Below are 102,783 nucleotides of genomic sequence, written 5' to 3'. Positions count from 1 at the left end.
TAATATGATTAATATGTTGAATATTTTCTTCATAATATATATTTTCTGTTAATAACCCGTGTTTTGGGTCCAATTTCCATTTGCGAACTGAATTTCCTCAATTGGAATAGGAAATAATTCATTTTTATTAGGAGTAAATCCAGGAATTGAAGTTCCGTTTCCAGTTCTTACTAAATCAAAGAATCTATGTCCTTCACCAACTAACTCTAACCTTCTTTCGTTATAAATGTCTTGAGTCAATGTTGCTCCTGTACTACTTATATCGTGATTTGTGTCTCCAAATGCTCTTCTTCTAACTCTATTGACATATTGTTGTGCTCTCCCATCACTAATTCCTCCTCTATTTAATGCTTCAGCAGCCATCAATAAAACATCTGCAAAACGAATAGAACGATAGTTATTAGGATTCGTAAGATTCGGATCACCCGTATTTAAATCACCCTTTCTAGCGATGTACTTTCTATTGTAAAAACCTGTGTGCTCAAACCCTTCTGTAAAAGTAGCTCCAGTAGAAATTGCCCAGGCATTAATATCTAGTATAGCAACATCTCTTCTTAAATCGTCGGCATCAAAAGCATCATATACCTCTTGAACTGGAACATTGAAACTAAATCCAGAATCGAAATCTGGTCCGTTGTAATTTCTAATTCCATTGAATCCGACTGCTACGTTTCCTTCGCTACATTGTAAACATCCGAAACCTGCACCTTCAACATCTGTATATTGAACTTCGAAAACCGATTCTATTCCATTTTCACCAGCATGCTCAAAAATTGTGTTATAATCTTGAACTAAGTCAAACGGACCATTATTAATTAAATCCTCTAAGACATTTGCAGCTTCTGGAAATTTGTTTTGATATAAATACGCTTTTCCTAATAAAGCTTGAGCCGAACCTTTATTTGCTCTACCCACTTGAGGAGAAGTGTAAGATAAGTTATTGACTGCATACTGCAAATCTGCTTCTATGGATGCATACACCTCCTCTACAGATGATCTTGGAATTGATTTTTCATCACCTAATTCAAATCGAGCATCACCTTTTAAAGGAATACCACCAAACCACTTTACTAGTTCAAAATGATAATATGCTCTTAAAAAACGAGCTTCAGCAATGATTATGTTCTTACCATCAAAATCAGTTTTATCCTTGAACTCAAGGATATAGTTAGCTCTATTTACACCAGCAAACATCCAGTTCCAGATGTCTCTAAGATTACTATTTACTGGCGTATGAATCATGTCATCAATTTGTTGAAAACCAATTACATCAGTCGCACTTTCACCTCCACATAACGTATTATCTGAAGCGATTTCTCCTAACATTACGTTTACATATGTAGCTTGTAACAAATCATATGCTCCAACCAAAGCTCTATAATAATCATCTTCTGAGTTGAAGTAGTTTTCTGAGTCAATAGTGTACTCTTTTGTTTTGTCTAGAAATTCATCCGAACAACTATTAAAGGAAAACGCCATTAATAGAATTACAATGAATGAACTTATTATGTTATTGTATTTTTTCATGTTTTAATTCTTTTAAAATGCTAAGTTTAATCCTAATAAATACTGACGAGACAATGGATAAAATCCATAATCAATTCCACCTCCAATAGCTTGACCTGTAGTTGCTGCTGGATCGAAACCTTTGTAATTAGTAAAGGTAAACGCATTATTTACAGTAGTGTATAAACGTATTTTTGAAAAACCTACACGCTCTAAAACACTATTAGGTAAACTATAACCAACCTGAATATTTTGTATTCTTAAGAAAGAAGCATCTTCTACATAAAAGCTAGAAAATAATTTATTATTGGTTGCTCCTGTAGTTGTTCTTGGAACTTCATTACTTGTTCCAGGACCTTTCCATCTATCCAGATAAAAAGCATGACGATTAACATTTGGCTGATCTCTTTCGTAGTTACGAACCATTTCTTTGTTCAACTCTGAATACATATAAGATGTGAAATCCCAATTTTTATAATTAAAGCTTAAGTTTAATCCCATAATATATTCAGCTTGAGGATTTCCAATAAAAGTTCTATCATCAAAATCAATAACACCATCACCATTAACATCTACATACTTTAAATCTCCAGGAGCAGCATCGATTCCTAATAAACCAGCCTGTGATGGTGAATTATTCACTTCATCAACCGTTTGGAAAATTCCGTCGGTTTGTAATCCGTAAAAATAACCGATTGGTTGTCCAACTTCCATTCTTGCAGGCGCTAATTGCCCTACACCGAAAGCTCCTCCTTCTATTATAACATCACCATTAATTTTTGTAACTTCTCCTTGAACTCTAGTTACATTATAATTTATGTTGTACGAAAAGTCGTCACCAATGTTATCTTTATACTTAACAGCAAATTCAAAACCTTTAACTCTAGATGTTCCTGCATTTACAGTTGGACTTCCAGAACCAGGAGCTGCCGTACCAATAATACCAGAAACAGGTATATTTGGAATTAATAAGTCATTTCTATCTTCTTGGAAGTAATCTCCAACAATTTCTAGCTTATTATTAAATAATGTAGCATCGAAACCAATATCTAACTTTTCTCCTCTTTCCCATCTTGCATCAGTATTTGGTAAAGTTCCAACAGCGATACCATTTACAATAGCATCATCTAAAACATAAGTTCCCTCACCATTTAATTGAGCTCTAAAAAGATTTCCACCTGCATTTGTTCCTAGAAAACCGTAACTAGCTCTTAATTTAAAGAAGTTTAAAAAATCAACACCTTTCATAAAATCTTCTTCAGTAACTTTCCATCCAGCTGTAACAGATGGGAAGTAATCAACTCTATTATCTGGAGTAAAATCTGAAGCGGCATCTCGACGAATCATTCCAGAAATTAAGTATTTTCCTTTATAATCATACTGTAAGCGACCGAAATACGATAATAATCGATTATCAAAGACGTATGAACCATTTGTTAATGCATTTACAACTCCGTTTGCTAAGCTGATATCAGCAAAATCCCATGAGTTATTTGGAACATCAAAACCTGTTGCAAAAAGTCCATTTCCCCAACTTTTCTGCATACTTGTTCCAAGTGTCGCTTCGAAATTGTGATCGTCGGCTACCGTTTTTTTATAGTTGATAAAAGTTTCCCAGTTGTAGTTGTTCGAAGTTGTTCTTGACTGATCAACTTGACTTCTATCGCGATTGAAAACTTTACCTGCACCGTAATTTACAATAGGTAAAAATGTTTTTCCTTGATCGCTGTAAGTTTTGTAACCAATTCTACTTGTAACTGTTAAATCTTGTATCGGTTTATATTCTATTTGAAAAGTTCCTTCTAAACTGCTTCCAAAATAATCATTGTAGGTATCTCTGATTTGAGATAAAGGATTAATAACTTCATTTCCTAAAAATCCAGAAGTATCTTCTTGATCTAATGAATAAGTTGGTGCATAATTTAAGGCATTAAACAAAACAGACCCTAAACCATTTTCTGCAATACTTCTTCTAAAATTAGTAAAATAGTTCGTAGTTGTAGAAATTTTGAACTTATCACTCAAATCAATACCTAAAGTTAATCTGATATTGTTTCTTATAAAATTTGACTTTTCAGGAGCAATGATACCATCTTGTTCAAGTCTTGAAGCTCCTAAATAATAATTAATCTTTTCAGAACCACCAGAAATACCAACATTATGATTTATCATAAAAGCATTGGTAAAAATTTGATCCTGCCAATCTGTATTATTTGAAATAGCGTTCACATCAGGAAATGGTAATGACTGACCTCCAGCTGCATAACTTTCATTTAATAGAAAAGCATACTCCGTAGCATTTAAATAATCTAACTTTTTAGTTGTTTCTTGAATACCAGTGTAAACATCATAGGTAATTTTCATTTTACCATTTTTCCTACCAGATTTCGTAGTAACTAAAATAACTCCATTGGCACCTTGTATTCCATAAATCGCTGCCTGTGCATCTTTTAAAACAGATACCGATTCAATATCATTAGGGTTTATTGTATTCAAATTAGCTCCAGCTAATCCGTCTACAACTACCAAAGGTCCGTTCGCTCTATTGGAACTGATACCTCTAATAAGGATATTAAATCCACTACCAGGGGAACCAGACGCAGTGTTGATAGAAACCCCCGATGTTGTTCCTTGTAGCGCCAAACTAGCATCTACAGGTTTTAAGTCTTCAATGGTTTGGGAATCTACTAAAGAAACCGCCCCCGTAACATCTTTTTTTGCTTTGCTACCATACCCGATGATAACAATCTCTTGTAATTGTTCAGAATCCTCATCTAAGGATACATTAATAACTGAACCATTTACTGCTATAGTTTTTGTAGCATAACCTATAGAGGAAAATACTAAAGATTTACCATTGGCAACTTTAATACTATAATTACCATCAAAATCGGTTTCAGTACCATTAACAGTGTTTTTGATCATAACATTAACACCAGGTAAAGCTTCTCCTGTTTTTGAATCCGTAACTTTTCCACTTACAGTTATCTCTTGTGCTTGTATTACAACTATAGATAGTGACAAAATAAATAGTGTAATTAGGTTTCTCATATAACGAGTTTTTGATTATATCATAAAATTACTCGTTGTTTTTTATATTATTAACAATAAACCCCAATACAAAAAACATACAACTCAAAAAAAGCCTGAAACCTTAAGAAAAGCTTAACATTGTATAAGAAACAAAACACTTGTTTGTGATAATGTTGTAGTGATGTATAGGTATTTTAGAGGTTTTGTTGTGTTTTTAAATCTCTAAAATATAACTTGTTAAGTTCACATCATGCGGTAAATCCATCTTTTTTCGCAAACGATATCGCTTTACCTCTACACTTCTTGGAGAAATGTTTAGTAGCGGTGCTATTTCTTTAGAAGATAAATTCAACCTTAAATATGCACATAATCTAAGGTCGTTTGGAGTAAGATTATTATGAATCTTTTTTATCTTATTGATAAAGTCTTTATCGGCATTATTAAAAGCTTCTTCAAACATTTGCCAATCATCTGTATTGTTTAAGTTTTTATCAATTATTTTAATAACCGCTTTTAGACTTTTCTCATCTCCTTTGAGAATTTCTTTCCTCAAAGAACTTAGCAATTCATTCTTTTTAATCATACTCATTGTAGAAACAGCTAATTCTCTATTCTTACTTTCTACATCTTGTTTAAGCTGACTATTTTTAATCTCCATTAATTCTTTTTCACTTTCTAGTGATTTCAACTGGAATTCTCTTTCTTGCTTTTTCAGCAATTGCTCTCTTTGATTTCTATAATAACTTTTATAAAGTCTATCCATAAATAAAGAAAACAAAAACACAAATAAAACATAACTCACTAAAGCTAAATTAGATATATACCAGGCTCTTTTAATAGTAAAAGAATATGTAGGAACATTACTCACCAACTCATCTCCTATTTTTGCTCTAACTTTAAAAGTATAATCTCCAAAAGATAGGTTTTCGAATAAAATTTTATTCTTATAAGTCCAATCACTCCAATCTTCTTTATAACCATCTAGTTGATACTGATATTTAACCGGAGCATCTGTAGACAAGTAAGGAACGCTATAAGCAATTTCTATACTATTATCTTTAGGAGCAAGTTCGACTGAATTCTTAGCTGTAGTTTCTAAATATTTTGGTTCTCCATTAAGGGAATGATTTTTTATACTGTTAATGGATAATTCGTAGGCTATTTTATCATCAACTTTTAAATCGGTAATTATGTAACCATTTAGAGTTCCTATTAAGTACTTATTATCACTAATTCTTTGGATGTTTTCATAACCTATTGCTCCTTTTCTTAAATTACTAGTGATTCCTTTTCTGGTTATAATTGAATTTGCACTGAATTTATCTGGTCTTAAATAACTTATATTTTCTTTAGAAAATGAAAAAAGCTTGTTGCTCGTCTTATCAAATATTAGTTTACCAGACAAGAAATTATGCTTTTCTATTAATTTGTCTAAAACAGTGTCTTTCGCAAATTTATCCGCTTTGTCGAAGTATCTGAAAACACCTCCTTTATAAGCATAAATAATGTTATTTTGATACTTTATGAGGCTAGAGTGAACCCCTTTTATTATAGAAGTATCTATTTTAACCTCAACTACGCTTTCAAATTGATTATCTAATTTTAATTTATAAACACCTTTGTATTCATGATTGATGAAAACAGTATTGTTATGATATAATTCAAAATACTTACATGAATTATTGAAACCTTTCACTTTGTGAGATAATGTCCATTTTCCTGAAAGATTCTCTAAAACATACAAACCATCGTAGTTTCCTTGAAGTAACTTATTACTACTAATTTCTTTCACTCCCCACGTACCCTGTACATTACTAATCAAATCAGCAGTTGTTCTATCCACAACAAAAGTACCCGTGTTATGTCCGCAAAAAAGTGTATTATTTATGATGTCAAGACTCCAAACCTGACCTTGAGTATTTGGTATAAATTCAAAATTACTAGAAGAAGGATATTCCTTACAGAACAAACCTTGATTTGTTCCTAGATATAAAAAACCATTGTGAAGAGCAGTTGCGTAAACTGTACCTAGTTTTCCATTTTGATCTTTAAAAATACGTATAGAAGATGTTACATCTATTTTGTTAATTCCATTATCTAAACCCAACCAGACATCTCCTCTATTATCTTCAAAAGTTGTTAATACAGTATTGTTTGATAAACCATTCTTTTGATTTAAAACGTACTGAATTTCTCCAGATGAATTCACATAAACTGCACCGTTAGATATAGTTCCAATTATAAAAGAGCCATCATTTAGCAGACTAGCATTATAAATGGACTTTCCCTCTAAAAAATCAGATAGTTTAATATTTAAAATATACTTTCCATTACTTGTTAAAAAACCTTTATTTTGGGTAAGAAAAACCAACTCTTGATCTTTCTTAAAGACAAGTACAATAGTATTTTCTTTTAATGTTTTATCATCAGAAAATAATTTAGCAATTCCCTTTTCAATCTTAAAAACTCCTTTACCGGTTTCTTGAAAATAAACAGAACCGTCTACTTTAAACATTTTTGTAATCGCTGTTTCTGAATTAACAACTTTTACCAATTTACTGTTCAAATTATAGATATAAATTCTTTGTAAGGATTGAAAAAGAATCCATCCATCTAGCTCAATAATATTCCAGAATTGCTCATCAGATAATAGATTTACCTTACTTTCATTTACAATTGAAGTGTAATTTAAAACACCGAATTCATCTCTTTCCCAAAAACCAAAATCCATATAAAACCCAGTAAATATTTTACTTTGGTGGGCCTTAACCGAACGCATTATAGTTTGGTTGGGTGTTGAATACAAGTTCCAATTTGCACCGTTGAACTCCAAAAGCCCTTTGTTATTCGCTACATAAATAAAACCATTATTAGCTTGACTTATAGACCAGTTTTGTGATTCTGCATTATAATCTTCTGGATAAAATTTATTGATTAATGGAAGTTCTTGAGCATTTAAGCTCAATGTAAAAATCAATAAAAAAAACGTATAAATACTTTGTTTATTCAACTAAGAAAAATAAATATAGATTAGTATTACAATAATACAAATAAATATTCCAACTGGTTTAGTATGTTTCCAAGGAGTGATATCGACCTGTTTCGACTCCTTTTGTTCATAAGCAACAGCTTTTGGTTTTAACTTACCAATAATCAACATGATTATGGTATTTAAAACAAATAAAATTGCCATTACATGTAAAAAATGCGGATAAGCATCGGCTTTTACTACACTAAGCGCATCTTTCCCAACTACTCCTGAGCTTTTAACCATTTCAACAGCCTTATTAACAAAACTCGGCCTTAAAACAAACTCACTAATTATATATAAAACAGAACCTGTCAGCAAACCTATTTTAGCAGCAATTGCTGGCACTTTTTTAGTGACAAAACCTACAAAAATTATGGTTAAAATTGGAATACTATACACTCCATTTACTTGCTGTAGATAAGAGAAAATACTTTCTAGACTTGAAAGAAAAGGAGCTATGAACATTGCGGCAATAGCTAATAAAATACCAAAAGCTTTTCCATATTTAACCACTGTCTTTTCTTCCGCTTCTGGATTCAAATGTTCTTTGTAGATATCTATACCAAAAAGTGTCACCGAACTATTCAAAACACTATTGAAAGAACTTAAAATAGCTCCAAATAAAACCGCAGCAAAGAAACCTATAAACTCTTTTGGCAGAATTTTCCTAACCAATTGCCCATATGCCTCGTCTGGTGCTCCCACTTCCATTGTACCTTGAACAGACATATAATATGCTATAACTCCGGGCAAAACAACAATAATTGGTCCTAATATTTTGATAAAAGCTCCCAGTAATAATCCTTTTTGTCCTTCCTCAAGGTTTTTAGCTCCTAAGGCTCTTTGAATAATTTGTTGATTTGTTCCCCAATAAAACAACTGAACCAACATCATACCAGTAAAAATAGTAGCGAACGGAACCGAAGCAGATGAGCTTCCTATAGAATTAAAATGATTAGGAATTTTTTCTTGTAAAATAGCAAAACCATCAAACAAACTTCCATCTCCAATAAAAATCAATCCAAAAATTGGAATTAAAATACCTCCTATTAATAAACCTATAGCGTTAATTGAGTCGGAAACAGCTACAGCTTTTAAACCTCCAAAAACTGCATAAATAGATCCAATAATACCGATAGACCAAACACATATCCATAAAGCTGCTACTTTTGAAACTCCTAACAACCCAGGAACATCAAACATTCCGCTAATTGCTAAAGAACCAGAATACAAGATGGTAGGTAACAATACTATTGCATAACCACTTAAAAACAATACAGAAGTTAGCGTTTTCGTAGATACATCAAATCGCTCTGCTAAAAACTGAGGAATAGTAATTAAACCACTTTTCAAATATCTTGGTAATAAAAAAACCGCAGTTACCACCATTGCAATAGCAGCCAATGTTTCCCATGCCATAACCAAAATACCTTCTGTAAACGCAGAACCATTTAATCCAACAATTTGTTCAGTGGATAAATTTGTTAATAATAACGAACCCGCTATTACACCAGCTGTTAAACTTCTTCCTCCAAGAAAATAACCGTCTGAAGTTTGTTCATTTGTCTTTCTTGTAGCACTCCAAGAAACTACTGCAACTATTACTGTAAATCCAATAAATGATAATATTCCTAACATAATATTTTGGTTGTTTGTGTTGACAATTTAAGATTATTTATGTTCATAAAGTCCAAAAACACTTGCTGTATGGTTTTTGTATAGGTTGTTTTTAAAGAATTTCTCGTGATTAATCCTGTATTAGAATACTTTACATATTCTTTACAAATTTCATTAAACACTGTTAATCTTATAATCATATTCCTAAAAAATATAGATTATTACAATAATATCTAGTACATTGAATCTTTAAATATGCTTTGATACATCCAAAAAAAGGAAATTACTTTTAAAACCCAATTTATTAAAATGAACACCACTAAAAACTTTGATATTATTATAATAGGTGCAGGAGTTTCCGGAATTGGAATGGCTTGCAGACTTGAGAAAGAAATTGAAAATCTTAATTATGCTATTTTAGAACGAAGAAGTGAAATTGGTGGAACTTGGGATTTATTTAATTATCCAGGAATAAGATCTGATTCAGATATGCTAACCTTTGGTTATGATTTTCGTCCGTGGAATGGAGATAAAACTTTAGCCGATGGTCCGTCGATAAAACAATACCTCATCGATACAGCCGAAGAATACAAAGTAAAGAATAAAATATTTTTCAATTCAAAAGTTACTTTCGCGAATTGGGATTCGGAAGAAGGGCGTTGGAATATTACAGTTCAAGATGAAGAAACACAAGAACAAGTTTTTTATACATGTAACTTTTTAATTGCGGCCTCTGGATACACAATCATGATGAGGGTTATTTACCAGAGTTCAAAGGGACAGAATTATTCAAAGGTCCAATAATACATCCACAACATTGGCCAAAAGATTTGAATTATGAGAATAAAAAGGTAGTCGTAATTGGTAGTGGCGCAACTGCCATTACAATTGTACCTTCTATGGCAGATAAAACATCACATATAACAATGTTACAACGTTCTCCGACATATATTTATAGTATACCTTCTGTTGATAAATTATCTAAGGTATTACGGAAAATATTATCGGAAAAAACGGTTTATAAAATTGCTCGTTTTAGGAATGTGTTCCTTCAACAAATAATTTTTAAGTTGAGTAAAAAGTATCCTAAACGCATTCAAAAATTTTTAATTTCAAAAATTCAGAAACAACTTGGTAAAGAATATGACATTAAACACTTTACTCCTAATTACGATCCATGGGATCAAAGATTAGCTGCTGTTCCTGACAACGACCTTTTTGAGGTTATAAAAAAAGGAAAAGCCTCAGTAGTTACAGATCATATAGATTCATTTACCGAAAATGGAATTCTATTAAAATCGGGCGAACATTTAGACGCTGATATTATTATTACTGCTACTGGTTTAAAACTTCAAGTTTTAGGCGGAATGGAACTTCATGTTGATAATGAAAAGCATTTTTTAAACGAAAAAATGACTTATAAAAGTGTATTAGTTCAAGACACACCAAATTTTGCCTATCTATTTGGTTACACCAATGCATCTTGGACTCTTAAAATAAACGTTGCCACAAATTATTTGATTAAATTATTGCAAGAGAAAAGAAATAGAAATGCTAAAGCTGTAATACCGAAAACAGCAGATTTGAGTAATTCAGAAGAGAGTGTATTAGACTCATTAAATTCTGGTTATGTTAAAAGAGGGGGACATTTATTACCTCGACAAGGAAAAAGTTATCCTTGGCGAGTATTACATAATTATAAAATGGATAAGAGAGTATTGAAAAAACCTATTGAGGACACTTCTCTTAATTGGGAGTATTAAAATAAAAAACACACTTTTAAAAAGTGTGTTTTTTGGTTTTAGAATAACATAATAAGGATGAGTTCCCTAATTTCTATTTCTTACTACTCTTGATCTTGAAGTTGTTTTTCATCGTGATCTTTTTGAGTTTGTATTTCTGCTCGCTCTTTTATTTGATCTCGACGAATTATCTCTACTTTTAAATCTATTGTTTTGAGTTCTTTTTGTTGAACTAGCTGAACGATTATTAGAATAACTTCTAGTTTTTTGAACTTGAGCAGTTCTGTTCGTTCTATTTTTATTAGCTCTGTTGTATGAAGATGTTCTATTGTTTGATCTATTTACAACAGTATTTCTATTTCTTTTTATTGTTTGAGTTCTATTTCGAGATACATTTCTTTCTGCTCCTCTATCTCTAGAAATTGTTCTATTATTTCTAGCTACAGTTCTTGATCTGTTTACACTTCGATTATTGTTCTTCGTAACTCTACTAGCTCTACCTCTATTTATCTTTCTGTAGTTACGATCGTTTCTTTGGTACATCGTTCTTCTACTATCTCTAGATCTGAAGTTTACATTTCTAGCATTAGCAACTCTTCGTCCTCTATTAAAATGTCCTATACGAGCTCCTGGTCTGTAAAAGTTTCTATTTCTGTATGACCTATTATAAAAACCATTATAGTAATTGTTTCTATAAACATTATAAGAAAATCTATATGGCGAATAAAATCTTCTATATGGACGATCCCAAACAATACATCTATCAACTACAGGTACAGCAAAGAATCTATGAAAAGGTCTGTATACATAACGTCTGTTAAAGCTGTTAATATATCCTGTGCAGTTTAAGAAGTTACCGTAACTATTGTAGTTTACGAATAAACCACCTACACGAGATACACGTCCCCAACGATTATATCTAATAAATACATCACCTGCTTGCACAATTCTACCAAAGTGATCATAAAAAATCGGAACATCTTCAATTTGTACTACCGCTCCATAATCATCATATTGCACAAATGGATCGTAATTAAAACCTGAATTAAAACTAATATTAACTCCTGGAGCGTTTAAATTAACACTAACTCCATTTCTTGGACCGTTTAAATAAAAATCAAATTGTCCATCTGGATATACAGCGAATTCAACTCCACATTCAGAAAAAATGAACGAATTACCATAATTGTAGTAACGTGCCATTGTATTTGTACTTGTTTCTGATGCGTTAACTGTAAATGTTATTAACAAAAGTCCTGTAAGTAGTAAAACAAATTTTTTCATAATATTTGATTTTAGATGCATATCATTTTTTTGATATACACTTTACTTTATACAAGTAGCGTGCCAAAAATTAGAATCACTAATTTTCAAGGCTATAATAGGATTTCAAATACGAAGTAATTAGTAAAAAATAGCTCAGAAGAAATTTCTTCTGAGCTATATATTTTTACCATTATGAAATATTTATTCAAATGCATTTCCATATTTTTTAGAATATCTACTCATAATTGAACTATAATAACTGTTATCATCTTAGGCACATGACAATTGACTATAAATAGTTCAAGTACTGTTTTTTTCTAAACCTTTAATGCGTTTTATTTCATTATTGCTTAAAATTTTCCTTTTATTATAATTTTACATATTTCACAAAACAGTCATTTACTAGTTTTTAAAAGTTTGTATTCTAATATAATTATAAAGTGGAAATGTTTGTTCGAGTCTATAATCAATAGGGTTTACACTTTTTCTCCTTGTAAATATTCTTCCGTCTTGTCCAGAATATTCCCGACTTTTTGGGTGGAACAGTCTAACATGTATGTTAGCTTGATCACCTTTATAAGTTGTACCTGAAGTTAGTTTTGAAAAATAGAATTGATTTTCTAGAAGAAAATCTCCAGAACCATCAAAAGTGGCTGGTCTACCTACATCAATATCCATATATAAAGAATGATTAACTCCTTCAATTTCAAAATTAACCCTACCGCTAAATGCCCCTGAATGATTAAAGTAATCTTTGACATTAATTGCAAAAGCTCCTCTGGATTTAGAATGATCAAAAGCATATACCAACTGATCCCATTCTTGTTGTTTAGTAGTATTTCCTCCTCTTTGTAGTTTTAATACTGAACTTCCAAACATATTAAAAACATCTTGACCTGAAACAGAAGTCTCTCCTGCAATTATATTATCGGTGCCTATTAACTCTTGAGCCTGCTTTAAGGTTACTCCATATTGATCAGCAAATGATTGAGCAGTATCACCAGATTCTGCTATATAAGACGTGGAACCATCATTATTTAGTTTTGGCTTCCATAAAAAAAGACCTCCATCAGAATCTACTCCATTTATTGGATTATTCCCCATTCCTAAGTATGGAGAGTTATACTGACCATAAGGATCTGTGGTTAACCAACGTCCAATTCTACTATCCCATAAACGTAGTTCAAAAGCTTCCATTCCTGTTTCGGTGTCTTTCTCTTGCCCTTGATATGCATAACGATAATCTCCTTTTAAGTCTCTATTAGGCATTGGCATACCAAAAGGGTAATAATCTGTTGCGGCAGTCAAAGCCATTGGTTGATCATTTGCTCCTCTACCTATTACAGCTCTGACATTTCCTAAGTGATCTGTTAACTGATATAAACTTGTTCCATCGGACTTATAAACTCCTAATCTACCACTACCGTAAATCGTATTTTCAACAAGTTGTCGGTTTCTATAAATAGCCATAGCAGTTCCTGCTGCGTCTCTTACATAATGTTCGGTATATCCTAAACTGCCACTTCTTGTATTATAACTTTCCTTTTTAACTCTATGATTTTTGTCATTATAATAAAACTTAACCAGTGGTAATCCGTTTTTGATAACTTCTGAAACCAAACCACTAGAATTATATACATACTTTAGGTTTTCAGACTTATTCTCAATTAACTGACCAATTTCATTATATATGTAATTTAAGTCATTCTGACTTCCAATATCATTTGCTCCATTTACATTACCTGCAAAGTCTTTTACTTGTACAAGTTGATTTGGTTTATCCTTCTTATAATAATATGATAACTTGTCCATTTCATTGCTACCACCATCTTTATTCTTATTTCTATGCAAGGACTGAATGTTTCCATTCTCATCATAAGTAATATTATAAACATTATAATCTCCTTTGCCATCAACTCCTCCTTCAATATTTTCTACAATTTTACCACTCAACTCAAGTGAGGCTGTTGCTTTTAACTCAAACCCAGGTTTAAAAAGTATTGTTTTTGTTGCCTTTACATCTTCACTTTCAGCAGTTAAATCATCTCTAATCTCCAAACTATTAAAGTTTACATCAGCTGTAATGGGTTGATTAAAACTTGCTCCTGTTAACCAATTATTTTTATTGTAGCTATAGTAATAACTATTTTTAACTGCTGAAAAATCAGGTCTTTTTGTATTCCAAGTTATCGCTTTAATATTTCCATTATATTGTTCTATACCTCCGGATATATCAGGAACTGGAGTAGGTGTATTCTTACGATGATAATCTCCATTATAATAATGCAAATTCATACCAAAAAGATCATTTCTATCATTTCCAGGGTCATTACTATCATTTAAATTTGGATGGTTAATACTTTTTAACGCTCCATTTAAATTGTATACATAATCAACTCCTTGCAATCCTCTAGCTAGATTAAGCCTTTTTAAAGCACCTGTTTCATAATAATTATAACTAGCATGCTCTTTGTAAATTCTTCCATCTGTTGAAGTTTCTACTTTAACCAAATTGTAATTACTCTCGTCATACGTATACCTATGTATAAACTGATCTGATTTCCCTTTTTGAAAAACAACTATATTTACTTGACTAGTTATAGGATCGTATTCATAATCGATTGTTTTTATACCTAATCCAGGAATATTCTGAACAATCCATTTTACTCTTCCATAGATATCATAACTATAATAAGTAGTTGTTTGATTATTCCATGTTTTACTTACATTTCCAGATAAAAACTGTGGTTTTTTATAACCATTTGGTAATATATTAACCTCTGTAGATTCTAAATAATCATAAGTTGTTTTATGAACCTCTGATGTTGAACCTGGAAAATTATATCCATCTGGATCAAGAGTATCGAAATTAATTGGTTTAAAACCAGTATATACTCCACTTTCTATTGGTCTTCCTAAATTGTCATAATTGGTATAGGACATTTGATTATTAGTTCTTTGTTTGCTGTTTTGTGAATAACGAATTTGTCCATCTTTTCTATATTTAAACCAAGCTTCACCTTCATCTGGACTTTTGCTATAAATCAATTGCCCAAGAGAATTATATTCAAACTCACTTTTTAATTTTTGTAATGGTTGGTAAGTAGCAATTACTCTTCCTGTTTCATCGTATTCATTTAGACTAAAATTATAATAATTTTCAGGATATTTCACGTGTATTGGAATCCAATTATCTCCTTTATAATCTATTCGGTAAACTCCAGGGCCTAAAGAACTAAAAGATGTTGTTACTTTTTTTTCCGTAATCAAATCATAAATATCAAAAGACTCACGGCTCATTATTTGATTTACATCATTTTTAACTTCAATACCTCTTGTACCTACTGGAATATGAATATCCACAAAATCTTGTTCATTAATTAAGACCGTCGAATATCGTATTTCTTGTTCCTCTTCTTCATTTCCACTTCGAGCAGAAGCTAAAGTATGACCATCAGTATCTGTAAAAACAACATTTTCTATTCCATGAGCATCACGTGAAATAGTTTTACTCACTTTAATATTAGAATACTCAGGATTGTTAAACGCAGTATTTTGAGACAATTCTTGACCTGCTGGCATAGAAAACACATAACCTTGTTTCCATTCTTCATCGATTTTATTTCCTCCAATAGCTCTTAAAATTCCTCCTGGAGTTAATTCGCTATAAATAGTTCTAGAATATGGACGATTAGTTACATCTTGGAATGGTTCACTTGTATTATTTTCACTGTAGTACCAACCTAATGTATTTGCCTGACTACCAACAACTGAGGGATTATTTATATCTGAATTTTCAAAATCTGCAATACCAAAGATCGAATTATTTGTTTTTTTAATAAAATCATTCTTATATGTAAAGTCAGTATTAAATGATATTGGAGCACTGAGCGTTTGTATAGCCGATCGTCCGTGCCTATCATACAAAATAACACTTGCCCAATTTTTACCTGTTTTCGTATCAAAACTTTGTGTTTGATTTAATCTTGCCATATTATCAAAAAACTGAACATTTGCAGCTATAACTTTACCTGTTATATCAAACGCATTCACCGAAACCCAGTTTTTGTCTGAATCTGTTACTTTCTTTTCTGTATTCTGTGTTAATGATATTTGAGTTTGCCCCAAAACAATTAACATTAAAATATATTTCTTAATTCTCATAAGTATTTGAATATTTTAATTCTCTATTTTTGATTTTCAATAGGGGAAGGACCATCCTCTGAAGAGCAATTTCCTCTTTGATGTGAACCTAATCTAGTTGCCGTTATACCTGTAACCTTATCTCTAACTATACAGCCATAATATCTCCTTCCTGTATCACCACAATAAGTACTGAAATTTCTTGTATTAGTATCTGTCCAATCTCCATAATTCAAAACAGGAGTATTAGTAGTACTTATAGCCCATCTATATTCATATTCTCCTGACCCACCACTTACATAAGCAGTTAAAACGTGATTTGTTTCATTGTGATTACTTACTCCAAGATTGATACTGAGTGGAGAATGTGGTTCATTAACATCTCGACTATGGTTATAACTTATTTCTTTATTTCTTTTAAAACCACCAATTATTGATGGAGTATCCATAACCTCAACAAAAGTTCTTCTCAGCCTACCTGCCTCATCATATTCATATTTAGTAGACAATCCATTAGGTCCAATGATGTCTGTAAGTTCGTCCCAATCATTATACACATAACAATTCATTGAAGATGAAACTGGAAAAACTCTAAAATCATCAAAGATTACTACTTTGTCTGAAGAAAGTAAATGTACTTTCTGATAATCTACCGCTTGATTTATATAAAAATTTATTTGCACCCAATTACCAGCAGAAATAACTTCTGAAGAATTCGGATATACTATATTTTTTCCCACAATTAGTCTTGCATTAATATAGTTGCTACCATTACCCTTATACATCCATACAGAAACTTTGTACTTTCCTTTCTTAGGATAAACTATGAATGCTTCTCCAAATGACGGTATTTGTACTCCATAATTTCCGGTATGAGCTATATTAGTTAATACCGCATTACTACCCTTAGCAACTTCACCTCCAAAATAATTAGTGCCTTGAATTAAATCTTCAGCTCCAGAGTAATACATTTCTTTATAACCTGCATCCGAAGTCACTATTACTTTTGACTCTCCATAACCTTTTTTTACGCTAATTTTATTTCCATTTATATCCTGAGTTTCTAAAGGTTCAGAAAAATGGTCATATAGATTTATTGTAGAAGTATTTAGCCATTTATTATTTGATTGACTATAAACATCGTTCCAACTAAAATTATCATCATCTCCCGTATATTCAATATACGATCCATCAGAGGCTACATCTCCCCTCCAAAGAAATGTCTTATGCTTTCTCCAAATTTTTTCATCTTCATTTTGATTATCAGTATTTGCTATATCTCCTTTATAATTTCTATACTGCCATTCATTATTCCATGTAGTAATATCTGCACTTAAAGTTTTCCAAACATCGCCTTCTTTGAACTGAGTTAAAACGACGGCATTCTGGTTTAACATATTTCTATTTGATGAATTATCTGCTTTTGCACTCATACTATATCCTCCCGTACTATTACTGTAGTCTGGAATATGATAAGCTGGTATGTGTTTGTTTCGAAATTCTTTAGCCTTACTAGACAACGTTCTTGTTTCTAGCACAGTCCCTGTTAAAAAGTCATATTTATCATTAAAGGTAGTAGTTGTCAATCCTCCCTTACTTACAGTTACACTATTTAAAACACTTGGCACCTTAATTCGGCTAGAGGAAACTAAAAAATATTCATCTTTTTGTCCTGATTTCCATACTCTTTTATAACTATTAAAAGTTTCTTGAACTAAACCTTGTTTTATAGTATTGAGTGGGGCATAAGAATTTACAGTCTTAGAAAGAATTTGCCTTTCTTTATTAAAACTTTCTTTTGATAATAATCTTCCAATATTGGCAGTTTGATCAATCAATGTTTTCTTTAAAAATTTCATAGAAACTGACTCTCCACTAACTGATACATCTGAATAATTAGCATTCTGATCGGTCTTAAGACGAACCATACCTCCTAATTGAAAATCAGTTGTCCCACCTTTTGTCATAGGTTTTAAAACATCAAAATGATAATGATCACTTGATTTAACAATACCTGTAGAGGATAAATTATCAACTTGAACATATTCATACATTACAAAAGGTGCTGGTAACTCAGAAATAAATTCAACTTCTTTAGCTTTTTTAGATGGTGCATATGACGTTATTCCTGAACTTGTTCCTGTGCCTGGAATATTATATTTATATCTTGTTATTATAGGCTGACTACCTTCTGCAGTAACTCGTAGCTCTTTTACTCTGTTTCCTCCTCCACTTTTATTAAAGAAAGATGTATTTGAGTTTATTCTAAACCTGAGCTTATGATTTCCATTTCCTGGCCCTGTACAACTTCCCTCTCTAGACTGTCCTGCAAAACCACTAGTATTTCCAACTACCTCGTTATACCATCGATAGAATGTCCAATACTCATTCTTGCATGTATTGTCTCTTCTAACATTTGTATTGGTTGACTTTACAGGTAATACAAAGGTTACCTCATTACTACTAACTGAACTTACTAAACAATTAGCAGCTACATCTGCAACTCTATGATCTCCGTTATGGCTAGGATTTAACCAATACAATACATCTACTTTGGCTGTTTTTCCCTCTTTAAAATAGTTTCTGAAATTGATATTTTCTGCACTTGTGTTATTTCTATGATTTCTAAACACTACAGTTTTGTAACCATTTTCTGTTCCTGTGAATTTTAATTCTAAGTTTGCATCAAAATAATGTCTTGTAAGTGCTGCTTCCTTCTCAAACACATCTCCTTCATAAGTTATATTTATATTAGTACCTGTAGGATTGGTAATTTTATTTAAACTCCATGTCATCGGGAATCCCTTATGATAACCCCAGTCATCTTTAACATCATTACTATAAGATTTGCTTTTATTGAAATAGTCAAAAGTGTAAGGCGGAATCAACTGTACCCCTCCTTTACCTTTGATATTCAACTTATTAAGTGTTAACTTTCCTTTATTACTAGCAATTGAATTTGGTGTTGAAGGGGCTAAAGAATTATCGTATTCAAATTCTATAATTTTTAATGCACTGCCTTCAACTTCAGGAAAATTCGTGCTTAAATCTTTCACGTCTAAAACCTTACTATATAGTTGAGTGTTCCAAGTTCTTGAGTGAACAATACCATTTTTTGTTCTTGCTGGATTTCCTCCATTAATGTGATACACTTTAAGGTCTTTTTTAAATTCAATCTTACCTCCTGATACTGGAGCACTCTGATTGGTATTACTTTTCGAAAAACTTTTATTACCATTTTTAACAATGATAATTTTATCAAGCTTTAAAGATTTTCTGTTTTTTGTATCAATATATTCATGATGAAAAGACTCTAAATAATGATACGCTTGTGGCCAAGGAGCTTCAATATCATCATAAATACCGTTAAAGTAAATTTTATCATCATCTCCTCTAACAAAACTTTTTATATGAATATCTCTGTAAATTTTGGGATCGTTTCCGTTTCGCTCAGAGATTATATGAGAATAATTATCTTTTCTATCACTCTTTACAAATAATGCAGAATGTGTTCTTGTAAAAATTCTATCTAAATAATATATATCCTTTACACCCCAAGAATAGGATTTTGCTTCATCATTTTCTTCATTTCCGCTAGCTGGAATTCTCCATGAAAATCCATCACTCCATTTTCCGTAATCAAAAGCAACCCAATATCCTTTATCCTCTTTATCTAATTTTCTATTTCCATTAGTATCTATAAAATCAGGTCCAGTGATACCTGTTAATAACCAATGTGTTGCATATGGGTCAAATTGTTGCTGCTCACTAAAATGAGTTTCGATATTTTTATCCTTGGGAGCTATTCTCGAAAATTGTTCTCTTTGATAAACAGGTATAGAGTAATGGTAGGTTTTACCATCAGGTGTAGTTATCTTATAAGCGCCAATTCCTTCAGATGGAAATAGATTTGAATATCTGTTAATTGAAGTTTCTGGATGAATGATTAAATTGGGATTATCTAAAATTTCTTTATTTGTATATGTCTCTATATAGTTTGATTTTCTCATTCTATTATTAGAAAAATTGTAACCACTTTTCCCTTCTAATAAATGATCAAAATTTTTGTCTTTAGTCCTGAAGTAAAAAATATCATTATATAGTGAACCACTAGTTGGTAAATGCCATCCATTTGAGTTTACTTCTAAATAAGAAGAAAATTCATTATCAAAATAAAAATGAATATCTCTATTTGAATCATCAATTTGTTTTTTAATATGTTGGGTATTAGTATTAAAATACCTAGCACCTGCTGATGGTTCTCCCCAACTACCAGATAATATCATTTGACTTTGACCAAACAATACACTTTCTTCTAATAAATATGGCTTCAAACTCCCAGAAATACCTTGACCGCTTACACTATACCCATCATATCCAAGATTCATAAAGTTTCCATTTCTCAACTGCTCATGACGATCAATTTTATAAAGAGACTCATAACTATCGAAGCCAACTTTATCATCAAAAATAGCATCCTCAAGCAATTCATCATTATATCCTCCATATAAAGACCCGTTGTAAGTTGTATAGTCATTTTCATACAACCAATAGCGACTTCGATTATATGAAAAATTAATATTAACAGCATAAACTGGAATTGTAATAGCAAAATTATCATTATTAAAATTTAACGAGGTGTTTAAGTTCCCTGCTCCTCCTAAAGAAACATCCGCAAAAGAAGATGACATTCTTAAACCTGATCTAGAACTAAAACTTATTCCAACTGAATTGTTTGAAACACTTCCAGTTTCTGAAAAACCTATTCTTGCATTATATGAAGCTCCATCACCTCTAAAACTTTGCTGAGCACCAATTGATAACCTAAAATTTTGAGCTCCTACACCTTTCTGATTTGTTCCAATACTTGCATTAACTCCAACTCCACTTAAACCTATATTACCTCCTACTCCAATTCCAACATCGCCTTTACCAAAAGTAACTCCGCCTTGAATTCCTAAATCAAAAGAATAACTATTCTCTCCTCCAAAAGCCTTTTGTTCTGTATAACTAGCATATAATCCAATTGAAGTATTTAAACCATCTCCTCCCCAACCTACTGATACACCTCCTGAATAAGATTTACTTACACCTCCTGGATCATTAATAAGAGAATATTTCCTTTTCGCTTTCCAATCATCTGGAATCCCAACAACATTTCTATTGATAGCTCCAGGGTTTATGCTCCAACCTAACCCAACCCATGATGCTTCTTGTTCAACTGCAATACCAGCATGATAAGAGAGAGATATTGGATAACCGCCTTCTGGACTTGGTACGTTTAACAATGGTAATACGTAGGTAAAATCTCCTGTAAGAAGATTTACCATGTCGGTTGCATCTACAGGTTCAAAAGCAGTAGCCTCAGGCGCTGTTGGTCCTTGGGCTGACAAACTCTTTATCGACAATATAAATACACTAAGTAAACATAAAATTAAATGCAGTTTAGTATGTTTATAACCCTTGTTCTTTTTATAATTTTCCATCATATTTATATTTTGATGTTTTATTATTTGAATTGATTAATATATTAATTGACTTAGAATACTTTTCACTTGAAAAAAACTCTTTAAAGTTTAGTTTTAATTCCTCTCGTATTATTTTGGTTGGAACCTTAAATCTCACCTCTCCTGTTTGGAAACCAAAGTCTTCTATAGTAATATTAACATATTCTTCATCAAGCACTTTTTTTTCCTTCGGATAAACAAACAACATTGTTGTTTCATCGCTCATTCCATATAATCTTGGATATATATAATCGGCTATTGCAATAGTATCTTTTTGAGGCGTAAATAGGTGTACTTTTTTATCCATACCAAAGGCAAATTGATTAACCAAAGCCCCAAATTTCTCCCTATTATTAATAGAACTCAGTAACTCCTTACCTCCTGATGATATCGATATATTGAAATAGATATATTTTTCATATTTCTTTCTTAGACTATCAATTATTGAGTTATTATAAATTTCATTAGATATATGTTGTTTTACTAGTAAATCTGTAGGTTTAAGCAATAAAGAAATATTAACATTATTTATTTCCTTTTTGAATAAATACCCATTTGTTGGTTGACTTAAAAACTCTAATAACTCTTTAGGAGAATCAAATTTCTTACTAGAGCATGAGATTAATAACAAAAAGATTATTGCGGTTTTTACAACTATTTTCATCTTTTCCCATCAAATTCTAAATTAAGAGCTTCTAATACTTCTTCCGTTAAATCAGATGATTCTTCAGCATACATAATGGTTCCACTACCATTTGCTCCAAAAATGACTTTATATCCTTTATCTTTTCCATATTCTTTAATAAAGTCATTAATATCATTTATAACAGTTTGGGTTACTTTACTATCTTCTTCTGCTAATTTTTTCTGAATGGCTTGCTGGTAATTATTTATTTGTTGCTGCTTATTAGCTAGCAATTCCTGCTTAAGTTTTAATTCCTTTTTTGTCATTCTACTGCGCTCTTTTTCGTAGTTTTTTAGCTCTGTTTGCCAATTAGTAATTAAACTATCAACATTTGCATTCATCGTTTTTGCTTTTTTCTCAAACTCTGCTTTAACAATCTTTGTTCTTTTATAACCATCTAATAGTTTATTAATATCGACATACACTAATTCTGAAGATGAATTAAAAAACAAGAATGAAAGTATTGTAATCGCTAACGCTATGACTGATATTGGTAAAGAAAATTTACTCATTGTTTTTAAATTTTAATTGTATTTTTTTAATTGCTTTTATTCTGTTGTAGTATTAATAAAGCTTCTAATTTTGCTAATCGAGACTCAAGATTCTTATTCTCTATCTCTAACTTTTGAAGTTGTTTTTTTGTAGATTTGATTTGTTGATTTTGGTCAATTGTATATAAAGTCAACTCTTCTATTTTTTCTAAAAGTTTCATGTTCATCAATCCTAATTCAACACCATTCTTTTCCATAACTTTTGCTGATGGTATATTCGGTAAATGACCTTTTTCTTTTATGTAAGTATCTACCTCTTCAATTGTTTTTAAATCGTAATTTTCCAAGAAAACGTAATCTGGCGCAGGAACTGAAAGATCTATTTTTATTTCTTCCGCATGAATTTTCCCTTTTACTGCTAGTTTGGCATCTGGATTAGTGGTTCCTATACCTACCAATCCTCCTGATTTAATTACCATCCAATCTTTTTTACTGTTATCTGTGGTAGTAAATCCTCTAAACACAAAACCTCCATCAGTGGTTCCTCCTGATGCATTAGTATCACGCATTTCAAAAACAACTCCATCTTTATATTCTCCAAAATAATTTACGTCTCCAAACAACCTAAACCCCTCACCTGCATTCATATAAAAATCTCCATTTACATGCAATTTTGATGAAGGATTATTTGTTCCTATTCCAACATTCCCATTAACATCGTTTATACGTAATCGTTCGGTTCCTTTTGTTTTTAAGATTAAATCGTTGTTGTAAGAAGAAAAACCATTACTAACAGTATATACATCTTTATTAAAAATAATTTTTGGTCGATCTGTATAAATATGTGCCCATGAGGTATTTTGAGCTCCTAAATCTAGATATCCATAAGCCGATTTTACGCGTAATGCTCCTCCTGTTGCATTTCCTCTTATACTCCCGTTTATGTGTAGCTTCTCTGCAGGAGCTGTTGTTCCAATTCCTACATTACCGTTCAAATGAATTCGCATTCGTTCATTTCTAGTATTTGCACCTGTGCTGAAACTAACTCCATCATATGCATTAATACTCAATCCATCCGGTGATACACCCCCATTTGAATGATCATAAGCTAAAATTGAAATATTATATGGGTAATTTGTAGTATGTCCTTCCCTAAAGAAAATCCCTTTTTCATTCCCTAAATTATATGAATCTAACAACAGATTTCCTTCTATATGTAACTTTTCAGAAGGATTACCATTTCCAATTCCAACATTACCACTTGTTCTAACTCTAAATCGATTACCAGATGGTCCTACTTCAAATGTTCCATCAGTCCTCATCGTTCCCGTATTATGATAGAAATTTTTATTTCCATAGGTACGAATCCAACTAGAATCAGTCATATAAAATCCTCCTCCGTAATCCTGAAAAAAAACTCCTCGTTGACCTTTAATTCGTAACCAACCATCCTCAACATAAGTATCTCCTTTTACATGAAGTCTCCCTAGCGGACTGGTTGTTCCCATTCCTATATAACCGTTTCTCATTACAGAAAAGACTCCAAATTGATTCTTTTTCGTAACACCGTCATGTATAAATAATTCCATTCTACCTCCATTATTAGGGTTATGAAATCCGTAGACATCTTTCTTATATGAATCTACAAATGCCATCCAATTTCCCCATGGTGTTTGAATATTTAAGGGAGAACCTCCTATTGTTTCCGTATCAGCCCCTCCAATAGAAAACTTACCTGAGGTTCTAAAACTTCTATTTTCATAAAATTTGCTTGAAGTAGTTTGCACATATTCTTGAGCGTTACTTTTTAAACATAATAACACTCCAACTAACACTAATGCAATTGTATTTTTTTTCATTTACTTACTTTTTTTACACAAATGTGTATTTATTTTACTTGGATTTATTATGATGTTCCCTTGAGACAAAAATTGTTACTATGGAAAATTATTTTTTACAAAAAAACCACTCAAGATGAGTGGTTTTTTGAAAACAAGTAAGTTTAAGTTTATAAAATTGTTTCTCCTTTTTTACAGTATCTGTCCCAAGTAGTATTAGGATCTCCATCTAAATCTCCCGTGCAAGGTTTTGGTAGTTCTGGAGTCCAAGTCTTTTGACCTCCTTTACCTTTAATGTTTTGTAACTCATTTTTACTTAGTAGTCTATACTCTTTTCTGTCTAACATATTCTTTGAATTAAAATTAGTATTCCTTATTTACTAATGAGTTCATCTTGATTCAAAAATGTTACTATTTTATAAAGAATATCAAATCTACTTTTTCTTATACCACATAAAAACGAGTAGTAATAAAAACACAAAAAATAAAAGAATCTTTAAGTAAAAAGTATATTCAATTTGTGGTTCCAGTGTAGAGTTATCACCAATAATTATTAAAGAAGCCCAGTAATATGGAGAAGCTTCAGCATCCTTATTATTCACTAAATATGAAAGTTTTGCCTTTCGCAATGCTTCCGATTTTGATGCTCCATTACTTAAACTCTCATAAAATTTTGAAGTTATACTTGTAGTTGATTTATCATTAACTTCCCATAAAGAAGGAATTACCGTTTTCGATCCGGAAGCAAAAAAACCTCTTGCCAAACTCATAACTCCCTCTCCTCTAACAATTTGACCCAAAGAAGTATTACAAGCACTTAACACTACTAAATCCGCTTTTGTCTTTAATGAATCAAACTGTGACAACTTAAATTTAGAATTTCGAAAAGCAATCCATGGATTTATGGTATCAGAAGCATTTGCATGTGTGGCCAAGTGTAAGATTTTATAATTACTAGCTATTTTCTTAAAATTACTCGCTGTAGCATCTTCACCTATTAGTAGTTTTCCAGAATAGTAACTTTCTCCAAGTTCTATCTCTTTTTCTGTATTTTTTAAACTGATTAATCTATCAGAAAAATCCACTGGAGCGATTCCCAAGTAGTTTTTCGAAGCATTGAATTTAGTTTTAGAGTTTTCTTCTCTAAATGTTAACGAATAGTCGTAGTTAATCTCATTCAATGAAACTAAATACTCGAACTTTTCAGCATTTGGAATTAAAGCTTCAAAAGGAACAAAACTTATAATATGATCTGCTAGAATGGTTATTTTTTTTCCTTGAATTTTACCTTGTATTCTTTCTGGAATTAGAAGGTTGTAGGTAGTATTTGCAACTTTTAAATACTCTGATTTATCCTTTTCTGTTTCAAATGGCTTATCTAACTTATTTCTAAGTTCCGTTATATTACTAATTAACTTATCTACTTTCTCTATTTTAAATAACTCCATATAATTATTCGAGAGATAAAGACCATAAGCATTAGGTATTTTTCCCACTAAACGCTCTGCCATTATATAATTAATCACAACCTGATCATTGCTTAGTTTAACCTCATCTGGTGTAATTATTTTGGAAAACTCTGGGTTTGAAAAATAAGTTTTTTTATCAATTAATGAATCTTTACTAGCGGCTTTCTCTTTTCGTATATCTCGAATTAACAATAAGGCTTTATTTTTTTCTATAAAATAGAATGCATCTTTTACCGCATTAATCCTGTAACAAGCTTCTAAAGCTAATATATAAACCTCTGAAGCTAAATCTCTAAGTAATAATTTAGAATTGGACGATAAATCATCTCTAAGCATTAAATTAATTAACTCATCACTTTGTTTTGCTTTTTTAATAATTTGATTAGATATAAAATCATCCGATTTTTTGAGCATCATTCTATCCCAATTTTCCATTTGAGTTCGAAACAACTCTAGCAAAAAACCTTTATCTTGAATTTGCGTTAGGCTTTCAGTGGAGATATGCTCAGGTTCTTTGGTAATAGATTCTCCTAAAACAAAAGAAAGAGACTTTAAAAAATAATTTTGAGCATTATCATAATCTCCATGAATAGAGGCGTTTTCACCTAATCCGAAAAATGTTTTTTTTCGAAATTCATCGTCTTCAACTTGGTACTCTAAGGATTTTTTATAATACTTCTTCGACTTTTCTTCATCGTACTTCTGATATGTATATCCTAAATTAAAGTAAAAACGCTTTAAATCATCAGTAGCAGCAACCTTATCAACTAATTCCAAAGCTTTATCATAATATTCAAAAGACTTTTCAATATCATCACCGTTTTGAAAATACTGTCCAGCTATCGTATAATATATCCCAAATTTATCTGCTTCTTTATAATTTGGTAAAAGTGAATACAGGGCTTCTGCTTTAAAAAAATATTCCAAAGCTTTTTTTCCCGATTTTTTACTTCGCAGAGACTTATAAGAAGTCCCTGCTTTTATATATAAATCGATTAATATGGTTGTTTGACTATTATCAACGAATTCTATAGCTTTCTCGTAATTAGAGACGGCATAGAAATAATCTTCATTATTAAAATAATCATTTGCAATAGCATTGTAACATACGGTTAAATACTTCCTTGATTTCCTATCAAAATCTTTGCAATCATTAAAGGTTAAAGCTTTTTTATATCCCTCAATAGCCTCCTTAAAGTTTTTCTTTCTCTTATTATAAAAGCCAACATTGTAAAAACTCGTTTTTAAAGAACATGTATCTAAAGGAATTACTTTTTCCTTAGCATTTATACCTACTTTATTGTAAAAAATAGCTTTATCAATGTCTTCCTTATAGATTTTTTTTGCTAGTTCGTGCGCATCGTCTCCCAGTTGTTTGTAATTCTTCTTTTCTTCCCACTTCTTTAATAATTGGGAGTACGCTTGTATCTTATCAACATTCTTTCCTGGTAATGCTAAAATAGAATCAAACTGCTTGGAAATTTCTTGTGCCTGAAAACTGTAGATATAAAAAAGCAAAAAGAGGAAAAGTAATTTTTCCCTCTTTTTAGATGTTTTATGTAGATAATTGATATTCAATTTTTTTGATTTAATTAGTTTGCTAATTTAAAAAACTTAATTAAAAAATTGAATTGTTTTAATTATCCCGTACTCGTCTAGTGCTTTAATAATTATTTACTGAATTGGAGTATTCACGGTATCACCACCTGATGGTCCAGAAAAAATTAAATTTCCTCCATCAAGAAATGGGTCAAAAACAACACCTTCATAAATTTCTGATAAAGGAACCTCGTCACATGACCTATATTGAGGGTATTCATTTCCTTCAGCTGCCCCAGGTTCGTCCTCTTCATCTAATCTGTCTAAATCAGTATCACTAGTACTTGCCGTAACTACAACATTTTTAGGTTTATTCGGCATTGGAGGATATATTCTCGTTACCTGTATCCACCAAGTATCAACAAAATCACAATCATCATTTACTACAAAAACTTCTCTGTGTTTTCTTACTGACTGTAAATAATTTAACCTATCTGACATTTTCCATTCCGGTGGATAAACAACAAAATACCTTTCAAAAACTAAAACAGTGTTTGTTGTTGGTTCAAATCTTAAACTTGCCTTATTCTCTTTTTTGGAAACAATTCCATTTTGAGCTAAGAATTCCTCTGCGCTAATAGCGTTTTCCGGAAGTTCGCTTTTACTTAAAACAACTTCGTCTATAATAATTTCTTCTTCTGTAACTTCTTCTTTTTCATTTGAACAACTAACATAAGTAACTATTGCTGTTGCTACTAAAAATAATTTCAAAAAACTTCTTTTCATAATTTCTATATAAATTCTTCGTCGTGTTTTCATTTACTCCTGCGGTAATGTAGGATCACTATTTGGTCCGCTTCCTAAATCTCCTCCTCCATTAGTATCATCCTTAATAATAATTTCATAGTACTCAGGTGGTAATGGAACATCTTCACAAAACGTATAGATATCTTCCCCTTCTTTGTCTTCTCCTCCAACTGCTCCTGGTCCATCGGTATCCTCAGTAGAGTTGGTATTTGTGGTATCAGCGTTTGTATTGGTAGCGACAATTACATTTTTAGACTTGTTTTGTGTTCCTGAAGGTGGATAACCTCTTGAAAATTCAATATACCAAGTATCAACGTACTCACAATTATCTGGGGCAGTATATACATCTTTACCTGTAGTTTCCATATAATTGTTTAAAAACGTATACCTATCAAAACTAGTCCAATTTATTGGGTAGATTACAAATACTCTTCTGTAATAAATTATTTGTTCTCCTTCAAATAATTCTTTTTGAGAATCGCTATTAAGTTCTATCTTTTTTTGTGCTAAAACTCCTTTGTTAGATAAGAGTTCTTTGGCATTTATAGCATTTTCTGGAAGCTCTATGACTATATTAGAAGCTGTTTCTGTAGTATTCTCTATAATAATGGTGTCTTTTTCTTTTGAGCATGAAAAACTCGTCAATAAAACCAATATCACAAAAAAATAATTTATTCTTTTTGTTTCCATTCTTTCTTATTTAAAAACGTTAAATATTACTCTTGAGGAGCATTTGGATCATTACTTGGCCCACCTCCAACTGGACCACCCGAACCTGGCCCATCTTGCAGAATTGGATCGTAATACTCATCAGGTAAAAGAATATCTGTACAATGATAGTAATACTCATCTATGTATATGCCACTGGTAGATTCCTGTGCACCAGGACCATCATCCTCAGAAGAAACTGTTGTTTCAATATCAGTATTTGTTGCAGAAGCCTCTATAACATTTTTAGATTTATTCTTCATTAAAATATCTGAACTTAATACTTCAACATACCATGTATCGATGTATTCACATATATTTAATTCTACATAAATATGTCTAATAGTATTTGAACTCACATTGTTCAAATAGTTCAATCTTTTCGCGTAATCCCAATCTACCGGATATACCACAAAAAACTTGATATAAGTTCCTGTTCCCTCGCCTAAAGATCCTCTGTTATTAGAAGATGTTTGGTTAGTAGTCTTTTCTTTCGAGCTTTTAACATCAATTCCTTTACTTTTTAAAAACTCTTCAGCACTCACAGCGTTTTGAGGTAACTCAGTAATAATTTTTGAAGGTGTTTCTGTCACTACTTCTTCGATAACCTCATCTTTTTCACTAGAACAGCTTATATTTGTAAATAACAAAGCTGCCATTGCAATTTGTACAATTATTTTTTTCATCTTAATTTGCTTTATATTTATTGAGTTCCCCAACCCTTTAAAATGTTAATGGCAAAAGTAGAAAAATTAAATATATTTTTTGATATTTAAGTATATGAGTGACATCACTATAGATAAATTAAAAGAACTTGCTACTGGAAATAGAGAGATTATAACTGAACTATACCAAAAGGTTTTTCCTAAGATAAAAAGCTATGTAATGAAGAATAATGGTTTCGGAGAAGATGCCGAAGACATTTTTCAAAAAGTATTAATTCAAGTTATTACCAGATATAACACAAACCCATTTGAAATTAGCAGTTCTTTAGACGGGTTTTTATATGTTGCTGCCAGTAATTTATGGAAAAGAGAATTAAATAAAAGAAAAAGGGTGGTAACAAATGAAAAAGTTATTGAACTAGTTAGTGAGGAGGATGATACGGTAATGGCATCTTTAGAACAAGAGAAATGGGAATTGTTTCAGGATAAACTAAATAGTATTTCTGAAAATTGTAAAGAACTTCTTAAGTTATTTTTTAAGAAAGTTCCTTATAAAGAAATTGTTATTCAACTTGGTTATAAAACAGATAATGTGGTTAGGCAGCGAATTTTTAATTGTAAATCGCAATTAACCAAAGCCATTCAAAATGATGTGAGATATAAAGAATTTATTTAGACCATGAATGAATATTTAGAAGATATAGACAGATATCTTAACGGAGACATGAATGATTCTGAGAAAAAGAATTTCGAAGAAAGAATTTCATCTAACTCTGAGATGGCTTCTGCGTTGAATTTTGAAAAAGAAATGCGAACGATTTATAGTGATGATGACTGGAGTAGCGTAAATCGAACTGCTTTAAATTCAGATAAAGCAAAAGCTATGAAATCGTACTTAAAAAGTGATGAATTAGCAACTGTAAAGGAAACCATTTCAGATGTAATAGCTGAAAACAGAGAAACCTATTCTCGTAAAAGTTTTATTCAAAAATTAGCGGTTGCGGCTTCTATTTTACTGATTTCAACAATTTCTTATTTCTCAATAAAAAGTAATGGGACTGATTTCGAAAGTATTATTAACGAAGAATATAAAAACTTACCATCTTTGGTTAATAGAAGTGAAAGCGCTGATTCCAAATTAGTAGAAGGACAACAGTACTTTGAAAACAAAGATTATAAAAACGCTATCATTTCTTTTAACGAATATCAAAAAATAAGTTCTGAAAGTACCGCAACGAATGCTTTAAGTTATGTTTATAATGGATTGTCGTATTTAGGAATAAACGATTATAAAAATGCTATTGAGCAATTTAATCTACTCGAAAATTCTGAATCATTGCAAGCAAAAAAGGCTAAATGGTACAAAGCATTAGTATATCTTAAGCAAAACAATAAAGAATTACTTCGAAAGGCTTTAGAGGGAATAACATCTAATTCTAGCAATTATAATTATTCGAAAGCAAAGGAGTTACTTAATAAAATTGAATAAGAATACAAAAAAATATTGACTGAACGATGTTATTAAATAGCATTTCGTAAACTCTCTAATTGGTTAAGTATACGCTGTGCTTCATTATACTTCAGATTACTCTGACTTTTATCTATTCGTAGTAATTGATCTCTTTCAATCATTAATCTATCATATTTAGAACGCAATTTATCTTCTATAGATGGCTTTTTGAAAAATGTAAACATAGTAGATTAATTAAGTAGTTAATGACTAGAAGAATTAAACAAATACAAAATGTTTAACACAAAGTAAATATACTTAAACAAAATTAATTTTACAACTGATTTACAAAAAGTTACAAAAAAAACCCTCAACAATGAATGTTGAGGATCTTTTCACATTAATTCAAATTAATTTACACTACTGATAAACTCTTACATAATCCACTTCCATTGTAGACTCAGTGAATCCTGCGTCTATGCTTCCTCCTAATGTTCCTCCCATTGCTATATTAAGTATCAAAAAGAAGTTATCATTAAAAGGCAATGAAGATGAATTTGTTAACTCGTAATATTTTACATCATCTAGATACACCGTAATACTCTGATCCGTCCATTCCATGGTATACACATGAAAATCAGATGCCGCATTGGTAATCGATGTGGTTTGACCAAAATCTGCCTTGATATTATTGCCAGTATCAAACCAGTGACATGTTGCTAATACTGTGTTCTTATCAGCTCCTGTCTGTTCCATAATATCAATCTCTCCACACTCTGGCCATCCAACTGTTGGGAAGTTAGAACCTAACATCCATATCGCTGGCCATGTTCCTGCGTCTCCAGGTAATTTTGCTCTTACCTCTACTCTACCATAAGTAAAGTTGTAAAGTCCTTGTGTTTTTAATCTTGCTGATGTATAACCACTTCCTGAAAAATCTTCTTTCTTGGCTGTGATGATTAAGTTTCCATTACTTACAACAGCATTGTCTGCTCTGTCTGTGTAATACTGAACCTCATTATTTCCCCAGCCATTTGTTCCTGTTCCTATATCGTACGTCCATTTTGTAGCATCTGGCGCTCCATCAGTATTAAAATCATCTTCCCAAACTAAATTGTTGTACACATAAGGTGCCGAAGGTGGTGCTGGATCTTCTGAAGTTATTACAAACCACCAATCAAACTCATTATTACCATCAGTAATACGTAATGACATTTCATTTGGATTGCTTCTACTGAAGATTTCATAACTATGGTTTCCTATGTAATAACCTATGAATCCTGTTCCTGTGATGGATAAGGTCTCAACACCTCCTGGGGCTGTTAATGTCCAATTCTCAGAATAATCGCCATAAGAATAATTCAGTACATCGGCTCCATCAACTGTTCCGCCTGAACCTCCTAATTGATCTATTAAATTTACACGACCAAAAACATCTCCATTGGTAACATGTTCAAACGTACCATCTGAATGGAAGGTAAAACGATCATCATACATTCCTACTCCTGCTTTCTCATTTGCGCCTGCTTGATACCATTCGCCAAAAACAGTTCCTCCAACTGGACCTAATCCAAAGTGACCGCCAACTTCTCCTTTTACTCGCCATGTCTTTGAACTTGCAGCCGTTGGGTTTGATGGATCATAGCCGTATAACAACGTCTTTAAATCATCTGGTGCTGAGTACAACGCCAATACATCTACCTGAATCGTTTTGCTCGATGAAACTCCTCCAGCTCCAACTGCAATTACGGTAACGGTATATGTATTTACTCCTAACTCGCTAAAGTTATACGTCATACGACCATTAGGCTTTACAGATTCCGAACCATTATACACAAACTTATAAGAAAGTGCATTACTTGCTGTAGCTTCAAAATGAACCGTCCCGCTTCCATCTCCATTTGGATTGGTAGCATCTTGACCAACTATGGTAGCTACAATATCGATATTTGAAGGAGTAATAATATCACCAAACTCATATTCCTTCTCTTCACAACTGTTGAAGAAAATACTCATGAAAGCAATACATACTACTCTTGATATATATTTTAATCTCATCTTTTACTTTTTTAATTCGTTAATGTGTACTGATCGAAATAATAAACACTATCATCTCCATTATTTCCAAAATCAAAGAAGATAACTACGCGAACATAATCCGCCGTTGGTGCTCCACTGAAGTCATATACCAACTCTTCCCATTGATTTGCAACAGTTGTATTTACATCTATCTCATGAGTAACACTGGCATCCTGATTCTCTAACTTAACCTTGACAACTGCTCCTTGTTTTGGTGACCATGTTTTAACACTGATTTTACTATAGGTATTAAAATCTAATGGTGAACCTGTTTCAAAGAAGGCACCTGCCCAAATCTCTGATCCGTTTGTTTTAGTTAACCTAGCTACATTTGCCGTAGTATTAGCGCCTGTTGCATCTGGATTTGCAATTACATCAATACCTGCTATGTTTCCAAATACTGTAAATGCTGGTGCTGTACCTTCAAAATCTTGGAATACTAAAGGTTGTGGACCGCCCGCATCGTTTACCAATTCTATTTCGTCATAGTAATATTGTGAATCATCTCCGTTATTACCAAAGTCAAAGAAGATGACAATTCGAACATAATCCGCTGTTGGTGCGCCACTAAAATCGTACACCAATTGTTCCCACTGATTGGCAACTGTTGTATTTAAATCAACCTCATGTGTAATACTTGCGTCTTGATTCTCTAATTTTAACTTTACAACAGCACCTTGTTTTGGTGACCATGTTTTAACACTAATCTTTGAATAGTTCGCTAAATCTAATGGAGAAGCAATCTCAAAGAAGCCTCCTGCCCAAATCTCTGAACCATTTCCTTTTGTTAATCTAGCTACATTAGCCGTAGTATTAGCTCCTGACATATCAGGGTTTGCAATTACTTCAACTCCTGCTCCACCGAAACTTGTAAAGGTTGGTGCAGCTCCTTCAAAATCTTGAACACCTAAAGTGCTAGTATTAGAAGGCGATTTCCAGAAGTAAATATTATCAATAAATACTGTACCAGCTGCCCATGGTGTACCCACAAACTTTAACTGTAAAATCTCTGTTACTGTTAATCCTTGATCTGTATAATCAGAAATCGGAATATCAATACTTGTCCACTGGTCACTGGTTAAACCATTGGTAACTGGTGCCTCTGTAGTAACTCCGCCTGAGATATTAATCAAAGAAGTTTCTAACTGATCAACATCGGTAGTCCAAACATCTAAGTGTAAGTATTCCATACCACTTACATCTTGTGAAGAACCAAACTGAATTCCTTGATAGCTTAAGTTGACATACTGTAACATCTTATCACCATTCAAATCAAACTCCGCCCAACTACTGCCTTGACCTCCTTGTCCCCAATCTGGGAAAGTATCGGTACCGGCAACATTTGTATAAGCAGCACTATAAATTGAAATTACATCGGTATCATTACGGGTTGGTGGAATTGGTGCTGAATCTACAGGTTGTAAAATCTCAGTAACCGTAAAAGTAGCCGTGTACTCTGTAGTAGCAATCGCCGCTCCTTTTGCAACAACTCGCATATCATAATCACCTGCCATTGCATATTGATAATTCAATGTCTCTCCAATATTGGCTGTCGCTACTGGTTGTGAAACTCCTGGCTCTCCTGAGTAAAACTCAAACATCGTAGCAAAATCTGCCGTAGCAGTTACATTTACTTGTCTTGAAACTGATTGGTCATTTTCTATAGTAACCAGTAAGTTCTCTGGAGCTTTAAACGAAACAACTAATTGCTGAGTCGTCTCCGTCATTTTACCATTTAAACTAAAAGCTTGAACCTTTAACTCATAAGTACCTTCTGCATATACATGTTCTACACTCTCGCCTGCCGCTAACTCCGCAGGTTCCGCTGTAGTATCTCCAAAAAATACTTTGAAATTACTTGCTCCATCCGCAGTAGGTGTAATTGTTACACTTCCTGTATTGTCCTGTGTAATATCATAAGTAGCTGCAACATTTGCCGGAGCAACTATCGAATCTACAAACGATAAATCGCGCTCATCTTCAGTACATGAACCGAAAATGATTAATATGATTAATATGTTGAATATTTTCTTCATAATATATATTTTCTGTTAATAACCCGTGTTTTGGGCCCATCTATTACCTGCTAACTCTATTTCGATTCTTGGTAATGGAAACAACTCGTTTTTATTAGGTGTGAAACCCGGGATAGTTGATGTTTCACCAGTACGAACCTGGTCAAAAAATCGATGCCCTTCTCCTGCTAACTCCAATCTTCTTTCTTGTAAAATATTACTTAATGTAGCAGGTATGCGATTGTTTGTATTTCCGAAAGCTCTATCACGAATCATATCTAGATAATTTTGAGCAATTCCAGTATTTCCATCTTGCACATGAGCCTCTGCTGCCATCAATAAAACATCTGCATAACGAATAGCTCTGTAATTATTACTATGAGTTAAACGTTGATCCAATGCATTTCCCTCAGCATAAGGAATATATTTAAAGTTAAAATATCCGTTATGATCATGTCCTTCGCTAAAAGTTACATCAGGTCGGGTTGCAACAAAATCATTAATATTAAAGTAGGTTGCATTTCTTCTTAAATCTCCTGTTTCAAAAGCGTTTACAATAGCTAATGATGGAATGTTAAAACTGAAACCATCTGCATACGGTGCGTAATTACCTGTTCTAAATCTTGGTCCCATAAAACCAACAGCGATATTTCCTTCTACACATTGAAAACAATCGAAACTCGCACCTTCTTGTCCGAAATACTGAACCTCAAAAACTGATTCTGAGTTATTCTCATTTTGATTTGAAAAAATACTTGCAAAATCCGAAACCAAGTTATACTGACCTGAATTAATCACTTGATCGAATGCTGCCGCGGCTTCCGCATATTTATTCTGATATAAATAAACCTTTCCTAGTAAAGCCAAAGCTGCTCCTTTGGTAACTCTACCAGACTGACTCTGTTGCCAAGGTAAAACGTCAGCAGCATCTTCTAAATCTTTCTCTAGCTGGGCATAAATTTCAGCCGTACTAGATTTATCAATACTTTGTGTTTCTTCTATTGTAATTCGTTTATCTAAATACATAGGCACACTTCCAAAGAACTTAACCAACTCGAAATAATAATACGATCTTAAAAATTTAGTTTCCGCCAATACCTGTGCTTTTCGAGCAAATGGTGTTTTATCCTTAAACTCCATTATATAATTGGCTCTGCTAATTCCCGCATACATCCATTGAAAAATATTTCGTAACGCTCCATTATCAGGATTGTGTGTCATATCATCAATCTGTTGCCAATCTAGCACATCAGTTGGGTTTTCACCTCCGCACAAACTATTATCTGAAGCAATTTCTCCCAAAATCTGATTTAAATATGTCGTCGATAATAAATCATAAACACCTACTAAGGCACTTTCATAATCTTCAGCTGAATTAAAATAATTCTCTGTGTTTTCCTGTCCGTTTGGTAAAACCTCTAAATAATCATCGCAGCTTACTGTTACTAAGATGATTAACATTGTTATTATTCTTATAGTTTTTTTCATCCTGCTTATGATTTAAAATGATACTTTAACTCCTGTAATAAACATCCTTGCTTGTGGATACTGACCTAAATCAACTCCAGCTCCAATTGCACTAGCATTTGAAATATCCGGATCGTAACCTCGATATTTTGTAAAAGTGTACAGATTATTTACTGAAAAGTACAAGCGAAGAAAATCAACTCCTTTAATGTCCTCAGTGTTTAAAGTATACCCTAACTGAACATTTTGAATTCTTAAAAATGATCCATCTTCTACATAAAAAGAAGAGAATAACTGATTATTTGCCGCATTTGTTGAGGCTCTAGGAATTTCATTTGAGGTTCCCGGTCCTTTCCACCTCCCGTTGTATAATGAAAGCTTGTTGCTGTAAGTTAAAAATCGTTCGTAGCTTCTTACAATTTCATTTCCGATGGAAGCATAAAACGACGCTCCAAAATCGAAATTATGTACTTTTAAGTTGAAATTTCCTCCCATTGTAAAATCAGGAATAGGGTCTCCTAAAACAGTTAGATCGTTTTCACTACCGAACTCTATGTATCCGTTACCATCAACATCAACATACTTTAAATCACCAGGGGCAGCGCCAGGTTGATACTCATCAAGAGTTCCGTTTCCATCTCTATCAACTGCCAAAGCATCAATTTCAGCCTGTGTTTGGAAAATTCCATCTGTTTGCAATCCATAGAAAACACCAATTGGCAATCCATTTTGCATTCTCGAAGGTTGTTGATTCAAACCAAATAATCCACCAGGTATAAAACCTGCGGCATTATTTACATCGATAACCTCGTTGTCAATAGTAGTAATATTATAGTTTAAGGAAAATGAAATATTATCAGTTAATTCTTGATTATAATTGATTCCAAATTCAATACCTCTATTTTCTATAATTCCGGCATTCACAAAGGGTGCTCCACTACCAGGTGCTCCAGCACCAAGCAAAGCAGAAATTTCAGGAACTACTAATAAGTCATCGGTTCGTTTTTTGTAATAATCAAAAGTAAAATTCAGGTTATTATCATAAAATCCTAAATCGAAACCAATATTTGTTTGCGTAGTTGTTTCCCATTGTAACTCAGGATTAGACAAAACCCCTACCGCGTTTCCGAAAGACAAAACATCACCGAATGGATAGGTTGCATCTCCGTTTATTCCTTGCAAGAAACCTAACCACCTGTAAGAACCAATTTTATCATTTCCTACCTGTCCCCAACTTCCTCTAATTTTAAAATTTGTAATTCCAGTGTTTCCTAAAAAATCTTCATTATGTAATACCCAACCTGCAGAAAAAGAAGGAAAATACCCTACTCGATTATTTGGTCCAAATCTTGTGGAAGCATCTCGTCGTAAAATAGCCGAGAATAAATACTTCTCATTATAATCGTATTGCAATCTTCCAAAAACGGAAGTATATCGCTCTTCAACAGAAAACGAATCTGAGTTTATGGTTTCTCTAATATCATTCGTTCCATTGTTATCATCATCAATTATAAAAGACTGTGTGTTAAATAAAAATGCATTGTTCCATGAATCATTTCCAGTTAAAAAACCTGCTCCAAAAACACCTTTACTTTGTTCTTTTGTTATAGAAAAACCTAATGTTGTTTGAAAGTTATGAGCCTCACCTAAGCTAAAGTTATAATTCAAAAAGTTTTCTGAGATAAACGTAAAGAAATTCTGTGTGTTTTCGTTGACTCTGCTGAATACATCACGATCTCCATCTGCATTTCTGTCTAAATTAAATTGATTTGTCAAAGGATCTAATCGAACCGTGTTTACAACTTTATTCTCTCCATAATATTGTAATGGAAAGTATGCACGAGAATAAACATCAGAGTAGTTAAAACTATTTCTAGATGTAAATTCGAAATTCTCTAAAAAATCGTAAATAAGTTCAATCTTTCCAGTAAATCTATTTACTCTTGACTCATTATGAGTATTATGAATTACAGCAAAGGGATTTACGATTTCATTCCCTTGTTCAATTCCTATGTAAGAAAAACCTCTAGAAGGACCTGTGCCGTTAGTTCCATCAAAAATTGGTGTTAAAGGTGAAGCATTATTAGCATAATACAAAATAGACCCTCGACTTCCTTCTGGAATAGTTCTTCGGACATTATTGGTATACAAAACAAGAGTATTTAATTTTAATTTGTCAGTAAGATCTAATCCAAGATTACTCCTTAGCGTTGCTCTAGCAAAGTTTGATTTACCAGGGGCTATAATTCCTTTTTGATCTAATAAACTTCCACTAATATTAAAATTATACTTCTCTCCTCCTCCAGACGCTCCAATATGATGTGTAATCATTGGAGTAGTTTCAAATAAAGCATCTTGCCAATCGGTATCTGTATTAATATTCGCCAATTGATACGGCGCCACACCTCCATCTGCAGTAACCGTTTCATTGACAAGAGCCGCATACTCTAATCCTCTCAATAAATTAAGTTTTTTTGTAGTTTCCTGAAGACTTACTGAAGAACTATATGTAAACTTTGTTTCCGTATTACTTTTCCCTGATTTTGTGGTAATTAAAATTACACCATTAGCTCCACGAACACCATAAATTGCAGTACTCGCATCTTTTATGACATCAATTTTTTCAATATCATTAGGATCAATAATACTTAAATCTGGACCAATTTGTACTCCATCAACTAAAACTAAAGGAGAATTATCACCGTTTGTGGTAATTCCTCTAACCCTAATATTATAGGCAGATCCAGGCGATCCTGAATTCGCACTAACTTGAACCCCAGCTGTTCTTCCTTGAAGAGCTTGTTCTATCCGTTGTGGATTGTTTCTTTCAATTTCTTCTGGTTTAACAGTACTGTACGACCCCGAAACTAATTCTTTTCGCTGCGCACCGTAACCAATAATAATAACTTCATTTAAAAAGCTTTCTTCGGTATCAATCTCTAATTCAACATCAATTAAAGCACTGGTTACAACAACTACTTTTTTCTTATAACCTGGATAACTATATTCTAAAATTTTCCCGATTTCAGCTTTGATAACATAACTTCCATCGAATTGTGTTTCTGCTATTACTGAAGATTCTTTTAATAATATAAATGCACCAGGTATTGGCTCTTTTGTCAATGCATCTAACACTTTACCCTTGACTTCTATTTCTTGAGCAAATGAGATAAATGAAAGACATATTAAACTAAATAATGTAAATATTCTTCTCATAAAAGATGGTTATAATTGATTTATAAGTTTTCTATTCGGTTTAGGGGTAAGTTTTCTAAATGGCACCTGACTTTCAGATACCATTTAGAGTAGTATTTATGTATTATTGTTAGTTTAAAGTGAAGTTGATAGGGAAAGAATAAGAAGTATTCACTGTCTTCCCTTCAATTTTACCAGCTTTAAGTTTGGGTAATTTTTCTATAAATCGAATTGCTGCAGTTTCTAAAATCTGCGCATTAGCAGGACCTTTTGCAGAAATATCTACAACATCTCCTTTTTTATTAATTATGAAATTAACCACAACCTCACCTTCAATATTCTTCAATTTTGCCTCCTCAGGATATGCAAAATAACTTTGGATATGTTCGATTAACTTCGTATTAAAACAGGTTAAAGAATCATCACTAGATTTTTTACATGATTCGAATTGAGGAATATCGTCTAAAGAAGAAAAACTATAAATAGTTTCCTTGATTTTAGAAGTATTTACCTTTCTAACATTGGTTGGTTTTTTTCCTGGAATTTTAAAAGTAATTGGCAATCCATATTTTACCTTTACGGTACTACCATTATGCTCACCTGGTTTAAACTTTGGAAGTTTATTAATGATTCTTTTAGCTTCTTTTCCTAATAAATCACCTTTGTAAGGCGAAACTATTTTTAAATCTTGAATACTTCCATCTTTTGCAATTGAAAAATGGGCATAAACTTTTCCTTGAATACCTCTGGTATAAGCACTTTGAGGGTACTTTAAATTTCTTCTAATATGATTGCGAAGATTTATTTTGAAACAACGATTCTGCTCAAATATTGAAACTGATTCGCAATTCTTAAAAAGTGGAATTTGGTCAACATAATCAAAAGGAAGTATATCTGGAACTTCTTCTTTTTTAACATCGACAATTGAATTCACCATATCAACCTTTTTCTTCATAGAAGCTATCTTGTGAGAATATGTATTAGAAGATAAGCCTGTTGCTTTATCTCTTTTTCTTACTATTCTTCTTCTAGAAGTTACTTGAACGGTGACTTTTTGTACTTTACTGTTCTCTGATTTTTTTTCAATAGAACATTTGGTAATACTGTTAAGATCTAGGACTGGGTCGTCTACAGAATTAGAACATGTATTAGATGACTGTGAATTTACATTTACTATATAACATAGCAATAGTAATGCTGAAAACCTTAGTTTTTTATTCATGATTCGGGGGGTTAAAATGTTTAAATGAAACTAATTTTTCTTGTGTATTTAACAATAAATATTAAGAACGTGGATTATTAATTAATTCATTTATTACAATCAATAATCTCTACCAAGATACTGATAAACAAAATAATATAAAAACAAAATCTGCAAAAATGTTAAAAAATATTTTCATTTTATTCTGTTTTACAAGCTTTCCAAAAAAGTAAAAACCGAGTGATATACCCAGTTTTTACAGCTATTATAACAAAAATAATAATGAAAAAAATTATACTAAAAATTCAAACAAATTTGGTTTATCATTTAAGTACTCCCCAAAAAAGTTTAATCTTTTCATTCGTTCAATAAGTGGTGCTAAATCTTCACTTTTAACTAATTCAATACCTACAACAGCAGGACCATTCTCGCGCGTAGTTTTCTTAGAATACTCGAAAAAAGTGATATCATCATGCTTTCCTAAAACATTCATAACGAATTCTTTTAGCGCTCCTGCTCTTTGAGGGAATCTGATTATAAAATAATGCTTTAAACCATTATAAAGTAATGCTCGTTCTTTTATTTCAGCAGTTCTTGTAATGTCGTTATTACTACCACTTACAACGCAAACAACATTTTTCCCTTCAATTTCATCTTTGTAAAAATCAAGTGCACTTACAGTTAAAGCTCCTGCAGGTTCAACAACAATAGCTTCTTTATTGTACATCTCAAGAATCGTTTGACAAACTTTCCCTTCTGGAACAGTAATCATTTTTTCTAGATTCTCTAAACAAATTTTATGCGTAAGTTCTCCCACCTTTTGAACAGCCGCACCGTCGACAAACTTATCAATAGAAGGTAATTTTACAGCTTCTGATTTTTCAATTGCTAATTGCATCGATGGAGCTCCAGATGGTTCAACTCCAATAATTTTGGTTTGAGGTGATATATATTTAAAAACGGAAGATAATCCGGAAGCCAAACCTCCTCCTCCTACGGGAACAAAAACATAATCAATAGTATTATCCGATTGTTCTAATATTTCCAAACCGACCGTAGCTTGACCTTCGATTACTTTTTCATCATCAAAAGGATGGACAAAAGTTTTATTTTCTAATTCAGCATTTTGTATTGCCTCATTATAGGAATCATCAAAAGTGTCTCCAACTAATTTGATGGTAACATAATCGGCACCAAACATTTTTACTTGTTCTACTTTCTGTTTTGGTGTTGGAGCTGGCATAAAAATAGTTCCGAAGATTTTCTTTTTATTACAAGCCAAAGCAACTCCTTGAGCATGATTACCAGCACTTGCACAAACAATTCCTTTTTCTAATTCTTGACTTGATAAGGAGCTAATTTTATTAAAAGCTCCTCTAATTTTGTAAGATCGTACTTGTTGCAAATCTTCTCTTTTTAAAAGAATATTTGCCTTGTATTTATTTGATAAATTAAAATTTTGTTGCAAAGGAGTTACTTCAGCAACATTTTTTAATGTAACGGCAGCTTCCTTTATTGCTTTTAATTCTGGAAAATATATTTTACTTACAACTGATTCCATTGATTATGACAAGACTAGTTCCTCTTCTACTTTCTCTTCTTTTATCGCTTTCATAGAAGTCATAGCTTCTCTTAATCGCTCACCTACCTTTTCTATCGGATGATTTCTAATAGCTTTATTTACTTTAATTAACTGTGCATTATCTACATGATTTGAACTTGAAAATTCTTTTCCGACTAAATCTGTAGTCACCGTTTTCATAAAATCAGTTAGTAATGGTTTCGCTGCATGATCGAATAAATAACATCCATATTCCGCAGTATCAGAAATGATTCTATTCATTTCATATAATTTCTTTCTTGCAACCGTATTCGCGATTAATGGCAGCTCATGTAAAGATTCGTAATACGCTGATTCTTCAATAATTCCTGAGGCAACCATAGTTTCAAAAGCCAACTCTACTCCTGATTTTACGAAAGCAACTAATAATGTTCCTTTATCGAAATATTCTTGTTCTGAAACTCCAACTTCAGTAGCTTCTGTTTTCTCAAAACCAGTTTCTGCAGTAGCTGCTCTCCACGACAATAAATCTTTATCATCATTCGCCCAATCCTCCATCATTGTAGATGAGAAATGACCAGACATAATATCTGACATGTGTTTATCAAATAATGGTTGAAGAATTTCTTTTAATTCTTCGGATAATTGATATGCCTTAAGTTTTGCTGGATTCGAAAGACGATCCATCATATTTGTAATTCCACCATGTTTTAAAGCTTCGGTTATCCTTTCCCAACCATATTGAACCAATTTACTTGCAAAATGAGGTTCTACACCTTCTTCTACCATTTTGTCAAAACATAAAATTGAAGCTGTTTGTAATACTCCACAAAGTATTGTTTGCTCACCCATTAAATCAGATTTTACCTCAGCCACAAAAGATGATTCTAAAACTCCAGCTCTATGTCCACCTGTTGCATAAGCATATGCTTTTGCTTGTGCTAAACCTTTTGCTTCAGGATCATTAGCCGGATGAACTGCAATTAATGTTGGTACTCCAAATCCTCTTTTATATTCTTCTCTAACTTCACTTCCAGGACATTTAGGTGCAACCATAATTACTGTTAAATCCTTACGAATTTGTGTTCCTTCTTCAACAATATTAAATCCATGAGAATATGACAATGTCGCTCCTTCTTTCATTAATGGCATCACAGCTTTTACAACATTACTGTGTTGCTTATCTGGAGTTAAATTACATACCAAATCAGCATTTGGAATTAACTCTTCGTAAGTTCCTACAACAAAATTATTTTCTGTTGCATTTTTATACGATTGACGTTGTTCGTTAATTGCAGATGGTCTTAAAGCATAAGATACATCTAAACCAGAATCTCTCATATTCAATCCTTGGTTCAAACCTTGTGCACCACAACCTACAATTACAACTTTCTTACCTTTTAATGCCTCAATTCCTTCGGAAAATTCTTCAGATTCCATGAATCTACATTTTCCTAATTGCTCTATTTTTTCTCTTAATGATAACTGGTTAAAATAATTTCCCATGATGTTATGTTTTTCTACTAGTGTTCGTTTATTTTTTGATTGATTCTAATAATTCCGATACTGGCATTTCTTCTTTAGTAATTGCGATACGACCAGATCGAACGAATTGCATTATTCCGTGTTTATCTAACAAATGATATAACTCTTCAACTTCCTCTTTTGTACCCGATTTTTCTAATACAAAAAAGTCTTTGTTAATATTTATTACTCTGGATTTACTTCCGTTAATTACCCATTGAATTTCATCGTTTTGAGTCAACAAATCCGTACTCAACTTAAACAAACAAGATTCTTGATAAATAGTATCTTCATCTGTATGATAATACGCTTTGATTACTTCAATCTGTTTTTCTAACTGACCCAATATTTTTTTAATCTGATCTTCAGTTACTCGAACTAAAAGAGTGATTCTTGAAACACTTTTTATTTCAGATTTAGAAACATTGACACTTTCTAGATTGATATGTCTTCTTTGAAATATTGCTGAAATTCTATTTAAAACTCCTATGTTATTTTCAGTATAAATTGATACTGTATACGTTTGTTTTTCGTCCATAACTTTTAACTTAATCTAACTTCTGAAACTGATGATCCTGTCGGAATCATTGGAAATACATTATCTTCTTTCTCTACACATACTTCTAAAAAGTATGCATCTTCAGACTGCATCATTTCTGAAACAGCACTTGCCAATTCCTCTCTTTTCGTAACTCGAGTTGCTGGAATATGATATCCTTTTGCTATAGCTACAAAATCAGGATTCGTCATTGTTGTAGATGCGTAACGTTTATCAAAAAATAACTGTTGCCATTGACGTACCATTCCTAAGAATTCATTGTTAAGAACTACGATTTTTACCGCAGCTTTTGTTTGTAAAATGGTTCCTAATTCCTGAATAGTCATTTGATAACCTCCGTCTCCAATAACTGCAACAACTTCTCTTTCTGGAGTTCCCATTTTTGCTCCGATGGCAGCTGGTAATGCAAATCCCATAGTTCCTAATCCACCAGAAGTTATATTACTTTTAGATTGATTAAAATCTGCATATCTACATGCAATCATTTGATGTTGCCCTACATCTGAAACTATAATTGCATTTCCTTTAGAAGCCGTATTGATTTCTCTCATTACTTCTCCCATAGTCAATCCTTCCTTGGTTGGGTATAAATCATTTTTAATGACTTTATCAAACTCAATTGCATCATGATTTCTAAACTCTTGAAGCCAGTCTTTATGATCTTTCTTAACTAACAAAGGAAGCACTGCTTGTAAACTTTCTTTAGCATCTCCAAGCACGGCGACATCTACCTTAACGTTTTTATCTATTTCAGCTGGATCAATTTCAAAATGAACAACCTTTGCCTGTTTTGCATAACGATTTAAATCTCCAGTTACACGATCGTCAAAGCGCATTCCTACTGCGATCAATACGTCACACTCATTTGTAAGTTTATTTGGACCATAATTTCCGTGCATTCCTACCATTCCTACATTCAATTCATGCGATGTAGGTAACGCTGAAGCTCCTAAAATTGTCCATGCAGAAGGTAATCCTGCTTTTTCTATAAATGCTTTAAACTCCTCTTCTGCTTTTCCTAGAATTACTCCTTGTCCCCAAACTACAAAAGGCTTTTTAGCATTATTGATAAGATCAGCAGCCTGCTTTACTGATTCTAATTCTAACTTAGGGATAGCTTTATAACTTCGAACTGAAGTACATTGTTCATAAGAGAATTCAAATTCTTCGAATTGAGCATTTTTTGTAATATCAATTAACACTGGTCCTGGTCTTCCAGAACGAGCGATATAAAATGCTTTTGCAAATACTTCAGGAATTTCTGAAGCTTTTGTAATTTGATAATTCCATTTTGTTACTGGTGTAGATATACCTACGATATCAGTTTCTTGAAACGCATCAGTTCCTAATAAATGTTCTGCAACTTGACCTGTAATACAAACCATCGGAGTAGAATCTATTTGCGCATCTGCAATACCTGTAATTAAATTGGTAGCTCCTGGACCAGAAGTTGCAATAGCAACTCCTACTTTTCCTGTTGCTCTGGCATAACCTTGAGCAGCATGAGTTGCTCCTTGTTCATGACGTGTTAACACATGATGTAATTCTTCTTGATACTTAAATAATTCATCATAAACAGGCATAATTGCACCTCCTGGGTAACCGTATAACAAATCGACTCCTTCTGCCAACAAACATTTAATGACCGCTTCAGCACCCGAAATAGTCACATTAGTTTTTACACCTTTAGCTGTACTTGTTTTTGCTTTCGTTTCCATGTTGTTGTGATTTAAAATTCATCGGTTACACATCCATTAGATGCCGATGCTACTGTTCTTGCATATTTATATAATACTCCTCTTTTTACTTTTAATGGAGGAGCTTTCCATTCTTTCTTTCTTTGAGCTAATTCTTCGTCTGAAACCTCAAGATTTATCGTATTGGTTTGCGCATTAATAGAAATAATATCTCCATCTTTAACTAATGCTAATACTCCACCTTCTTGAGCTTCAGGTGTAATATGACCAACTACAAAACCATGTGTTCCTCCAGAAAATCTACCATCTGTAATTAATGCTACTTCTTTTCCTAATCCAGCTCCCATTATTGCAGCTGTAGGTTTTAACATTTCTGGCATTCCTGGTCCTCCTTTTGGTCCTTCATAACGGATTACAACAACGTCACCTTTTTCTACTTCTCCATTTTGAATCCCATCATTAGCTGCATATTCACCTTCAAAAACTTTTGCTTTTCCTGAGAAATACAATCCTTCTTTACCTGTAATTTTTGCAACTGAACCTTCTTTTGCTAGATTTCCATAAAGCATTCTTAAATGTCCAGTCTCTTTAATAGGATTATGTACAGGTTTAATAACTTCTTGTCCATCTGTTAAACTCGGAACTTCCGCCAAATTCTCAGCTAATGTTTTTCCTGTAACCGTTAAACAATCTCCATGAACCAATCCTTTCTCTAAAAGATATTTTAAAACAGCTGGTGTTCCTCCAACCTTATGAACATCTTCCATTAAATATTTTCCACTAGGTTTTAAATCGGCTAAAAATGGAGTTTCATCTGAAATACGTTGAAAATCTTCAAGAGTAAATTGTACATCAGCAGCTTTTGCAATAGCTAAAAAATGTAATACCGCATTTGTAGAACCTCCCATTACAGTAACTAAACGAACTGCATTTTCTAGAGATTTCTTCGTAACAATATCAGATGGCTTAATGTCCTTTTCTAATAACACACGTAATGCTTCACCTGCTTTTACTGATTCATTTTCCTTATCATCACTAATCGCTGGATTCGAAGAATTATAAGGTAAACTCATTCCTAAAGCTTCAATAGCAGAAGCCATTGTATTCGCTGTATACATTCCTCCACAAGCTCCTGCCCCTGGGCAAGCTTTTTCAATAACACTTTGGTATTGTTGTTGTGTAATTGTACCCGCAACTTTACTTCCCCAAGCTTCAAAAGCAGAAACAACATCTAACTTTTGACCTTCATGACATCCAGAAGCAATTGTTCCTCCATACACAAGAACCGAAGGTCTATTTAGTCTTAGCATTGCCATTAAAGCACCTGGCATGTTTTTATCGCAACCCACTACAGTAACCAAACCGTCATAAGACATGGCTTGAACTACAGTTTCCATAGAATCTGCAATTACATCTCTAGATGGTAACGAATAGCGCATACCAGGTGTTCCCATCGAAATTCCATCTGAAACTCCAATGGTATTAAATATTAATCCAACTAAATTGACATTTTCGGTTCCCTTTTTCACCAATTTTGCCAAGTCGTTTAAATGCATATTACAAGGGTTTCCTTCGTATCCTGTACTTGCAATTCCAACAAATGGTTTTTGTAAATCTTCTTTTGATAATCCAATTGCATGCAACATTGCCTGTGCAGCAGGTTGTGTATCATCTTGTGTTACTCGTTTACTAAACTTATTCAGTTCCATTTTATAATGCGTTTTCTTTAACTCTTTGTCCCAAAACTTCTGATTTGTATAATTTCATCAATTCAAATCCATGAGTTTCTTCCCATTTCATTGGAAATTCATATTCGTCTAAAGACTGTAATCCAACCACTTCTGCTGCCGTACCCGTAAAGAAACAAGCATCGGCCGTTTTTAATTCTTCAAGAGTGAAAAACTTCTCCTCAACTGGAATTCCTTCTTCTTGACAGATTTCTATAATAGTTGCTCTTGTAATACCGGCCATAATATGACCTCTAGGTGGTGTATACAATTTCCCATCTTTTTGCATGAAAATATTAGCACCAGAACATTCGGCTACATTTCCATTCATATCTAATAACAATGCTTCATCGTAACCTTCACTTTTTGCTTCATTAGTAGACAAAATTGAGTTTACATAATGACCTGTTACTTTAGCTTCTACAAAACAAGATTTTGGATTTGGTCTTTGAAACTTTGAAGTTTTCACTTTCAATAATTTATCTCCCATGTACTTTCCCCATTCCCAACATTGAATGACCACATTTGTTTCATTAGAAGTAAGCAAACTCATATTTGCTCCTGTTGTAATTAATGGCCGGATATAAGCATCTTCCAAGTTATTTAACTCCAATAATTTATAAGTGATTTCTGTTAACTCTTCTTCAGAATACTCAAGATTTATATTCATTACCTCTGCTCCGAATTTTAATCGTTTATAGTGATCGTACGATTTAAAAATCCTAGCTCCATTGTCTGTTTTATAAGATCTAATTCCTTCAAACACACCATTACCATAATGTAAACTTTGACTGTATAAGTCTGAAGAAGCTTCCTTAGCCTTTACAAATTTCCCGTTATAAAAAACTACACTTTGATCGTTGAAATACATTGTTTATTAATTAGTTAATCGAATTTATTTTATCCTTTTTTTATACACTTTCTATATTTTATCAACCTATGATTCTTAATCGCTTTTAAAAACATTTAAATATTTGTTTTTCAATACTTTAATTATTTTAAACCATGGTGTTCACATCAATAAAAAAAGCCTGTATCTGAGTTAGATACAGGCTTTTTATAGAACAATAACTATCTGTATCAACTCGGTGGTGAGTTAATAATGACAATAATGATAATTACGATGTTCTGAATTAAGTTCATATGTTTAAACTAAAAAAGGCTTCCTAAAATTAGGAAGCCTTTTTGATTTTATGTTTTAAATTTACAAATACACTTCCTTTACCCTTGTGAAATAATAATCACAACGACAATAATAGAAATGATATTTAAAATTTGTTTTCTCATTTGTTGTCACAAAGATTGCTAATTATTTTTGACATATCCTAATCATTTTCAAAAAAATGTTACGCACTTAATAAATCATTCGCATCTTTTAGAGGTAAACTTGAACTTCCCATTAAATAAGCATCAACATGATGAGCGGCTTGTCTTCCTTCTGAAATTGCCCAAACAATTAACGATTGACCTCTTCTCATATCACCCGCTGTAAATATTCCCTGAACATTCGTTTGGTAATTATGAACACTAGCTTTAATGTTTGATCGATTATCTTGAACTAAACCTAGTTTTTGAGGTAATGTTTTCTCTGGACCCGTAAAACCTAATGCTAGGAAAACCAAATCACAAGGCCATGTTTTTTCAGTACCTTCTTTCTCTATTAATTGAGGACGTTCACCAGGAATTAACTTCCACTCTACTTCAACAGTTTTTAATGCTATAAGTTCACCTTTCTCATTTTTGATAAACTCCTTTGTGTTTATCAACCAATTACGATCACAACCTTCTTCATGAGAAGAACTTGTTTTTAGCTGAAGTGGCCAAAAAGGCCAAGGTGTTTTTTCACTTCTAGCTTCAGGTGGTTTTGGCATAATTTCAAAATTAGTCACCGATTTAGCACCATGACGATTTGATGTACCGATACAATCTGAACCTGTGTCTCCACCTCCAATAACGATTACATTTTTACCTTTAGCGCTAATGACTTCGCTTTCTAACTCAGAATTGAACAAAGCCTTTGTTTGACGTGTTAAGAAATCCATTGCTTGATGAACTCCTTTAGCATCTGAACCAGGAATGGGTAAATGTCTTGCCTGTGTTGCTCCACCACACAATACAGTAGCATCGAATTCTTTCAAATCTTCCACAGAAATATTTACGCCAATATTTGCATTTGTTTTGAAGTTAACTCCTTCCTCTTCTAATATTTTGATACGACGATCGATAACTTCTTTCTCCAGTTTAAAGTTTGGAATACCGTATCGTAGCAATCCTCCCAATTTATCTTCTCTTTCAAAAACAGTTACAATATGTCCAGCTCTATTCAATTGTTGAGCTGCGGCCAAACCAGCTGGCCCAGAACCTACTACAGCAACAGTTTTACCCGACCTATAACTCGGTCGTTTAGCTTTTATCCAACCTTTTTCAAAACCTTTTTCCACTATATATTTTTCAATATTTTCAATTGCTACGGGTTCATCGATAATTCCTAAAACACAAGCCTTTTCACAAGGAGCTGGACATAATCTACCTGTAAACTCAGGGAAATTATTTGTTGCATGCAAAATTTCTAATGCTTTTCTCCATTCACCTTTATGAACCATATCATTAAAATCTGGAATAAAATTTCCCAAAGGACAACCACTATGACAAAAAGGAATTCCACAATCCATGCAGCGAGAACCCTGTTTCTGCTGTTCCTCCTCAGATAATGGAGCTGTAAACTCTTTATAATTTTGAACTCTATCAGCTACAGCATTATTATGTTCTAGCTTTCTTCCGTACTTTTTAAATCCGCCTAATTCTCCCATAATATTATGCTGTAATTTTAGTTAATTCTTCTTTTGCTATTCTCTCTAAAGCCAATCTGTAATCTGTTGGATATACTTTAATAAAGTCCATTTTATTTACTTCCCAATCTGATAAAATTGTAGCTCCTAAATCGCTTTCTGTGTAATTCACATGTTTTGAAATAAACTCTTTTAAATCATGCTGATCTTCAGTTTCTAAATGCACTAACTCGACCATTTCTAGATTACATAACTCATTTCTAAATTGATGAGATGGATCATAAACATAAGCTATTCCTCCACTCATTCCTGCAGCAAAATTTCTTCCTGTTTTTCCAAGTACAACCACTTTACCTCCAGTCATATACTCACAACCATGATCTCCAATACCTTCTACAACAGCTGTAATTCCTGAATTACGAACACAAAAACGCTCACCTGCAATACCATTTACGTAGGCTTCACCATTTACTGCACCGTAAAAACAAACATTTCCTACGATGATATTATCTTTTGCAATAAAATCTGCTTCTTTTGGTTTTTTAACCACAATTTTGGCTCCCGATAATCCTTTTCCTAGATAATCATTGGTTTCACCATCAACAATCATTGTTAAACCTTTAGTAGCGAAAGCACCAAAACTTTGTCCAGCAGAACCTTTAAATCGTAATGTTAGCGTGTCTTCTGGCAACCCTTCATCACCATGAAGTTTCGAAATTTCATTACTCATTAAAGCCCCTACTGAACGGTTTGTGTTTTGAATTTCATAAGAAAACTCAGACTTAATTTTGTTTTTGATTGCTCCTTTAGCATCATCCACAATTTTAAAGTCTAACACTTTTTCTAAACTATGATCTTGTTTTTCCGTATTGAATAAAATTGGATCTGATTCAGTAATTGGTTTATGTAAAATCGCCGATAAATCAACGCCTTTTGCTTTGTAATGATTTATAGCTTTATTGACATTTAATTTCTCAACCTGACCTACCATTTCTTTGATCGATCTGAAACCAAGCGACGCCATGATTTGACGAACTTCTTCAGCAACGAAATACATAAAATTGATAACGTGTTCCGGCGTTCCTTTAAAGTTCTTTCTTAATTCAGGATCTTGAGTTGCAATACCTACAGGACAAGTATTTAAATGACATTGACGCATCATAATACATCCTGAGGCAACTAGTGGTGCAGTTGCAAAACCAAACTCCTCTGCACCTAACAAACAAGCAATGGCTACATCACGACCAGTTTTTAATTGTCCATCACACTCTAAAACAACTCTACCTCTTAAATTATTCATTACTAAAGTTTGTTGAGCTTCAGCAATACCTAATTCCCACGGTAAACCAGCATGTCTTAATGAAGTTAAAGGAGAAGCTCCTGTACCTCCATCGAAACCTGAAACTAAAATAACATCTGCCTTTGCTTTAGCAACACCTGCCGCAATTGTTCCTACTCCGACTTTAGAAACTAATTTCACATTGATTCTAGCTTCTCTATTCGCATTTTTTAAGTCATAAATTAACTGCGCTAAATCTTCAATAGAATAAATATCATGATGTGGTGGTGGTGAAATTAATCCAACATAAGGTGTCGAATTTCTAACTTCTGCGATCCATGGTAAAACTTTTTTACCTGGAAGTTGTCCACCTTCACCAGGCTTTGCTCCTTGAGCCATTTTTATTTGAATTTCCTTGGCATTTGTTAAATAGTTACTTGTAACTCCGAATCTTCCCGAAGCAACTTGTTTAATTGCACTATTTTTTGAATCACCATTCGAAAGTTTTTTGAATCTAGCTTTATTTTCACCGCCTTCACCAGAATTAGATTTTCCTCCAATTCTATTCATTGCGATGGCTAAGTTTTCATGAGCTTCTTGACTAATTGATCCATAAGACATTGCTCCCGTTTTGAAACGTTTTACAATTTCTGTCCAAGGTTCTACTTCCTCAATTGGAATTGGATCTAGATTAACAAAATCGAATAACCCTCTGATGGTCATTAATTCTTCAGATTGTTTATTAATTTTATCCGCGTAAACTTTGTAACTCTCTTTACTTTTAGAACGAACTGCTTGTTGTAATTTTGAAACTGTAGTTGGATTAAACATATGTCGTTCACCATTTCTTCTCCAACGATAATCTCCACCAACTTCTAAATTTAAAACAGAATCTATATCCTTATCTCTAAAGGATTCTGTGCAACGTTTATAAATATCTTTTTGAAGTACATACAATCCGATTCCACCGATACGTGAAGGAGTTTCTGGAAAGTATTTATCCGTAAATGTCTTTTTAAGACCAAGAATTTCAAAGATTTGAGATGCTCGGTAAGAATGTAATGTAGAAATTCCAATCTTATTCATAATTTTCAATAAGCCTTTTCCGATTGCCTTATTGAAGTTTTTTACTGCTTTTCCTACTTCGATATCCTTAATAACTCCACTATTGACTTGTTTTGCAATAATTTCGTTTACCATATATGGGTTTATCGCGCTTGCTCCATAACCAAATAAAGTTGCAAAATGATGTGGTTCTCTAGGTTCTGCACTTTCTATGATAATTCCAATCTTAGAGCGAGTTTTCTTCCTGTACATTGAATTATGTAAGTAAGAACAAGCTAATAAAGCTGGAATTGGTGCCCACTCTTTATTTACACCTCTATCTGATAAAATAATCACATTGACACCTTCATCTTCAACTGCAACTGTGGCTTTGTATAAAATTCCTTCCAACGCATTTTCAATACCATTTACACCTTTCTCTAAAGGAAATAACATTGGAATTGTTACTGCCTTGAAATCCTCATGCTCTAAGTTTTTAATTTTATCCAAATCTTCATTGGAAATAACAGGATTTTGGATTCTTAGTTTCTTTGCTTGTTCCGGAACTATATCAAAAATATTTCTGTCCGAACCAATTGCTAAACTAATGTCAGTAATAATCTCTTCTCGAATTCCATCTAAAGGAGGATTCGTTACTTGCGCAAATAATTGCTTGAAATAATTATATAAAAGTTGAGGTTTATCTGACAAAACAGCTAACGGAGTATCAGTTCCCATTGAACCAATTCCTTCCTTTCCATTCATTGCCATTGGGGCAATAATATGATCAATTTCCTCAGTTGTATAACCGAATAATCTTAAACGTGTATAATAATCCGTTTTTTCCTGAATAATCTCATTTTGAGTATATGGAATATCTGCTAATGGAAGTGTATGCTCTTTAACCCACTTCTTGTATGGATGTTTAGAAACAATTTCTCTTTTTATTTCTTCATCTTCAATAATCCTTCCTTCATTCATATCTACCAAAAACATTTTCCCTGGTTCTAAACGACCATGTTTCACAACATTTTCAGGTTTAATATTTAACACTCCTATTTCTGAAGACATAACTACATTACCTCTTTTAGTAACCGTGTATCTAGAAGGACGTAAACCGTTTCTATCTAGAACAGCACCAATAAAATTTCCATCTGTAAACGGTACTGAAGCAGGGCCATCCCAAGGTTCCATAATACAAGAGTTATACTCATAGAAAGCCTTTTTGTCCTCATCCATTGTTTCATCTTTCTCCCAAGCTTCTGGAACTAACATCATCATTACTTCAGGTAAAGACCTACCTGTCATTAACAACAATTCTACTGCCATATCCATAGAAGCTGAATCTGACTTTCCACTTGTAATAATTGGATATAACTTATCTATATCATCACCAAACAAATCAGACTCCATTAACTCCTCTCGAGCCATCATTCTCTTCACATTTCCTTTCAACGTATTAATTTCTCCATTATGGCACATGAATCTAAATGGTTGCGCCAAATCCCATGATGGAAAAGTATTTGTTGAAAAACGTTGATGAACTAATGCTAGTCGAGTTACTAAATCTGGTTGCTTTAAATCAGTATAGAATCTACCAATATCTTCAGGCATTAATAAACCTTTGTAGATTAATGTTGTTGTTGATAAGCTTGATAAATAGAAATAATTGCATTCTGATATTTTTGAATTAGCTATAGTATGTTCGCTAATTTTTCTTGCTGCGAAAAGTTTCGCATTGAATTGTAAATCGGTCAATTCTTTTTCTCCTTTAGCAACAAAAATTTGCTTGATTTTAGGTTGTGTTTTAGCTGCAATTGCTCCTAAATTTGACGTGTCTACAGGTACATCTCTCCAACCCAAAACTTGTAATCCTTGATTTTTTAATTCGGATTCTAAGACCTGTTCGCAATAGTTGCTTTGATTAAACTTTTTTGGCAAAAAAACTTGACCAACGGCGTATTCTTTAACTTCTGGTAATTTAAAGTTACAAACACGTTTAAAGAAATTATGAGGAATATCGATTAAAATACCAGCTCCATCTCCAGTTCTACCATCTGAGCTGACAGCACCACGATGTTCTAATTTGATTAAGATTTCAAGTGCATCATGAATAATTTGATTAGATTTCTCTCCTTTCAGGTTGCAAATAAATCCTGCACCGCAATTATCACGCTCAAATTCATTTAAATATAAACCTTGATCTTTCATTCTAAGTTGATTGTTTTTTAATGAGGTTATTTTAGAGTATGATGAGAAATGCGTTAAAAACACATTTCTCATCTAAGTAAGGTTGCTTTTTATTAAGTGTTAATTTCCTACATGTCGATATATCAAAATTTTAAGCAATCCTTACTACCTTGGTTACAAAGTTTCCTTATAAAAAGTTATACTCCACTACCAGCTAGTTCTAATTCTTTTTCTTCATAAGTTTCACTTATTTCTTGACTTCCTCTATTTCTTTTACCTGGATAAGCTAATGCTCCGTGTTCGGATAAATCTAATCCTTCAATTTCTTCTTTTTCTGTAACACGTAATCCAATCGTTTTCTTCAATGCGAATAAGAAAACAAATGAAGTTGCAAGTGCCCATACAGCATAAGCAATTGTTCCTGTAAGTTGAGTTAGAAACTGTGCAGCTCCTCCTCCATTTAACAAACCAATTGCCGTATCACCATTAATACCCCACAGTCCAATTACTAAAGTTCCCCAAGCACCAACGATACCATGCACAGAAACAGCTCCTACTGCATCATCAATTCTTAATTTTTGTTCGATGAATTCCATTGAGAAAACAACAATAATTCCCCCAACTAAACCTGCTAGAACAGCACCACCTTCAGTCATATTACCACAACCAGCAGTGATACTAACTAAACCTGCCAGCGCTCCGTTTAAAGTCATATCTAAATTTGGTTTCTTGTATTTAATCCATGAAATAATTAATGCTCCTAAAGTACCAGCAGCAGCAGCTAAATTTGTTAGTAATACTACTTTTGATGCTCCAACCGCGTCATCTCCTCCCCAAGCTAATTGAGAACCTCCATTAAATCCAAACCATCCAAACCATAAGATAAATACCCCTAATGTTGCTAAAAGTTTATTATGTCCTGGAATAGTAACTGCTTTACCATCCTCTGTATATTTTCCTAATCTAGGACCAACCAAGATAGCAGCTATTAATGCAGCCCAACCACCTACAGAATGTACAATTGAAGACCCTGCAAAATCGATAAATCCTTCCTTTGCTAACCAACCATCGCCATTCCATTGCCATCCTCCAGCAATAGGATAAATAAAGGCTGTCATCACAATAGAAAAAATAATGTATGTCGAATATTTTGTTCTACCAGCAATAGCCCCTGAAACAATAGTTGCAGCCGTTGCACAGAATACTGTTTGGAAAAATAAATCCGAAGGATCAAGTTTGTTATAAAAAGCAAAACCGCTCCAACCAATCCATCCATTGGTATCTCCATACATTAAAGAATATCCTACAAACCAAAACACTAATGATCCTACAGCAATATCCAATGCATTTTTCATAGCGATATTAACAACGTTTTTTGATCTTGTCATTCCCGATTCTACTAATGTGAATCCCGCTTGCATTAAAAACACTAAAATACCAGAAAGTAAAATCCATAACATTGTCATATCCGCTTTAATGGCTTCTACTTGTTTTGCTAAATCTTGAGCTAATTCTGGCTCCGTAATATTTAATAAAAAATTAGTTATCATATTCTTGTAAATTATTGTTGATTCTTATTTTGATTAAAAGCTGTAAATAGCTCCAATTGTAAATGCTGCTAAACTTTTTGTTGGTGTTCCATCATTATCTAAAAACACTTCTTCTGAATTACTATCCAATCTTAATTCAGGTTTAATAATGAAGTTTTCGACTTTGTAACTTCCTGTAAGAGTAACACCGAAAACACTATCGTCTTCTGTTCCTGCAAATAATCCATTATTCCCAAGTTCAGCGAAATACTCTCCTCTTAAACCTAAAGTAAAGTCATCCGAAATTCCTAATTGCGGATACAAAGCAGCTCCGTAAAACCCATTTCCTTCGTTATCAGCATAAGCAGCATTGATTCCTAAGTAAAACTTATCTGCTATATCAAAACCACCTGTATAGTCAATTTCAAATCCTAAACCAGCACCTCCGTCGTAATAAAAGTTTAAATATTGATCAGAATATCCTAATTGTGCTCCAACAGAATAAACCCCAGTTAAATTCGTATTTACATCTGTAACATTCATTACAGCAACCATTAAACTAAAATCATCCGAAAGAGAGAAATCAGCTTTTACACCTACATGAGAGAAAGGTCCGTTTGAAAATAAGTGAGAAGTACTGTAATTAAAATTACCTGTTGGAGAAATAACTTCATACCCCAGATATGTATTGAAACGTCCAAAAGTTAAGGTAGCCTTTTCTGAAACATTCCAGTAAACATACAATTGGTTAACAAAAAAGTTATTGTCTCCAATTGTACCATCTCCACCTACCGCACCAACACCTCTATCTCCAAAGGCTAAATCTGCAACAGCTCCCGTTTTTCCCATATTGTAACTAGCAATTACATTTGCCATACCCAATGCGAATCCAGAATTTTCTGCAAAAGATGACCCGAAAGACTGCCCCGATGTATCTGAAGTAGTTAGATACGTTTGGTAGTAAGCGTCTACACTACCTGTAAATGAGATTTTACTCTTCTTTTCCTCTTCTTGAGCAAAAGCCATGATTTGCAATAAACATGTTAAAATCGTTAGTCTAAGTTTTCTTGAGTTTGACATAAATTATAATGATTTAAATTAGTTAACTGCTTCCCAAAACTATAGGGTTGAAACGAAAAAACAAAACCTAACCCCTTGTAAAACAAGCGAAAACGATGTAAATTAAAAATGAGTTGTCAAAAAAAAGGAGTAAAAAATTATAATATGTTAATTTGCCATAAAAAAAAGAAGAGGTATTTATGAAATGTATAAATATCAAACCTCAAATTACGAAATAGATAAAAATGCATTTTTTTGAAAAAAAAATGATAATTAGCGGTTTTATATGAAAATAACATAACTAAAACTAAGTTTTTATTAAGTATAATTCAATTAAAAAGGTTTTTTATTGAATTATCATCAAACAAAAAAAGCACTCAAAAAAGAGTGCTTCTACTTCAAATACAAAATCAACTAAATTATTGTACTTTGTCCCATATGGACGTTCTTAAAATTAATATTACTATCCTCTTGATTATGGATATAATCCACAATGAAATCACCAACCTTTGAAGTACTAAAACTATTCTCTTGGTTGATATCTTGAGTAGTAATACCTAATTCTAAAGATTTTTGAACCGCATTCTCTATAGCTAACGATTCTTTGTGCAAACCTAAATGTTTTAAAAGCATAGAAACTGATAAAATAGACGCTAAGGGATTCGCTATATCCTTACCTTTTGCTTGAGGATATGAGCCATGTATGGGCTCAAATAGTGCGTTTGTATCTCCAATAGATGCTGAAGCCAATAAACCAATGGAACCACCAATTACACTTGCTTCATCTGATAAAATATCTCCGAATAAGTTTTCAGTAAGAATTACATCGAACTGTTTAGGATTTAAAATTAATTGCATTGCGGCATTATCAACAAACATATTATCCACCTCAACATCTTTATATTGTTCAGCAAGTTTGGTAATTGTTTTTCTCCAAAGTCTAGAAGTTTCTAAAACATTCGCTTTATCAACCAAAGTTAGTTTCTTTCTTCTACTTTGAGCTGCTTTAAAGGCTAAATGTCCCATCCTTTCAATTTCTTCAACAGAATAAGAACAACCATCAAACGCGATTTGTCCATCATCACTTATTTCTTTAATACCGAAATAAATTCCACCTGTTAACTCTCGATAAATTGTAATGTCAGTATTCTTAATAATCTCTTCTTTTAATGGTGAATTTTTCAATAAGGAATCATAAGCCGTGACTGGACGAACATTACAATAAAGTCCTAATTCCTTACGCAGCTTTAATAGACCTTGTTCAGGACGAACTTTGGCGGTTGGATCGTTATCATACTTTGGATCTCCGATAGCTCCAAACAAAATTGCATCACTCCTTTTACAAGAAGCTAATGTTTCATTTGGTAAAGGATTTCCTGTTTCGTCAATAGCACAGGCTCCCATTAAAACCTTCTCATATTTAAATTTATGATCGTATACTTCGGAAATTGCTTCTAATACTTTTATCGATTGTTCCGTAACTTCAGGACCAATTCCATCTCCAGGGATTACAGTTATATTAAATTTCATAATTAATTTTATAAAGAGGCTTCGTACTTTTTAATTTTTTCTTTTTTGCTTAATAGAAAGTCGATATCATCATAACCATTCAGTAAGCATAATTTTTTATATGGATCAATGTCAAACTTTTCTGAACAATGACTTCCTTGAACTCTAATTTCTTGATTTTCTAGACAAATTTCAATTGCAGTATGAGGATTTCCCTCAACTTCTTTTAATAAAAAGTTTAAATATTTCTCTGAAACTTGAACTGGTAACAAACCGTTATTTAAAGCATTCCCTTTAAAAATATCAGCAAAAAAACTACTGATTACAACTTTAAAGCCATAACCGACTAACGCCCAAGCAGCGTGTTCTCTACTAGAACCACAACCAAAGTTATCTCCTGCAATAAGAATTGTTCCTTTGTATTCTGGGTGATTTAAAACAAACTTATGATTTACTGAGCCATCTTTTTTAAATCTCCAATCTCTAAATAAATTATCTCCAAAACCTTTTTTATCAGTTGCTTTTAAAAATCGAGCTGGTATAATTTGATCGGTATCAACATTTGAAATAGATAACGGAATTGCCGTATCAATTAATCTTACAAACTTTTCCATTAGCTTAAGTGTTTTGTTACATCTATAATTTGACCTTCTATTGCAGTTGCGGCAGCTACAAGCGGACTTGCCAAAATGGTTCTAGCACCTTGTCCTTGTCTTCCTTCAAAATTTCTGTTTGAAGTAGAAACACAATATTCACCTTCTGGAATCTTATCATCATTCATCGCCAAACAAGCAGAACAGCCAGGTTGTCTTAGTTCGAAACCAGCATTTTCAAAAATTTCTTGTAAACCTGCTTCTTTTATTTGTTTTGCTACTTGCTGTGATCCAGGAACTAACCAAGCATTTACATTAGCAGCTTTCTGCTTACCTTTTACATAATCAGCAGCTACTTGAAAATCTTCTATTCGAGAATTTGTACAACTTCCTATAAAAACATAATTGATTGGTTTACCTATTAAACTTTCTCCTTTAGAAAAATTCATATAAGCTAATGATTTCTCAAAAGACTTATCGTTACTCTCTGGAATTTTACCTGAAATCTTAATTCCCATTCCTGGATTTGTTCCATAAGTTACCATTGGCTCAATATCTTCAGCATCAAAAGAATATTCTTGATCAAAAACAGCATCCTCATCCGTTTTAAGCGATTTCCAGTATGCAATTTTATCTTGTAACTTTTCTCCTGTAGGCGCAAACTTTCTTCCTTTCACATAATCGAATGTAGTTTGATCTGGTGCAATCATTCCTCCTCTCGCTCCCATTTCTATACTCATATTACAAACTGTCATTCTTCCTTCCATAGACATTTCTTCAAAAACATTTCCTGCATATTCACAGAAATATCCAGTTCCTGAATTTGTACCCAACTTTGAAATGATATATAAAATCACATCTTTAGGAAGTACACCTTTTTTCAGCTTTCCATTTACATTTACGCGCAAACTTTTAGGTTTTTGCATTAATAAACACTGACTAGCAAATACTTGGGCAACTTGACTTGTTCCTATTCCGAAAGCAATTGCACCAAATGCTCCATGAGTTGATGTATGACTATCACCACAAACCATGGTCATTCCCGGTTGTGTTATTCCCAATTCTGGCGCTATTACATGGACAATTCCGTTGTATTTGTGACCTAAACCATATAACGTAATATCATTTTCTTTACAGTTCTTCTCCAACTGTTGAAGCTGATTTCTAGATAATTCATCTTTAACTGGTAAATGCTGATTTACTGTTGGCGTGTTATGATCAGCTGTTGCAACAATTTTATCTGGACGAGCAATAGGAATTCCTCTTTCTTTCAATTCATTAAAAGCCTGAGGACTTGTAACTTCGTGTATTAAGTGTTTATCTATATATAAAATTTGTGGTCCATTATCAATTGAATCGACCACATGAGCATCCCATACTTTATCAAATAATGTTTTTCCCATTATGCTATGGCTATTTTTGATATTTTATTGATTTGTTTCATAATCGCATGAATGTCTTCATCGATTACTTCTTTTTGTCTATCTGCAAACTGTAAAAAAGTTTGATATGCTTTATCTAACTGAACCTTCGTTAATTCGTAACCAATTTTCTTCGCTCGATAAGCCAAAGCAGCTCTACCACTTCTTGCTGTTAATACGATTGCACTTTCTGTTACACCAACCTCTTCTGGATTGATAATTTCATATGTGCTTCTATTTTTAATTACTCCATCTTGATGAATACCTGAACTATGAGCAAAAGCGTTTGCCCCAACTATTGCTTTATTAGGCTGAACCGGCATTCCCATTTTTTCACGAACCATTAAACTTGTGTCGTATAAAAGTTGTGTGTTTATATCTGTATGTAAATCTAAATATGGATGTTGTCTTAAAATCATGACGACTTCTTCTAAAGCGGTATTTCCTGCTCGCTCTCCAATTCCGTTGATGGTACATTCAATTTGTCTGGCTCCATTTACAACTCCAGCGATAGAATTCGCAGTTGCTAAACCTAAATCGTTATGACAATGACAAGAAAGAATTACATTTTCAATTCCCTTTACATTATCCTTTAAATACTTGATTTTTTCTCCATATTCACTTGGTAAGCAATACCCTGTTGTATCAGGAATATTTAAAACTGTTGCTCCTGATTTAATTACTTCTTCACAAACTTTGGCTAAGAATGCATTATCAGTTCTACCAGCATCTTCCGCATAAAATTCAACATCATCTACAAAGTTTTTAGCATAAGAAACTGCTTTTTTGGCACGCTCGATAACCTCCGACTGTGTACTCTTAAACTTATGTTTTATATGAGAATCACTAGTTCCAATTCCTGTATGAATTCTTGGCTTAATGGCATGTTTTAATGCTTCCGCAGCAACTTCAATATCTTTCTGAACCGCTCTAGTTAAACCACAAACAGTTGCGTTTTTGACCAACTTAGCAATTTCCGTTACCGAATTAAAATCTCCAGGACTAGAAACCGGAAAACCAGCTTCAATAATATCGACACCCAAAGTATCCAGTCGAGCAGCAATTTCTAGCTTTTGTTGAGTATCTAATTTACAACCTGGAACCTGTTCTCCGTCTCTTAATGTTGTATCAAAAATTTGGACTTTATTGTCTTTCATTTTTTAAATAGTTGTTGTTATCTATATCAAATTTATATATTGGGGCTAGAGAAATCTTAAATCTCAAAGATGTATTTACGACATCAAAACCAACTAAAAACATTTACAACTAACTGTTTTACAATTATTTAAAATGAATAATTTTACAAGAGCTAATCAATATTCAGATACTTTATTCGCACTAATTCAGTCGTTAACCAAATCGGAAAAAAGACAGTTTAACTTATATGTTGGTAGATTGGTTGGAAATAATGAAGCTAAATTTTACGCTCTTTTCAAATTCCTTGAAAAACAAAAAAAGTATGACGAGAAAGCTATTATCGAAAGTGGAATTGTAAGTAAACAACAGCTTTCAAACTTAAAAGCACATTTATATAAGCAGATTCTTACAAGTTTGAGAATGAATCCTGCTCATAAAAATATAAGAGTACAAATTCGAGAACAATTAGACTTTGCAACAGTTTTATATCAAAAAGGACTATATAAACAAAGTTTAAAATTGTTAGAAAAAGCCAAAACCATGGCTATTGATAATGAAGAAAAAAACATTGCCTATGAAATTGTTGAACTAGAAAAAATCATTGAAAGTCAATATATTACAAGAAGCATTGATACCCGAGCTGATGAACTTACCATTGAAGCGAGAGATTTAAGTCAACAAAATGTTATTACAAGTAAATTATCGAATCTATCGTTACAATTATATGGTATTTTATTAAAAACTGGTTACGCAAGAAATGATGATGAACTTAATAAAATTAACGATTATTTCAACGCTAGACTTCCTGAATTTGACTATCACAAACTAGGGTTTAGAGAAAAACTTTGGTTGTACAAAGCTCATCTTTGGCGTTGTTTTTTAACCCAAGATTTTTTAAATGGATACAAATATGCGAGCAAATGGAATACTTTATTTGATGCGTATCCTAAAATGAAACTTATCAACCCTGTTTTCTACTTAAAAGGGAAAAATTATCTGTTAGAATCTTTGTTTTTTACGAGACAAAAAGATGAACTAATTAAAGAGTTAGCTTCTTTTGAGGAAGAAATTGACAATGAAAAAATAACGTTGAATAGTAATACAGAAATTTTAATGTTTCAGTATTTATATGCCAATAAACTTCATAAACATTTTATTGAAGGTACTTTTAAAGAAGGTGAGTATTTAATCGAAGAAATCAACGAAAGAATTGAATGTTACAGTAATCGATTGGATAAACATCATATAGTACAGTTTTACTACAAGATTGCTTGTTTGTATTTCGGAATGGGAAATAACAAAAAGTGTATTGAATATTTATCGAAAATTATTGATGCTAAAAAACTCTATGTAGGTGAAGATTTACAATGCTTCGCAAGAGTTTTAAACCTTATTGCTCATTATGAATGTGGATTAGATTATCATTTAGAACGACAATTTAAAGAGACTTATAAGTTTTTATTGAAAATGGAAAATCTTCAAGAAGTTCAAAAAATATTTATTGAATCTATTCGATCATTAGGAGATTTATATCCTCATCAATTTAAAAGGGAATTTCAAAACATTCACAAAAAATTAAAAGCTTTTGAACATCATCCTTATGAAAAAAGAGCTTTCCTTTATTTGGATATACTTTCGTGGTTAGAGAGTAAAATCTATAATAAATCTGTAGCTCAAATTATCCAGGAAAAATCATAAGTTAATTGGACTTTACATTGTTTAATTTTTTAACGTAGTGTTTCGTAATTTCTCTAACAGATATAAGATTAATTGGGAATTCTAAAAACACATGCATAAAGCTTAAAAATAAGAGTAAAATAAGCCCTAATTTAAAACTATACGCATACAATACTAAAGATGCAATCCAAATTGTTAAAAGCGTAAATAATTTTGATTTATCAATGTTCTTATGCCAACCAATAACAGTTGTTTTCGAAAACCAATTGAGGTAGTGATATGTGTAAGCAAATGAAATAAAAAGCTGAATTTTATTCGTTACTACATCTGAAAAGTTGAAAGTACTTCCGTCCGAAACTCCTATTGTTTTTGAAACATAGACATTTAAAAGATAAAATTTACTTTCAACATAAGCATTCTTTACATAGTCTGAAATAACTTTCCAACTTTCATAAGAAGGAAGCAGATAAATTATAATTGGAATTAGAGCTAAAAGAAAAACATTAAAACTTCCGGTATTAGAACTTTGTTTTAAAGTTCCGTACCACATAAATAAAAGTGTAAAAAGGTATACGTGAATTAAGGTTGGCAATAAAATCCCTATAACTAAATTAAAAGTAGATTGAAAAACGAGAAAGTAACTTATACCTACCATGGTCAAAAAAAGAATTACCTTCAAATAATTATTTCGTACAAATAAGATTGAAAACGCCGCTACTAAACATAAAAAGATAGCCATGTTTGTGTAGGGTCTAATGGAATTGATACTACTGATTATTTCTTCAGAAAAATTGGCTTTAATAAAATCTAGATCAATGAGCGCGGGAAATGCAACAATAAAAGCTAAAATTAAGCATAATTTAAGCCAGTATCTATTATTTACAAAGTAAGACTTGTCTTTAATCCAATTAATCTCTGTAACGTAATGTAATGGCCCAAGTATGGCATATGAAATCAGAAATAACTCAAATGGCAGCAAATAGGCCACTATCAAAGAAACAATAATTAAAATTGTATTTAGAGAATCTACATTCAGTTTCATAATAATCTAAAAATAAAAAAGCTTCATTAATTGAAATCAATGAAGCTTAGTATTTTATTTATAATTAAAATTATTCAATTACCATTTTCTTAGTATCTACTTTATGCCCTCTAATGTATAAAGTATAATAGTAAACACCTACTGGTAAAGAAGAGCTATTAAAGTAAATTTCTTGCTCACCTAATTTAGTTAAATTAACAGTATCAATTACTTGTCCTGATGTGTTACTAAATACAATAGCAGCTTTATCCATAGTTTCAGGAACGTAGTATTTAATAGATGTCGTTCCGTTAAATGGGTTAGGTATATTCTGATATAAAATAGGTTGGTTTCTACCAGCAGTTAAACCTCCCCCAGAACTTAATGTACCTCCACAAGCACAAGCTTCAATACTTTCAACTCTAGTAATTAAATCATTAATTTGAGCTTGTTGAGCTGTTAAAAGCGGAGATAAATCAACATTTACAGAAGCTCCATTTTCAATAGCTACTGTTAAGGTAGTTCCTGATAAAGTAGCCGAAGTTAAATTTTGACTATCTGTATTTGTATATGCTGATAAATCAACTGTATTACCATTTGCAATAGTTAAGTTATCACCAGATAAACTTAATGTTTGAGCATCCGTGTTATCTAAATATCCTGATAAATCAACAGAAGTAGCATCGTTTGTTAAGCTTAATGTATTTCCTGATAACGTTAAATCTTGGTTATCAGTGTTTGTTCCTCCGATTCCAGATAAATCAACTGTATTACCGTTAGCAATTGTTAGGTTGTTTCCTGATAAACTTAATGTTTGCGAATCCGTGTTATCTAAATATCCAGATAAGTCAACAGAAGTAGCATCATTTGTTAAACTTAATGTATTTCCTGATAAATCTAAATCTTGATTGTCAGTATTAGTTCCTCCCACTCCTGATAAATCAACTGAATTACCATTTGCAATTGTTAAGCTAGATCCAGATAAACTTAATGTTTGGGCATCTGTATTGTCTAAATATCCAGATAAATCAACCGTAGCAGCATTCCCTGAAATACTTAATGTGTTGCTTGATAATGAAAGCGCTTGTGCATCTGTGTTATCTAAATAACCTGATAAATCAACAGAAGTTGCATCGTTAGTTAAGCTTAATGTATTTCCTGATAAATCTAAATCTTGATTATCTGTTCCTGTACCGTCTTGTAAACTTGATAAATCAACTGAGTTACCGTTTGCAATTGTTAAGTTAGCTCCAGATAAACTTAATGTTTGAGCATCCGTATTATCTAAATATCCAGATAAATCAACTGTAGATGCATTTCCTGAAATACTTAATGTGTTGCTTGATAACGAAATTGCTTGTGCATCTGTGTTATCTAAAAAGCTAGATAAGTCAACAGAAGTTGCATCATTAGTTAAACTTAAAGTACTTCCAGATAATGATAAATCTTGGCTATCTGTATTATCCAAATATCCTGATAAGTCAACAGAAGTTGCATCATTAGTTAAGCTTAATGTATTTCCTGATAAATCTAAATCCTGATTGTCTGTTCCTGTACCGTCTTGTAAACTTGATAAATCAACTGAGTTACCGTTTGCAATTGTTAAGCTGGTACCAGCGAAAGATAAAGTTTGCGCATCAGTATTATCTAAATAGCTCGATAAATCTACAGTAGAAGCATTTCCTGAAATACTTAATGTATTACTTGATAATGAAATTGCTTGCGCATCAGTATTGTCTAGATATCCTGATAAATCTATTGAAGTAGCGTCGTTTGTTAAACTTAATGTGTTTCCTGATAATGATAAATCTTGACTATCCGTGTTATCCAAATATCCTGATAAATCAACTGTAGATGCATTTCCTGAAATGCTTAAAGTATTCGTTGCCAATGAGATTGATTGTGCATCTGTGTTATCTAAGAAGCTTGATAAATCAACAGATGTAGCATCGTTTGTTAAGCTTAATGTACTTCCAGATAACGTTAAATCTTGACTATCTGTGTTATCCAAGTATCCAGATAAATCAACAGTAGAAGCATTTCCTGAAATACTTAATGTATTTGTTGCTAATGAGATTGATTGCGCATCAGTGTTATCTAAATATCCTGATAAATCAACAGTTTTTGCTGCTTCTGCATCTCCTTCTAATGATAAACTTAAGGTATTACTTGATAAGGTAAACTCATCAACCTTTTGATCATCCGTGTTATCTAAATATCCAGATAAATCTACAGAAGTAGCATCGTTTGTTAAGCTTAATGTGTTTCCTGATAAATCTAAATCTTGTGCATCCGTGTTATCTAAATACCCCGATAAATCAACAGTTTTTGCCGCTTCTGCATCTCCTTCTAATGATAAACTTAAGGTATTACTTGATAAGGTAAACTCATCAACCTTTTGATCATCTGTATTTGTATTTTGCTGTGAATTATCAATCCAAGCACTTCCCGACCAAACATATAATTTATCATCTTCATTATCATACACCATTACTCCTTCTTCACTTGGAGTTAAAGCAGCTTCTAATGCAGTACGTTGCGCGTTCGTTAAGCTATTTATTTTAAAACCTTTATCTGTATCAGCTAATTCTAATGAAGCTTTTTTATTAGGTGTATTCGTACCGATACCTACACTTAATGGATGTACTGTACCACCTAATACCATTGTACTGTCTACAGCTGCGGTGGCTTGGTATCCAATTGCAACAGAATATGTACCATCTACTGCAGTTTGATATCCAATACCCATACCATGCTCACTATTAACAGTCGCTTCTTGTCCAATTGCTAAAGCATGATCTTCATTTACATCAGCTTGATATCCTAAGGCTATTGCATATTGTGCCAATGAAGGAATTGCAAAATCATAACCAATAGCAACTGTACCTAATGCACGTGTATCACTATTTTCACCAATAGTTACAGAATACTGACCATCTGCAAAAATATTGTATCCCATAATAATTTGGTCATTATTAGACGGGGTAATATTGGCTCCAATAAACGTGGTTCTACTTCTTGTTGTATTATCAAAATCAGAAAAGGCTCCCATACCTACATTATCTTCACCTTCCCTGTTTGTAAATCCTGCTTGGAAACCAACATACGTATTTCTATTTGCATTTGTTGTGCTGTTGGTACGGTTGTTATCCCAACCCGACATTCCTCCTACGAACGTGTTATAATCAGCATGCTCCGTAGCCACACCAGATGCAGCACCTACCATAACGTTCCAAATACCTGCGTTTACATCAATACCTGCAGAGTCTCCTAATGCAGTGTTATGGTGTCCGGTAGTAACATCACTTAATGCTTCATCTCCAATACCTGTATTTCTATATCCTGTTCCTGCAGAAATACCAGCTTCATTTCCGACAAACGTATTTCTAAAACCAGTTGTATTCGAAAACCCAGCATCTTCTCCAATAAAGGTGTTCTCATAACCTGTAGTGTTATTTGCTCCAGACTCTTCTCCAACAAATGTGTTGTCATAACCAGTTGTGTTATTTTCACCTGACTCAGCTCCAAAAAATGTATTATCACCTCCTGTAGTTGTCAATCTACCAGCTTCATAACCAACAAAAGTATTATCAAAACCTGTTGTATTTGAGTATCCTGCTAAGTACCCTATAAACACTCCTTCCGATGTTGTATTAGATCGTCCAGCTAAGTAACCAATAAAAACATTCCTACTTCCTGATGTTACAGTTGCACCTGCACTATCACCATAAATAGTGTTAAAATCTCCAGAAGAAATATTAGAACCTGCTGCAGTACCTTGAGTTTCATTAAACGTTTGGGAATACGAAAATGTAGTACATAGCATAGCTAAGACCACAAATAATTGTAGAGTTATTCTCATCTTCATTAGTTTAGTTGGTGCAATGTACAAATTTTCTTTAAACAGTTTAACAATTTTTTAAGTTTTTAATTAACACATAACATATTATTATTAAACATTTTACCTAATTTAAAAACACAAAAATACTATGCATACATAATATCTAAAATTACCGGGGCTTTTATTCTAATAATTTACCATCTTTTTCTGTTTCTAAGATTTCAATTGTAGATTTATTATATATTTGACCCCAGTGAGAAAAACTAACAACATAATTTCTTGGGCTCTATTTATAGGTACTTTTTTAGTATATATTCTTTGTCTGCCTAATGGTATAACTTTTTGGGATAGTCCCGAGTTTATAGCTTCTAATACTAAATTACAAGTTTCACATCCGGCAGGAGCACCATTTTACACACTGCTTTCAAACATGTTAGTTGGTGTATTTTTCTTTTTGAAACCAGCCTTGGTTTCAAATTTAATTTCTGCTCTTTTTGGAGCCTTAACCATTCCATTAGTATATAATATAACTTTTTTGTTTGGTACTAAATTGGTAAAGGATGAACACTTAAAAGTGGTTGTTACAGCTGGAATAATTGGAGCGTTATCTTTTGCTTTTTGTAACAGCTTTTGGACCGCATCAACAGAAACAGAAGTATACACTTTTTCTTTTTTTCTATTAACACTTATTGTTTTAATTGGTTTAAAGTGGGAATCAACATCAAACAGAGCAACGGAAATAAAGTACTTGCTGTTAATATTTCTGTTATTAGGAATTTCAGTTGGTGTACACCTTATTAATATTGCTGTAATTATTCCTTTAGCATTAATTTTCTCTTACAAAAAATACGGATTTAAATTAAAACATATTGCTACAGCTTTATTTTCAGGTTTAGTCTTGTTTTTTGTCTTACTTAATTTTGTGTTTCAAGGAATTATTAAACTTTGTGCATCTTTAGACTTTTGGGCTGTAAACAGCCTTGGTTTTAAAGTGAATAATGGAGCATTATTAAGCTTAGTACTAATTATTTGTAGTATCCTATTAATGCTATTTATAACTTATAAAACTAAAAAAAGAGTAGCTCATTATATTATCTTAAACTTATTCATGTTTATTGTGGGATGTAGTAGTTTTTTAATGCCTGTTATTAGATCTCAAGCAAACACTCCTATATCCAATAACACTAAGACGACTTCTGAGTTGTTATCTTACATTCAAGCAAAGCAATTTGGTGTCGATAAAATACCTCTGCTTAAAGGTACTACGTTTAACGCTCCTTTAGATGCTCGAGAACCTTATATAGATGGTAAAACTCAATATAAGTATAGTGAGTCTGAAAAAAAATATGTCGCTATTAACGACCCAAGATATGAGGTTCCTAATTACGATAATCGTTTTAGTATATTTTTTCCAAGAATTTTTCATAAGAATCTTATAAATCAGGAGGCATATAAAACATGGACAACAATTAAAGGAAGAGCAATAAAAACATCGATTAAAAATAAAGAGGTTACTATAAACAAACCTACATTTTTAGAAAATGTTTCCTTCTTTTACAACTACCAAGTAAACTGGTTATATTTAAGATACCTCTACCACAATTTCATAGGAAAACAAAATGATTTAAAAGGAACTGGAGCGATTAAAAAAGGGAATTGGATCTCAGGATTTAACTTCTTTGATAAATCTTATGTTGGAGATATAAAATACATGCCGGATTTTTACAAAAACAAAAGCAGTAAAAATGCTTTTTACTTCTTACCTTTTTTAATGGGGTTATGGGGACTATTTCTTCTTAGAAAAAACAAGTTGTTCTTTTATGTATCAATATTACTTTTCTTGACATTTGGAATTGGAATTACGCTATACGTAAATCCTGTACCTCAAAGTTTAATGATTCGTGAACGTGATTATATTTTTGCGGCTTCTTTTATCTTTTTCTCAATTTGGATTGGTTTATCGGTTATTGGACTTTTTAAAACTTTAGCTTTTATAAAAAAAGATTCGAATCGATTTATTGCAACAGTAATTATTACTGCTTTGGCTTCGCCGATTCAATTATTCGCTAAAGGTCTGGATAATCAAAACAGAACGAACGAAAACTTTCCGTACCAACTTGCAAAAACTTATTTAGATTCTTGTCCCGAACAAGCTATACTTATTACCAATGGAGATAATTTAACTTTTCCGTTATGGTATTTACAAGAAGTTGAAAATTACAGAACTGATATTCGCGTAATTAATTACGATCAATTATTACTTGATTGGTACGTTTCAAAATTAAAACTAAAAATGAATAGTTCTGAACCAGTGAAGATTTCGCTTTCAGAAAAATTCATTAACCAACCCTTAACCACGGATATAACTCATAATAAAATTACCAATCAGTTTTTCAACATAAAAAACATTGCTTTATTCCTTGAAAACCCGAAAAATAGAATTAAATATCTTGATAAGGATTTATCGTTCTTTCCTACCGAAAAAATTATTTTACCTTTAAATAATTCAAGGGAAGTTGTAAATGAAAAAACCAACATTAAAAGGACATTGATTCTAAAAGATACGCTTCGATGGGAGTACAAAAAAGCTATTTACAGAAAGAATGATGTTGTACTTTTAGATATTATTGCTGGTAATATAGAATCCAGACCTATTTGTTTTACTGAAATGGGTAGAAATGTTCATACCGCCGGTCTTGAACGATTTTTAGTACAAAAAGGAATCATCAATCAATTATTACCATTTGAGACTCTAAAAGAAGAAAACCCTAAAATTGTTAATACTTCTTATTCATACAAACAACTCATAGAAAATAGTCATTTTTTAAAACTGGATGATATTGAAACCAAAGTTACAGATGAAGTTATTGGACTTTCAAAAATAGTTTTAAGAAGACAGTATTATTTTTTAGCTCAGGCATTATTGGAAGAAGGAAATAGTGAAAAAGCCCTAAAAGTTTTAAACTTTCTTGAAACTAAAATTCCAAATAAAACGATTCCTTATGGAGAATATGCATTTGCAATAGGTAAACTTTACTACAGACTCCAAAAACCTGAGAATGGAGCTGCTATTTGCAAAACTACAATTGATAATATTGAACAAGAAATTAAATGGATGACCTCGTTTAATCCTCCAAATGGAATTATTAATGTGAGACACGCCAATTACCTTCTTAAAATATACGCTCAAATGATTAATCAAATAAAGCCATTTGATAATACTTATTTTGAAGAAAAATCGAAAGATTTAGGGGCTATTCAAAACCATCTAAATCAATGGAAAAAGAAAAATTGGCCTTACTAATTATTCATTATGTTCTTTTACTCTACTGAAGTTACGTCTTCTCAGATTTCATCCGACAGCCCATTGTTTCAAAGAACAAAAAAGGCTTATGAATTAATCAAAGATAAAGTTTATGGAAATTTACTAGAAATTGGACCTGGCGAAGGTTATGGTTTGGATATTTTATCTCAAGCTCAAAAAGACCTAAAAATATCTGCAGTTGACAAATCTAAATATGCTATCCAAAGACTAAAAAACAAATTTCCGGAAGCGAACATAATTCAACAAAGAGTGCCACCTTTATCGAGAATACAATCTAACAGTCAAGATTTTGTAATTGCGTTTCAAGTTATTGAGCACATCAAAAACGATACGCATTTCCTAAAAGAAATACATAGAGTTTTAAAACCTTCGGGTACGTTATTCCTAACCACTCCAAATGCAAATCGTTCAGTAAGTAGAAACCCTTGGCATTACAGAGAATACACATTTGAGGAATTACAAAAACTAAGTCAAAGTATTTTTAAAGAATCTAAAGTTAAAGGGATAACAGGTTCTGAAGTTGCCATGGAATATTATGAAGAAAACAAAAAATCAGTAGCTCAAATTTTAAAGTGGGATATTTTTAAACTAGAAAAACATGCTCCTAGATTTATTTTAAAGTTGCCTTATGAGCTATTAAATCGATTTAATAGAACTTCATTATTAAAAAAACACACAGGTATTATATCCAATATTAATGCTGATAGTTATTTCCTCACTGAAAACTGTGATGAAAATACGTTAGATTTTTTCTGTGAATTAAAGAAATAAAAAAGCACTCTAATTAGAGTGCTTTTTACTTATATCTTTAAACTATTTTCTACTGTAAGTTCGCTAAACTTGCTTTTAAAGTTTCAATCTTAGCAACAGCATCTGCCTCTTTTTTACGTTCATTAGCAACTACCTGATCAGGTGCGTTATTAACAAAACGCTCATTAGCTAATTTCTTTTGAACTGATTTTAAGAATCCTTCCGTATAGTTTAATTCTTCAGTAATCTTCTTAATTTCCTCCTCCACATCAATACTATCAACTGAAATAGGAATAAAGTATTCATTCGATTTTACTCTAAATGAAGCTCCGTCAATTTTCTCCTCTACATAATTAATGTCAGAAGCGTTTACTAATTTTTTTATTACTGAATCTAAAGAGTTTGAGTTTTTCTCATTATTAATAACTGAAATCTCAACCGCATCTTTATTTGCTATATTTTTCTCTTTACGAACAGTACGAACACCAGAAATCACTTCAGAAGCAAAATCCATATTTGAAATTAAACTTTCATCAAATGAAGTCTGCTCAGGATATTTAGCTACGATTAACGCTTCTTCAACTGTTCTTTCTGAAATCGATTGCCAAATTTCCTCAGTAATAAATGGCATGAATGGATGCAATATTCTTAAGTTATCTTCGAAAATTGCTATAACCTCATCATATGTTTTCTTATCAATTGGTTGTTGGTAAGCTGGTTTTACAACTTCTAGGAAGAATCCACAAAAATCATCATAAACTAACTTATACATTGCCATTAAAGCATCACTTAACCTGTATTTGCTGTAGTGATCTTCAACCTCAACTAATGTTTGTTGAAACTTTGATTTATACCAATCAATCGCAAGTTTACTGTGCTCAGGTTGCTCGATGTTTTCTGAAACCTCCCAAAGCGTAGTTAAATAAAATGCGCTCCATATTTTTTTACTGAAACCTTTTCCTTGTTGACAAAGCGCTTCATCAAATAGTAAATCGTTTCCTGCAGCTGAACTTAACAATAATCCAACACGAACTCCATCGGCACCAAACTCTTCAATTAATTTTAGCGCGTCAGGAGAATTCCCTAACTGCTTACTCATCTTACGACGTTGCTTATCACGAACTAATCCTGTTAGATAAACATTCTCAAACGGACGAGCATCTTTGTATTCATATCCAGCAATAATCATACGTGCAACCCAGAAAAATAAAATATCTGGACCAGTTACTAAATCATTTGTTGGATAATAATATTTAATTTCTTCGTTTTCAGGATTTCTAATTCCATCAAAAACAGACATTGGCCATAACCAAGAAGAAAACCAAGTATCTAAAACATCAGGATCTTGTCTTAAATCTTCAGCCGTAATTTCATAATCGTTCGTTTTTTTCCACGCTAATTTTACTGCCTCTTCTTTCGTTTCTGCTACCACAAAATCCTCTTTACCATCTCCATAGTAAAACGCAGGAATTTGTTGTCCCCACCATAACTGACGAGAAATATTCCAATCACGAATATTTTCCATCCAATGACGATAGGTATTTTCGAACTTACGAGGATATAATTTAACATCTCTACCTTCTCCAAGAACAGATTCTAAAGCAGGTTTTGCTAAATCCTCCATTTTTAAGAACCATTGGTCTGATAATCTTGGTTCGATAACAGCTTTTGTTCTTTCAGAAGTTCCAACTTTGTTCGTATGTTGCTCAGTTTTCACTAAGTACCCTTTTTCCTCTAACTCTTTAGAAATTTCTTTACGAACAACAAAACGATCTTTTCCTTGATAATGTAAACCGAATGAATTTAAAGAAGCATCTTCATTAAAAATATCAATAACTTCTAATCCGTGTTTATCTCCTAAAACTTTATCATTCTCATCATGAGCTGGAGTAACTTTTAAACATCCTGTACCAAACTCCAAATCCACATACTCATCCTCGATGATAGGAATTTCACGATTACATAATGGAACAATCGCTTTTTTTCCTTTTAAATGACTATATCTCTCATCTTCTGGATTAATACAAATTGCTGTATCTCCTAAAATTGTTTCAGGACGTGTGGTTGCAATAGTTACTTTTTCATCAGAATCAAGAATATCATATTGTAAGTAATATAAATTACCTTGGCGTTCTTCATAAATTACCTCTTCATCAGAAAGGGTAGTTTTAGCTTCAGGATCCCAGTTTACCATTCTATACCCACGATAGATTAAACCTTTGTTGTATAAATCAACAAAAACTTTAATCACCGCTTCACTCATGTCATCATCCATGGTAAACTTTGTACGCTCCCAATCACAAGAAGCACCTAATTTCTTAAGTTGCTCTAAAATGATTCCTCCGTACTTATCTTTCCATTCGAAGGCATGTTTTAAGAATTCTTCTCTCGTTAAATCATTCTTATCAATCCCTTCTTCCTTTAATTTTGCAACAACTTTTGCTTCAGTAGCAATAGAAGCATGATCAGTACCAGGTACCCAACAAGCATTCTTACCAAGCAAACGAGCTCTACGAATTAAGACATCTTGAATGGTATTATTCAACATATGCCCCATGTGTAATACACCTGTGACGTTCGGTGGAGGTATTACAATTGTGTATGGTTCTCTTTCATCAACTTCTGAATGAAAATAGTTATGCTTCATCCAGTAATCGTACCATTTACCTTCTACTTCGCTTGCATTGTATTTAGATGGAATACCCATTTGATGTACTTAATGTTTTAATTGTTATTAGTTTACTTAAATTCCGTAAAAATATTTTTTGGCATCATTTTTGGAATATAGTTGACAAAAATACAACTATCTATGACGTTATAAAATTAGTAGTTGATTTTTTATAACTAAAAATTTATATTAGATTTGTAACATAGTAGGAAATCCCTAAAACAATTATCAGAATTATGAAAACAATTTTATCATTCATCGCAGTTTGCTTTTTAACTTTAGCAGTTAATGCACAGGAATTCAAGTTTAAAAGTGAATTAATCAATTACGGAAAAATTACTCAAGGGTCTGAAGGAAAGAGAGTATTTGAGTTTACTAACGTAGGAGACGCTCCTTTAATTATAAAAGAGATTAAATCAACTTGTGGTTGTACTGTTCCTAGTAAACCTGAGAAACCAATTATGCCAGGTGAAAATGGACAAATTGAAGTTTCTTATGACACAAAAAGATTAGGAGGATTCTCAAAAGCAATCACAATTTACTCTAATGCTAAGCAAGAGAGAAAAATGTTAAAGATTAAAGGTTTCATTACAAAAGGAGCTACAGTATCTGAAGACAAAAAGAAATCATAGGTTTCTAGTAATTTATAAAAATAAAAAAGAGCTTTAAAAGCTCTTTTTTTTATGCGTTAAATTCTCTTTTTTAATCGGAACCTAAATTTATACTTCTGCCCTGCTCTTTCGATTTCGAGACTAATTCGTTTGTCTGGTTTTTCTTGAAACAAAGCATTTATTTGAGTTAAAGTATATGTATAAGCAGGATTACCATTAATACGCTTAATAACATCGTCTTTTTCTAATCCCACTAAATCAGCTGGAGATCCCTTTAAAACATTATCGATTTTGTAAGCAGGTTTAAAGCGATAAAAATAACTAGTTACAAATGAAATTGTTTTACTATCTGAGACCTTATTCCCTGAATTAAACTCATCTGCAATTAAATTATCTTGTCTTTCCCTCACTAACTCCTGGCCGTCATAAACAACAGAAAGACCACTCATATTGTAATAAAATCCTTTTTTTAAAGAGCCACTCTTTTTAAAAATCACTCTTCTTCTACCATAATCCAGCCACACTTTAAATCGTTTTAAAATATTTCCTCCAATACTACCATTACGCAACCTAAACTGTCTCGCGTTTGCAGTTGAAGTTGTATCTAAAAATGATACAGTTGGATTTTCAATTTCGAATCTTCCCAACTCAAAACCTGGAATTTTACTTCGATTACCATAAATGGTCCCACTTAATCCCTCCCCTAGAATATCTCTAAAATATTTTTTCGGAGTTTTAATATCTTTATGAGTGCCTTCGAAAAACCAAAGCGCATCACTTCCGCCAGAGTCAATAAGTAATTTTGTCTTTATTTTTTTAGTTCCTACAGTATCTAATTGAGCATATGTATTTATGTACGGTTTATTCCTATAGAATTCCAACTTAAACTCTTCACATCTTCTACATTTCTTCAATCTGTATTTCTTCGGGTTATAAAAAGTTAGAAATTTGGAAGAGTAATCAATCTTAACGATTAAACTTTTAAGTAAATCAAATCCTATAATACCATGAATAGTCATTCCCATTTTTGCCGACATATTAAAATTGTCTCGCAGAATGACATACAAATCCTCATTTTGATTTACTAAGTTTTTTATTCTAAATTGATTATTCTTAGAAAGTAATGCGTCAACTGCCTCTCCACTACCTAAACCTTTAAGCTGAATTTTTTCAACATTATTTAAACCTAGGCTATCATTCTGACTTAGATTAAATAAAATGGTTTTATTCACGCCGGTATCTAAAATAAAATTAAGCTCTTTTCCATTTATTTTCAATGGAATAATGATAAGATTATTTATCAAAGTGAATTTCACTTTTTGTTTCACATCTTCATTTCCATAGAATTGAAACTTAGATTGTGTATAACCATTAAAAACTAAAACAAGAAAGTATAGGGATAGTAACTGTTTTTTCAAATTATGCACTTTTCATTTATAACAATATACAATCTTATTATTGAACATACTTTTTTTTAAGATAGTTTTAACCATTTCTTTAGATGTTAGGTTAGTTTTTGAAGGTAAAACTTATCTCAAATGAATATAATTTCGCAAATTTGCGAACTAAACAAACAAAAAAACAAAGGAATGCCTGCAATTTCAAATAAAGGTAATTTAATGCCACAGTCGCCAATACGTAAATTGGTTCCTTACGCGGAAAATGCAAAGAAAAACGGAATAAAAGTTTTTCACTTAAACATAGGTCAACCTGATATAAAAACACCTCAAGTTGCGCTAGACGCTGTAAAGAATAATGATATTGAAGTTTTATCATACGCTCGCTCTGAGGGTTCTGAAGTTTACAGAGAAAAACTTTCAAACTACTATGCAAAAAATAATATCAATGTAACGGCTAATGATATTATTGCAACTACTGGTGGTTCTGAAGCATTATTATTTACGATTGGAAGTATTACTGATCCAGGAGATGAAATTATTATCCCTGAGCCATTCTATGCAAATTATAATGGATTTTCAATAGCTTCTGGAGTAAAAGTTGTACCAGTTATCTCTTCTATTGATGACAACTTTGCTTTACCTAAAATTGAGGATTTTGAAAAATTGATTACATATAAAACCAAAGCGATATTAATTTGTAATCCAGGAAATCCAACAGGTTATTTATACAGCAAAGAAGAGATTGAAAAACTAAAGCAAATTGTTTTAAAACACGATTTATTTTTAATTGCTGATGAAGTTTACCGTGAATTTGCTTATGATGGTGCAGAGCATCATTCTGTAATGAAAGAAGACGGTTTAGAGCAAAATGCAATTATGATTGATTCTGTTTCTAAACGATACAGCATGTGTGGTGCTAGAATAGGATGTATTGTTTCTAAAAACAAGGAGTTTATTCAAACTGCTATTAAATTTGCACAAGCACGTTTAAGTCCGCCAACCTATGCATTAATCGCTAGTGAAGCGGCTTTAGATACTCCTCAAAGTTATTTTGATGACGTAATTGGAGAATACGTAGAAAGAAGAAATACTTTAATCTCTGAATTAAAGAAAATCGATGGTGTTAAAGTAGCGAATCCTAAGGGAGCATTTTATTGTGTTGCTGAATTACCAGTTAAAGATTCTGATGATTTTGCTCAGTGGATTTTAGAAAAATTCCATGACAATAATGAAACTGTAATGGTTGCTCCGGCAAGTGGATTTTATTCTACTGAAGGAGAAGGAAAAAATCAAGTTCGTATTGCGTACGTTTTAAACGAAAAAGATTTAAAGCGTTCTGTAGAAATTTTAAAATTAGCTTTAGAGCAATACAATCAATAATTTTGAATATTCAGAAAAACATATCATTAAAGAAATATAACACGTTTGGTATTGATGTAAATGCCAAACGTTTTATTTCTGTTAATTCTGTTTATGAGTTACAACAACTTTTAGAAAAAGAAAAGGACTTATTTCTTTTGTCTGGTGGCAGCAACATGCTTCTTACAAGAGACATAGAAAAGCTAGTTGTACATATAAATATCAAAGGAATTTCTATTGATAGAGAAAATGACAATTCGGTTTATTTAACGGTTAATGCTGGAGAAAACTGGCACGAATTTGTTTTGTGGTCTATTGAACAAGGATATGGCGGAATTGAGAACTTATCCTTAATCCCAGGAAATGTGGGCACTTGCCCTATTCAAAATATTGGAGCTTATGGTGTAGAAGTTAAAGACACCATTACTAAAGTTGAAGCAATTGAGATTGACACAAATAAGTTAGTTTCTTTTTCAAATGAGGAATGTTCTTTTGGTTATAGAAATTCTATCTTTAAGAATGAAGCCAAAGGAAAATATATTATTACTTCCGTGTGTTTCAAATTATCTAAAATTGATCACTCGCTAAATACCTCTTACGGAGCTATCGAAAAAGAATTATCAGAAAGAAACATAAATATTCCAACTATAAAAGATGTTTCCGATGCAGTAATCGCTATTCGTCGATCAAAATTACCAGATCCCAAAGAAATTGGTAATAGTGGAAGTTTCTTTAAAAATCCAGTTATTTCTATTGAACATTTTGATGAACTTAAAAGTAAACACCCAACGATTCCAAGTTATCCAATTTCAGATAGCGAAATAAAAGTTCCAGCCGGATGGTTAATAGAACAATCAGGTTTTAAAGGGAAACGTTTTGGGGAATATGGTGTTCATGAAAAACAAGCACTTGTTCTTGTAAATTACGGAAATGCATCTGGAAGAGAAATATTTGAATTAGCGCAAGAAATTCAGAAAACTATAAAAAAAGAGTTTAAAATCGATTTGGAAATTGAGATTAATGTGATTAACTGAAATTAGTGAACTTACTAAAACAAAAAAATCAAACCAAAATAGCTAGAAAACTATTAAAGTTTGATTTGGAATATTAGGGATTTAATATATTTTTTATCGCAGATTTCTACGAGTTTGATTTCGTGATTTGATGTAAACAGGTATCAATATTTTTTCGTCTTTATCTATTGTAAATCCGATTAATGTGTTTAAAATCTTGAAGAATTCCGCTACTGCTTTCATTTTTATACTCTTTTTAGGTTTAGTTACACTATTAAGACACAACTTATTTTAAAAAGTCACCTATTTTAAAAAAATTAGTTTCATTATCTTTGCAGTATTAAAATTTTATTCATGAAATTAGTTATATTGACAATCGGATTATTAGCTTTAGCATTTGCAGGAATTGCTATAAAAATTTGGGCAAAAAAAGATGGCGAATTTGCGGGTACATGTGCTAGTCAGAATCCAATGTTAAATAAATCAGGTGAAGCATGCGGCTTTTGTGGAAAAACACCAGATCAGTTTGATTCATGTACTGAACCTAAACATCAATAAAATCTACTTCCATAAAAGACGAAATTCTTGAACATATAGAAAAAGCAAAGAAAGGCAACCAAATGTCTTTCAATTTTCTTTTAGATACATTCTGGGGAAATGTATATGGTTATCAGCTTAAAAAAGTAACTAACGAAAATGATGCTGAAGACATTACCATACAAACATTTGCAAAAGCTTTTAATAAAATAGATACATTCAATGAAGAATATCAATTCAGTACTTGGTTGATAGCTATTTCAAAAAATGTACATCAAGATATTATTCGTAAAAGAAAATCTTCACCCGTTGTTAACTCTTCAAAAAAAGTAGATGAAGAAGCTTATAAAGTAATTGATGATGCTCCCTCTCCTGAAGACGAAATAATTACTGAACAAAACTTAGCAAAACTTCTTAGGGACATAAAGCAGTTAAAACCTAAATATCAAGAAGTTATTAATCTTCGTTTTTTTCAAGAGTTAAGTTATAAAGAAATCTCAGAACAACTTAACGAACCTATGAACAATGTTAAAGTAAAACTGTTAAGAGCAAAAAAATTACTTGCTGAGATTATAGAGAAAAACAAATCATGAAAAAAAACATATTTAGTGCTTTAGGTCCAGGTTTATTGTTCGCAGGAGCGGCTATTGGGGTTTCTCATTTAGTACAATCAACAAGAGCCGGTGCTGAATATGGTTATGGACTTATTTGGGCTTTGTTGCTCGTTCATTTTTTCAAATATCCGTTTTTCAAATTTGGACCTAAATATGCCACTGCAACGGGAGAAAGTTTGTTAGACGGATATAAAAAATTAGGTAAAACCTATTTAGGTTTATACTTTGTTGTAAACCTAGCTACGATGTTCACAATTCAAGCTGGAGTCACTATTGTAACGGCAAGTTTAGCGACCTATTTGTTTGGCGTAACTGACAATCTGGTGTATTGGGCAACGATAATTTTAATTATTAGTTTTTTAATTCTTTCAGTAGGTAAATATCAATTACTCGATAAATTAATGAAGTACATTATTTTATTTCTGACTGTAAGTACACTACTATCACTAACAATAGCCGTTACAAAAAATGTAAACACTTTTTCATATAGCCAAATACTACCAACCGATGCCTTAGGTGTTAGTTTTTTAATTGCCTTTTTAGGATGGATGCCAGCTCCTTTAGATATCTCTATTTGGCATTCATTATGGTCTGTACAAAAGCAGAAAAGTACTGAAGAAAACCTTAGTGTTAAAAAATCTATTTTTGATTTTAATATTGGCTATATAGGAACCATGCTACTAGGGCTCTGCTTTATTTTATTAGGAGCAATGGTCATGTACAACTCTGATGAAAAGTTTGCAAGTAGTGGTGGTCAATTTGCCCTTCAACTAATTAATCTTTACACTAATAATTTAGGAGAATACGCAAAACCAATCATTGCAATCGCTGCATTTACCACTATGTTTAGTACAACAATCACTACTTTAGATGCATCACCTAGGGCAATGGAAAAAGCCTCTCAACTGCTTTTTGACAAACCAAAAATGAATTATTGGTTTTGGAGTTTACTCTTAATATCAGGTACGTTAATCATTTTGTTTCTTTTATTAGATAATATGTTAATGATGGTGAAAATCGCTACTATTTTCTCATTTTTAACTGCTCCTATTTTTGCCGTATTAAACTATAAATTGATTACTAGTAAGCATACTCCAAAACAGTATCACCCTAACAAGTTTATCAAAGCTTTAAGTCTCGGTGGAATACTCTTTTTAATAGGTTTTAGTATTTGGTATTTAACCACCATAAACACATAAACAACTGTAAAACAATACAGTAATAAAATATCTTTAAAAAAAGCTAAAAAAAATCAGAAAAAAAATTAAATTAGCACGCTTTTTGGTATTATCCAGAGAGTATAATAAAATCCCAATATTACAAATGCAAACAAAAAGATTTTTCTTACAGTTGGTATGTGTATTTGCTCTTACACTTTTTTCATTTCAAGAAACTTTTTCTCAAGTAGAAAAATTGCAAACAGCAATATCTGATGCCTCTGTTCCCTTTCAAGGAAAATTACAACAGGAAAACGGTAAGTTCAGGTACGATTATCATGATGTTTACCAAAAAGACTCTCTAGCTAAAGATTTACAAGCAAGTGGTTATCACGGAGGTGGGCCATCTTGGTTAGGAATTATCTATGGCGCTTTTAAACTTTGTAACAACGATTTAATTGATCAAATCGAAATGAAAGTTGAAGTTACAGGAGTTACTTTTTGGAGTCCTAACAAGGAAGACCTTGATAAAATAGGTAGAATTGTTAGTACAATTAAAACAAATGACGACTTATTACAACTTGCAATTGATAAAGCTAGTGAATTAGGTATTATGCAATAAAACATTCTTCGTAAATTTGTAATTCAAATTTATAGTGAATGTCAGAAAAGATTCTTATCCCTACAGAAACTAAAATTACGAAAGACGCAACCACTGAACGTGTAAAAAAACCAAAGTGGCTTCGCGTAAAACTTCCTGTAGGAAAAAAATATACCGAACTTCGAGGATTAGTCGATAAGTACAAATTAAATACAATTTGTACTAGTGGAAGCTGCCCTAACATGGGAGAATGTTGGGGAGAAGGAACGGCTACATTTATGATTTTAGGAAACATTTGTACACGCTCATGTGGTTTTTGTGGTGTAAAAACTGGTAGACCCGAAACAGTAGAATGGGACGAGCCAGAGAAAGTTGCTAGATCGATCAAAATCATGAAGATTAAGCACGCCGTAATTACTTCTGTTGATAGAGATGATTTGAAAGATGGAGGTTCCATTATTTGGGCAGAAACCGTTGATGCAATTCGTAGAGCAAACCCAAATACTACTTTAGAAACACTTATTCCTGATTTTCAAGGAAACACTAAACTCATCGATAGAATTATAGAAGTGCATCCTGAAGTTGTTTCGCATAATATGGAAACAGTTCGAAGGCTAACAAGGGAAGTTCGTATCCAGGCTAAATACGACCGTAGTTTAGGTGTTTTAAAATATCTTAAAGAAAATGGTATGAGAACCAAATCGGGCATTATGCTTGGATTAGGTGAAACTGAAGAAGAAGTAATTGAAACAATGCAAGATTTAAGAAATGTTGGTTTGGACATCATTACTATTGGTCAGTATTTACAACCAACAAAAAAGCATTTACCTGTTAAAGAATTTATAACACCAGAACAATTCAAAAAATACGAAACACTTGGTAAAGAAATGGGATTCATGTATGTTGAAAGCGGTGCGCTAGTAAGATCTTCTTATAAAGCACACAAGCATGCCAGCTAACATTCTATTATTAATTTCTTAACAAAACAGCTTTCAAAAGTTAAAAAAGTGTAAATTATCAAATAAAAATCAATTTACATTGCTTTTATTACTAATTTTGGCACGTAAATTGAAAACATACAATTGTTAACAATAATAATTGTTTTCATTGTGTAAATTATTTGAATTAGTTGATTAACGAAAAGCCACCTCAATGAGGTGGCTTTTTGATTATGTAATATCTCGTTATTTCAAATTAAAGTCCGATTGTGAAGATTACACAAATTAGAAGTGCTATAAAAATTAATACAGTAAAATATAAAGCTTTTCTAAAATTATTGGTTATTTGTTTTTTATAGAATTCTGTTGTCTTTAAAATAATATTCGCAATAATCACCATGATAGCTACTGGCAAAGCAAATATGAACAAAATAAAGAGTAAACCAAATAAACCTTCTGGACTTCCACAAAATAATTGAATCATGGATTCTGGTTTATTCTAAATACCCCATTTTTTTCATCCAATCGTCGTTGAACATTTTTCCAACATAACGACTTCCGTGATCGTGGAATAATACAACAACTACATCATCTTCATTAAAATGCTCTTTTAATTGTAATAATCCTTTCATCGCTGCACCTGCAGAATTCCCAAGGAACATTCCTTCCTTTTTAGCTAATAACTGTGTATAAACAGCAGCATCTTTATCTGTAACTTTCGTAAATCCATCAATGATACTGAAATCAACATTCTTTGGTAAAATATCTTCACCAATTCCTTCCGTTACATATGGATAAATTTCATTTTCATCAAAAACTCCTGTTTCATGATATTTTTTAAAAACAGAACCATACGTATCAATTCCCCAAACTTTTACATTTGGATTCTTTTCTTTTAAATACTTTCCTACCCCAGAAATTGTTCCTCCTGTTCCTACTCCAACAACAAAATGAGTTATTTTTCCCTCTGTTTGTTCCCAAATTTCAGGACCTGTACTTTCGTAGTGACCTTTTGCATTACTTGGGTTATCATACTGATTTACATACCAAGCATTCTCTGTTTCTTCAGCTAATCTTCTTGAAACAGAATAATAACTTCTGGGATCATCTGGTTCAACATTAGTAGGACATACAACTACCTCTGCTCCAACTGCTTTAAGAATATCAACTTTTTCTTTACTTTGCTTATCTGCCATTACAAATACACATTTGTAACCTTTTACAATTGCTGCTAATGCCAATCCCATTCCAGTATTTCCTGAGGTACCTTCAATAATAGTTCCTCCTGGTTTTAATCTCCCATCAGCTTCAGCATCTTCAATCATTTTAAGAGCCATTCTATCCTTTACTGAATTTCCTGGGTTAAAAGTTTCGTATTTGGCTAATACTAAACAAGGTAATTCTTCGGCTAGTTTATTAATTTTAACTAAAGGCGTATTTCCTATAGTTTCAAGAATATTCTTTGCGTAATTCATTTTCTTCGATTTGTTGTGCAAATATATAAGTTTGGAAATTTGTTTTATATGCATCCATAAAAAAATCCGCTAATTGCGGATTCTGTATTTTTTAATTCAACCAAACTATAAATGATTTCATCTTGGCCAAGTCAGGAATTTGTTCAATGTTTACCTTTTTCATATTGTAATCACTCAAACCTAAACCTTCTTTATCTATTGCTATGGTTGCATTCAAATCATCGATAAAAACAGTAACTGATGAAAACGATGGTTCAATTTTACTAATGGCATTATTTGCATTGATTTCATTGAAAGTAGAATTGATGTTCAATCCTTTTTCTGTCTTAAATCTTTCATCAAAAATTTCTACACTTTTAATGACAGAACTTGAATCTAGTTGCTCTTTCGGAATGATACTTAATAAAAGCTTCCCTCCTTTTTCATACACTTCATATACATCGTCATCTTGGAAATAATTATTTCCTTTCGCTCCTTCACTTAAAATTTTAACTAGTGAATCTTTGGCAAAAATTTTATCCAACTCTTGTACAGTAGTTTTTGACGTCAGCTGACCTACTTTTCCTTTAGCAATAGTGAATTTATCTTTTCCACATTGAATAAATAATAATGAAATACAAAGTATTGATACAATTTTAGATAATTTTTTCATGTAAGTTTAATTTCAAAATATAACGTTCCTTTTTACTATTTAGTTTATAATACCTTCTTTAAAATTCCGAATACAGCCCTAATGAAAGTTGCGCTGGTTAAAACTTTAACTACTGGATTTTGTCTTGTACTTCGAGATGAAGAACTTGAGCTTCTTTTTCTTCTGATTTTTTCCTTTTCTCTTCTTTCATCCTCTTCAGTTTTTTCTCTATTAATACGCTCTATTTTTTCGCCGAGTAACTCATAAGCACTTTCTCTATCGATTGATTTGTTATACTTACTTACGAGCTTAGAACTATTCAACACTTCCTGAATTTCTCTTTCGGTCAAAATATCCATTCTACTCATTGGCGCTCTTAACATAGTTCTTGCCAAAGGTGTAGGAATTCCCTTTTCGTTTAAAGCAGTAATAAACGCCTCACCAATTCCTAACTGTGTTAACACTTCACTTGTATTATAATACTCAGAATCAGGGTAATTCTCTGCAGCTAATTTTAATGCTTTTCTATCTTTCGCAGTAAAAGCACGTAATGCGTGCTGCACTTTCATCCCTAATTGCGCTAATACATCTTCTGGAACATCTTTGGGATTTTGAGTTACAAAATACAATCCGATTCCTTTTGAACGAATTAGTTTTACAATACTTTCAATTTGACTTAACAAAGCCTTCGAAGCCTCGTCAAAAACCAAATGCGCCTCATCAATAAATATGATTAACTTTGGTCTTCCGCTATCTCCTTGTTCAGGAAAAGTTTCATAAACCTCTGCCAATAATTGTAACATAAAAGTTGAAAACAACTTTGGTTTATCTTGAATATCAGTTAATCTTAAAACTGATATTACTCCTCTTCCGTTTTCATCAACACGAGTTAAATCATCAACTTCAAAAGATTTCTCACCAAAGAATAGTTCTCCTCCCTGCTGTTCTAACTCCACAATTTTACGCAAAATTGCGCCCGTACTAGATGATGAAATTCTACCATACTCAGAAGCTATTTCATCTTTTCCTTCCGCAGTTACAAATTGCAACATTTTTTTGAAGTCCTTTAAATCTAAAAGAGGAAGATGATTATCATCACAATATTTAAAAATAATAGCAACTATACCTGATTGGGTTTCGGTTAAATCTAAAATCCTAGATAATAAAACTGGACCAAATTCAGAAACAGTCGCTCTAAGACGAACTCCATCTTGTTCTGAAATAGATAAGATTTCAATTGGAAATTTTTTAGCATCAAACGGAATTCCAATTTTCTGATGTCTTTCATCTATTTTTGGGTGTCCCGGACTAGGTTGCCCCAATCCACTTAAATCACCTTTCACATCCATTAATAAAACTGGAATACCCTTTTCCGACATATTCTCAGCAAGTACCTGAAGTGTTTTAGTTTTTCCAGTTCCAGTTGCTCCAGCGATTAAACCATGTCTGTTTAGCGTTTTTAAGGGAATATTAACCAATGCATTTGTTACTGTTTCCTCACCTAACATTCCGGCTCCTAAAGTGATATAATCTCCTTTACATTTATATCCTTCTGTGATATAATTAAAAAACGACTCCGTCTGACTCATCTTGTGTTATTTTTGATAAAAATACTATTAAAATCAGCATTTCAAAATTAATTTTTAAGTAGAACCTTACTGTTTTCGTTAAATTTGTTAAATACCTAAAATATAGCCTTATGAAACTACTACAATTTTTATGTTTATCATTTATTGTTGCATTAACTTCATGCGATCTAAAAAAAGAAAAAGAAGTTCCTGAGGAAAAAGATAATTTAATTTTTCATTCATCAAAACTAGAACGTAAAAAGAATGCTCCTTTTTCTGATGCCGTAGAAGTAGGAAATACATTGTATTTAGCAGGTCAAGTTGGTATTGATCCGGCTACAGGTAAACTACCAGAAGGTGGAATTTTAGCTGAAACAAGACAAACTTTAGAGAATATTAAAGAAGTACTAAAATTACATGGTTCTGACCTTGAACATGTTGTAAAATGTACTGTAATCTTATCAACAACAGATGATTTTGCTGATTTTAATAAAATTTTTCGCGAATATTTTCCTAAAAATAAACCTGCAAGAACTACATTTGCAGCCGGTTTGCTCGTAGGAGCAAAAATTGAAATTGATGTAATAGCGGTAAAAGCAGATGGATTTAAAGACGCAAGAGTTAATTAAAGAAGGAAAAATGCTTCCATTAATGGAAGAGTTTTACACCATTCAAGGAGAAGGAGCACATACGGGAACAGCTGCTTATTTTATAAGAATTGGTGGTTGTGATGTTGGTTGTCATTGGTGCGATGTTAAAGAAAGCTGGGATGCTAACGTACATCCTCCTACAGAAACAGACTTGATTGTTTCGAATGCGAAAAAGTATGCAGAAACTGTTGTTGTCACGGGAGGAGAACCTCTTATGTGGAGCTTAGATTATATTACTACTCAATTGCAAAATCAAAATATAAAAACTCATATTGAAACATCAGGAGCTTATAAATTTTCTGGAGTATGGGATTGGTTTTGCCTTTCTCCTAAAAAAACAAAGCTTCCTCTTCAACGAGCTTACGAAGAAGCCGATGAACTAAAAATGATTATTCATAATAAACATGATTTTGAATTCGCTGAAGAGCAAGCAGCTAAAGTGAATGATAAGTGTTTATTGTATTTACAACCTGAATGGAGTAAACGTGATAAAATGATTCCTTTGATTATTGATTATGTAATGAATAATCCTCAATGGAAAATATCACTTCAAACACATAAGTATTTAAACATACCTTAATAAAAAAAGCGAAACGCCCAAGATTGGGCGTTTTTTGTTCCATGGATTTTACTTTGGTTAGAGTAAAAAGGATACGCTTTTGTTTTCTTTTTTCTCATAGATTTTCCCCGACGACTATGATATAAAGTTTTTTATATCCGACCTTATATAAACAAGGCTTTTTGTAACCGAGACAAAGATATTTTGACTTTATAAAACTGAGGTATGGTTTTCCCATACTAAAAGTAAGGGAAAACCATACTTTTTTCTAACTTTAATGAATTGTTAATTTTTTAACGTTTTTTAACATTATAAGTAAATTTTGTATATTTGCTTTTCGATGATGAATATAAATACATATAAAATACCATGTGCTCCATTAGCACATGTAAGTTTCGGAAGACCTGAAAATGATCTTTTTCGAAAAAGAACGTTATTGTACATATTTAGGAAATGATTAAACTATAAAACCAAAATATATAGGCGTTCAAATTAATTTGAACGCCTTTTTTTATGAATTATAATAAATGAATGAAATTTTAATCAACATATAGAAGTTTGAGAGGTTTATTTCATAATCAATTGAGCTATAAGGCTTAACCAAAAAACTAAGAATCTGGATATATTCCGGACAGGAACCTTATTACCTAAAAATAACTTAACTATTTGATTAACAGTGAATTAAATGTTAAAATTTTTGGTAGAATTATAAAAACCTTATATATTTGTATCGTGATTGATTCAGAATAAAAGAATCACACAAGAAATAAAACAACAACGTATTATGAAATTAATTTATTTATCTAACAGTTTAAAAGAATGCTCAATAAGAGGTGTTCATTTTAAAGGAAGAGTAAGTAATGATGTTTTTTGTATACAAGAATATAAAGAGAATGATTAAAACCCATTTTCAACATATACAAGTACAAAGGCATCTAGAAATAGGTGCCTTTTTTATTTGAAAATATCAAGTACGAATATTGATTAAAAATTTGGAAATATTCTTGATATTTCGTATATTTAAAAGAGAAATTGAAAAGTTATGAAAAAATTAATATTGCTAATTCTAAATGAAAAAGGACGTTTACTCAATGGAACCTTGCGATTACTAAATTCAAATTGTACAGAAGTTAATTCTGGAATAATTTAATTAAAAAAATCAGCTAGCGTTACCTAAAAATTGCAAAGAACGCTTCCTATTTAACGACAATGTAGAATTTTCTGAAGCCTTAACTCAATAGGCCTTGGTAGTTCAAAGTCTTCACGGATTGATTTCACATCAATTTAATTCTACAAACCACCTGATTTACTCGGGCTGGATGATTATTGCCCAGATTTTTCTGGAGCTACACAATCGAAAACAACATTCGATCAACTATCAAGCTGTTTTTACGGCTAGGAAAACTATTGTCAAATATTAAAAATTAAAGTTATGAGAAATATAAAATTGTTATTGTTAACGTTCGTATTAGTATTAACTATCGGTTGTACAGACAACACCGAAAACCTAGTTACCGATACAACACAAAATACAGAAATCACAAACACCGAAAACATCAACGCTTTTGATACAGGAGGTCAAGATGGAAATGGTAATGATGGTGGTGGAAAAGATGGTGGAAAAGGCTAATGTGATTCTACAATTAAACCTCTAATATTATGTTAGAGGTTTTTTCTTTAGTTTTGTGAGAAACAAAATTATCACATTATCAAAAAAATTTTAATAACATTAATTTTCTTTACTTTACATAAATCATTGGCCTTTGAAATTAATTATTTCCAAACCAAAAATGATAGTTTAAAACTTTTTATACAAAAAGCAAAAAATAAAAAATTATCAAATTCCAAAAGAAAAGAAATTTTATTAGATGCATACGAATACTTCAACAATAATGAAATTCAAGACCCAATTCATTTAAGCTCTATTGCGTTTGAATTTTATAGATTAAGAGACACAATAAATTTCTTTAAAACAAATCAAAAGGCTCTTGAATTATCTAAAAAACATAAAAATATATTTTCTATAGGTGATTCTCATTGGAATTATGCTACTTTTTATTTAAATGGAGAAATACATGATAAAGCTTATTATCACTTTAATGAAGCCTATAAAAACTTTATTAAAAATGGTAATAAAAAGGAAGCTTCTAAAATTCTAAATGGCATGGCTAGAATTAAAGGATATTACAGAGATTATACCGGAAGTGAAATATTAAGTATTGAAGCCATAAAACTTTTTAAAGAGCTAGAAAATTATGAAAGCTTATCTAGTTCATATAATCATTTAGGCTTATTACAAAGGGATATTAAAGAATATGATAAGGCTCTAAGATACTTTTCAAAAGCTTTAGAATACTTCAAAAAAGTTAAAATTAAACCTTATGGTATTGAAAATAACATAGCTAATATCTATGTTAAAAAGAAAGAATATTCAAAAGCTCTAAAATACTATTCTATTGATCTAAATCAAGATATATCGAGATCTCATTACGCAAGAGTCCTGAGCAATAGAGCAAATTGTAAATTATTAATGAGAGATACTTTAGGGGTTAAAAAAGATTTATTCGAATCTTTAAGAATAAGAGATAGCTTGGGAAATAAAATTAATATACTGACTTCAAAAATTTATATCTCTAATTATTATACTTACAAAAAAGATACTCTAAAAGCTATTATATATTCTCAGGAAGCAAACTTATTAGCGAAAAAACTTAAAAACGGAGCTGACTATTTAACAACTCTTAAACAACTTGCAGACCTACAACCTAAAAAAGCTAAAAAATATTTAGATCGCTATATTCAATTTAATGATAGTTTAATTAGCGAAGAACGCAGAGCCCAAAACAAATTTACGCGTATTGAGTTTGAAACCGATGAACATATTGAACAAAACAAAATTTTAAGTCAACAACGCATATGGATTTTTGCTGGAAGTTTAGCTGTTTTGTTAATCTCAACTCTACTCTACTTTTTACGCGTTCAAAAAGTACAAAATGAAAAACTTCAATTAGAAGCTGAACAACAGAAAGCAAATGAAGAGGTTTATGTATTAACACTTCAACAACAAGCAAAACTCGAAGAAGAACGTGTTAATGAGCGCAATCGCATATCGGCAGAGTTACATGACGGAATTTTAGGAAAGTTATTCGGAACTCGTGTAAGTCTTGGTTTTTTAGGAATGCAAATGCAACCAGATACTCAAGAACAGCACCAAACGTTTTTAGATGAATTACAAAATATAGAAAAAGAAATTCGAGATGTTTCGCACCGATTAAGTGAAAATTTTGACGATGCTACTGTAAGCTTCTCCACGATTATCGAACAAGTATTGAAAGATAAAAGCGTTATTGGTAATTTTAAGTACACTTTTGTTGATGATACAAACATTTCTTGGAAAAGTTTAGATGAAGTCACGAAAGCAAATGTTTATCGTATTATACAAGAATCATTGCAAAATATTATTAAACACGCTAAAGCAAAAAGTGTAACTTTGAATTTTGGTTTAAATAATCAGAAATTATTCATTACCATAACAGATGATGGCGTTGGTTTTGACACAAAAAAAGGAAAAAAAGGAATAGGAATAAAGAATATTAAAACGAGAGTTGAAAAATTAAGCGGTTCTGTGGACTTTCTTTCAGAAATCGACCAAGGAACTACTTTAACTATAATAATCCCTTATATCCCTAAAAATGCAGCATAAAAAGTATAATGCTTTATTAATTGATGACCATCCTTTAATTGCAGAAGCTTATAAAAGTGCTTTTAAGTTTATTGAAAGTAGAAACGAAGGTGTTTCTTTCAATATTTTTACAGCTACCGATTGTGACTCTGCCTGTGAAGTTTTAAATGAATTTGTAGAAAAAAACGATTCTTTAGATATTGTTTTTTTAGACATGCGATTACCTCCTTCTAAAGACGGAACATTGCTATCTGGCGAAGATTTAGGTTTAAAAATAAACGAACTATTACCTGAAACTAAAATAATTGTTTCTACAACTTTTAATGATAACTACAGAGTTCATAGTATTCTAAAAAACTTAAATCCAGAAGGTTTTTTGGTTAAAAACGACCTAACTCCTGCTGAATTGGTTCAGGCAATTGAAGAGGTTTTAGAAGACCCTCCTTATTATAGTAAAACGGTAATGAAACTATTGAGAAATCAAGTTTCTAGTGATTTATTATTAGATGATATTGATAGAAAAATTTTATATGAAATCTCTGTAGGGACAAAAACCAAAGATTTACCAGAAATTGTTCATTTATCAATGCCAGCAATTGAAAAAAGAAAAAGACAATTACGAAAAATATTTGCATTGAGTTCTACTGATGATAGAGAACTTATTTTAACCGCAAAAGATAAAGGGTTTATATAGTTGAAGAGCAAAGAGTAAAGAGTAAAGAGTAAAGAGTAAAGAGTAAAATTTAAGTAATTTTTGCTTTTAATATTTTTTTGAATGCTAGTCAATAATAATTTAATGCTTTAAAATTCTTTTGATAAAATAAAAAAGCTCACTTTTCAGTGAGCTTTTATTGTTTATATTCTATAAAGTATCTACTCTTTGTAAACACCCATATTTGCATATTTGTCCATACGCTTAGCTACAAGAGAAGTCTCGTCTAAATCCTTTAACTCATCAAAAGCTGATAAAATTTGATTCTTAACTGCTTCGAATGCTCCTTCTCTATCTGTATGAGCTCCACCAGCTGGTTCTTCAATGATTCCGTCAATTAATTTTAACTTCTTCATATCATCACCGGTTAATTTTAAAGCCGCAGCAGCCTGCTCTTTAAACTCCCAACTACGCCATAAAATAGAAGAACAAGACTCAGGAGAAATAACAGTATACCAAGTATTTTCCATCATGTATACTCTGTCTCCTACTCCAATTCCTAAAGCTCCACCAGAAGCTCCTTCTCCAATTACAATAGTAATGATTGGAGTTTTTAAACGAGTCATTTCAAAAATGTTACGAGCAATTGCTTCACCTTGGCCTCTTTCTTCGGCTTCTAAACCAGGATATGCACCTGGAGTATCTAATAACGTTACTACAGGAATTCCAAATTTTTCTGCCATTTTCATTAAACGTAAAGCTTTACGATAACCTTCAGGATTTGCCATACCGAAGTTACGATACTGACGAGTTTTGGTATTGTAACCTTTTTGCTGACCGATAAACATGAATGACTGATCTCCGATTTTTCCAAGACCACCAATCATTGCTTTATCATCTTTTACGCTTCTATCTCCATGTAATTCCATAAATGTATCACCGCAAATAGCCTTAATATAATCTAAAGTATAAGGTCGGTTCGGATGACGTGATAATTGCACACGTTGCCACGGAGTTAAATTTTTGTAAATATCTTTTCTAGCTTTTTGTAATTTTTTTTCGATTTTTTTGCACGTTTCAGTAACGTCTATCTCACTTTCTTTTCCTATATCATGACATTTTGCCAACTGATCTTCCAACTCTTTAATTGGCATTTCAAAATCTAAATATTCCATTTTATAAGTTTGATTTCCGAATTGTTTGTGAAGCAAACATACTAAATTATCGTTGTAATTTCTTTTTAATTTTTGAAGAATTTTTCAATATTCCATTTAATAATACTACAAATAATACAATAAAAGCTCCGTAATAAAACTCTGCATTCATTTGTTCTGTTTCTTTGAATATTATGAGTGCCAGTATTATAGCATAGATAGGCTCTAAGTTTATAGTAAGCATCACGGTGTACGGTGTAATGTATTTCATCACACGAACCGAAGCTATAAATGCATATGCTGTACATACACTACCAAGTATGGTTAAATACAACCAATCGGTATTTTCAAGAATGAAAAATTCTTTTGTAAAACTTCCTGAAAATCCAAGATACACAGTTACAACAACAACACCGAATAATAATTGATACAACGAAATAGAATCTGCTTCGTATTCTTTAATAAAAATACCATTCAATACAGCAAATAAAGCAGATAAAGACGCTGAAATTAAAGCATAAATAATTCCTAAACTATGTTGACTTTCAAAATTAAAGATGATGTACAATCCAAAAACAACTAACAAACCGAGTAACATTTCAACAGGATTAATCCTTCTTTTAAAAAATATTGGTTCCATAAGTGCTGTAAAAAAAGCACCAGTGCTCATTGTTACTAGTGCAACTGAAACATTTGAAACTTTAATAGCCTTAAAAAAAGTAATCCAATGAACCGCGATAATCGCTCCTGTAATAAAAAACTTAAAAATTGCTCTTCTCGGAATTTTAAATGACTTCTTTTTGACTAAAAAATAAGCACAAATGAAGATGACAGCAATTAACATTCGGTACCAAACTAATGGGATTGCCTCAATAGTGATTAACTTCCCTAAAATGGCTGTGAAACCCCAAATAAAAACAATGAAATGTAGTAGAAGATAATTTTTAAGCTTACTTTCTTGCATTGATATATAAATAAACTGCGTAGGCTCCAAAAATAATATTTGGCATCCAAACATTTAATAAAGAATTAGCACCAGCAACTGCTCCTAATACTTCTGCAACTTTCAAAAAGAACACATACACAAACATTATGGCTATACCAAAGGCTAAATTTACTCCAATTCCTCCTCTTCTTTTTCTATGAGCCAATACTACTGCAATTAAAGTTAAAATATATGATGCTAATGGTAAACTGGTTCTTTTGTATAGTTCAACCAAATAAGCATTTAAGTTTTTAACTCCTCTTTTCTTGGAAATATTAATGAATTCAGACAATTCAGGAGAAGGCATTTCTTGTGCCATTGTAGATTTATAATTGAAATCTTTTGGAGTAAAAGAGAACACAGTATCCATTTTGTTCCCTGAAAAAATACTATCTCTATCTTGAAATATTTTTCTTTCTTTCCAATTTAATAGTGTAAAAACACTGTCTTTATCATTCCATCTAATTCTATCCGCTATTAACTTATACTTTAACTTTAATCCGTCATAAGTTTCAGTTGAAAATTGATGTCCTGAATTTCGTTTGAGATCATATGTTTGCACAAACATATAGGTGCTATCATTTAGCTGCAAACTAAAATCGTTAATCATTTGGTCTTGATAACGAGTCTTTTTTAAATAAGTATTCTCAAAATTCTTTCTTGTTTTACTACTTGCAGGCACGATATAATGATTCATATACAATGCAACCGCAGTAACAATTGTTGCTCCAATAAAATATGGGTACAGAAAACGAGTGAAAGATATTTGAGAGCTATTGATGGCTACAATTTCTGTATTATTTGCTAATCTAGAAGTAAATACAATGACAGCAATAAAAAGCGCCAAAGGCATGAAGGTATTAGCGTAATAGATAATAAAATTCTTGTAATAATCATTAACAATGGTAAACAATGTTAACGTTTCATCCCTTAAAAATTTATCTATTTTCTCAGAGATATCAATTGCTACTGCAATAGGAATTAAAATCAACAACGTAAACAAAAACGTTGTCAAATATCTCTTTAATATGTACCAATCTAATATTTTCAAACCTACAAACGATTACTCATTTGTTTTACCATTTTTTCCTTCCATTCCGCGAAATCACCAGCTTTAATATGCTTTCTTGCCTCTCTAACTAACCAAAGATAAAATCCTAAATTATGAATAGAGGCTATTTGTTTACCTAACAATTCTTTAGAAGCAAATAAATGTCTCAAATATGCTTTAGAATATAATGTATCTACAAATGTAATTCCCATTTCATCAATAGGAGAAAAATCATTTTCCCATTTCTTATTCTTGATGTTGATACTTCCGTGAGCAGTAAATAACATTCCGTTTCTTGCATTTCTTGTTGGCATCACACAATCGAACATATCTACGCCTAACGCAATATTTTCAAGAATATTAATTGGAGTACCAACCCCCATTAAATATCTCGGTTTATCTTCTGGTAAAATACTACAAACGACATCTGTCATTGCATACATTTCTTCGGCTGGTTCACCAACAGATAAACCACCAATAGCATTTCCTTCAGCCTCAACAGAAGCAATAAACTCCGCTGACTGTTTACGTAAATCTTTATAAGTACTTCCTTGAACTATTGGGAAAAGTGTTTGTTCATATCCGTATTTTGGTGGCACTTTTCCTAAATGCTCAATACATCTTTTTAACCAACGATGTGTCATATGCATAGAGCTTTTCGCATAATTATAATCGCATGGATAAGGTGTACACTCATCAAAAGCCATTATAATATCAGCACCAATTGAACGTTGAATTTCCATCACATTTTCTGGTGTAAAAAAATGCGTAGAACCGTCAATATGACTCTTAAATTTTACTCCCTCTTCATTAATCTTTCTTCTTCCAGATAAAGAATACACCTGATAACCACCACTATCTGTTAAAATATTCCTATCCCAATTCATAAACTTGTGTAAACCTCCGGCTTGTTCAAGTATATCAGTTTTTGGTCTTAAATATAAATGGTAAGTATTTCCTAAAATAATATCTGGATTGATCTCATTTTTTAGTTCAGACTGATGAACTCCTTTTACAGAAGCGACGGTACCTACTGGCATGAAAATAGGTGTTTCTATAGTTCCATGATCGGTAGTTATTACACCAGCTCTAGCTTTACTCTTTGGATCAGTAGTTTCTAATTTAAATTGCATAGGTGACAAAGATACATAATTGGAAGAATGTGAAAACTTAAATGTTTCTAAATCTATTTTTTTCTTTGACGACCAAATCTAGATCTAGTTTTCCCTTTCGAAGGAGTATTCTTTTTTAAGGGTGAACGTTCTTTTGAAGCTTCTTCTGTTTTGCTAGAAGACTTTACAAGCGCATTAATTTTATCCATTTCAACTTTAGACAATTCTCGCCACTCTCCTACTTTTAAATTGCCTAATTCAACATTCATTATACGAGTTCTTTTAAGTTTTATTACCTCGTATCCTAAATACTCACACATTCGTCTAATTTGACGATTTAATCCTTGAGTAAGAATTATTTTGAATGTTGTATTATTTATCTTTTCTACTTTACATTTCTTGGTAACAGTTCCTAAAATAGGAATTCCATTGCTCATTCTTTGAATAAACCTATCATTGATGGGCTTATCAACTGAAACTATATATTCTTTCTCATGATTATTACCTGCTCGAAGTATTTTATTTACAATATCTCCATCATTCGTTAGGAATATTAATCCTTCTGAAGGTTTATCTAATCTACCAATAGGAAATAAACGCTGCTGATGTCCAACAAACTTTACGATATTTTTTCTTTCTTTACTATCGGTAGTACAAACAATACCTACAGGTTTATTTAATGCGATATAGAGGGTTTTAGGCTTTGCTTTTAATGGTTTACCATCTATTTTCACAATATCGCCCTCAAAAACTCTATTTCCAAGCTGTGTAGCTTTTCCGTTAATGGTAACTCTACCTGCTGTAATCAAACGTTCCGCTTCTCTTCTAGAACAAATTCCGGTAGAGCTAATGTATTTATTAAGATTAATCGATTCTTGATTGTTTTTATCCATTAGAACAAAAGTAAAATAAAAAACCTCAGAACGAGCTGAGGTTTATATGTTTTGTAATATTTAGATATGTTTTTAGAACATAATCATTTTTCTTGTACAACGCGCTAAACTCGGACGACGATCGTAATCGAAACCTAATGTTATCATATGTGTACCATTATTGAATCCTACAATTTCGTTAACTGTAATACTGAAACCATATGAAACATAGAACTTATCCTTTTTTATACCAAATAATGGTGCAATCGCATTAGGCTTAAAGAATTGGTCATTCAAGAAAGTATAACTTAAACCTCCCCATACATAACCATTGAAAATCCTTTTCCTAAGTTTAACGTTCATATCGGTACGAGATCTTTGACTGGCTTCGAAATACTCAACAAATGCTGAAGGCTCTAATTCCACATCTCTATTAATTCGATAATTATAATTTGTGTAAACAGAATACCTTCTTAAAACTCTTGGTTCACCAGTACTAAAATCATCGACATTTTTATCTAATAAGTTTACCACGTTAGCGCTTATTGCAAATCGATCAAAACGATATAACATACTGATATCGAAATTGGATGTATTCAATACACGATCCGGAACAGGTTGAGGTGTGTTATTTTCTGACGTATCGATACCAAATTGAATAAAACTGTAGCTTAATCCAAAAGATAAAAAGCTATCATATACATCACTTAGTATTAAATGACTCGCTAAAGATAATCTAGCTCCTCTTTGAGTTGTAAATCCATTTTGATCACTAAACATAGTAAGACCACCACCAAAACGCTCAGCTAGACGTGCTTCAACCGTTAAAGATTGTGTATCAGGAGCATTTTCAACCCCTATCCATTGACTTACTCCATTTAAACGAACTTGCAGTCCAGCTCCAATTCCAGCATAAGATGGAGATATTAAAAATGGATTATCAGCCATGTGATTTACATATTGTGGTAAATCGACTTCTTGCCCAAATAATTTGGTAACAAATAAAAATAATATGGGGATTATTCTATACTTCTTCATCTAATAATTTTATCTATATAATGTAAAATGACCCATTAAACGTCTACGCTCTCCAGACAATTCTAAGAACTCAATAGTATACCAGTAATCTCCAGATGGCATTGGACGACCTTGATAGATACCATCCCATCCTGTTTGTACTCCGTTATACTTCTGAATTTCTCTACCGTAGCGATCAAAGATAACCACTTTAAGTTGATGATAATCTTGAACATTTATTGGATACCAATAATCTTGAATACCATCTCCATCAGGTGTAAAGATATTTGGAACCTCAATTGTAATATAAACGCCTTCAACCGTAATAGATTGTTCACAGCCTCTACTATCTCTCACAACAATTGTATAATCTCTTGTTTGTGTTATTATAAATTGATTTTCGAAAGAGAAATCGCTTCCATCAACACTGTATTCATACGGAGGAATTCCTCCAGTTGCATTTGCAATTAACATGTTAATTTGAGAATCATCAATTGTAAGTTGTAGTGGTTGTATTACATCAACCTCAATTGGAGTTATAACTCTAATACAACCATTTACATGCTCAACTTCTAACGTATATGTACCTGTAGCAGTAACATTAAATATACCTGTATCATTACTCGCATTTTCAGGTCCTGTTAAAGTGTATACAACATCATTTACATGAATATCCGCAACTGTACCCGTAATTGTAGCTGTACCATCACAATTATAAGTTATATCACTATTAAACTGTAAATCTACAGCTGGATCAAATGTAAATGCAGAAGTTACAGTAGTACATCCTCTGCTATCTCTTACGATAACAACATATGTTTCACCCGCGGTTAAATTATCGAATACTATTCTATCGTTAACGAAAGCTCCACCATTTAAACTTGTTGAATAAGGAGGTGTACCACCTGTTATAGCAACCTCAAATGAAGGTGCTGTATCTTGAACACATAATTGTTGTTGAACCGTAGTTAAATCGATTGTAGCCTCTAATACCGGTGGTTCTAAAATCTCAACCGTTAGAATTTGGAAACAACCTCTTTCATCTTGAGTTGTAATTGTATAGGTACCAGCAGCAAGGTTGTTAAACTCATTACTAGTCTGGAATCTTCCTGGCTCAGAATCAATTTCATAAACATAAGAACCTGTTCCACCAGTTGCTGTTATAGTAATACTACCATCAGTAGCACCATTACAACTTACGTCTACATGTGTTTCCGTTACTTCCAATAAAGGTGGATCAACAATTTCGTGTTCAGCAGTAACAGTAACACAATCTTGACTAGTTACTCTAATACTATATGTTCCAGGACCAATGTTATCAAAGGTATCCGAACTTTGTGGACCTGCTACAACAGCTCCTCCTCCATCTAGTAATTCATACATATAGTTTCCTAGTCCACCTGCAGCTGTAGCAGATAAAACAGCATTTGCATCACCATTACAAGTAATAAATGCAGAATCTGTATTCAATGTAGCCGTCAACGGAACTAATGCTGGAACCGATACTAAAGAAGGTGCTGAGATACATCCATTCGCATCTCGCACAAATAATTCATAATCTCCAGCTGGTACTGAGAATGTATTACTCACTACGAAATTCACTCCATCAATACTATAGTCGTAAGCACCAGTTCCTCCAGTTCCTGTAACTTCAATTGTAGCATTCGGTGCTGTACATGTAATTATTGAAGTAACTGAAGCCGATGATGTAACATCACTTGGCTCTGCAATAGTAATAGGGAATGTATTGCTACAATTAAACTCGTCGTAAACTGTAACTATATAATTACCAGCCCCTAAACCTGTAAACACATTATTAGGTTGAATTGAAGAAACATCTCCATTAGGGTACGTTAAACTATAAGAATAAACTGCTGGACTTCCTTGTCCTCCTGACACTGAATTAACTTCAATTTCTGCCGTTTCTTCTCCTTCACAAGCAATCGAAGTTGTTTCAACTACAGTAGCAGTTATAGTTGTTGGATCTGATAATGAGAATGAATCAGTTATTGTACATCCATTTGCATCTCTCACAGTAATTAAATAATTACCTGAAGATAATCCATCAATAATATTATTCGTAGAGAATACCTGAACTACTGTTGTTGTAGAAGTATTTTCTAATTGATATTCATAAGCTCCCCAACCACCTGAAGCATCAATTATTACTTCACCACTATTTGGAGAAATACAATTAATAAGATTTGTAGTAAATGAAACTCCTAGTGCAGCAGTCGGCTCACCAATAATGACTTCCTCTGAAGTAACTGGACAGAATGGACTATCTGTCATTGTCACAGTTACATAATACGTTCCTGCCCCTAATGTATTTACTGTAGTAGAACCTGTTGCCCCTGTACCTGAACTTGCAATAGTATCATCACCTGTAGCAGGAGTACCATTCGTATCCATTACTTGGTAATCATATAAACCAGTATATGGACTACTTGATGGGAAATCGAAAGTTATACTACCATTAGTATCACCTAAACAAACTACATCTGAAATATTAGTTATGTCTAAGTTAAATGTAGGTGGTGGACTAACTTGGTGATCCGTTGTTACAATACATCCTGTAGTAGGATTAGTAATTGTAATCGTATAAATATCTTCAGCTAAACCAGTAAATACTCCTGTAGTATTCGTAGATGTAAATCCTGTATTCGCTCCACTGATAGCAAAGTCTGCTGTTAATGCAGCTGTTGAGGTATACGTTACTGTAATATCTTCTCCCGTAGCACAATCAATCGCTTTATCAACTGTTACTACTGGATCACTAATTGCATTGAAT

71 protein-coding genes are annotated in these 102,783 nt (G+C 32.2%); 20 read left to right on the top strand and 51 right to left on the bottom strand.

The window, feature by feature from the left end; genetic code table 11:
• Positions 1-48: 48 nt before the first annotated feature.
• The 4 genes from ACOSP6_RS01585 to ACOSP6_RS01570 form a co-directional block, all read right to left on the bottom strand.
• Positions 49-1,527, bottom strand: a complete 1,479-nt coding sequence (locus tag ACOSP6_RS01585; RefSeq protein WP_422092742.1) for a RagB/SusD family nutrient uptake outer membrane protein — start codon at positions 1,525-1,527, stop codon at positions 49-51.
• Positions 1,528-1,539: 12 nt separating this feature from the next.
• A complete protein-coding gene (locus ACOSP6_RS01580; RefSeq protein ID WP_422092741.1) occupies positions 1,540-4,557 on the bottom strand; it encodes a SusC/RagA family TonB-linked outer membrane protein in 3,018 nt (1,005 codons plus the stop codon).
• Positions 4,558-4,753: 196 nt separating this feature from the next.
• Entirely contained in the window at positions 4,754-7,516 is a 2,763-nt protein-coding gene (locus ACOSP6_RS01575; protein WP_422092740.1) for a triple tyrosine motif-containing protein, read from the bottom strand.
• Positions 7,517-7,549: 33 nt separating this feature from the next.
• Entirely contained in the window at positions 7,550-9,208 is a 1,659-nt protein-coding gene (locus ACOSP6_RS01570; RefSeq protein ID WP_422092739.1) for a solute:sodium symporter family transporter, read from the bottom strand.
• A 246-nt stretch (positions 9,209-9,454) separates the two neighbouring features.
• Here ACOSP6_RS01570 and ACOSP6_RS01565 point away from each other — a divergent pair, with 246 nt between their 5' ends.
• Both ACOSP6_RS01565 and ACOSP6_RS01560 read left to right on the top strand, forming a co-directional pair.
• Positions 9,455-9,991, top strand: a complete 537-nt coding sequence (locus tag ACOSP6_RS01565; RefSeq protein ID WP_422092744.1) for an NAD(P)-binding protein — start codon at positions 9,455-9,457, stop codon at positions 9,989-9,991.
• A complete protein-coding gene (locus ACOSP6_RS01560) occupies positions 9,925-10,950 on the top strand; it encodes a flavin-containing monooxygenase (RefSeq protein ID WP_422092743.1) in 1,026 nt (341 codons plus the stop codon). Before ACOSP6_RS01565 ends, ACOSP6_RS01560 begins: the two co-directional genes overlap by 67 nt.
• A 108-nt stretch (positions 10,951-11,058) precedes the next feature.
• On the opposite strand, the gene ACOSP6_RS01555 is transcribed toward ACOSP6_RS01560, so the two are convergent.
• The 11 genes from ACOSP6_RS01555 to ACOSP6_RS01505 all read right to left on the bottom strand — a co-directional run bounded on the left by ACOSP6_RS01555 (position 11,059) and on the right by ACOSP6_RS01505 (position 30,068).
• Positions 11,059-12,213 carry a hypothetical protein gene (locus ACOSP6_RS01555; protein WP_422092738.1) on the bottom strand — a complete coding sequence of 385 codons (1,155 nt, stop codon included), beginning with the start codon at positions 12,211-12,213 and terminating at the stop codon, positions 11,059-11,061.
• A 384-nt stretch (positions 12,214-12,597) separates the two neighbouring features.
• Positions 12,598-16,359, bottom strand: a complete 3,762-nt coding sequence (locus ACOSP6_RS01550) for an RHS repeat domain-containing protein (RefSeq protein WP_422092737.1) — start codon at positions 16,357-16,359, stop codon at positions 12,598-12,600.
• Between the two features lie 23 nt (positions 16,360-16,382).
• Positions 16,383-21,731, bottom strand: a complete 5,349-nt coding sequence (locus ACOSP6_RS01545) for an RHS repeat domain-containing protein (RefSeq protein WP_422095693.1) — start codon at positions 21,729-21,731, stop codon at positions 16,383-16,385.
• A 79-nt stretch (positions 21,732-21,810) separates the two neighbouring features.
• Positions 21,811-22,509 (bottom strand): hypothetical protein, encoded by a 699-nt coding sequence (locus tag ACOSP6_RS01540; RefSeq protein WP_422092735.1) that lies wholly within the window; start codon positions 22,507-22,509, stop codon positions 21,811-21,813.
• Complete coding sequence (locus ACOSP6_RS01535; protein WP_422092734.1) at positions 22,506-23,042, bottom strand: OmpH family outer membrane protein; 537 nt, start codon at positions 23,040-23,042, stop codon at positions 22,506-22,508. The genes ACOSP6_RS01540 and ACOSP6_RS01535 overlap by 4 nt, the downstream gene beginning before the upstream one ends.
• A 26-nt stretch (positions 23,043-23,068) precedes the next feature.
• Positions 23,069-24,880: a shufflon system plasmid conjugative transfer pilus tip adhesin PilV gene (gene pilV / locus ACOSP6_RS01530; protein WP_422092733.1), complete on the bottom strand. Its 1,812-nt coding sequence runs from the start codon at positions 24,878-24,880 to the stop codon at positions 23,069-23,071.
• A 149-nt stretch (positions 24,881-25,029) separates the two neighbouring features.
• A complete protein-coding gene (locus ACOSP6_RS01525; RefSeq protein ID WP_422092732.1) occupies positions 25,030-25,206 on the bottom strand; it encodes a hypothetical protein in 177 nt (58 codons plus the stop codon).
• A gap of 87 nt (positions 25,207-25,293) precedes the next feature.
• Positions 25,294-27,846 (bottom strand): CHAT domain-containing protein, encoded by a 2,553-nt coding sequence (locus tag ACOSP6_RS01520; protein ID WP_422092731.1) that lies wholly within the window; start codon positions 27,844-27,846, stop codon positions 25,294-25,296.
• A gap of 156 nt (positions 27,847-28,002) precedes the next feature.
• Positions 28,003-28,638 carry a hypothetical protein gene (locus ACOSP6_RS01515; protein WP_422095692.1) on the bottom strand — a complete coding sequence of 212 codons (636 nt, stop codon included), beginning with the start codon at positions 28,636-28,638 and terminating at the stop codon, positions 28,003-28,005.
• A gap of 48 nt (positions 28,639-28,686) precedes the next feature.
• Complete coding sequence (locus tag ACOSP6_RS01510; protein ID WP_422092729.1) at positions 28,687-29,364, bottom strand: hypothetical protein; 678 nt, start codon at positions 29,362-29,364, stop codon at positions 28,687-28,689.
• A gap of 26 nt (positions 29,365-29,390) precedes the next feature.
• On the bottom strand, positions 29,391-30,068 hold the full coding sequence (locus ACOSP6_RS01505) for a hypothetical protein (RefSeq protein WP_422092728.1): 678 nt from the start codon (positions 30,066-30,068) through the stop codon (positions 29,391-29,393).
• A 94-nt stretch (positions 30,069-30,162) separates the two neighbouring features.
• On the opposite strand from ACOSP6_RS01505, the gene ACOSP6_RS01500 reads away from it, so the two are divergent.
• Both ACOSP6_RS01500 and ACOSP6_RS01495 read left to right on the top strand, forming a co-directional pair.
• Positions 30,163-30,723, top strand: a complete 561-nt coding sequence (locus tag ACOSP6_RS01500) for an RNA polymerase sigma factor (RefSeq protein ID WP_422092727.1) — start codon at positions 30,163-30,165, stop codon at positions 30,721-30,723.
• A gap of 3 nt (positions 30,724-30,726) precedes the next feature.
• Positions 30,727-31,536: a tetratricopeptide repeat protein gene (locus ACOSP6_RS01495; protein ID WP_422092726.1), complete on the top strand. Its 810-nt coding sequence runs from the start codon at positions 30,727-30,729 to the stop codon at positions 31,534-31,536.
• A 32-nt stretch (positions 31,537-31,568) separates the two neighbouring features.
• Here the strand turns inward: ACOSP6_RS01495 and ACOSP6_RS01490 are convergent, their stop codons facing one another.
• The 20 genes from ACOSP6_RS01490 to ACOSP6_RS01395 form a co-directional block, all read right to left on the bottom strand.
• Positions 31,569-31,742 carry a Lacal_2735 family protein gene (locus ACOSP6_RS01490; protein ID WP_422092725.1) on the bottom strand — a complete coding sequence of 58 codons (174 nt, stop codon included), beginning with the start codon at positions 31,740-31,742 and terminating at the stop codon, positions 31,569-31,571.
• 175 nt (positions 31,743-31,917) lie between these two features.
• On the bottom strand, positions 31,918-33,555 hold the full coding sequence (locus ACOSP6_RS01485) for a glycoside hydrolase family 16 protein (RefSeq protein WP_422095691.1): 1,638 nt from the start codon (positions 33,553-33,555) through the stop codon (positions 31,918-31,920).
• 11 nt (positions 33,556-33,566) lie between these two features.
• Positions 33,567-35,612, bottom strand: a complete 2,046-nt coding sequence (locus ACOSP6_RS01480) for a hypothetical protein (RefSeq protein ID WP_422095690.1) — start codon at positions 35,610-35,612, stop codon at positions 33,567-33,569.
• 15 nt (positions 35,613-35,627) lie between these two features.
• On the bottom strand, positions 35,628-37,079 hold the full coding sequence (locus ACOSP6_RS01475; protein WP_422092512.1) for a RagB/SusD family nutrient uptake outer membrane protein: 1,452 nt from the start codon (positions 37,077-37,079) through the stop codon (positions 35,628-35,630).
• Between the two features lie 12 nt (positions 37,080-37,091).
• A complete protein-coding gene (locus ACOSP6_RS01470) occupies positions 37,092-40,274 on the bottom strand; it encodes a SusC/RagA family TonB-linked outer membrane protein (protein WP_422092511.1) in 3,183 nt (1,060 codons plus the stop codon).
• Positions 40,275-40,383: 109 nt separating this feature from the next.
• Entirely contained in the window at positions 40,384-41,475 is a 1,092-nt protein-coding gene (locus ACOSP6_RS01465) for an energy transducer TonB (RefSeq protein ID WP_422092510.1), read from the bottom strand.
• Between the two features lie 271 nt (positions 41,476-41,746).
• The gene (ilvA, locus tag ACOSP6_RS01460) at positions 41,747-43,015 is read right to left on the bottom strand and encodes a threonine ammonia-lyase (RefSeq protein WP_422092509.1); all 1,269 of its coding nucleotides are present in this window, start codon (positions 43,013-43,015) and stop codon (positions 41,747-41,749) included.
• Between the two features lie 3 nt (positions 43,016-43,018).
• Positions 43,019-44,521 carry a ketol-acid reductoisomerase gene (gene ilvC / locus ACOSP6_RS01455; RefSeq protein WP_422092508.1) on the bottom strand — a complete coding sequence of 501 codons (1,503 nt, stop codon included), beginning with the start codon at positions 44,519-44,521 and terminating at the stop codon, positions 43,019-43,021.
• 28 nt (positions 44,522-44,549) lie between these two features.
• Positions 44,550-45,077, bottom strand: a complete 528-nt coding sequence (gene ilvN / locus ACOSP6_RS01450) for an acetolactate synthase small subunit (protein ID WP_422092507.1) — start codon at positions 45,075-45,077, stop codon at positions 44,550-44,552.
• A gap of 5 nt (positions 45,078-45,082) precedes the next feature.
• Complete coding sequence (gene ilvB / locus ACOSP6_RS01445) at positions 45,083-46,816, bottom strand: biosynthetic-type acetolactate synthase large subunit (RefSeq protein WP_422092506.1); 1,734 nt, start codon at positions 46,814-46,816, stop codon at positions 45,083-45,085.
• 11 nt (positions 46,817-46,827) lie between these two features.
• Complete coding sequence (gene ilvD, locus ACOSP6_RS01440; protein ID WP_422092505.1) at positions 46,828-48,504, bottom strand: dihydroxy-acid dehydratase; 1,677 nt, start codon at positions 48,502-48,504, stop codon at positions 46,828-46,830.
• Between the two features lies 1 nt (position 48,505).
• Positions 48,506-49,393, bottom strand: coding sequence for a branched-chain amino acid transaminase (locus ACOSP6_RS01435; RefSeq protein ID WP_422092504.1), 888 nt, complete (start codon positions 49,391-49,393; stop codon positions 48,506-48,508).
• A gap of 475 nt (positions 49,394-49,868) precedes the next feature.
• Positions 49,869-51,332: a glutamate synthase subunit beta gene (locus ACOSP6_RS01430; protein ID WP_422092503.1), complete on the bottom strand. Its 1,464-nt coding sequence runs from the start codon at positions 51,330-51,332 to the stop codon at positions 49,869-49,871.
• Positions 51,333-51,336: 4 nt separating this feature from the next.
• Entirely contained in the window at positions 51,337-55,845 is a 4,509-nt protein-coding gene (gltB, locus tag ACOSP6_RS01425) for a glutamate synthase large subunit (protein ID WP_422092514.1), read from the bottom strand.
• A gap of 176 nt (positions 55,846-56,021) precedes the next feature.
• Positions 56,022-57,374 carry an ammonium transporter gene (locus ACOSP6_RS01420; protein ID WP_422092502.1) on the bottom strand — a complete coding sequence of 451 codons (1,353 nt, stop codon included), beginning with the start codon at positions 57,372-57,374 and terminating at the stop codon, positions 56,022-56,024.
• Between the two features lie 33 nt (positions 57,375-57,407).
• Positions 57,408-58,433, bottom strand: a complete 1,026-nt coding sequence (locus ACOSP6_RS01415; RefSeq protein WP_422092501.1) for an outer membrane beta-barrel protein — start codon at positions 58,431-58,433, stop codon at positions 57,408-57,410.
• 393 nt (positions 58,434-58,826) lie between these two features.
• Positions 58,827-59,942, bottom strand: coding sequence for a 3-isopropylmalate dehydrogenase (gene leuB, locus ACOSP6_RS01410; RefSeq protein WP_422092500.1), 1,116 nt, complete (start codon positions 59,940-59,942; stop codon positions 58,827-58,829).
• A gap of 8 nt (positions 59,943-59,950) precedes the next feature.
• On the bottom strand, positions 59,951-60,535 hold the full coding sequence (gene leuD / locus ACOSP6_RS01405) for a 3-isopropylmalate dehydratase small subunit (RefSeq protein WP_422092499.1): 585 nt from the start codon (positions 60,533-60,535) through the stop codon (positions 59,951-59,953).
• A complete protein-coding gene (gene leuC / locus ACOSP6_RS01400; RefSeq protein WP_422092498.1) occupies positions 60,535-61,917 on the bottom strand; it encodes a 3-isopropylmalate dehydratase large subunit in 1,383 nt (460 codons plus the stop codon). Before leuC ends, leuD begins: the two co-directional genes overlap by 1 nt.
• On the bottom strand, positions 61,917-63,092 hold the full coding sequence (locus ACOSP6_RS01395; protein WP_422092497.1) for a 2-isopropylmalate synthase: 1,176 nt from the start codon (positions 63,090-63,092) through the stop codon (positions 61,917-61,919). Before ACOSP6_RS01395 ends, leuC begins: the two co-directional genes overlap by 1 nt.
• A gap of 133 nt (positions 63,093-63,225) precedes the next feature.
• Between ACOSP6_RS01395 and ACOSP6_RS01390 the strand changes: the two genes are divergently transcribed.
• Positions 63,226-64,770, top strand: a complete 1,545-nt coding sequence (locus ACOSP6_RS01390) for a hypothetical protein (protein ID WP_422092496.1) — start codon at positions 63,226-63,228, stop codon at positions 64,768-64,770.
• 1 nt (position 64,771) lies between these two features.
• Here ACOSP6_RS01390 and ACOSP6_RS01385 read toward each other — a convergent pair whose 3' ends face one another.
• Together ACOSP6_RS01385 and ACOSP6_RS01380 are read right to left on the bottom strand one after the other, a co-directional pair.
• Entirely contained in the window at positions 64,772-65,791 is a 1,020-nt protein-coding gene (locus ACOSP6_RS01385; RefSeq protein ID WP_422092495.1) for a hypothetical protein, read from the bottom strand.
• A gap of 70 nt (positions 65,792-65,861) precedes the next feature.
• Positions 65,862-69,632 carry a hypothetical protein gene (locus ACOSP6_RS01380; protein WP_422092494.1) on the bottom strand — a complete coding sequence of 1,257 codons (3,771 nt, stop codon included), beginning with the start codon at positions 69,630-69,632 and terminating at the stop codon, positions 65,862-65,864.
• A 232-nt stretch (positions 69,633-69,864) separates the two neighbouring features.
• On the opposite strand from ACOSP6_RS01380, the gene ACOSP6_RS01375 reads away from it, so the two are divergent.
• A complete protein-coding gene (locus ACOSP6_RS01375; RefSeq protein WP_422092493.1) occupies positions 69,865-72,915 on the top strand; it encodes a DUF2723 domain-containing protein in 3,051 nt (1,016 codons plus the stop codon).
• Positions 72,916-72,924: 9 nt separating this feature from the next.
• Entirely contained in the window at positions 72,925-73,707 is a 783-nt protein-coding gene (locus ACOSP6_RS01370; protein WP_422092492.1) for a class I SAM-dependent methyltransferase, read from the top strand.
• A gap of 49 nt (positions 73,708-73,756) precedes the next feature.
• Here ACOSP6_RS01370 and ACOSP6_RS01365 read toward each other — a convergent pair whose 3' ends face one another.
• Complete coding sequence (locus tag ACOSP6_RS01365) at positions 73,757-76,393, bottom strand: valine--tRNA ligase (protein ID WP_422092491.1); 2,637 nt, start codon at positions 76,391-76,393, stop codon at positions 73,757-73,759.
• Between the two features lie 197 nt (positions 76,394-76,590).
• On the opposite strand from ACOSP6_RS01365, the gene ACOSP6_RS01360 reads away from it, so the two are divergent.
• On the top strand, positions 76,591-76,986 hold the full coding sequence (locus ACOSP6_RS01360) for a DUF1573 domain-containing protein (RefSeq protein WP_422092490.1): 396 nt from the start codon (positions 76,591-76,593) through the stop codon (positions 76,984-76,986).
• Positions 76,987-77,042: 56 nt separating this feature from the next.
• On the opposite strand, the gene ACOSP6_RS01355 is transcribed toward ACOSP6_RS01360, so the two are convergent.
• A complete protein-coding gene (locus tag ACOSP6_RS01355; RefSeq protein ID WP_422092489.1) occupies positions 77,043-78,392 on the bottom strand; it encodes an aspartyl protease family protein in 1,350 nt (449 codons plus the stop codon).
• Between the two features lie 162 nt (positions 78,393-78,554).
• On the opposite strand from ACOSP6_RS01355, the gene ACOSP6_RS01350 reads away from it, so the two are divergent.
• Positions 78,555-79,745: a pyridoxal phosphate-dependent aminotransferase gene (locus ACOSP6_RS01350; protein ID WP_422092513.1), complete on the top strand. Its 1,191-nt coding sequence runs from the start codon at positions 78,555-78,557 to the stop codon at positions 79,743-79,745.
• Between the two features lie 2 nt (positions 79,746-79,747).
• Positions 79,748-80,758, top strand: coding sequence for a UDP-N-acetylmuramate dehydrogenase (gene murB / locus ACOSP6_RS01345; RefSeq protein WP_422092488.1), 1,011 nt, complete (start codon positions 79,748-79,750; stop codon positions 80,756-80,758).
• A 93-nt stretch (positions 80,759-80,851) separates the two neighbouring features.
• Here murB and ACOSP6_RS01340 read toward each other — a convergent pair whose 3' ends face one another.
• Complete coding sequence (locus ACOSP6_RS01340) at positions 80,852-80,980, bottom strand: hypothetical protein (RefSeq protein ID WP_422092487.1); 129 nt, start codon at positions 80,978-80,980, stop codon at positions 80,852-80,854.
• A 111-nt stretch (positions 80,981-81,091) separates the two neighbouring features.
• Here ACOSP6_RS01340 and ACOSP6_RS01335 point away from each other — a divergent pair, with 111 nt between their 5' ends.
• The 5 genes from ACOSP6_RS01335 to lipA all read left to right on the top strand — a co-directional run bounded on the left by ACOSP6_RS01335 (position 81,092) and on the right by lipA (position 84,605).
• The gene (locus ACOSP6_RS01335) at positions 81,092-81,295 is read left to right on the top strand and encodes a membrane or secreted protein (protein ID WP_422092486.1); all 204 of its coding nucleotides are present in this window, start codon (positions 81,092-81,094) and stop codon (positions 81,293-81,295) included.
• Positions 81,296-81,357: 62 nt separating this feature from the next.
• A complete protein-coding gene (locus ACOSP6_RS01330) occupies positions 81,358-81,867 on the top strand; it encodes an RNA polymerase sigma factor (protein ID WP_422092485.1) in 510 nt (169 codons plus the stop codon).
• A complete protein-coding gene (locus ACOSP6_RS01325; protein ID WP_422092484.1) occupies positions 81,864-83,087 on the top strand; it encodes an Nramp family divalent metal transporter in 1,224 nt (407 codons plus the stop codon). Before ACOSP6_RS01330 ends, ACOSP6_RS01325 begins: the two co-directional genes overlap by 4 nt.
• Positions 83,088-83,211: 124 nt before the next feature.
• The gene (locus ACOSP6_RS01320) at positions 83,212-83,667 is read left to right on the top strand and encodes a hypothetical protein (RefSeq protein WP_422092483.1); all 456 of its coding nucleotides are present in this window, start codon (positions 83,212-83,214) and stop codon (positions 83,665-83,667) included.
• A 38-nt stretch (positions 83,668-83,705) separates the two neighbouring features.
• A complete protein-coding gene (gene lipA / locus ACOSP6_RS01315) occupies positions 83,706-84,605 on the top strand; it encodes a lipoyl synthase (protein ID WP_422092482.1) in 900 nt (299 codons plus the stop codon).
• Positions 84,606-84,840: 235 nt separating this feature from the next.
• On the opposite strand, the gene ACOSP6_RS01310 is transcribed toward lipA, so the two are convergent.
• The 4 genes from ACOSP6_RS01310 to ACOSP6_RS01295 form a co-directional block, all read right to left on the bottom strand.
• Positions 84,841-85,068, bottom strand: coding sequence for a hypothetical protein (locus tag ACOSP6_RS01310; RefSeq protein ID WP_422092481.1), 228 nt, complete (start codon positions 85,066-85,068; stop codon positions 84,841-84,843).
• Between the two features lie 10 nt (positions 85,069-85,078).
• Positions 85,079-86,059: a PLP-dependent cysteine synthase family protein gene (locus ACOSP6_RS01305; protein ID WP_422092480.1), complete on the bottom strand. Its 981-nt coding sequence runs from the start codon at positions 86,057-86,059 to the stop codon at positions 85,079-85,081.
• A gap of 91 nt (positions 86,060-86,150) precedes the next feature.
• Positions 86,151-86,711: a hypothetical protein gene (locus tag ACOSP6_RS01300; protein WP_422092479.1), complete on the bottom strand. Its 561-nt coding sequence runs from the start codon at positions 86,709-86,711 to the stop codon at positions 86,151-86,153.
• A gap of 44 nt (positions 86,712-86,755) precedes the next feature.
• The gene (locus ACOSP6_RS01295) at positions 86,756-88,279 is read right to left on the bottom strand and encodes a helicase HerA-like domain-containing protein (RefSeq protein ID WP_422092478.1); all 1,524 of its coding nucleotides are present in this window, start codon (positions 88,277-88,279) and stop codon (positions 86,756-86,758) included.
• A gap of 110 nt (positions 88,280-88,389) precedes the next feature.
• Here ACOSP6_RS01295 and ACOSP6_RS01290 point away from each other — a divergent pair, with 110 nt between their 5' ends.
• The 5 genes from ACOSP6_RS01290 to ACOSP6_RS01270 all read left to right on the top strand — a co-directional run bounded on the left by ACOSP6_RS01290 (position 88,390) and on the right by ACOSP6_RS01270 (position 93,843).
• Positions 88,390-88,887 (top strand): RidA family protein, encoded by a 498-nt coding sequence (locus ACOSP6_RS01290; RefSeq protein WP_422092477.1) that lies wholly within the window; start codon positions 88,390-88,392, stop codon positions 88,885-88,887.
• The gene (locus ACOSP6_RS01285; RefSeq protein ID WP_422092476.1) at positions 88,859-89,488 is read left to right on the top strand and encodes a 7-carboxy-7-deazaguanine synthase QueE; all 630 of its coding nucleotides are present in this window, start codon (positions 88,859-88,861) and stop codon (positions 89,486-89,488) included. The genes ACOSP6_RS01290 and ACOSP6_RS01285 overlap by 29 nt, the downstream gene beginning before the upstream one ends.
• A gap of 1,411 nt (positions 89,489-90,899) precedes the next feature.
• Positions 90,900-91,097: a hypothetical protein gene (locus tag ACOSP6_RS01280; RefSeq protein ID WP_422092475.1), complete on the top strand. Its 198-nt coding sequence runs from the start codon at positions 90,900-90,902 to the stop codon at positions 91,095-91,097.
• Between the two features lie 126 nt (positions 91,098-91,223).
• Entirely contained in the window at positions 91,224-93,170 is a 1,947-nt protein-coding gene (locus tag ACOSP6_RS01275; protein ID WP_422092474.1) for a tetratricopeptide repeat-containing sensor histidine kinase, read from the top strand.
• Positions 93,160-93,843, top strand: coding sequence for a response regulator (locus ACOSP6_RS01270; RefSeq protein WP_422092473.1), 684 nt, complete (start codon positions 93,160-93,162; stop codon positions 93,841-93,843). Before ACOSP6_RS01275 ends, ACOSP6_RS01270 begins: the two co-directional genes overlap by 11 nt.
• A gap of 179 nt (positions 93,844-94,022) precedes the next feature.
• Here ACOSP6_RS01270 and ACOSP6_RS01265 read toward each other — a convergent pair whose 3' ends face one another.
• The 7 genes from ACOSP6_RS01265 to ACOSP6_RS01235 all read right to left on the bottom strand — a co-directional run.
• A complete protein-coding gene (locus ACOSP6_RS01265; protein WP_422092472.1) occupies positions 94,023-94,976 on the bottom strand; it encodes an acetyl-CoA carboxylase carboxyltransferase subunit alpha in 954 nt (317 codons plus the stop codon).
• Between the two features lie 46 nt (positions 94,977-95,022).
• The gene (locus tag ACOSP6_RS01260) at positions 95,023-95,919 is read right to left on the bottom strand and encodes a DMT family transporter (protein WP_422092471.1); all 897 of its coding nucleotides are present in this window, start codon (positions 95,917-95,919) and stop codon (positions 95,023-95,025) included.
• Positions 95,906-96,991 carry an LptF/LptG family permease gene (locus tag ACOSP6_RS01255; RefSeq protein WP_422092470.1) on the bottom strand — a complete coding sequence of 362 codons (1,086 nt, stop codon included), beginning with the start codon at positions 96,989-96,991 and terminating at the stop codon, positions 95,906-95,908. Before ACOSP6_RS01255 ends, ACOSP6_RS01260 begins: the two co-directional genes overlap by 14 nt.
• Positions 96,992-96,993: 2 nt before the next feature.
• Entirely contained in the window at positions 96,994-98,124 is a 1,131-nt protein-coding gene (gene tgt, locus ACOSP6_RS01250; protein WP_422092469.1) for a tRNA guanosine(34) transglycosylase Tgt, read from the bottom strand.
• Positions 98,125-98,177: 53 nt separating this feature from the next.
• On the bottom strand, positions 98,178-98,996 hold the full coding sequence (gene rluF, locus ACOSP6_RS01245) for a 23S rRNA pseudouridine(2604) synthase RluF (protein ID WP_422092468.1): 819 nt from the start codon (positions 98,994-98,996) through the stop codon (positions 98,178-98,180).
• A 72-nt stretch (positions 98,997-99,068) separates the two neighbouring features.
• Positions 99,069-100,013: a type IX secretion system membrane protein PorP/SprF gene (locus tag ACOSP6_RS01240; RefSeq protein WP_422092467.1), complete on the bottom strand. Its 945-nt coding sequence runs from the start codon at positions 100,011-100,013 to the stop codon at positions 99,069-99,071.
• Positions 100,014-100,022: 9 nt separating this feature from the next.
• Positions 100,023-102,783: T9SS type B sorting domain-containing protein (locus tag ACOSP6_RS01235; RefSeq protein ID WP_422092466.1), on the bottom strand; the 2,761-nt coding region annotated here is incomplete at its 5' end.

Origin of the sequence: Tenacibaculum sp. MEBiC06402 (genome assembly GCF_049239625.1) — a bacterium.
Lineage (GTDB): Bacteria > Bacteroidota > Bacteroidia > Flavobacteriales > Flavobacteriaceae > Polaribacter.
This window is presented reverse-complemented; position numbering and strand designations above follow the sequence as displayed.

Coding starts and splice junctions, on each gene's coding strand:
- ACOSP6_RS01585 (WP_422092742.1), bottom strand. CDS start 1,527: ATGAAAAAATACAATAACATAATAAGTTCATTCATTGTAATTCTATTA.
- ACOSP6_RS01580 (WP_422092741.1), bottom strand. CDS start 4,557: ATGAGAAACCTAATTACACTATTTATTTTGTCACTATCTATAGTTGTA.
- ACOSP6_RS01570 (WP_422092739.1), bottom strand. CDS start 9,208: ATGTTAGGAATATTATCATTTATTGGATTTACAGTAATAGTTGCAGTA.
- ACOSP6_RS01555 (WP_422092738.1), bottom strand. CDS start 12,213: ATGAAAAAATTTGTTTTACTACTTACAGGACTTTTGTTAATAACATTT.
- ACOSP6_RS01550 (WP_422092737.1), bottom strand. CDS start 16,359: ATGAGAATTAAGAAATATATTTTAATGTTAATTGTTTTGGGGCAAACT.
- ACOSP6_RS01540 (WP_422092735.1), bottom strand. CDS start 22,509: ATGAAAATAGTTGTAAAAACCGCAATAATCTTTTTGTTATTAATCTCA.
- ACOSP6_RS01535 (WP_422092734.1), bottom strand. CDS start 23,042: ATGAGTAAATTTTCTTTACCAATATCAGTCATAGCGTTAGCGATTACA.
- pilV (WP_422092733.1), bottom strand. CDS start 24,880: ATGAAAAAAAATACAATTGCATTAGTGTTAGTTGGAGTGTTATTATGT.
- ACOSP6_RS01525 (WP_422092732.1), bottom strand. CDS start 25,206: ATGTTAGACAGAAAAGAGTATAGACTACTAAGTAAAAATGAGTTACAA.
- ACOSP6_RS01510 (WP_422092729.1), bottom strand. CDS start 29,364: ATGGAAACAAAAAGAATAAATTATTTTTTTGTGATATTGGTTTTATTG.
- ACOSP6_RS01505 (WP_422092728.1), bottom strand. CDS start 30,068: ATGAAAAAAATAATTGTACAAATTGCAATGGCAGCTTTGTTATTTACA.
- ACOSP6_RS01500 (WP_422092727.1), top strand. CDS start 30,163: ATGAGTGACATCACTATAGATAAATTAAAAGAACTTGCTACTGGAAAT.
- ACOSP6_RS01495 (WP_422092726.1), top strand. CDS start 30,727: ATGAATGAATATTTAGAAGATATAGACAGATATCTTAACGGAGACATG.
- ACOSP6_RS01490 (WP_422092725.1), bottom strand. CDS start 31,742: ATGTTTACATTTTTCAAAAAGCCATCTATAGAAGATAAATTGCGTTCT.
- ACOSP6_RS01485 (WP_422095691.1), bottom strand. CDS start 33,555: ATGAGATTAAAATATATATCAAGAGTAGTATGTATTGCTTTCATGAGT.
- ACOSP6_RS01480 (WP_422095690.1), bottom strand. CDS start 35,612: ATGAAGAAAATATTCAACATATTAATCATATTAATCATTTTCGGTTCA.
- ACOSP6_RS01475 (WP_422092512.1), bottom strand. CDS start 37,079: ATGAAAAAAACTATAAGAATAATAACAATGTTAATCATCTTAGTAACA.
- ACOSP6_RS01470 (WP_422092511.1), bottom strand. CDS start 40,274: ATGAGAAGAATATTTACATTATTTAGTTTAATATGTCTTTCATTTATC.
- ACOSP6_RS01465 (WP_422092510.1), bottom strand. CDS start 41,475: ATGAATAAAAAACTAAGGTTTTCAGCATTACTATTGCTATGTTATATA.
- ilvA (WP_422092509.1), bottom strand. CDS start 43,015: ATGGAATCAGTTGTAAGTAAAATATATTTTCCAGAATTAAAAGCAATA.
- ilvC (WP_422092508.1), bottom strand. CDS start 44,521: ATGGGAAATTATTTTAACCAGTTATCATTAAGAGAAAAAATAGAGCAA.
- ilvN (WP_422092507.1), bottom strand. CDS start 45,077: ATGGACGAAAAACAAACGTATACAGTATCAATTTATACTGAAAATAAC.
- ilvB (WP_422092506.1), bottom strand. CDS start 46,816: ATGGAAACGAAAGCAAAAACAAGTACAGCTAAAGGTGTAAAAACTAAT.
- ilvD (WP_422092505.1), bottom strand. CDS start 48,504: ATGGAACTGAATAAGTTTAGTAAACGAGTAACACAAGATGATACACAA.
- ACOSP6_RS01435 (WP_422092504.1), bottom strand. CDS start 49,393: ATGTATTTCAACGATCAAAGTGTAGTTTTTTATAACGGGAAATTTGTA.
- ACOSP6_RS01430 (WP_422092503.1), bottom strand. CDS start 51,332: ATGGGAGAATTAGGCGGATTTAAAAAGTACGGAAGAAAGCTAGAACAT.
- gltB (WP_422092514.1), bottom strand. CDS start 55,845: ATGAAAGATCAAGGTTTATATTTAAATGAATTTGAGCGTGATAATTGC.
- ACOSP6_RS01420 (WP_422092502.1), bottom strand. CDS start 57,374: ATGATAACTAATTTTTTATTAAATATTACGGAGCCAGAATTAGCTCAA.
- ACOSP6_RS01415 (WP_422092501.1), bottom strand. CDS start 58,433: ATGTCAAACTCAAGAAAACTTAGACTAACGATTTTAACATGTTTATTG.
- leuB (WP_422092500.1), bottom strand. CDS start 59,942: ATGAAATTTAATATAACTGTAATCCCTGGAGATGGAATTGGTCCTGAA.
- leuD (WP_422092499.1), bottom strand. CDS start 60,535: ATGGAAAAGTTTGTAAGATTAATTGATACGGCAATTCCGTTATCTATT.
- leuC (WP_422092498.1), bottom strand. CDS start 61,917: ATGGGAAAAACATTATTTGATAAAGTATGGGATGCTCATGTGGTCGAT.
- ACOSP6_RS01395 (WP_422092497.1), bottom strand. CDS start 63,092: ATGAAAGACAATAAAGTCCAAATTTTTGATACAACATTAAGAGACGGA.
- ACOSP6_RS01390 (WP_422092496.1), top strand. CDS start 63,226: ATGAATAATTTTACAAGAGCTAATCAATATTCAGATACTTTATTCGCA.
- ACOSP6_RS01385 (WP_422092495.1), bottom strand. CDS start 65,791: ATGAAACTGAATGTAGATTCTCTAAATACAATTTTAATTATTGTTTCT.
- ACOSP6_RS01380 (WP_422092494.1), bottom strand. CDS start 69,632: ATGAGAATAACTCTACAATTATTTGTGGTCTTAGCTATGCTATGTACT.
- ACOSP6_RS01370 (WP_422092492.1), top strand. CDS start 72,925: ATGTTCTTTTACTCTACTGAAGTTACGTCTTCTCAGATTTCATCCGAC.
- ACOSP6_RS01365 (WP_422092491.1), bottom strand. CDS start 76,393: ATGGGTATTCCATCTAAATACAATGCAAGCGAAGTAGAAGGTAAATGG.
- ACOSP6_RS01360 (WP_422092490.1), top strand. CDS start 76,591: ATGAAAACAATTTTATCATTCATCGCAGTTTGCTTTTTAACTTTAGCA.
- ACOSP6_RS01350 (WP_422092513.1), top strand. CDS start 78,555: ATGCCTGCAATTTCAAATAAAGGTAATTTAATGCCACAGTCGCCAATA.
- ACOSP6_RS01340 (WP_422092487.1), bottom strand. CDS start 80,980: ATGAAAGCAGTAGCGGAATTCTTCAAGATTTTAAACACATTAATCGGA.
- ACOSP6_RS01335 (WP_422092486.1), top strand. CDS start 81,092: ATGAAATTAGTTATATTGACAATCGGATTATTAGCTTTAGCATTTGCA.
- ACOSP6_RS01330 (WP_422092485.1), top strand. CDS start 81,358: ATGTCTTTCAATTTTCTTTTAGATACATTCTGGGGAAATGTATATGGT.
- ACOSP6_RS01325 (WP_422092484.1), top strand. CDS start 81,864: ATGAAAAAAAACATATTTAGTGCTTTAGGTCCAGGTTTATTGTTCGCA.
- ACOSP6_RS01320 (WP_422092483.1), top strand. CDS start 83,212: ATGCAAACAAAAAGATTTTTCTTACAGTTGGTATGTGTATTTGCTCTT.
- lipA (WP_422092482.1), top strand. CDS start 83,706: ATGTCAGAAAAGATTCTTATCCCTACAGAAACTAAAATTACGAAAGAC.
- ACOSP6_RS01310 (WP_422092481.1), bottom strand. CDS start 85,068: ATGATTCAATTATTTTGTGGAAGTCCAGAAGGTTTATTTGGTTTACTC.
- ACOSP6_RS01305 (WP_422092480.1), bottom strand. CDS start 86,059: ATGAATTACGCAAAGAATATTCTTGAAACTATAGGAAATACGCCTTTA.
- ACOSP6_RS01300 (WP_422092479.1), bottom strand. CDS start 86,711: ATGAAAAAATTATCTAAAATTGTATCAATACTTTGTATTTCATTATTA.
- ACOSP6_RS01295 (WP_422092478.1), bottom strand. CDS start 88,279: ATGAGTCAGACGGAGTCGTTTTTTAATTATATCACAGAAGGATATAAA.
- ACOSP6_RS01290 (WP_422092477.1), top strand. CDS start 88,390: ATGAAACTACTACAATTTTTATGTTTATCATTTATTGTTGCATTAACT.
- ACOSP6_RS01285 (WP_422092476.1), top strand. CDS start 88,859: ATGGATTTAAAGACGCAAGAGTTAATTAAAGAAGGAAAAATGCTTCCA.
- ACOSP6_RS01280 (WP_422092475.1), top strand. CDS start 90,900: ATGAGAAATATAAAATTGTTATTGTTAACGTTCGTATTAGTATTAACT.
- ACOSP6_RS01270 (WP_422092473.1), top strand. CDS start 93,160: ATGCAGCATAAAAAGTATAATGCTTTATTAATTGATGACCATCCTTTA.
- ACOSP6_RS01265 (WP_422092472.1), bottom strand. CDS start 94,976: ATGGAATATTTAGATTTTGAAATGCCAATTAAAGAGTTGGAAGATCAG.
- ACOSP6_RS01260 (WP_422092471.1), bottom strand. CDS start 95,919: ATGCAAGAAAGTAAGCTTAAAAATTATCTTCTACTACATTTCATTGTT.
- tgt (WP_422092469.1), bottom strand. CDS start 98,124: ATGCAATTTAAATTAGAAACTACTGATCCAAAGAGTAAAGCTAGAGCT.
- rluF (WP_422092468.1), bottom strand. CDS start 98,996: ATGGATAAAAACAATCAAGAATCGATTAATCTTAATAAATACATTAGC.
- ACOSP6_RS01240 (WP_422092467.1), bottom strand. CDS start 100,013: ATGAAGAAGTATAGAATAATCCCCATATTATTTTTATTTGTTACCAAA.